The organism is Niallia nealsonii (genome assembly GCF_002835805.1).
Lineage (GTDB): Bacteria > Bacillota > Bacilli > Bacillales > Cytobacillaceae > Niallia > Niallia nealsonii.
This window is the reverse complement of record NZ_PISE01000027.1, coordinates 1-109,174: the sequence shown is the minus strand read 5'-3', so window position 1 is coordinate 109,174 and position 109,174 is coordinate 1. Positions and strand designations below refer to the sequence as shown.

The 109,174-nt window shown below is 34.4% G+C and carries 96 protein-coding genes and 2 riboswitches; of the genes, 33 read left to right on the top strand and 63 right to left on the bottom strand.

Annotated elements, in window-relative coordinates:
* Positions 1–4 precede the first annotated feature (4 nt).
* Both nasC and nirB read right to left on the bottom strand, forming a co-directional pair.
* Positions 5–2,146: an assimilatory nitrate reductase catalytic subunit NasC gene (gene nasC / locus CWS01_RS13295; protein ID WP_101177689.1), complete on the bottom strand. Its 2,142-nt coding sequence runs from the start codon at positions 2,144–2,146 to the stop codon at positions 5–7.
* Between the two features lie 71 nt (positions 2,147–2,217).
* A complete protein-coding gene (gene nirB / locus CWS01_RS13290; protein WP_101177688.1) occupies positions 2,218–4,578 on the bottom strand; it encodes a nitrite reductase large subunit NirB in 2,361 nt (786 codons plus the stop codon).
* Between the two features lie 373 nt (positions 4,579–4,951).
* On the opposite strand from nirB, the gene CWS01_RS13285 reads away from it, so the two are divergent.
* Entirely contained in the window at positions 4,952–6,157 is a 1,206-nt protein-coding gene (locus CWS01_RS13285; RefSeq protein ID WP_101177687.1) for a nitrate/nitrite transporter, read from the top strand.
* Positions 6,158–6,255: 98 nt separating this feature from the next.
* Here CWS01_RS13285 and CWS01_RS13280 read toward each other — a convergent pair whose 3' ends face one another.
* Both CWS01_RS13280 and CWS01_RS13275 read right to left on the bottom strand, forming a co-directional pair.
* The gene (locus CWS01_RS13280) at positions 6,256–7,950 is read right to left on the bottom strand and encodes a M3 family oligoendopeptidase (RefSeq protein WP_101177686.1); all 1,695 of its coding nucleotides are present in this window, start codon (positions 7,948–7,950) and stop codon (positions 6,256–6,258) included.
* Between the two features lie 283 nt (positions 7,951–8,233).
* Positions 8,234–8,674: a MarR family winged helix-turn-helix transcriptional regulator gene (locus CWS01_RS13275; RefSeq protein ID WP_101177685.1), complete on the bottom strand. Its 441-nt coding sequence runs from the start codon at positions 8,672–8,674 to the stop codon at positions 8,234–8,236.
* Between the two features lie 194 nt (positions 8,675–8,868).
* On the opposite strand from CWS01_RS13275, the gene CWS01_RS13270 reads away from it, so the two are divergent.
* On the top strand, positions 8,869–10,365 hold the full coding sequence (locus CWS01_RS13270) for a PAS domain-containing sensor histidine kinase (protein ID WP_101177684.1): 1,497 nt from the start codon (positions 8,869–8,871) through the stop codon (positions 10,363–10,365).
* Positions 10,366–10,723: 358 nt separating this feature from the next.
* On the opposite strand, the gene CWS01_RS13265 is transcribed toward CWS01_RS13270, so the two are convergent.
* Together CWS01_RS13265 and CWS01_RS13260 are read right to left on the bottom strand one after the other, a co-directional pair.
* Positions 10,724–10,987 carry an aspartyl-phosphate phosphatase Spo0E family protein gene (locus CWS01_RS13265; protein WP_235852057.1) on the bottom strand — a complete coding sequence of 88 codons (264 nt, stop codon included), beginning with the start codon at positions 10,985–10,987 and terminating at the stop codon, positions 10,724–10,726.
* A 565-nt stretch (positions 10,988–11,552) separates the two neighbouring features.
* Positions 11,553–12,728 (bottom strand): pyridoxal phosphate-dependent aminotransferase, encoded by a 1,176-nt coding sequence (locus tag CWS01_RS13260; RefSeq protein WP_101177682.1) that lies wholly within the window; start codon positions 12,726–12,728, stop codon positions 11,553–11,555.
* A gap of 615 nt (positions 12,729–13,343) precedes the next feature.
* On the opposite strand from CWS01_RS13260, the gene CWS01_RS13255 reads away from it, so the two are divergent.
* Positions 13,344–14,132 (top strand): carbon-nitrogen family hydrolase, encoded by a 789-nt coding sequence (locus tag CWS01_RS13255; RefSeq protein WP_101177681.1) that lies wholly within the window; start codon positions 13,344–13,346, stop codon positions 14,130–14,132.
* A gap of 38 nt (positions 14,133–14,170) precedes the next feature.
* Here the strand turns inward: CWS01_RS13255 and CWS01_RS13250 are convergent, their stop codons facing one another.
* The 5 genes from CWS01_RS13250 to CWS01_RS13240 form a co-directional block, all read right to left on the bottom strand.
* Positions 14,171–14,746, bottom strand: coding sequence for a DUF2087 domain-containing protein (locus CWS01_RS13250; protein WP_101177680.1), 576 nt, complete (start codon positions 14,744–14,746; stop codon positions 14,171–14,173).
* A 289-nt stretch (positions 14,747–15,035) separates the two neighbouring features.
* Entirely contained in the window at positions 15,036–16,910 is a 1,875-nt protein-coding gene (locus CWS01_RS13245) for a PAS domain-containing sensor histidine kinase (RefSeq protein ID WP_101177696.1), read from the bottom strand.
* A gap of 459 nt (positions 16,911–17,369) precedes the next feature.
* A complete protein-coding gene (locus CWS01_RS22680; protein WP_168714397.1) occupies positions 17,370–17,510 on the bottom strand; it encodes a hypothetical protein in 141 nt (46 codons plus the stop codon).
* Position 17,511: 1 nt separating this feature from the next.
* Positions 17,512–17,670 carry a hypothetical protein gene (locus tag CWS01_RS22675; RefSeq protein WP_168714396.1) on the bottom strand — a complete coding sequence of 53 codons (159 nt, stop codon included), beginning with the start codon at positions 17,668–17,670 and terminating at the stop codon, positions 17,512–17,514.
* Positions 17,671–17,805: 135 nt separating this feature from the next.
* Complete coding sequence (locus tag CWS01_RS13240; protein ID WP_101177679.1) at positions 17,806–19,161, bottom strand: TrkH family potassium uptake protein; 1,356 nt, start codon at positions 19,159–19,161, stop codon at positions 17,806–17,808.
* Between the two features lie 428 nt (positions 19,162–19,589).
* On the opposite strand from CWS01_RS13240, the gene CWS01_RS13235 reads away from it, so the two are divergent.
* Entirely contained in the window at positions 19,590–19,784 is a 195-nt protein-coding gene (locus tag CWS01_RS13235) for an alpha/beta-type small acid-soluble spore protein (protein WP_101177678.1), read from the top strand.
* A 482-nt stretch (positions 19,785–20,266) separates the two neighbouring features.
* Here the strand turns inward: CWS01_RS13235 and CWS01_RS13230 are convergent, their stop codons facing one another.
* The 7 genes from CWS01_RS13230 to CWS01_RS13200 form a co-directional block, all read right to left on the bottom strand.
* Positions 20,267–21,031, bottom strand: coding sequence for a TerC family protein (locus CWS01_RS13230; RefSeq protein ID WP_101177677.1), 765 nt, complete (start codon positions 21,029–21,031; stop codon positions 20,267–20,269).
* Positions 21,032–21,398: 367 nt separating this feature from the next.
* The gene (locus tag CWS01_RS13225) at positions 21,399–21,878 is read right to left on the bottom strand and encodes a hypothetical protein (RefSeq protein WP_101177676.1); all 480 of its coding nucleotides are present in this window, start codon (positions 21,876–21,878) and stop codon (positions 21,399–21,401) included.
* 152 nt (positions 21,879–22,030) lie between these two features.
* A complete protein-coding gene (locus tag CWS01_RS13220) occupies positions 22,031–22,810 on the bottom strand; it encodes an amino acid ABC transporter ATP-binding protein (protein ID WP_101177675.1) in 780 nt (259 codons plus the stop codon).
* A 15-nt stretch (positions 22,811–22,825) separates the two neighbouring features.
* A complete protein-coding gene (locus tag CWS01_RS13215; protein ID WP_101177674.1) occupies positions 22,826–24,028 on the bottom strand; it encodes an amino acid ABC transporter permease in 1,203 nt (400 codons plus the stop codon).
* Positions 24,029–24,037: 9 nt separating this feature from the next.
* Positions 24,038–25,207 (bottom strand): amino acid ABC transporter permease, encoded by a 1,170-nt coding sequence (locus tag CWS01_RS13210; RefSeq protein WP_101177673.1) that lies wholly within the window; start codon positions 25,205–25,207, stop codon positions 24,038–24,040.
* An 86-nt stretch (positions 25,208–25,293) separates the two neighbouring features.
* Positions 25,294–26,364 carry an amino acid ABC transporter substrate-binding protein gene (locus tag CWS01_RS13205; RefSeq protein ID WP_101177672.1) on the bottom strand — a complete coding sequence of 357 codons (1,071 nt, stop codon included), beginning with the start codon at positions 26,362–26,364 and terminating at the stop codon, positions 25,294–25,296.
* A gap of 554 nt (positions 26,365–26,918) precedes the next feature.
* On the bottom strand, positions 26,919–28,496 hold the full coding sequence (locus tag CWS01_RS13200; protein WP_101177671.1) for a peptide chain release factor 3: 1,578 nt from the start codon (positions 28,494–28,496) through the stop codon (positions 26,919–26,921).
* A gap of 312 nt (positions 28,497–28,808) precedes the next feature.
* Between CWS01_RS13200 and CWS01_RS13195 the strand changes: the two genes are divergently transcribed.
* The 6 genes from CWS01_RS13195 to CWS01_RS13170 all read left to right on the top strand — a co-directional run bounded on the left by CWS01_RS13195 (position 28,809) and on the right by CWS01_RS13170 (position 33,104).
* Positions 28,809–29,228 (top strand): YkvA family protein, encoded by a 420-nt coding sequence (locus CWS01_RS13195; protein WP_101177670.1) that lies wholly within the window; start codon positions 28,809–28,811, stop codon positions 29,226–29,228.
* 53 nt (positions 29,229–29,281) lie between these two features.
* Positions 29,282–29,392: riboswitch (TPP riboswitch) on the top strand.
* Between the two features lie 136 nt (positions 29,393–29,528).
* Entirely contained in the window at positions 29,529–30,521 is a 993-nt protein-coding gene (locus CWS01_RS13190) for an ABC transporter substrate-binding protein (RefSeq protein ID WP_101177669.1), read from the top strand.
* Between the two features lie 14 nt (positions 30,522–30,535).
* Positions 30,536–30,826 (top strand): thiamine-binding protein, encoded by a 291-nt coding sequence (locus tag CWS01_RS13185; RefSeq protein ID WP_101177668.1) that lies wholly within the window; start codon positions 30,536–30,538, stop codon positions 30,824–30,826.
* Positions 30,826–31,590: an ABC transporter permease gene (locus tag CWS01_RS13180; protein ID WP_101177667.1), complete on the top strand. Its 765-nt coding sequence runs from the start codon at positions 30,826–30,828 to the stop codon at positions 31,588–31,590. The genes CWS01_RS13185 and CWS01_RS13180 overlap by 1 nt, the downstream gene beginning before the upstream one ends.
* Positions 31,587–32,333: an ABC transporter ATP-binding protein gene (locus tag CWS01_RS13175; protein WP_101177666.1), complete on the top strand. Its 747-nt coding sequence runs from the start codon at positions 31,587–31,589 to the stop codon at positions 32,331–32,333. Before CWS01_RS13180 ends, CWS01_RS13175 begins: the two co-directional genes overlap by 4 nt.
* Positions 32,334–33,104 carry a TatD family hydrolase gene (locus tag CWS01_RS13170; protein ID WP_101177665.1) on the top strand — a complete coding sequence of 257 codons (771 nt, stop codon included), beginning with the start codon at positions 32,334–32,336 and terminating at the stop codon, positions 33,102–33,104. It abuts the gene before it with no gap.
* A gap of 216 nt (positions 33,105–33,320) precedes the next feature.
* Here CWS01_RS13170 and CWS01_RS13165 read toward each other — a convergent pair whose 3' ends face one another.
* The 3 genes from CWS01_RS13165 to CWS01_RS13155 all read right to left on the bottom strand — a co-directional run bounded on the left by CWS01_RS13165 (position 33,321) and on the right by CWS01_RS13155 (position 34,308).
* Complete coding sequence (locus tag CWS01_RS13165) at positions 33,321–33,458, bottom strand: YjcZ family sporulation protein (RefSeq protein ID WP_101177664.1); 138 nt, start codon at positions 33,456–33,458, stop codon at positions 33,321–33,323.
* 44 nt (positions 33,459–33,502) lie between these two features.
* Positions 33,503–33,601 (bottom strand): YjcZ family sporulation protein, encoded by a 99-nt coding sequence (locus tag CWS01_RS13160; RefSeq protein WP_101177663.1) that lies wholly within the window; start codon positions 33,599–33,601, stop codon positions 33,503–33,505.
* Positions 33,602–33,768: 167 nt separating this feature from the next.
* The gene (locus tag CWS01_RS13155) at positions 33,769–34,308 is read right to left on the bottom strand and encodes a GbsR/MarR family transcriptional regulator (protein WP_205161151.1); all 540 of its coding nucleotides are present in this window, start codon (positions 34,306–34,308) and stop codon (positions 33,769–33,771) included.
* Between the two features lie 417 nt (positions 34,309–34,725).
* Here CWS01_RS13155 and CWS01_RS13150 point away from each other — a divergent pair, with 417 nt between their 5' ends.
* From CWS01_RS13150 to CWS01_RS13140, 3 genes are read left to right on the top strand one after another with little or no spacing between them, the layout of a single operon-like run.
* On the top strand, positions 34,726–35,964 hold the full coding sequence (locus CWS01_RS13150; RefSeq protein ID WP_101177662.1) for a quaternary amine ABC transporter ATP-binding protein: 1,239 nt from the start codon (positions 34,726–34,728) through the stop codon (positions 35,962–35,964).
* Positions 35,964–36,818, top strand: a complete 855-nt coding sequence (locus CWS01_RS13145; protein WP_101177661.1) for an ABC transporter permease — start codon at positions 35,964–35,966, stop codon at positions 36,816–36,818. The genes CWS01_RS13150 and CWS01_RS13145 overlap by 1 nt, the downstream gene beginning before the upstream one ends.
* Positions 36,815–37,696: a glycine betaine ABC transporter substrate-binding protein gene (locus CWS01_RS13140; protein WP_101177660.1), complete on the top strand. Its 882-nt coding sequence runs from the start codon at positions 36,815–36,817 to the stop codon at positions 37,694–37,696. The genes CWS01_RS13145 and CWS01_RS13140 overlap by 4 nt, the downstream gene beginning before the upstream one ends.
* 174 nt (positions 37,697–37,870) lie before the next feature.
* Here CWS01_RS13140 and CWS01_RS13135 read toward each other — a convergent pair whose 3' ends face one another.
* Positions 37,871–39,382 carry a flotillin family protein gene (locus CWS01_RS13135; RefSeq protein WP_101177659.1) on the bottom strand — a complete coding sequence of 504 codons (1,512 nt, stop codon included), beginning with the start codon at positions 39,380–39,382 and terminating at the stop codon, positions 37,871–37,873.
* Positions 39,383–39,405: 23 nt separating this feature from the next.
* Complete coding sequence (locus CWS01_RS13130) at positions 39,406–39,921, bottom strand: hypothetical protein (RefSeq protein ID WP_101177658.1); 516 nt, start codon at positions 39,919–39,921, stop codon at positions 39,406–39,408.
* Positions 39,922–40,236: 315 nt separating this feature from the next.
* Here CWS01_RS13130 and CWS01_RS13125 point away from each other — a divergent pair, with 315 nt between their 5' ends.
* Complete coding sequence (locus CWS01_RS13125; RefSeq protein ID WP_101177657.1) at positions 40,237–40,545, top strand: hypothetical protein; 309 nt, start codon at positions 40,237–40,239, stop codon at positions 40,543–40,545.
* A gap of 142 nt (positions 40,546–40,687) precedes the next feature.
* On the opposite strand, the gene CWS01_RS13120 is transcribed toward CWS01_RS13125, so the two are convergent.
* The 5 genes from CWS01_RS13120 to CWS01_RS13100 form a co-directional block, all read right to left on the bottom strand.
* Positions 40,688–41,461, bottom strand: coding sequence for a Cof-type HAD-IIB family hydrolase (locus CWS01_RS13120; protein ID WP_101177656.1), 774 nt, complete (start codon positions 41,459–41,461; stop codon positions 40,688–40,690).
* 31 nt (positions 41,462–41,492) lie between these two features.
* Positions 41,493–42,275: an ABC transporter ATP-binding protein gene (locus CWS01_RS13115; RefSeq protein WP_101177655.1), complete on the bottom strand. Its 783-nt coding sequence runs from the start codon at positions 42,273–42,275 to the stop codon at positions 41,493–41,495.
* 153 nt (positions 42,276–42,428) lie between these two features.
* Positions 42,429–42,695: a phosphocarrier protein HPr gene (locus CWS01_RS13110; RefSeq protein ID WP_101177654.1), complete on the bottom strand. Its 267-nt coding sequence runs from the start codon at positions 42,693–42,695 to the stop codon at positions 42,429–42,431.
* Between the two features lie 183 nt (positions 42,696–42,878).
* Complete coding sequence (locus CWS01_RS13105) at positions 42,879–43,595, bottom strand: gamma-glutamyl-gamma-aminobutyrate hydrolase family protein (protein ID WP_235852056.1); 717 nt, start codon at positions 43,593–43,595, stop codon at positions 42,879–42,881.
* Between the two features lie 110 nt (positions 43,596–43,705).
* A complete protein-coding gene (locus tag CWS01_RS13100) occupies positions 43,706–45,265 on the bottom strand; it encodes a bifunctional metallophosphatase/5'-nucleotidase (protein ID WP_101177652.1) in 1,560 nt (519 codons plus the stop codon).
* A gap of 536 nt (positions 45,266–45,801) precedes the next feature.
* Between CWS01_RS13100 and CWS01_RS13095 the strand changes: the two genes are divergently transcribed.
* The 5 genes from CWS01_RS13095 (at position 45,802) to CWS01_RS13075 (ending at position 50,537) form a co-directional block, all read left to right on the top strand.
* Positions 45,802–46,725, top strand: a complete 924-nt coding sequence (locus CWS01_RS13095; protein WP_101177651.1) for a phosphate/phosphite/phosphonate ABC transporter substrate-binding protein — start codon at positions 45,802–45,804, stop codon at positions 46,723–46,725.
* A 381-nt stretch (positions 46,726–47,106) separates the two neighbouring features.
* Positions 47,107–47,877: a phosphonate ABC transporter ATP-binding protein gene (gene phnC, locus CWS01_RS13090; protein ID WP_101177650.1), complete on the top strand. Its 771-nt coding sequence runs from the start codon at positions 47,107–47,109 to the stop codon at positions 47,875–47,877.
* 2 nt (positions 47,878–47,879) lie between these two features.
* Complete coding sequence (phnE, locus tag CWS01_RS13085; protein ID WP_101177694.1) at positions 47,880–48,677, top strand: phosphonate ABC transporter, permease protein PhnE; 798 nt, start codon at positions 47,880–47,882, stop codon at positions 48,675–48,677.
* Complete coding sequence (phnE, locus tag CWS01_RS13080) at positions 48,674–49,477, top strand: phosphonate ABC transporter, permease protein PhnE (RefSeq protein WP_101177649.1); 804 nt, start codon at positions 48,674–48,676, stop codon at positions 49,475–49,477. Before phnE (CWS01_RS13085) ends, phnE (CWS01_RS13080) begins: the two co-directional genes overlap by 4 nt.
* Before the next feature lie 94 nt (positions 49,478–49,571).
* Positions 49,572–50,537: an NAD(P)-dependent oxidoreductase gene (locus tag CWS01_RS13075; RefSeq protein WP_235852055.1), complete on the top strand. Its 966-nt coding sequence runs from the start codon at positions 49,572–49,574 to the stop codon at positions 50,535–50,537.
* Positions 50,538–50,582: 45 nt separating this feature from the next.
* Here CWS01_RS13075 and CWS01_RS13070 read toward each other — a convergent pair whose 3' ends face one another.
* The 4 genes from CWS01_RS13070 to CWS01_RS13055 all read right to left on the bottom strand — a co-directional run bounded on the left by CWS01_RS13070 (position 50,583) and on the right by CWS01_RS13055 (position 55,085).
* Positions 50,583–51,437 carry a metal ABC transporter permease gene (locus CWS01_RS13070; protein WP_101177648.1) on the bottom strand — a complete coding sequence of 285 codons (855 nt, stop codon included), beginning with the start codon at positions 51,435–51,437 and terminating at the stop codon, positions 50,583–50,585.
* Positions 51,383–52,090, bottom strand: a complete 708-nt coding sequence (locus CWS01_RS13065; RefSeq protein ID WP_101177647.1) for a metal ABC transporter ATP-binding protein — start codon at positions 52,088–52,090, stop codon at positions 51,383–51,385. The genes CWS01_RS13070 and CWS01_RS13065 overlap by 55 nt, the downstream gene beginning before the upstream one ends.
* A gap of 177 nt (positions 52,091–52,267) precedes the next feature.
* Positions 52,268–53,191 carry a metal ABC transporter substrate-binding protein gene (locus CWS01_RS13060; protein ID WP_101177646.1) on the bottom strand — a complete coding sequence of 308 codons (924 nt, stop codon included), beginning with the start codon at positions 53,189–53,191 and terminating at the stop codon, positions 52,268–52,270.
* 451 nt (positions 53,192–53,642) lie between these two features.
* A complete protein-coding gene (locus CWS01_RS13055; protein ID WP_101177645.1) occupies positions 53,643–55,085 on the bottom strand; it encodes a C40 family peptidase in 1,443 nt (480 codons plus the stop codon).
* A gap of 434 nt (positions 55,086–55,519) precedes the next feature.
* Between CWS01_RS13055 and CWS01_RS13050 the strand changes: the two genes are divergently transcribed.
* On the top strand, positions 55,520–56,653 hold the full coding sequence (locus tag CWS01_RS13050; RefSeq protein ID WP_101177644.1) for an NAD(P)/FAD-dependent oxidoreductase: 1,134 nt from the start codon (positions 55,520–55,522) through the stop codon (positions 56,651–56,653).
* A gap of 207 nt (positions 56,654–56,860) precedes the next feature.
* Here the strand turns inward: CWS01_RS13050 and CWS01_RS13045 are convergent, their stop codons facing one another.
* Together CWS01_RS13045 and CWS01_RS13040 are read right to left on the bottom strand one after the other, a co-directional pair.
* A complete protein-coding gene (locus CWS01_RS13045; protein WP_101177643.1) occupies positions 56,861–57,973 on the bottom strand; it encodes a response regulator in 1,113 nt (370 codons plus the stop codon).
* A 52-nt stretch (positions 57,974–58,025) separates the two neighbouring features.
* Entirely contained in the window at positions 58,026–61,043 is a 3,018-nt protein-coding gene (locus tag CWS01_RS13040) for an ATP-binding protein (RefSeq protein ID WP_168714395.1), read from the bottom strand.
* A gap of 479 nt (positions 61,044–61,522) precedes the next feature.
* Here CWS01_RS13040 and CWS01_RS22405 point away from each other — a divergent pair, with 479 nt between their 5' ends.
* Positions 61,523–61,678, top strand: coding sequence for a hypothetical protein (locus CWS01_RS22405; RefSeq protein WP_157827650.1), 156 nt, complete (start codon positions 61,523–61,525; stop codon positions 61,676–61,678).
* A complete protein-coding gene (gene minD / locus CWS01_RS13035; protein ID WP_101177641.1) occupies positions 61,679–62,485 on the top strand; it encodes a septum site-determining protein MinD in 807 nt (268 codons plus the stop codon). It begins immediately after the preceding gene.
* Positions 62,486–62,617: 132 nt separating this feature from the next.
* Here minD and CWS01_RS13030 read toward each other — a convergent pair whose 3' ends face one another.
* Positions 62,618–65,275, bottom strand: a complete 2,658-nt coding sequence (locus CWS01_RS13030) for an SH3 domain-containing protein (protein ID WP_101177640.1) — start codon at positions 65,273–65,275, stop codon at positions 62,618–62,620.
* Between the two features lie 569 nt (positions 65,276–65,844).
* Entirely contained in the window at positions 65,845–66,480 is a 636-nt protein-coding gene (locus CWS01_RS13025; RefSeq protein WP_101177639.1) for an FMN-dependent NADH-azoreductase, read from the bottom strand.
* Between the two features lie 477 nt (positions 66,481–66,957).
* Between CWS01_RS13025 and CWS01_RS13020 the strand changes: the two genes are divergently transcribed.
* The 4 genes from CWS01_RS13020 to CWS01_RS13005 are packed head-to-tail and all read left to right on the top strand — an operon-like array spanning position 66,958 to position 70,381.
* Positions 66,958–68,103, top strand: a complete 1,146-nt coding sequence (locus tag CWS01_RS13020) for a betaine/proline/choline family ABC transporter ATP-binding protein (RefSeq protein WP_101177638.1) — start codon at positions 66,958–66,960, stop codon at positions 68,101–68,103.
* A gap of 11 nt (positions 68,104–68,114) precedes the next feature.
* Positions 68,115–68,768 carry an ABC transporter permease gene (locus CWS01_RS13015; RefSeq protein WP_101177637.1) on the top strand — a complete coding sequence of 218 codons (654 nt, stop codon included), beginning with the start codon at positions 68,115–68,117 and terminating at the stop codon, positions 68,766–68,768.
* Positions 68,769–68,779: 11 nt separating this feature from the next.
* The gene (locus CWS01_RS13010) at positions 68,780–69,700 is read left to right on the top strand and encodes an osmoprotectant ABC transporter substrate-binding protein (RefSeq protein WP_101177636.1); all 921 of its coding nucleotides are present in this window, start codon (positions 68,780–68,782) and stop codon (positions 69,698–69,700) included.
* Between the two features lie 15 nt (positions 69,701–69,715).
* Positions 69,716–70,381, top strand: coding sequence for an ABC transporter permease (locus tag CWS01_RS13005; RefSeq protein ID WP_101177635.1), 666 nt, complete (start codon positions 69,716–69,718; stop codon positions 70,379–70,381).
* Positions 70,382–70,646: 265 nt separating this feature from the next.
* On the opposite strand, the gene CWS01_RS13000 is transcribed toward CWS01_RS13005, so the two are convergent.
* Both CWS01_RS13000 and CWS01_RS12995 read right to left on the bottom strand, forming a co-directional pair.
* Positions 70,647–71,501, bottom strand: a complete 855-nt coding sequence (locus CWS01_RS13000; RefSeq protein WP_101177634.1) for a YitT family protein — start codon at positions 71,499–71,501, stop codon at positions 70,647–70,649.
* Positions 71,502–72,503: an asparaginase gene (locus CWS01_RS12995; RefSeq protein ID WP_101177633.1), complete on the bottom strand. Its 1,002-nt coding sequence runs from the start codon at positions 72,501–72,503 to the stop codon at positions 71,502–71,504.
* Between the two features lie 176 nt (positions 72,504–72,679).
* Between CWS01_RS12995 and CWS01_RS12990 the strand changes: the two genes are divergently transcribed.
* Positions 72,680–72,994: a helix-turn-helix domain-containing protein gene (locus CWS01_RS12990; protein WP_101177632.1), complete on the top strand. Its 315-nt coding sequence runs from the start codon at positions 72,680–72,682 to the stop codon at positions 72,992–72,994.
* Here CWS01_RS12990 and CWS01_RS12985 read toward each other — a convergent pair.
* The 3 genes from CWS01_RS12985 to CWS01_RS12975 form a co-directional block, all read right to left on the bottom strand.
* On the bottom strand, positions 72,989–73,645 hold the full coding sequence (locus CWS01_RS12985) for a M50 family metallopeptidase (protein WP_101177631.1): 657 nt from the start codon (positions 73,643–73,645) through the stop codon (positions 72,989–72,991). The two genes, CWS01_RS12990 and CWS01_RS12985, sit on opposite strands and share 6 nt — an antisense overlap.
* A gap of 200 nt (positions 73,646–73,845) precedes the next feature.
* Entirely contained in the window at positions 73,846–74,331 is a 486-nt protein-coding gene (locus tag CWS01_RS12980; protein WP_101177630.1) for a nitroreductase family protein, read from the bottom strand.
* Between the two features lie 73 nt (positions 74,332–74,404).
* Positions 74,405–75,556 carry a multidrug effflux MFS transporter gene (locus CWS01_RS12975; protein ID WP_101177692.1) on the bottom strand — a complete coding sequence of 384 codons (1,152 nt, stop codon included), beginning with the start codon at positions 75,554–75,556 and terminating at the stop codon, positions 74,405–74,407.
* Positions 75,557–75,884: 328 nt separating this feature from the next.
* Between CWS01_RS12975 and CWS01_RS12970 the strand changes: the two genes are divergently transcribed.
* Positions 75,885–76,661 (top strand): acetoin reductase, encoded by a 777-nt coding sequence (locus tag CWS01_RS12970; RefSeq protein ID WP_101177629.1) that lies wholly within the window; start codon positions 75,885–75,887, stop codon positions 76,659–76,661.
* A 134-nt stretch (positions 76,662–76,795) separates the two neighbouring features.
* Here the strand turns inward: CWS01_RS12970 and CWS01_RS12965 are convergent, their stop codons facing one another.
* The 5 genes from CWS01_RS12965 to CWS01_RS12945 form a co-directional block, all read right to left on the bottom strand.
* Complete coding sequence (locus tag CWS01_RS12965) at positions 76,796–78,622, bottom strand: APC family permease (RefSeq protein WP_101177628.1); 1,827 nt, start codon at positions 78,620–78,622, stop codon at positions 76,796–76,798.
* A gap of 172 nt (positions 78,623–78,794) precedes the next feature.
* Positions 78,795–78,946, bottom strand: a riboswitch (cyclic di-AMP (ydaO/yuaA leader).
* Between the two features lie 308 nt (positions 78,947–79,254).
* On the bottom strand, positions 79,255–80,433 hold the full coding sequence (locus CWS01_RS12960; RefSeq protein WP_101177627.1) for an NAD(P)/FAD-dependent oxidoreductase: 1,179 nt from the start codon (positions 80,431–80,433) through the stop codon (positions 79,255–79,257).
* 39 nt (positions 80,434–80,472) lie between these two features.
* A complete protein-coding gene (locus CWS01_RS12955) occupies positions 80,473–80,904 on the bottom strand; it encodes a DUF1641 domain-containing protein (RefSeq protein ID WP_101177626.1) in 432 nt (143 codons plus the stop codon).
* A 390-nt stretch (positions 80,905–81,294) separates the two neighbouring features.
* Entirely contained in the window at positions 81,295–81,597 is a 303-nt protein-coding gene (locus tag CWS01_RS12950) for a Dabb family protein (protein WP_101177625.1), read from the bottom strand.
* Between the two features lie 162 nt (positions 81,598–81,759).
* Positions 81,760–82,737 carry a ring-cleaving dioxygenase gene (locus CWS01_RS12945; protein ID WP_101177624.1) on the bottom strand — a complete coding sequence of 326 codons (978 nt, stop codon included), beginning with the start codon at positions 82,735–82,737 and terminating at the stop codon, positions 81,760–81,762.
* Positions 82,738–83,000: 263 nt separating this feature from the next.
* Between CWS01_RS12945 and CWS01_RS12940 the strand changes: the two genes are divergently transcribed.
* Complete coding sequence (locus tag CWS01_RS12940) at positions 83,001–84,344, top strand: amino acid permease (protein ID WP_101177623.1); 1,344 nt, start codon at positions 83,001–83,003, stop codon at positions 84,342–84,344.
* A gap of 561 nt (positions 84,345–84,905) precedes the next feature.
* On the opposite strand, the gene CWS01_RS12935 is transcribed toward CWS01_RS12940, so the two are convergent.
* From CWS01_RS12935 to CWS01_RS12910, 6 genes are all read right to left on the bottom strand, one after another.
* Entirely contained in the window at positions 84,906–85,142 is a 237-nt protein-coding gene (locus tag CWS01_RS12935; RefSeq protein WP_268877071.1) for a putative quinol monooxygenase, read from the bottom strand.
* A 65-nt stretch (positions 85,143–85,207) separates the two neighbouring features.
* Entirely contained in the window at positions 85,208–86,236 is a 1,029-nt protein-coding gene (locus CWS01_RS12930; RefSeq protein WP_101177621.1) for an NADH:flavin oxidoreductase/NADH oxidase, read from the bottom strand.
* 170 nt (positions 86,237–86,406) lie between these two features.
* Positions 86,407–86,847 (bottom strand): MarR family winged helix-turn-helix transcriptional regulator, encoded by a 441-nt coding sequence (locus tag CWS01_RS12925; RefSeq protein ID WP_101177620.1) that lies wholly within the window; start codon positions 86,845–86,847, stop codon positions 86,407–86,409.
* 180 nt (positions 86,848–87,027) lie between these two features.
* Positions 87,028–87,813, bottom strand: a complete 786-nt coding sequence (locus CWS01_RS12920) for an SDR family oxidoreductase (RefSeq protein WP_101177619.1) — start codon at positions 87,811–87,813, stop codon at positions 87,028–87,030.
* Positions 87,814–87,838: 25 nt separating this feature from the next.
* Positions 87,839–88,690, bottom strand: a complete 852-nt coding sequence (locus CWS01_RS12915) for a GRP family sugar transporter (RefSeq protein WP_101177618.1) — start codon at positions 88,688–88,690, stop codon at positions 87,839–87,841.
* 148 nt (positions 88,691–88,838) lie between these two features.
* Positions 88,839–89,756 (bottom strand): TetR/AcrR family transcriptional regulator, encoded by a 918-nt coding sequence (locus CWS01_RS12910; protein ID WP_157827649.1) that lies wholly within the window; start codon positions 89,754–89,756, stop codon positions 88,839–88,841.
* Between the two features lie 338 nt (positions 89,757–90,094).
* Between CWS01_RS12910 and CWS01_RS12905 the strand changes: the two genes are divergently transcribed.
* On the top strand, positions 90,095–91,645 hold the full coding sequence (locus tag CWS01_RS12905; protein ID WP_101177616.1) for a DHA2 family efflux MFS transporter permease subunit: 1,551 nt from the start codon (positions 90,095–90,097) through the stop codon (positions 91,643–91,645).
* 552 nt (positions 91,646–92,197) lie between these two features.
* On the opposite strand, the gene CWS01_RS12900 is transcribed toward CWS01_RS12905, so the two are convergent.
* From CWS01_RS12900 to CWS01_RS12880, 5 genes are all read right to left on the bottom strand, one after another.
* On the bottom strand, positions 92,198–93,310 hold the full coding sequence (locus CWS01_RS12900; RefSeq protein WP_168714394.1) for a GntR family transcriptional regulator: 1,113 nt from the start codon (positions 93,308–93,310) through the stop codon (positions 92,198–92,200).
* 74 nt (positions 93,311–93,384) lie between these two features.
* Positions 93,385–96,498, bottom strand: coding sequence for an alpha-mannosidase (locus CWS01_RS12895; RefSeq protein WP_101177614.1), 3,114 nt, complete (start codon positions 96,496–96,498; stop codon positions 93,385–93,387).
* Between the two features lie 26 nt (positions 96,499–96,524).
* Positions 96,525–97,349 (bottom strand): carbohydrate ABC transporter permease, encoded by an 825-nt coding sequence (locus CWS01_RS12890; RefSeq protein WP_101177613.1) that lies wholly within the window; start codon positions 97,347–97,349, stop codon positions 96,525–96,527.
* 21 nt (positions 97,350–97,370) lie between these two features.
* Complete coding sequence (locus CWS01_RS12885; protein WP_407938568.1) at positions 97,371–98,285, bottom strand: carbohydrate ABC transporter permease; 915 nt, start codon at positions 98,283–98,285, stop codon at positions 97,371–97,373.
* A gap of 73 nt (positions 98,286–98,358) precedes the next feature.
* Entirely contained in the window at positions 98,359–99,723 is a 1,365-nt protein-coding gene (locus CWS01_RS12880) for an extracellular solute-binding protein (protein ID WP_101177612.1), read from the bottom strand.
* 526 nt (positions 99,724–100,249) lie between these two features.
* Between CWS01_RS12880 and CWS01_RS12875 the strand changes: the two genes are divergently transcribed.
* Positions 100,250–101,005 carry a DeoR/GlpR family DNA-binding transcription regulator gene (locus CWS01_RS12875; protein WP_101177611.1) on the top strand — a complete coding sequence of 252 codons (756 nt, stop codon included), beginning with the start codon at positions 100,250–100,252 and terminating at the stop codon, positions 101,003–101,005.
* A 187-nt stretch (positions 101,006–101,192) separates the two neighbouring features.
* Complete coding sequence (locus tag CWS01_RS12870) at positions 101,193–102,416, top strand: MFS transporter (protein ID WP_101177610.1); 1,224 nt, start codon at positions 101,193–101,195, stop codon at positions 102,414–102,416.
* A gap of 48 nt (positions 102,417–102,464) precedes the next feature.
* On the opposite strand, the gene CWS01_RS12865 is transcribed toward CWS01_RS12870, so the two are convergent.
* From CWS01_RS12865 to CWS01_RS12840, 6 genes are all read right to left on the bottom strand, one after another.
* Positions 102,465–103,736: an FtsW/RodA/SpoVE family cell cycle protein gene (locus tag CWS01_RS12865; RefSeq protein WP_101177609.1), complete on the bottom strand. Its 1,272-nt coding sequence runs from the start codon at positions 103,734–103,736 to the stop codon at positions 102,465–102,467.
* 5 nt (positions 103,737–103,741) lie between these two features.
* Positions 103,742–104,146 carry a PadR family transcriptional regulator gene (locus CWS01_RS12860; RefSeq protein ID WP_101177690.1) on the bottom strand — a complete coding sequence of 135 codons (405 nt, stop codon included), beginning with the start codon at positions 104,144–104,146 and terminating at the stop codon, positions 103,742–103,744.
* A gap of 2 nt (positions 104,147–104,148) precedes the next feature.
* Entirely contained in the window at positions 104,149–104,679 is a 531-nt protein-coding gene (locus CWS01_RS12855; protein WP_101177608.1) for a sigma-70 family RNA polymerase sigma factor, read from the bottom strand.
* 111 nt (positions 104,680–104,790) lie between these two features.
* Positions 104,791–106,071 carry an MDR family MFS transporter gene (locus tag CWS01_RS12850; RefSeq protein WP_101177607.1) on the bottom strand — a complete coding sequence of 427 codons (1,281 nt, stop codon included), beginning with the start codon at positions 106,069–106,071 and terminating at the stop codon, positions 104,791–104,793.
* Between the two features lie 170 nt (positions 106,072–106,241).
* Positions 106,242–106,679 carry a phosphate-starvation-inducible protein PsiE gene (gene psiE / locus CWS01_RS12845; protein ID WP_101177606.1) on the bottom strand — a complete coding sequence of 146 codons (438 nt, stop codon included), beginning with the start codon at positions 106,677–106,679 and terminating at the stop codon, positions 106,242–106,244.
* Between the two features lie 175 nt (positions 106,680–106,854).
* Entirely contained in the window at positions 106,855–107,883 is a 1,029-nt protein-coding gene (locus CWS01_RS12840; RefSeq protein WP_101177605.1) for a TetR/AcrR family transcriptional regulator, read from the bottom strand.
* A gap of 384 nt (positions 107,884–108,267) precedes the next feature.
* Between CWS01_RS12840 and dpsA the strand changes: the two genes are divergently transcribed.
* The gene (gene dpsA / locus CWS01_RS12835) at positions 108,268–109,140 is read left to right on the top strand and encodes a dipicolinate synthase subunit DpsA (RefSeq protein ID WP_101177604.1); all 873 of its coding nucleotides are present in this window, start codon (positions 108,268–108,270) and stop codon (positions 109,138–109,140) included.
* Positions 109,141–109,174: the final 34 nt, after the last annotated feature.

Sequence of the window (109,174 nt, the reverse complement as noted above, 5' to 3'; positions counted from 1 at the left end):
TTTCTTATTCTGCTTTAAAAGGCTGAACCTTTACTGCACTTACTTTAAAACCTGGCATCCTGCAGGAAGGATCTAATTCCCCTCCAACCAGCTTATTGACATTCTGCGATCCACTCCAATGAATCGGAACAAAAACCGTATCTTGGCGAATTGATTCCGACCATTTGCTTCTTACCACAATCTGTCCTCTTTTAGATTCAACCTTGACTAGCTGATTATCCAAAATATTATAGGCTTGAGCTGTTTTTGGATGTATTTCTATATAAGATTCAAAATTCCGTGCAGATAAAGAAGCACTTTTTCTCGTTTGCACACCAGTTAAATACTGAGACATCACACGGCCTGTTGTTAAATATAGTGGATACTCTATGCTGACCTTTTCTTTAGGCACAACTGGTTTATTTTTGACAATAGTCATTTTGGCTTTGCCATCTTCTGTTGCAAACCCTTCTTCAAACAATCGAACAGTCCCTGGATGGCCTTCTTCTGGACATGGCCACAAAATGCCTCCTTCTCTTCTTAGGCGGTCATATGTTATACCAGAATAATCGGCAATCCCACCTTTAGATGCCTTTCGCAATTCATTAAAAATATCTTCTGCCTTTTCATAAGAAAAATGGGCACCTTTACCGAGCACATCTGCTATCTCACAAATAATTTGCCAATCATGTTTTACATTTCCTGGGCATGATTTGGAAGCTTCCCGCAAAATAACACGACCTTCTAAATTTGTCATCGTTCCTTCATCTTCCAAATAAGAAGAGGTTGGCAAAATAATATCTGCCATTTTCGCCGTTTCCGACATAAACATGTCTACCACAACAAAAAACTTTAATTTTCCTAAAGCTCTTTTAATAAAATTAGCATCAGGATTAGACATGACAGGATTAGAGCACATTAAGAACATCCCCTTAATTTCTCCTTCATCTGTTTTTTCAAACATCTCAAAGGCCGAAACTCCTTTTCGTGGAAGCTCCTTCTCTTCTACTCCCCATATATTTGCAATAAAACTTCGATGTTCTTCATTCTCAATGCTTCGGTATCCTGGCAATTGATCCGCCTTTTGCCCATGCTCTCTTGCACCTTGGCCATTTCCTTGTCCTGTAATTGCTCCATAGCCAGAGTATGGTTTGCCAATTTTTCCTGTTGCAAGAAGAATATTTAAAAAATTGCGCACAGCTGCTGTACCGTCTGTTTGCTGTTCAATTCCTCTTGCCGTTAAAATCATGCCAGATTCTTCTTTCCCAAATTTAACCCCTGCTTTTTGTATATCTTCTAATGGTACTCCTGTTAATTCAGCAATTTCTTTCAAATCAAGTGTGCTAATGTATTCTTTTACTTCAGCAAATCCATTGACCTGCTTTTCTATAAATGCTTCGTCAATTAAATTTTCTTCCAAAATAACTTTTAGCAATCCATTTGCCAATGCTGCATCGGTACCAGGACGACCTTTTAAATGCAAGTCTGCTAGTTTAGTTGTTGCTGTTTCACGAGGATCTATTGCAATAATATATGCCCCATTCTCTTTGGCTTTTTCAAAATAGGGAATAATCGTTGGCTGACACTCTGCTAAGTTTGTGCCTGCTAAAATAATGACACGAGTATAAGGTATCTCTGCTAACGAATTGGTTAATCCCCTATCCATTCCAAATGTTTGATTTGCTGCAGTAGCTGCTGCCGACATGCATAAGCGACCATTATAATCAATATATTTTGTTTCTAAAGCAACACGGGCAAACTTTCCTAATAAATACGCTTCTTCATTCGTAATCGAAGCACTCCCATATACTGATAACGCATTTTTTCCATACTCTTTTTGGATGCTGATAAAATTATCTTTAATACAATCTAAAGCTTCTTGCCATGAAATTTGGACGAATTTTCCATTTACTTTTTTTAATGGATATTTAATCCGACTATGATGCATAGCATGCTGGTGCGCATTTAAACCTTTAATGCATAAACGCCCCTCTGAAGTAGGATTATCTCTGCCTATAACAGTATACTTTTTCCTTGATACAATAGATTCTTCTACCAACTGCATTTTGCACTGCATACTGCAAAAGGGACATTGTGTGTCATATCTCTTTTCTTTCGGTGAGACTTTCTGCTGTGTTCGAAAATATTTTAATAATAATTCGGTCATAAAGACACTTCCTCTCTAGTGGCTGGAATTCCCATGGCTTAAAAATCCCCCTATTTCCTTCTAGCAATAATTCATATAAAATTTCTCTCTAAATTATCTTTTTTCTGCTTGCGATCAGCTTCCAAACGATCAATTAGCTGTGTTCGAATAGCTTTGTCAAACAAAACTTCGCGAATATGAACTAAATTGACTCTTTCCACCCATTGCCATGTTCTTTCCAGATAATTGGCTGTTTCCCGGTAGTATTGAATAAATCCTAAAATAATGTCTATTGCTTCCTTTTTCGTTCTAGCAACATATAAAAGATTTCCTGAACGATTATCTCTTCCACTGCTACCGCCTACATAAATCTCCCAGCCCCTCCCTATCTCTATAAGCCCAATATCTTTTGTAGTGGAGCCTGAATTATTATGCATACATGCAGATATTCCTATTTTCACTCGATAAGGCGTAGATAAAAATACTGTACTTTCTTCTAGCTCTACTGCTAATTGCAAGGAGTTTTCTTTAGGGCAAGAACATATATGTTCACCAATATTTGTTTTAATAGGATGCACAATGTGTCCAAAGGAAGAACTTAATTCCATGTTTAATTCATTCCAAATAGCCAATAAGTTCTCGTCTGTTATGCCCATTAAATGAATTCTTTGTTCACTAGATATGGCAATGCGATCGATTTTATATTTTTGCGCCACCTCTCCAATTATTTTCAATTGACTTCCCGTTGTGGATCCTCCATACATTTGCGGGATGATTGTATAAGTTCCATCGCTATTTCTTATGGCATTCATTTGTTCGTTAACAAAACATATATCCTGCACACTTTCGTATTCTGGATAAATCATTCCTAAATAATATTCAATAGCTGGGCTACAAACACTGCATCCATCTTTCTTCTGCCAATGGAGTGCCGCCATTACTTCTTTTACTGAGGTTAGATTTAATATCTGCATTTCATGCACTACTTCCTCTTCTGTTAAAGTAGTACAGCTGCACATTGGCTTTACTTCGACTTTTTCATCAAAATCGTCGCTTTTAATATATTCCAAAAGGTCAGCAACTAATGGTTTACAGCCGCCGCATGATCCTGATGCCTTTGTACACTGCTTAATTTCCTCTACTGTCTGTAAATCCTTCTGAACAACTGCTTCGATAATCATTCCTTTTGACACACCGTTGCAATTACAAATAATTTCACTTTGCGGCATTTTCATAAAGGCATCTTGTCCCTTGCCGCTTGTTTGGAACCATTCATTTTTTTCCTCGTTGTCGATATCCTTTTTCTTCGCTACCATATCTAGGAAATACGAAGACTTTTTTGTATCGCCAAAAAGAATAGCTCCAACAACCTTTTCCTCCTCTATAACTACTTTCTTATATATTCCATCTAATTCATCAAAAATTTTAATGGCTTTTGCCTTTTCTTCTTCATAAACTTTTCCTACTGAAAATACATCTACACCAGAAATTTTTAATTTCGTAGATAAAATGGAACTAGTATATCCATCAACAGGAATCCCGCAAATTCTTTTTGCTAGCACTTTTCCTTGTTCGTATAAAGGCTGTACTAATCCATACACAATGCCATTATGCTCTGCGCATTCTCCAACAGCATAAATATTCGGCATATTTGTTTCCATAAAATCATTTACAACAATACCTCTATTTGTTGTAATTCCGCTATTTTTGGCCAAGCTGATATTAGGAGAAACACCAACTGCCATCACCACTAAATCTGCTTTCGCAAACGTAGCATCTTTAAAGCGAATACCTTCTACACGAGTTGTTCCAACAATTTCTTCCGAGTCTTTACCTAATAGGAAATTCATGCCTTGTTCTTCAAGTTTTTGCTGCAAAAGCCTTGAAGCGGTTTGATCTAATTGTCTTTGCATTAAATAAGTGCCATTATGCACAACATCCACTTCCATGCCAAGATTAAGCAAACCTCTCGCAGCCTCAAGCCCTAATATCCCACCTCCAATTACAATTGCTTTTTTGAATTTTTTAGAAGATTCGATCATTTTTTCGCAATCTTCTATCGTTCGAAATGTCATAACTCCCGTCTTCTCTATGCCTGGGATAGGAAGAACAAAAGGATTGGACCCTGTTGCCATAATTAATTTATCGTATATGATCTTATGAGATCTATCCGTGACTACCGTTTTTTCATCTATTTCCACTTTTATAGCAGATTCACCAGAATACAAGTTAATATGATGATTTTTATACCAGTCATAATCATTTATTACAATATCGTGAAGAGAAGTATCTCCTTGCAATACAGAAGACAATTGGATTCGATTATAATTTGCATGCGGCTCACTGCCTATAATTGATACTTCAAATTTTTCAGGGTCATTTTTAATAATTTCCTCTACACATCGAACTCCAGCCATCCCATTTCCTATTACTACCAACTTTTCTTTTTTCATGGTTAAAAACCCCCTGCATTCTCAATAAAAAAATGTCTTAAATAGATACATAGCTTTCATTATTTCATACTATAAACTTTCCGAAAATAATCATGTCATATAATCTGACAATAAAAAATAAATGAGAACGCTTAACCATAGAGTATCACTACTTTTACCATTTTATAACAATTATTAATTTCTTTTTTTCTAAATATGCTGAAAAAAAAAGTAGGTTAGAAATTCTGACACAAACCTTTTCCTTCTGCAAAACCTCCCCTATAATCAAAAACATGTAATTTATTTACTTGTTTTTTACTTTAAAGTGGCAATGTTATGAATCTTCTATTTGCAAGATTTATACCTTACTTATCAAACAAAGGAGGAAATGTAAATGAAAATATCAGATTTAAGAAAGAGTGGTCATCCACCCACGCTATTATCATCCTTTTTGTATTTTGACATCAGCTTTATGATTTGGGTAATGCTTGGGGCTTTAGGTGTATTTATTTCAAAAGATTTTGGCTTATCCCCAGCAGAAAAAGGTATGATTGTTGCCATACCGACTTTAGCAGGTTCTTTCTTCCGTATTGTTATGGGAATTTTAACAGACCGCATTGGTCCGAAAAAAACAGCAACAATCGGTATGATTGTTACCATGATTCCACTTATTTGGGGATTTGCAGCAGGTAAAACTATGCCGGAGCTTTATGCTATTGGTATTTTATTAGGAGTAGCTGGTGCAAGCTTTTCTGTAGCATTGCCAATGACAAGCCGTTGGTATCCTCCACATTTGCAAGGTCTTGCAATGGGAATTGCAGGTGCAGGAAATAGTGGAACATTAATTGCTACATTATTTGGTCCGCGTTTAGCTGAACATTTTGGCTGGCATTATGTAATGGGTTTTGCTCTTATTCCTTTAGTCATTGTCTTTATTATTTTCACAATATTGGCAAAAAATGCTCCATCTCAGCCAAAACCTCAGCCAATTGCTAATTATTTTAAAGTATTTAAATATAAAGATACTTGGTTTTTCTGCTTATTATATGGTGTAACATTTGGTGGTTTTGTAGGATTAACTAGTTTCTTAAGCATTTTCTTTGTGGATGAATATAGATTATCCTCTGTACAAGCCGGTGATTTTGTTACATTGTGTGTCGCTGCTGGAAGTTTCTTTCGTCCTGTTGGGGGCTTTATTGCAGACCGTATTGGTGGGGTAAAATTACTTTCTACCCTATTTATTCTTGCAGCATTATGTATGGTTGGTGTTAGCACACTTCCTGCACTTAGCCTTGTAATTGCGATGTTATTTATCGGTATGATGTGTTTAGGAATGGGAAATGGTGCTGTATTCCAATTAGTTCCTCAACGTTTCCAAAGGGAGATAGGAATGGTAACAGGTATTGTTGGTGCAGCTGGTGGCATTGGCGGCTTCTTTTTGCCAAATATTTTAGGGACATTAAAACAAATTACAGGTACATACTCTTCTGGATTCCTAACATTTGCTTGCATCGGCTTTGTTGCCTTTGGAATTTTATGGTTGGCAAATGTTTCATGGAAGAAGACATGGAATGTAAATGAAGAAGCCATTAAATCCTAATAAAAAGAAAAACGGTGTTATGAAAAATACACCGTTTTTCTTTTTGGCTTTGTTAATGAACGAAACATCAATAGAGTTCTTTCGCAGAGCCTTCTTTTTTACAGTTTTGTATCATCTATACTATTTAACCATTGATCAATTTCTTGAATAACAGATTCTACACAGCCATCCTCAAATGGAGAGATTAAATTAGCTTCTTTTACAAGTTTTGTAAATGGAAAGCTTCCACCTAGCTGACAAAGCTTTACATAATCAGCCCATGCCCCTTCTTTATTCTCCCGCGATTTTTTCCAAAATTGGAAGGCGCAAATTTGCGCTAGCGTGTAATCAATATAATAAAAAGGAGATGTGTATATATGGGATTGACGTTGCCAAAATCCGCCACTCTCTAAATATTCATTATCATCATAATCTTTATGGGGCATATATTTTTTTTCGATGTCCCGCCATGCTTGTTTTCTCTCTTTTGGTGTGGCAGTTGGATGTTCATATACCCAATGCTGAAATTCATCAACAGAAACGCCGTAGGGAAGAAACAACAAAGCCGAGCTTAAATGAGTAAATTTATATTTATCTGTATCTTCTTTAAAAAACAAATCCATCCAAGGCCATGTAAAAAACTCCATACTCATAGAATGAATTTCCGCTGCCTCATATGTAGGCCAATAATATTCCGGCATTTCTAAATTGCGGCTGCTGAACACTTGAAACGCATGTCCTGCCTCATGTGTTAGTACATCAATATCACCGGAAGTTCCGTTAAAATTAGAAAAGATAAACGGCGCTTTATAATTTTCAATAAATGTACAATATCCTCCACCTGCTTTTCCCTTTTTCGCCACTAAATCCATTAATTGATTTTTTCTTAAATAGGAAAAGAAAGCACCTGTCTCCTCTGATAATTCATTATACATGTTTTGTCCATTTTCAATAATCCAATCCGCGTCACCCTTTGGAACAGGATTTCCAGATAGAAAATTTAATGATTCATCATAGTATTTTAATTCATCTAAAGCAATTCTTTTTTGTTGCCGTTTCTTTAATTTAGTTGCTAGCGGTACAATATATTTATGTATTTGATTCCGGAAGGTTTTTACCATTTCTGCATTATAGTCTGTTCGATACATTCGATAATAAGCCAATTCCACAAAATTTTTATAGCCTAATTTTTCTGCTATTTCAGTGCGTACTTTTACCATATCATCATAAATGCGATCTAATGTCTCTTCTTTTTCCGAAAAAAATGCAAATCGTTTTGTATTTGCTTCCTTTCTTATTTGTCGATCATTGGACTCTGTAAATGGCTCCATTTGTGCTAATGTCCGCTCCTCGCCTTCAAACATAATTTTGGCAGAAGCTAATAATTTTGTATACTCTGTCGACAGTTTATTTTCTTGCTGCAATAGTGGTACCACTTCATCAGAAAAAACTTTTAATTGGGCTTCTGCTAATGCAAAAAGCTGTTTTCCTAATTTTTGTTCCAGTTCTTTACGAAATGTAGACTGTGTTAGTTCCTTATAATATTTTGTAACTAGACCTTCAAATTCAGGTGAAACTTCGTCTAAGTAGTCTTGTTCTTTTTGATAATATTCATCATTCGTATCCACTGAATGGCGGATATAACATATATTGGACATTGTTGAGATATCATTGCGAAGATGGTTAAGTTTTTCGATGAGTGATAGTTGCATTTCCTCATCTTTCGCCTCTTTGAATTGTTGTAAAAGAACATCAAACGCGGTAGTTACTTCTTTCCTATCTGGCCTTTTATATGCATATTCAGAAAACTTCATGCTTTATCCCCTTCCCATTTCTAATAGGTAAAACTTCGATATTAAACAAAGCGTCAGTAACGCTGCTACGATGAACAACGCAACATTCTTGTTACAGCATTTTTGCTGGAATAAGCTACTAACCTATCTATTAAACATCAAACCCTTGCATTCCTGCTTTCCTTGCTTTATATGTAAAATACATAGATTTAATGATAAAAAGGCTTTGTTAAGAACCGAAAAAATAAAGTTCTGTAACAGAGCCTACAAAAAAATGGCCTATAATCGCCATTTCTTATCTTTTTTATTTATTTGCTGCCGATATTCCAAGTTTTTTTACAAGTTCAATAACTGTCTCCTTTTCCTCACTCGATAATTCTGTCATGAGTTCATGAATGCGTGCTTCATGTGTTGGAAAAATAGATTCAATCATTTCTTTCCCTGTTTCTGTAATTTGTGCAAATGTAACCCTGCGATCTGTTGGACAGGCCACTCTTTTTAAATAGCCTTTTTCCTCCAATTTATCCACAACATATGTAATGCTTCCACTTGCTAATAATATTTTTCCACCAATTTGCTGCAAAGGCTGATCTCCTTTATGATACAAAAGTTCCATTACTGCAAACTCTGTCGGATTCAGACCATATGTTTGAATTAATTTATTTACATTTTCATTAATCGAACGGTATGCTCGTGAAAGTACAATAAATAGTTTTAATGACTGATTAATCTCTTCTTTACTCATTTGTAGTCCATTCCTTTTATCTAGTATAAAATATCTTGAATTCAAATCAATTATACTTATTTTCCACAATTTTGTCAATTATTCATTATATTCAAACACCCAATTATAAAATTATCTCAATTGTACTTCTAATGATACATGATATAATAAATAGTAATTAAAAAGGTAACTTTTCATTAGATGGAGATTATAAAATGAAAAACAAAATAAAGAAAATATTATTTTATCTTCTTATCACCATCATCCCTGTCATAATATCTGGATGTCTATATGCAAATAAAATAGTAAATGGTGAATTACTGCAGCAAAAAAATGCAGCAAAATGGACTGGGACCATTCATCAAAAGCAATGGGACTCTTTTATGAATAAAACAGTAACTTCCTTAAATGTATTAAGTATTTCCATTGAAACAAATAAAGATTCCATGAAAAATATAGAAAAGCTGCTTCGTAAAGTAGTTAATGAAGAACCTGCATATGGAGGACTATATTTGCTGGATAGTTCTGGAGAAACCATTACTGGATCTACTGATACCTATGACCATATTTCCATTAAAATGAATCATGCCAGCTATATTCAGGAAGCAATTAGAACAAAAGATATTGTTATTAGCGACCAACAAGAAATTTTAAACAATGGACAAAAAGTCATTGGACTGGCAAAACCAGTTATAAAGGATAATAATCAATCAGATTTTATTCTTGTTGCATATTTGCGAATTGACTATCTATTAAATATCATGAAAATTATTACGCCAAAGGAAAACATTGCAATTGTAAATGCAAATGATGAAATAGTTTTAAGCATGAATTCTTATATTTCCTCTAAAGATGATTCCATCTCGCTGCCAATTGACCGGCTTCCTTGGCAAATAAAAGTAGGCATACAAGATATAAATACAAAAAAGATTATGGAAAAAACTTTAGTATTTATTATTTTCTGTCTAGTTTGTTCTCATCTTTTATATTTATTGCTGCAATTTTACTTATTTAAGAAGCGATTACAAATAGAGAAAAAACAAAATGAAATCCAAAAGCTAGAGCTAGTTGGAAATTTGGCTGCTAGTTCTGCACATGAGATTCGCAATCCACTTACTGGCATTAAAGGGCTTATCCAATTATTAAGTGAAAAGTATAAATCAGAGGAAGACCAGCTGTATTTTTCCATTATTCAAACAGAAATAACAAGGATTAATGAAATTGTCAGCCAATTTTTATTCCTTGGCAAACCAACTGCACTAAAAAAACAAAACATTAATCTTCAGCAAATCATTCATGAGCTAAAGCCTTTAATTGTTTCAGAAGGAAACTTAAATAACGTAGAATGTCGCTTTACTATTCCGGAAAAAAATATCCCAATAGTTTGTACAGCAGATCAAATGAAACAAGTCATTTTAAATACTACCAAAAACGCCTTTGAAGCCATGACCGGAGGAGGCATCTTAACATTTACCATTTTTGAGCATGCTGGAAAAGTTACGATTTCTATTAAAGATTCTGGAGTTGGCATCCCCCCATCTCAATTAAAAAAGTTATTTCAGCCTTTTTATACTTCCAAAGATACTGGAACAGGACTTGGCCTTATTGTTTGTAAGCGAATTATTCAATCTTTTCATGGGGAAATCTATATAACAAGCAAAGAAAACATTGGCACAAAAGTAGAAATTGTTCTGCCAATCGCCGCAAGCTAAAAATTATTTCTATCCATTCAACTCCCCCATGCATTTGCTTTATGGGGATTTTTTTCATTTTCATCTACTTTTGATTCATGTATATGCTGATTATTCTTATGTTGCGACTATATTAATGGAAGGGTATAGAATAGGATGCAAGGCGTATTTAGCAAATCTTTTCTGCCGCCCATTTATATGGATGAGGTAAAATAATCGATGTTGACTTCACTTTTATTTATTAAAAATAAAAAATTCCTTTTGCTTTTTGATGACAGCTACTAACTATGTATGTTATCTATTTATCTCTTCTAAAGGAATTTTTAAAAAATAGAGACAAGTTTTTCAAACTGTATCCTACTAAACGTTTTTCTTCTTATTATAGCACTTTAGAATAATTATTTTGTTTATATACTAAATATCTAGACCAAACAATCGATGTTTTCTTTTTACATTTTCTCACAAAAGTTCTTTTCTGATTGCTTTGCCGAAAAGCAAGTTGATATTGGATAATTAATTTATCTAGTTCTTGACTATGCTTTATTGTTTCCTCGCTTGTATAACCCGTTTCTTTTGCAGATTGAATCATTGCCTCCCTTTTTTGTTGAATTTTTTTCATCATTTCTTTTTTTACACCATGCACTTCCATTTCCTCCTAGTCTATTGAAAAAATACTAATTTTTATCCTCTATTCAGCAAGCAGCAAAATCTCGATCTAAAAGGCCATTACTAGATATAAAAAGCCCTAAGTGGAGAAAACTTGTCCGTACAGCCTAATAGAAAGAACACAAACTGAAAAAAATCTCATTTATTGAGTTTTACTTTATCGGCATAAAATTAGCTTACTTGATGAATTATTGCAAGAAATTATATAAAAGTAAATAGATTCGCAATATTAGACATTTTTTTTGAAAAAATAGGTATATAGAACTACTATTGATGTTAATTAATCTGACTTTCGACAAAACCCATCATATTTATAACAAAAAGATAATATATCCATTTTTTCTTATAGGTATTAATTCCTAATTTTTTATTTAACTCTGTAATCATACTTCTAGTTTAGGTTCTCTTCATAACTATTGTAGAGTAAACAATTATTGATTATTTAAATAGATTTTCTATATAACTTAAATAAAAAAGAAGAGCAAATTAAACAATAGTAATTTGCTCTTCTTTTTTATATGATAAAATGTACCACTTGATTATTATGTAAATAACGGCATTTTTTTTAGTCTATTTACTGCCTCTATCAAACGTTCTTCTGAGGTTAATAAACCTGCACGCACATATCCTTCCCCATATTCCCCAAATCCTATTCCTGGTGCAACAGCAATATGGGCTTTCTCTAACAAATAATCAGAAAACTGTTCCGATGTAAAACCTTCAGGAACTTTTAGCCAAGCAAAAAATGATCCTGCTGGTGCTTTTACATTCCAGCCTATTTCTTTTAAACCATCAACAAACACATTTCTTCTCTTTTCATATAATGTATTTAGTTCTTGGACACATGCAAGAGAGCTTGTTAATGCAGTTGCAGCGGCCTCTTGCACCGCCCCAAATAAACTAACATATAGATGATCCTGATACAAATTAAGTGCAGAAACTACACTAGGATTGCCGACAGCAAAACCAACACGCCAGCCTGCCATATTAAAAGTTTTCGATAACGTATAAATCTCAACTCCTATTTCTTTAGCACCAGGCGTCTGCAGAAAACTAATTGGTTTTCTGCCATCAAATCCAATTGCTCCATAAGCAAAATCATGAACGATGCAGATATCATTATCTTTGCTAATTTGAACAGTTTTTTGAAAGAAATCTTCCGTAGCAATAGCGCCTGTCGGATTATTAGGATAATTTAAAAACATTAGCTTCGCTTTTTGTAAAATATCATCCGGTATTTTCTCATAATCTGGCAAAAAAGCATTTTCTTCTAGCAAGGGCATTTTAGCCATAACAGCACTTGCCATAGCAACACCGGATAAATAATCAGGATATCCTGGATCTGGCACTAATACTGTATCCCCTGGATTTAACAGACATTGTGGTATCTCCACTAATCCTGCTTTTCCTCCAAATAGAACAGCTACTTCTGTTTTAGGATTAAGATTTACTCCATATTCTTTTTGATAAAATGCTGCGATTGCTTCTTTTATATAATCGTATCCCGTAAAAGGAGAATATTTATGATTTAGCGGATTATCTGCTGCTTTTTGCAAACTTTGCACAATATGAGGGGGGGTAGGCTGATCCGGATTCCCTTGCCCTAAATTGATTATATCAAACCCTTTATCTGCATATTTAGATACTTTTGACACCAGGGAAGCAAAAAACTGTTCTGGCAAACTTTTTAAAATATTCGATTGTTCATAAATTTTCATTTTTCCACCTACTTTTATTTAATATAGCCGATGTTCTAACTATCTTCTTTAAAATTCAACTCTGTTAAACTTGCCTGTTTGATTGCAGCGAGAGGTGTTCGCTTTTCTAAGCAGGAGTCTCTCACCCGCTCCAATCAACAAAATGTCAAAATCAACAGTACGTGTTAACATAACTTGAAATTTAAAAGAAGCCTGTTTAGACACAGTAAATGGACAATTGTTTTCATTTATCCTTTTAGAAAATTAACCGTAAAAATCGGATAGAAAAGAACATAAACTATATCATCCACGTCTTGCAGCAACATCAGTATGACCTTATATTCTATCAATCAGTGGGAATTAAACTCCCCCACTGATTGATACTTTCACTTTATTGCAAGCAGCATTTATAAAATTTTATTAATGAAAATATTCAATAATCTCTCGTTTTATGTTATAACGAATAAATGAGTCTGTAAATAATAATCGAAAAAATAATACACTTCCGAACGATAGAGTTATTCAAAGGGCACTGTATTAATGAGATCGTTGATAAAAATGATTTTAGATTTACCCTCGAAAATAAACGGAGCAGAAAACTATTCATATGGAATATAAATTAGGAGGAAGATAGATATGCCTTTAACAATCAGCATCATTCAAATGGACATTGCTTTTGGGGAGCCGAAAAAAAACTTTCTTATAGCAGAACAAAAAATAAACGAGACTTGCAGCGGCGAAAAAATAGATATCATTGTCCTTCCTGAATTATGGACAACAGGATATGATTTAACACGACTTGATGAAATCGCCGATAAGGATGCAGAAAATACAATTGCCTTTTTAAAAAGAATGGCCATTTCCTACAATGTTCATTTAGTAGGAGGATCTGTCGCAAATAAAAAGAAAAATGGTGTTTTTAACACATTGATTATCGTAAATAATAAAGGCGAATTAATTCATACCTACGATAAATTACACCTATTTCAACTAATGGATGAACATCTATATTTACAAAGCGGTTCTGCAGAAGGATTATTCTCTTTAGAAGATCATCTCTTTGCTGGAATGATTTGCTATGATATTCGCTTTCCTGAATGGATTCGTACTCATAGCACTAAAGGGGCAGAAGCAATCTTTGTAGTAGCCGAATGGCCATTGCCTCGTTTAGCTCATTGGAAATCTTTATTAATTGCCCGTGCCATTGAAAATCAATGCTATGTTATTGCCTGCAACCGGGCAGGATCTGATCCTAATAATATATTTGCAGGCCATAGCATGATTATCGATCCTTGGGGAGAGATCCTAGTGGAGGCCACTCAAAACACAAGTACTATCTGCGGTACCATTGATATGCAAAAAGTAAAAGAAGTTCGCAAAATGATTCCCATTTTCGCTGACCGTAAACCTGAATTTTATTCATAAACTGAAAATGTAACGGTGGAGCAAATAAAAAACCACCGTTACTTTAGCCACATCTCTTCTGGATTGAGTTCATATTGATTTTTTTCTCTATACATAAAATGATTGGTAATAAATTCTCTTCTAATTGTTGCATAATCATCAAAAAACTGAATGATATATTCATTAATCTCTGTTTCCTTATATTTTTTCCCTGCCTTTAATCCCTTGATCATATAGCGAAATACGACTAATTTCTTTTTCCTTTGAGCCGGAATATTTTTCAATTTTCCATCTGGAGTAAAAAAAATTTGAATAATTGCCATTTCTTCATCGCTAGATACATCCATTTCTGTATGCCCTTGATTTTTTTCCATCAAATTGCTTAAAGCTTCTAGTTGCTGCTTCATTATGGATTTATTTAAATAAAAATAAATTGTATTTTTATCTCTTCTTTCATATACCACATTAATTTCCCTCAGCTTTTTTAAATGATGAGTAATCGTCGGGGCAGACAATCCTAATTTCCCTGCAAGTGCTTGTCCATTCCATGATTTATTTGCTAATAAAGCAATGATTTTTATTCTTGTTGGATCACCAATTGTTTTATGAAAATTGACTATTCTGTCTAACTGCATACATAGCCTCCTATATTAGATATATATCTAATTAGATAGTAATAAAAATAGTATTTTTTATCAACTGGCTATTTTTATATAAAAAATAGACCTTAAAAAAGGTCTATTCAATCTAGTGACAAAACCCGCGGCTACTAAGTTTTTATAGAGAGAAAATAAGTCAAGCTATTTATGAGCAGCTATACACAAAGGCAATTTATTTCCTCTTATTAAAAAATACACTAAAAATAGATTGTCTTAAAATTGAATAGAACCATACAATCCAATACCAGTAACATATCCATCCATTTCAACTATTATTACTTCCATTATGTTTTGGAATATAAATATGAAATGCAGTTCCAACTCCCTCTTCTGACTCTATTTCCATTTTCCCTTTATGATCCTCAATTATTCGCTTGCAAACCATCAAGCCGAGCCCTGTTCCTTTTTCCTTTGTTGTAAAAAATGGTTCACCTAATCTTGCAACTAATTCCTTACTAATCCCATTTCCATTATCTTGTATCATAATATGGCAGCTATCTTCCGTTTCAGTTAATTCAACTTGTATTTGTCCACCATTTTCCAGCACTTCTATCCCATTTTTTACAATATTAATAAATACTTTTTTCATTTGATTTGGATCACAATAAATTTCTAACTGAGACTTCTGATATTTTTTTTCAATTTGGACACTAAATAAAACCGCCTGTGCTTGTAACAGTTCCAGCGTTTCATCCATTATTTTCGTTACATCACATTTAATGTATTGAACATCTTTTGGTTTTGCCAAAAGCAAAAATTCATTGATAATCATTTCAATTCTATTTAGTTCTGTTTTGATAACAGAAAAGTACATTTTGTGCTTATCCGACTTGGATTCATTTTCTAACAGTTGAATAAACCCTTTTAAGGCTGTCATCGGATTTCTTATTTCATGAGCGATTCCAGCAGCAAGTTCTCCTATCACATTAAGAGTAGAGGATTTTCTAAGCTGCTCCTCTAGCACTGCATTTTCTGTAATATCTCTTAATGTAGTAATACTTAAACCAGAATAAATATTATATTTATTTTTGAATTCAAACTGGCTCCATTCGTTCTGATTGATTGCTGCTGTATATAAACCGCGATTTTGTTCCCCGTCCTTTAAAGTTAAAAGCATTGGTTTGATATCTTCTGCCACCGACTTTCCATTTGGAAGAACATCAAGTAAACTCATGTCTGTCATTTCCTCTTTTGGCCTCAGCAAGATTCGTTCAGCTGCTCTATTCATATCAACAATACGAAATGCTTCATCCCAAACAATAATTCCATCAAATGCTTCTTCAAAAACATTCTTTAGCATAGTTTTGCTTTCACGAAGATCCATTTCCATTTTATACCGCTCAGAAGTATTCCGAAATATACTCATATGCATCCCTTCAACAGAATGCAGCTTTGTTGTAAACTCCAACAATTTTTTTTGGCCATTTGGCATAAGGAACATAAGCTCTTCTCGGTTAGATTTATGTTTGTACAACTGTTTAATCATCGAAACATATTTTTCATCTTTTTGGTAAACATAATCACTAATTTTAGTTTGCATTAATTCTTCGTATGTACTTTCAAATATGCGCAATGCAGACTCATTAGCTGCTATAATCTCTCCTGTTTCCTTCCATAATACAATGCCATCAAGGGCTTCCGTAAAAAACTCATTATAAAGCAATTTCTCTTTTTGCTTTTTTTGATGTTCCAGAAAATAGCTTGTCACATTCCTTACTATTGCAACAAACGCATCTTCGTCTGGAAGCTTGCCTGCTGAAATTTCGTAAAACACTTCATTTTGCTGATATTTCAGCGGGAACAAATATCTGCTATGTTTTTTCGATTCGTTTATTTCAACTAAATATTCTCTTGCTTTTTCTCGATATTCACGAGGAAGAAAATGAGTAATATTTCTACCGATAATTTTATCTTTGTCTAGGCGAAATGCGGTACAAATCATATCGTTTACGTCTAAAATAACGCCAGACGGATGAAGAATCAATATACCATCCTTAGCAGCAAAAAATGCTGCCTTAATTCGTTTATCTAATTGCTTCTCTTCTGTTAAAGCATTTCTTAAATATAGATTCTCTTGTTCAAGATCACTTAGTTTCCTTTGCAACTGCTGTAATTCTTCTATATAAGATACACCTGTCACTGCTAAGCCTCCTTGAAAAAACATAGTAATACATAATTCTACAAAGTTATGAAAATACCTTTCCTTCTTGATGAAAAACCATGTTAAATTTCTTTGTTCTCTAGCACGATTAAAAACAGGAGCCATTTTACTAACTATTAAGGTAAAAATAAAGAAGTTTCCCACTATTTTTCCTCTGAATCCATATTGCTTCTAAAAAAGTGGTTCTTCCATTATATTAGCATTTGTTTTGTATGAAAATTCAGTTTACTTCCTCTCTATAAATATATCATATACCGCGCTTCGCTTACATTTATATTTCACTTAATAATATTTATAAACCTTTTTGTTTATATTCTAACTAAGGAATCTGTTAATTTTGGCTTAAAAGTGTTTGCTTTCCTTTTTAAAAATAAAACAGGCAAAAAAATACTAATTATTTTTTCACCTGTTTTTATTTTTAAGACTAATGAGCCTGTTTTATTTTTTGGAACCTTTATATGCTTCTATTTTTTTATTGGCTTGCACATCATAAAATTTACTCCCATTTACATCTCCAAACTCCATGCCAAACTCTACATTTGCTGCTTCTTGTTTTTGTTTATTTTTTTTATTTGCCATGTCATTTCCCCTCTCTTCCATGTTTAGCATTTCGATTAGCGCCTTTTATGGGATTTTCTCCATGCATAAATTCAGCAGAAAATTCTGTTTCTGCTACATTTTTTTTAGGAGTTTTACTATACTTTTCAACTGCATCAAACTTTGCTTTACGTTTAACCATATTAATCAACTCCTCTTTGTTTTTTACATGTTTAGTGTCTGTCTGAAATAAAAAGCTATGCCCGCCATTTTTTGCTATTCGCAAAGACCAAGGAATTAGGAAGCTAAAAAAGCAAAGGAATGATCCTTTGCTTCTTTAGCCTATAATAATTCTTTCTTTCGGATAATGATAATTATCTTTTTTCTCTTTGCCGCCAATAATAAAAATAAAAGAGGTTAATCCAATTCTTCCAATAAACATAAGAATAATAATAACAACTTTCCCAACTATCGATAAATCAGGAGTTAACCCTAGAGATAAACCAGTTGTTCCAAAGGCAGAACAGACTTCAAAAACGATATTAATTAACGGAGCCTTTTCTGTTATCGATAAAATAATAATGGATACAATACATAAACCACTTGCTAAAATAGTAACAACAAGGGATTTAATGACATCATCTTCATGGATTTCTCGTTTGAAAATTTTAATGTTCCTGTTGCCTTTAGCAAAATGGTAAATAAACATAATATTTAACGCTAATGTAGTGGTTCGTATTCCACCACCTACAGAACTTGGAGAAGCTCCAACAAACATTAAAAAACAAAAAATTAATAAAGTAGGCACCGAATAATCATTTAAATCCATCGTCGACAATCCGCCACTTCTTGTAGAAGCGGAATGAAAAAAAGCATTAAAAAATATTTTATGCCAAACCATTCCGGAAAAATAATGATTCCACTCTAAAAGGATAACAACCACTGTGCCAAACACAAGCAGTATCCCAAAGGTGAGCGACGTTAATTTCGTAAATAAGGAAAACCTAAATGTCTGAAGATTATTTTTAGGAAACAAGTATTTTTTTACTTCTATTAATACAGGAAAACCAATGGCACCTAATGTAATCAAAATAATATGTACCAGTTGAATAAAATAATCATCAGCATACGGAGCCAGGGAAGCCCCTGTTAAATCTAGCCCTCCATTTGTGGTTGCACTAATGGATGCAAATAATCCATGCCAAAATGCTTCTGTCCAAGTTGGATAGTAATTGCGCATCTGCAGTCCTAAAATAAGAGCACCAATCGCCTCAATAATGATAATTAATTTAATGATTTCCCTAATTAAATTAACTAAGCCAGATAAATTCGATTGATTATGATCGAGCATAATCAATTGTCTTTCCTTTAAACCAATTTTTTTGCGGAGCAACATCCAAAAAAAGGTGCCTAGTGTCATCACTCCGATGCCGCCAAATTGCAAAATAAACATTAAAATAAAGATACCGAATGTACTATATGTTTCAGAAATATTAATGACTGTTAAACCTGTTACACTAACTGCACTTACCGCAGTAAAGACTGTATCCGCAAATGAAACAGATACACCTTTTTGATGAACTCCCGGTAAACATAGTAATAAAACTGAAACGCTGACCGCTAATAAATAATACCCTGTAATAATTTGTGCAGGTGTAAATTTATTTAACAAATCCTTAAGCGTTTTCCACATTTAAACAAATCCTTTCCATTTTTACTATTCTATCATATAAGCATTTGTTGAAATTTCAAAGCATTTTTTCTTTTCGGGATAGCTGTATTTTTTCATGTCCATAAAAGAAAACTTCAATCAGCCGAAGCTTTCCCAATTCTCATTAATTGTTCGTTTACCCAACGGGGCTTGCTTATACAGGTAAGTTTATATCCACCTAAAATCCGTATGCGATTTCCTAATCTTGATGAAGTTCAAGTTAAAAGCCCATTGCTACAGGATAAAGCATTATTGTTATTATCCTAATATCTCCCTAATTCGAAATCTTTACCACTAATGAAAAGCTGATAAACCTCCATACTATAAATACAGATAAATTGAAGATTTCATAAACGATTTTTCACCTGAAATAAATTTACCTGTAATATATTTTAAAGGAGAATACAATAATGGCTACAACAAACAAACTTTTAGTACCTGGAATAGAACAATATTTAGATAGTGTAAAATATGAAATTGCTCAAGAATTTGGTGTGCAGCTAGGATCAGATACGGTGGCACGATCAAATGGATCTGTGGGTGGCGAAATCACAAAAAGACTAGTTCAACAAGCGCAAGCAGAACTTGCTGGAAACAATCAATAACTCTTCTTTTTTACCTTATGTTACCCTTTCTTTCTATTTTTATAAATGCATGCTTATATGTTACAGAGTATTATCGATAGAACAATGTTTGGTTCATTCTTTTTTTACAAATGGCTGTATTAAAACTAATATTTGATTTTTATAAGCTGTTAGTCAAATTGGTAGGTGGAAATTTCCTGTGGAAAAGCCGATACAGAAGAAACTCTAAAGTGCTCGTTTAATGGAAAGCGAACACCTGAAGTAAAAATCAACAGCCAAGTTTAACAAAATCTTGCGAATCAACCAAACATCATTAAAATTCTTTTACAAACATAAAAAAGGAAATTCCTCTGCATTATCTGAGGAATTTCCTTTTTTATTTACCCAATAAAGTGAAACTTTAATCAGCCTCTTACTCAGCAAGTTTCTACCTATCGAGATTTCTCGGTTTCTCTCAGAATCCCTTAGGTAATGGTCAAAAGCTCGTTAATGTGTGAAATAGATTAGCCCTGTTCCACACTTTTTGCCTTTCTGCCAGATAAAATATATCCTCCAACAGCTATAATAATCAAAACAGCCCAGAAAATTAGCTTCCAACCTTTTGATTCTGGAAAATGTTCATCAAGCAAGCCTACTTCAGGATGAGCTAATGTAAATACTGCCAATTTAACTCCAACCCAACCAACAATCATAAAAGCAGCTGTTTCTAATGTTGGCCTTGTATGAAGTATCTTTACAAACCAGTTTGCAGCAAATCGCATAATAATGAGGCCAATGATCCCGCCAAGCAACATAACAGTAAATTGCCCTCCGTCAATTCCTCCAACAGTAAACCAGCCAGTCGGCGTCAACGTAATGGCTAAAGCAACAGCCGCCAGCATAGAGTCAATCGCAAAAGCAATGTCTGCTAATTCTACTTTTAATACGGTCATCCAAAAAGAAGAATGTTTTCTTTTTACTTCTTTGTCTTTCTTTTTTTTGTGGGCAAACTTTCCATAAAGATTGTGAATTGCAATAAACAGCAAATACAATGCTCCTAATGCTTGAACTTGCCAAACATCTGCTAAAATAGAAATCATAAATAATGTCGCAAATCGGAAAATAAAGGCTCCAAATAATCCGTAAAACAATGCCTTTTTTTGTTGTTCGGCTGGCAAATGTTTTACCATAACAGCCATAACAACCGCATTATCTGCAGCTAATATTCCTTCTAATCCGATTAATACTAACAACACCCATCCATATTCTAATAACATACCTGCATCCATAAATTTTATCTCCTCCTATTCAATTATTTGTATACCCTGTTGACAATAATCTATCTCCGCTTTTTCTTTAGTATGTACAAAAATGCGCAAAAAAGACCTTTGCCAACAGGCAAAGGTCTTGCTAAGCACTTAAATGCCAATAAAGCCGATGGTAACAAAACCACGAAATGACGACTTTATTTTAGGTTACCCTAAAAGCTACTCCCCTTTGAGGACATATACAAATTTATATATTTATTATATACAAATTCGAATATTTTGCCAATCTTTTTTTCACTTGATTCCCGCTTGTTTATTTTTACGCAGGTACTTAAATTATTTATATTTAAATTATTGCTCTATCAAAAAAAGATTTCCCCTAAAACAATTACTCATTTTGCACTCTTTTTTTTCTTATATAAAGCAAAATATATTTAATAATATACCCACTGACTATTCCTGGAATTAAAAACAGCATGGGCAAAAAAATAGGGCCTACTAAAACATGAAATATTTCTAACTCCGTGGAATACATCACCCCAATAGTTACAAAATAGGCAGAAAAAACAAAAGGCAAAAACGCATATTCATCTTCTCTATCCATCACCGCTTTATATGCATCCCACATCGCAAACATATAAAGACAGGGATAAAACATAATCCATTGGAAATCAAGAACCTTGATTGCTTCATCTATATTCCATAAAAAACTTTGCATGATGGCCTGGTTAAAATTGCTCTGAACGTTGATAATAAATTCTAATACAATAAACAATGTACCTTTCCAATATTTTTTCATCAACAATTGGCTGAATCCTGGAAGTGCAATACTCCACATAATTGCTTCTAATCTACTTTGCCCCTGCATCGGTATCACCATCATCTAATTTCTCTATCTTCTTTATTCCATTTTTAGCTAAATCTATCTTTTTTATTCAACTAGAAACAAAATGTAAAAAAGAGGAAACGATAACAAACGTTATCTAGAAACAATATATAAAAAAGAGCTGGTTACAGCTCTTAAATAATTTGGGATAAAAACGCCTTTGTTCGTTCATGTTTTGGATTATCGAAAATATCATCTGGTTTCCCCATCTCTACAATTTCTCCTTTATCAAACAAAACGATACGATCGGCCACTTGACGGGCAAATCCCATTTCATGTGTTACAACAAGCATGGTCATTCCTGATTCTGCCAAGGTTTTCATAACATCTAACACTTCTTTTACCATTTCAGGATCCAGAGCGGAGGTAGGTTCATCAAACAGCATAATTTTGGGCTGCATCGCTAATGCTCTTGCAATAGCCACACGCTGTTGCTGTCCGCCAGATAACTGCCCTGGATATTTATTTGCTTGTTCTGGAATTCCTACTCTCTCTAACAGCTCTTTTGCAATTTGTTCCGCTTTAGATTTTTTCCATTTTCTTACCCAAATTGGAGCTAAAGATATATTTTTTAAAATCGTCATATGGGGAAATAAGTTAAACGATTGAAACACCATTCCAGTTTCTTTACGGATCTCTTCTATATTTTTTAAATCATCCGTCAAAGCAATTTTGTCAACACTGATTTCTCCTTTTTGAAATTCCTCCAATGCATTGATTGTCCGAATAAAAGTAGATTTTCCTGATCCTGATGGACCTAATATAACAATAACTTCGCCTTGTTTTACTGTTAAATCTACATCTTTTAAAACATGATGGTCTCCGTACCATTTATTTAAATTCGTGACTTTTATAATATCTTCTCTATTTTCAAGCGGTGTCGCCAACTTTTCAACTGAAAATACACTATTCATATTTATTCCCTCCCCTTATCGTTTACCTACACCTAAAGATGCTTCTAATTGTTTGCTGACATGTGACATTAAAAAACAGAAGATAAAGTAGAAAAACGCTACAAAGATATATATTTCTAAATATTTGCCAAGATACTCTGGATTTGCAGCAATTTTTTTGCCTATACCTAGAAAATCTGTTAAACCAATTACCGCTACTAAAGATGTATCTTTAAAAATAGAGATAAATTGACCAACCATTGCTGGTATCACTGCTTTTAATGCTTGAGGCAAAATAACAAACACCATTAATTTTATATTATTTAAACCTAATGCTTGCGCTGCTTCAAACTGACCCCGAGGGATAGATTGCAGCCCCCCACGGATATTTTCTGCTAAATATGCGGCACTAAATAAAGTGAAAGCAATCATTGCCCGAAGTACATTATCCAATTGAATCTCACTGCCGACAAAAAGAGGCAATAATAGCTGACCAATAAACAGTACCATAATCAAAGGCATTCCTCGTATAATCTCAATATAGACAATGCAGCTGTACTTAATAATCGGCAATTTGCTTCTTCTCCCAACAGCAAGGAGCAAACCTATTGGAAAAGAGCAAACAATGGCAACATTTGCTAATATTAATGTTAATAAAAAACCTCCCCAAACATTTGTGCTTACAGGCTCTAAAATGCCAAAACCATTTAAAACCCCAATAGTGACAGGCAGATACAAAATCCATAATACAAGCGTCAGTATTTTAAAGACATGGGCTGCTTTTCGGCCAATAAAATAGAAGGCAGCCATAAGGGCAATGCTTATAAATAAATTCACTTTTGAGTTGCCTTCTGTATAAGGCATTATGCCAAAAACAAGTAAGAGTACACCTATAGTGATTGCTACATGGCCAATTATTCCTCTCCATAACCCCCATGAAAGTCCAAGAAGGGCAGAAATAAACAGCACACCAACCCAGACTCGCCAAATTTCTTCTTGGGGAAACTGACCAATCATTAATAAACGAAAATTATTTGTCACAACTTCCCAATCGCTCGTAAAAATAAAATGAAAAACTTTCGAAAGAATGTAGATGGAAAAGATTAATGCCACAACGGTCAGTAGCGTATTTTTCCAATCTTTAAATAAATTATTTTTTAGCCAATCAAGAATAGTTTTCTCCTTTTTCGGCTTTGATGACAAAATTTGTTCACTGTTAGTTAATTGAATATTATCCAATTCGCTTCCCTACCTTTCCACCAATTGGAATTTTTTATTAAAGAAATTCATAAACAGTGATGTGGTTAAACTAAAGAATAAATACACTGCAATCATGATAAATATAGTTTCAATTGTATGTCCTGTCTGATTAATAACGGTATTGCCAATTCCGACAATATCCTGATATGCAACCGCCATTGCCAAACTGGAATTTTTTATTAAATTTAAATACTGGCTTGTTAAGGGAGGAATAATAATCCGAATAGCCTGCGGAAAAATAATTAGACGCAATGATGTCGAACCGTTAAACCCAAGAGCTTTAGCTGCTTCTGTTTGCCCCTTTGGCACGCCCATAATTCCTCCTCGAACTATTTCTGCAATAAACGTCGATGTATAAATCGATAAAGCAATCAAAACAGACAAAAATCCAATGGATAAAGTTGTACCTCCAACAAACGCGCCATTTTGTACAGCAGGCGCTGTAAAATGAACAGGTCCACTTCCAATAGCGATAAACATTAATAAACATCCTGCCGTAAAGCTTGCGATACTAATAATAAAAGGATAGGCATTTTTTCCTGTTTCTATTTCTTTTTTCATTAATAATTTATATAAAACAATTGCTGCGATGACTAATACAGCTAGGATAATCAACCAAATTCCTGTAGTGGAGTGGACCTGAAACCAAGGTATGGCCGTTCCTCTATTGGAAAAATAAAAAGGACCAACATGCAGCGCTTCCTGAATTTTCGGCATTGGCAAAAATACAGCAAAGTTCCAAATGAAAATTTGCACTAATAATGGAGTGTTTCGGAATACTTCCACATATACAGTAGCTAATTTTTTAACCATCCAGTTATTGGATAAACGAGAAATACCAACGACAATACCTAGTATAGAAGCAATAATAATTCCAAAAAACGAAACTTTAAACGTATTTAATAACCCTACAAATAGTGCCCTTATATAAGGATCGTCGGGCGAATAGGAGATTAACGACTCTGCAATAGGGAAGGATGCTTTTAATTGCAAATAATCCAGCCCCAATTTTAGCCCAATCTGTTCTAATCCATACAGCATATTGGTAATCATAAAATATAAGGCAAAACCTACAACAATAACGAAGATTGCCTGCAAAATAATGGGCACTGCTTTTCTATTTCTCCAAATTGGAGTGGAAGTAGTTTGTTTATCCAACTTGAGCGTCACCTCTTCATTAAAAGAATAGACCTGCTAAAAAGCGCCTATTAGCAGGTCTTAAATATATTTTTACTATTAAAATCTTAACGGAACGGAATAGAGTACAATAGACCTCCATCTGTATAAAGAGCGTTTTGTCCACGTTCTAATTTAAAAGCTGTATCTGGACCTAAGTTGCGGTCATAGATTTCTCCATAGTTTCCTACTTGTTTAATTACTTGATAAGCAAAGTCATTTGATAATCCAAGCTGTTCCCCTAGATTTGTATCGCCAACTCCTAATAAACGTTGAATCTCTGGATTATCGCTAGTTTTAAATTCATCCACATTTTTAGAAGTAATGCCAAATTCTTCCGCTTGAATTAATGCATAAACCACCCAGCTTACAGCATCTTTCCATTTTTCATCATTATCCAACACAGCAGGCGCCAGTGGTTCTTTTGATAAAGTTGCATCTAAAATAACATGCGCATCAGGATCTTTTAATGTAGATTGGCGGGAAACTAATCCAGATTTATCTGTTGTCCATGCATCGATACTTCCTGATTCATATGCAGCAATAACCGCATCTGCGTTATCATATGGCTGTGCCGTATAATTAACACCTGCTGCTTTCATTTGATCTGCAAGATTTAATTCTGTTGTTGTTCCTGTTTCTACCCCAATTGTTTTCCCTTCTAAATCCTTGAGCGTTTTAATTCCACTGTCTTTTGGAACCATGATACCTTGCCCATCATAGAAGGTAACAGGTGCAAAACTTAAACCAACTTCTGCATCGCGATTCGTTGTCCAAGTTGTATTGCGAACCAGCACATCCACTTCTTTAGATTGAACAGCTGTAAAACGTTCTGTCGCAGATAGGGGTCTGAATTCTACTGCATCAGCATCTCCAAGCACACCTGCTGCAATAGCTCTAGCGATATCTACATCAAAGCCTGAATTTTTCCCATCAGAATCTATGTAGCCAAAACCAGGCAAAGAATTATTTACTCCCGCTTTTAATTTCCCTCTATCTTTTACTGTTTCTAACATGCTTTTAGAAGATGTTGAACTGGCGCTTTTCTTTTCATTTGATGAAGATGTACTGGAGCATCCAGCTAAAGCCAAAACTAGCACGAGCAGAATACTTACAAACAACGATAAGCTTTTTTTCATTTAAACAAGTCCCCCTAATTTTTTATTTAGATAACAATTTTAATTAAAAGAATATTCAGACATTAAAACTCATCATTCTTTTCAACTATTAAAATTGCTTCTTTTTTCTTTTTTTGTAAGATGATATAACATTAGTTGTTAATTTTAATTATAACTTGTTTTAAATTATACCTAAATTTCAGATAATTTCAAATGTTTTTTTTGAATATCGATTTTTTTGTCAACTTTTATTCCATCAAATATACTTTTTTTGCTTTACAACTACAATTTCAGATAGACGAAACCTTTATAAATCAACCTTTAGATTGTCTAAACACTATAAAAAACTACAAAAAAATATAAAAACAGACTATTGCTTTTTCCTATATTAGTCATTTTCTTTTAAAACTTATTATTTTAATAGCTTTTCTTTCTCTTTTTAAATATTTCAGTATAATAATTTTCCGAAAATGATTTAAGGCTAGATTTCTCTTTCTATTTTCCAGCGTTTCTTCTTATACGAAGTAAGAAAATATAACATAAAAAAGAGGCAGCATATCGCCACCTCTTTAAATTTATTCTGCATCCATTGGATTATATAGCTTCACATCTGGGTTTTTGTCTTGGAACCATCTTAAGGCAAAATCATTTTCAAATAAAAATGCTTTTTTGCCAAATCGATCTTCTACTAATAAACTTCTGCCGCTTGAAAGGTTTTCATTCACCTCTTCATCCACAGTCCAACGAGCGATTTTTGAGCCTACATTCTCCATCAAAACATCTACATTGTACTCATTTTTCATACGGTGTTCAAACACTTCAAACTGAAGCTGTCCTACCGCACCAAGCAAGTAGCCTTCCGTTTTTACCGTTTTATAGAACTGAATTGCCCCTTCTTGAACAAGCTGCTGTATTCCTTTATGAAAATGTTTTTGTTTTAAAACGTTTTTCGCTGTTACCCTTACAAATAACTCTGGGGTAAATTGAGGCAATTTTTCATATTGATAAGCATTTTTGCTTGCTGTAAGCGTATCGCCAATTTGGTAAAAACCTGGATCATATAAACCAATAATATCACCGCTAACCGCCTCATTTACTGTACTGCGGTCATCTGCCATAAATTGGGTGGATTGGGCAAGCTTAATTTGTTTTCCTGTTCTAGATAGCTGTACAGACATGCCTCTTTCAAATTTGCCAGAACAAATCCGAAGAAATGCAATTCTATCTCGATGAGCAGGGTTCATATTCGCCTGAATCTTAAAGATAAATCCAGAAAATTCTTCTGACAACGGATCAATTTCGCCATCACTAGAATTTCTAGCTTGAGGACTTGGCGCAAAGTCCAGATATGTTTCTAAAAATGTCTGTACGCCAAAATTAGCTAAAGCACTACCAAAGAAAACAGGAGTCAGTTCCCCGCTGTTAATTTTATCTGCTGAAAACTCATTACCCGCTTCATTTAGAAGCATAACTTCTTCTAACATTTGATCATATAAAGAATCATTTTTAATTGGATGATCTCCGTCTATTTCTCCATCCTCATTTAAAGGAAGATATTTTTCGCCTTCTTCTACACGAAACTGTTCAATCCGATTATAATAGCGGTCATAAATACCTAAAAACTCTTTTCCCATTCCGATTGGCCAGTTCATTGGATAAGACTCAATTCCCATTACTTCTTCCAATTCTGCCAATAATTCCAATGGAGCTTTACCTTGACGATCTAATTTATTGATAAACGTAAAAATTGGAATTCCTCTCATTCGGCAAACTTTAAATAATTTTAGCGTTTGCTCCTCAATTCCTTTTGCCGAATCAATAATCATAACCGCGCTGTCAACCGCTGTTAATGTCCGATACGTATCTTCACTAAAATCTTGGTGACCAGGTGTATCTAATATATTTACTCTTACATTATTATAATCAAATTGCATCACACTTGATGTAACAGAAATTCCTCTTTGCTTTTCTATTTCCATCCAGTCACTTGTTGCATATTTACCTGTTTTTTTTCCTTTTACCGTTCCCGCATCACGAATAGCTCCACCGAACAATAATAATTTTTCTGTCAATGTCGTTTTACCAGCATCTGGATGGGAAATAATCGCAAATGTACGACGAGATAAAACACTCTCTTTAAAATTATTAGACATGTTACTTTCCTCTCTTTTGCACTATCATTTTAAGTCCATTCCCTTATATTAGCCTGATAAAGGAAAGTTTGCAATCCTTTACTGATTCGCTTTGCATAAAATAATTTCTTTTTTCTTATCTGTATTTTCTTTCTGCTCTATACCAAGTTTCTTCTATAATATTATCTTGCATTTATTTTGCTACAAATATAAGGATGATTTTCTTTTTTTGATTTTTCTTCCTTCTCTCCTTTTGTTTTATCCACCTGAAATACGGTTATCATACAAAGAGAAATAAAAGATTCAACCCAACTATTAGAAAGGATGAAAAACATGCTTTTTAAAAAAAGAACCATTAAAAATGGGTATAAAAAACATCAAAAAGAAGCAGAAAAACTTGTGGATAATCCAAAACGGCTAGAGTCCTTACTAAAAAAAATCATTCCAAAAACAGCTTCAAATAAAAAAGGACTTGCTGAAATATGGGATGATTTTCTTTTATTAATTTCCCTCACAAAATCTTGGTATAAAGGTGAGTACCGACAAATCAGCAAAAAATCAATGGTCATGGTTATAGCAGGTTTTCTTTATTTTTTTTCTCCCATTGATCTGATTCCAGATTTTATTTTTGGACTGGGAATCCTTGATGATGCCATCGTGTTAAAATTTTTGATATCCAATCTTACAAAGGAGCTGGAGCATTATAAACAGTGGCAAAAAATTCACGACTCCGCTTCAGATTCTTCCCTTTAAAGAATGGTAAAAAAAAACCTTTCTGTTATAATAAAAGTGGAATTGAAATAGAAAAGAAGTTGTGGGGGAACCAGTGTCTGCTGGTTGAGAGCTATCCGATAGATTAGAAACCCTTTGAACCTGATCTGGTTGATACCAGCGTAGGAAACGTCCATTCTTTACATACATAATTGTATTTAAAGCGTTCAGGTTCTAAACACTTGAACGCTTTTTCTATGTGCTCTTATGCATTGATTTTTCAAAAAAATTCCTGCCAATGCAGCTTTCTTTTCTTTTCTAAACAAATGGAGGTAGATAAACATGAAAAAACTCATCATACTAATTGCCGCACTGCTCCTTTTAGCAGGATGCAGCAATTCTTCTGGTTCAAAAGAAAAAGAATCAGCAAAAAGTCTCAAAAAAGTAACAGTTGTATTAGATTGGACACCTAATACAAACCATACAGGCCTATATGTCGCAAAAGAAAAAGGCTATTTCAAAAAACAAGGTTTAGATGTGGATATCATCACACCAGGCGATGCTAGCGCTGATACCCTCGTTGCATCTGGAAAAGCAGACTTTGGGGTAAGCTATCAAGAAGGAATTACACAAGCTCGAATCCAAGGTGTTCCGATTGTTTCCATCGCAGCAGTCATTCAGCATAATACGTCTGGTTTTGCATCCCCTGCCAATAAGAACATTAAAACGCCAAAAGATTTTGCCGGAAAAACATACGGGGGCTGGGGATCTGAAGTAGAGAAATCAGTACTATCTTCTTTAATGAAACAAGAAAATGCTAATGTAAAAGATGTGGATATTATAAATATCGGTGATACTGATTTCTTTACAGCCGTTAAGAAAAACATTGATTTTGCATGGATTTACTACGGATGGACCGGCGTAGAAGCAGAGCTGCGGGGAGAAAAATTAAATATGATCTATTTAACAGACTACAGTGATAAATTAGATTATTATACCCCAGTCTTATCTACAAATGAAAAAATGATTGATTCTGATCCAGAAACAGTCAAAGCATTCGTTAAGGCTGCATCTGATGGATATCAATTCGCCATAAAAAACCCTGATGATGCTTCTGCCATCCTATTAAAGGCAGCTCCTGATTTAGATGAAGATTTAGTGAAGAAAAGTCAACAGTGGCTGGCATCAAAATACCAAGATGATGCAGCGCAATGGGGAGTTCAAAAACTGTCCGTTTGGGAAAACTATGCAAACTGGATGTATGAAAATAAACTGCTCGACAAAAAACTTGATGCTAAATCAGCATTTACAAATGATTTTTTACCCCAAAATTAAAGGAGGAAAAAAAGTTGGCTAACTCATTAATAAGCATTCAAATCATCCCAAAAACAAAAAATGGGGAAAATGTGATTCCATATGTGGATGAAGCGATTAAAATAATTCAAGATTCTGGAGTTAAATATGAAGTTCATCCATTAGAAACAACAATAGAAGGAGAATTAGAGGAACTATTTTCCATCATTACAAAAATGAATAAACGTATGATCGAAATTGGCAGCAGCAATGTCATCACACAAATTAAAGTTCTTTACCAGCCTTCTGGCATTACAATGGAAGATTTAACGGGGAAATATCGCTAATGAAACAATTAGCAGCAGCAAGCTGGAGACCGATGTCGGTTCTCCTTCTTTTATTTATTGCCTGGGAAACTTCCGTACGGCTCTTTCATATCGAAACATGGCTGCTTCCCTCGCCAATTGCTGTAATAAAAGAGGCGTACTCCAGTTGGGGATCATTTTCTGTTCATTTGCTTGCAACAATTCGATTATCTATTCTAGGGTTTGGCATCGGAACAATCTTTGGACTATTTATTGCCATTATTCTTCATCTTATGCCATTTTTGCGTAAATCATTTTATCCATTACTAATTTTATCGCAAAATATTCCCATTATTGTGTTGGCTCCCCTGCTTGTTATCTGGTTCGGATTCGGCATATTGCCAAAAATAATTGTCATTATATTAGTCTGCTTTTTTCCTATTACAATTGCCTGTCTTGATGGGTTTCGACAAACAAGTGCTGAATTAAAGCATTATATGATTATGTCAGGAAGCAACAAACGGCAGCTATTTTGGAAATTAGAATGGCCTCATGCTCTTCCTTCTATTTTTTCTGGATTGAAAATTTCTGCAACTTATAGTGTAATGGGGGCCGTTATTTCCGAATGGCTTGGATCAAAAGAAGGCGTCGGCGTTTATATGACACTCAGCTCTTCTTCTTTTCGAACAGATCGTGTATTTGTTGCTATATTCGCCATTATGCTTTTAAGCCTACTGTTTTTTCTTATTATTCAACTTTTAGAAAAACTGTGCATTAAAGGCTATAGAAAGAAGGAATCATCATGAGTTTTCTTAAATTAACAAATATTTCAAAGTCCTTTGGAGAAAATATGGTGTTGCAAGATATGAATATGGCAATTAAAGAAGGAGAATTTGTTTCCATTCTTGGTCCGTCTGGAAGTGGGAAAAGCACCCTGTTTCACTTAATTGGCGGCATACTTTTGCCTGATAAGGGAGAAGTTTATGTAAATAAACAACAAATTACCGGTCAAAAAGGCTATATTAGCTACATGCCTCAAGCCCCCTCCCTTTTTCCATGGCGCACAGTTATCGAAAATGTGATATTAGCCCAGGAGTTAAAAGGACAAAAGGATAAACAAAAAGGGATAGAGATGCTAAAAAAAGCAGGTCTTGCTCCGTTTATAAATGCGTTTCCTGATGAATTATCTGGAGGCATGAAACAGCGAGTCTCCTTTATCCGTGCCTTATTAAGTTCTGAATCCTTATTATGTTTAGATGAACCTTTTGGAGCGTTAGATGAATTTACACGATTAGAAATGCAAAAATGGCTTTTATCCATATGGGAAGAACATAAACGTACCATATTATTTATCACACATAATATAGATGAAGCATTATTTTTATCTGATCGGATCCTTATCTTCTCCCAGCGCCCAGCTAATATTATAAAAGAAGTGAAAGTGCCATTTTCAAGGCCACGAGATCCAGAACTTTGGTTTCATCCTGACTTTCTTCGATTAAAAAAAGAAATATACTATTTACTGCAAAATCAAGAGGGAAACTTATAAATGAAAAAAATAATCGATGCCCATATTCATTTAAATCAATATAAAGAAAGTACAATAAAAAAAATTCAGGATGAAAAAAGTATAGAGGGAGTTATCTCTGTTTCTATGGATCAACCTTCCTGTATAAGAAATTTCCAATTAGCTAATTGCTACTCCTTTGTCCATGCTGCATTTGGTTTTCATCCAGAACAGCCGCTGCCAAAGGAAAAAGAATTAGCGGACTTAATAATATGGATAAAAAAGCATCAGCAGCATATGACAGCAATTGGGGAAGTCGGCCTTCCCCACTATGTACGCAAAAAAGACCCAACTGCTTTTCCATTAGAACCATATATAGAAGTGCTAGAACAATTTATTCTGCTCGCAAAAGAATTTTCTAAACCTATTTGTCTCCATAGTATATACGAAGAAGCACCAATCGTTTTAGGTTTATTAGAAAAACACAATTATATGCATGCACATTTTCACTGGTTTAAAGGGGATGAGCAAACAATCGATCATTTAATTGTTAATGGCTGCTTTGTCTCTATCACCCCAGATCTTCTTTATGAAAAAGAAATCCAAAAGCTTGCAGCAAAATTTCCTCTTGAACAATTAATGGTTGAAACAGATGGTCCATGGCCTTTTGAAGGACCCTTTTCTCAAAAAAAAACGGTGCCATATATGATGCACGATACAGTACATCAAATAGCGAACATCAAAAAAATTCAGGTTGAGACAGTATATGACTGCTTGCTTTCCAATACGAAAAAATTCTTTTCTATTTTATAATAGAAGCTAACTCTGCTAATTTTTGTTTTCTTCCTATAAAGTGAAGACAATCAGGCTTTTATTCAGCAAGTTTCTTCCCACCTAGATTTCTCAGTTTTTCTTATTATCCCTTAAAAGCCCGTTAATGTGTGATGGTTTTATGCTCTATTATCTCGGGATAAACTACCATAAAAAACCTGACTCTAAAAGAATCAGGTTTTTTGCATTATAGAGGTATTACCATTTAAAGCAAGCAGCCCCAACAATAATTAGAAGAATAAACAATACAACGATTAACGCAAATCCACCGCCGTAACCGTAGCCGCCACCATAGCCATAACTAGGATAGCTGCATCCACAACCATATCCGTACATCTATTTTTTCCTCCTTTATTTTTTATTTTTCATGTTTTACTTAATTAGAAACCACCATATCCCCAAGAAGCACCGATGATCACCAAAAGAATAAATAACACTACTAAAAGAGCGAAACCTCCACCGTATCCAACTTCACCCATTGTTAATTACCTCCTTTTTTTAATTCTGTATATCTTATTCAAGAATCCCAAAATGTGCGATAGTCAAATGCACATTTTTTAGGTTTTTTCCCTACTGACAAAAACGCTATCTAAATGAAAATATACAAAAAAGCTGATCCATTCACATTAATCAGCTTTTTTGTCGTCTATTTATTATCTTTTTTTGGAATAAAATTAAATATTTCTTGAGATTCTAGACTATCAACAAAACGATTAAGCCAACTGTAATATTCAAGTGCATATTCAAGTTTTTCAATATCCTTTTTTGCTTCTTCCTTAATCTCATCAGAAATAGTTTCATCGTTTATCATTTTGTTTAATTCTGCTAATGATTTTTCCATTGCATATACATTCATACTTACTCCTGCACGCCATTTAATCGTAAAAAAATCGATAAATGTTTGATACCAATCATCTTCTGCTTTATAAAGATCTTTGCGTACCCCTTTTTTCCAAACCTTATCGACCATTTTTAATTCTAATAATGTTCGTACAGATGTACTCATACTTGTTTTGCTCATGCCAAGCTCTTCTTTCATTTCATCAAGCGTCATTGGTTTTTCTTGAAAAAGCAGCATGCCATACAATCTTCCAATGGAATCTGTTACACCATATAAATTAATATTTTGAGCAATAGCATCAATAACTCTTTCACGAGCAACTTCTAACTGCTCCTTACCTTCCATGTTTTTATTCACATCCATCATTATAAGTTAATATTTTTATTTGTTTTAAAATAATGATTTTGTATTAAACTACTATTTATATTTATCCTGTAATTCTTTTTCCGCCATAATTATTTTAAACAACATCTAATAAATAAAACAATAACATCATTGTAGTCTTTCCTACTACTTCTGACCATAATTTTTATTTCTTTTATTAGATTATCATGAAAGAAAAATTTGTAAAGAATGATTTCATTGAGGATCTGTGAGGATATGGGAGGAATTCTAAGAATACTTAACGTTCTGTACGTTCAGTTTTTTCTGTACGTACTTTACGAATGAATATCACGAAATACGAGCTTTGCTTCATGGCACAATTTCCCTCTATACTAAATAGGGGCTATGTTCGACCGGCAAATTGAATGAGGTGAAAGAATGAAAGAAACGGTAAAAGTTAAAGTTGAAGATGTTACGAAAATCTTCGGCAAAAACAGCAAAAAAGCGATCGCATTGCTAAAAAATGGCGATACAAAAGGAGAAATATTAAAGAAAACTGGCTCTACTGTTGGAGTAAACAAAGCCAACTTTGAAGTATATGCAGGGGAAATTTTTGTTATTATGGGACTTTCAGGCAGTGGAAAATCAACCCTTGTCAGAATGCTTAACCGTCTAATTGATCCAACAATCGGTAAAGTTTATATTGACGGAAAAGATATTGTCTCCATGTCCAAAGAAGAACTACGCAAAGTAAGAAGAGAAAAAATCAGCATGGTTTTCCAGAAATTCGCATTACTTCCACACCGAACTATCCTAGAAAACACAGAATATGGCCTAGAGATACAAGGAGTAGAAAAAGAAAAAAGAAAAGCTCGTGCAATGGAATCTCTTAAACTAGTAGGTCTAGAAGGATATGAAAATCAATATCCAGATCAACTAAGCGGTGGTATGCAGCAAAGAGTTGGATTAGCAAGAGCTTTAGCAAATGATCCAGATGTTCTTTTAATGGATGAAGCATTCAGCGCTCTTGATCCACTAATTCGAAAAGACATGCAAGATGAATTGCTTGATCTGCAGTCCAATATGGAGAAAACAATTATTTTTATTACACATGATTTAGATGAAGCCCTTAGAATCGGAGACCGAATAGCGCTAATGAAAGATGGCTCCATTGTTCAAGTAGGCACCCCCGAAGAAATTCTCATGAATCCTTCCAACGATTATGTAGAACGTTTTGTAGAAGATGTTGATTTATCAAAAGTATTAACAGCAAATCACATTATGAAACGTGCAGAAGCAGTAAATATAGATAAAGGGCCACGTGTTGCTCTCAAAATGATGAGAGAATTAGGCATTTCTAGTATCTATGTTGTCAATAAGCGCAAAGTTCTACTTGGAGCAATCACTGCTGATGATGCAAAACGCGGGGTAGAACAAGGCTTATCTATTCACGACATATTAATAGAGTCTATTGACACTGTGCTTGGTGATACTTTATTAACTGATTTATTTGATATCGTTTCTCAAGCAACTATCCCTGTTGCTGTTGTGAATGAAGACAATCGCTTAAAAGGCATTGTCGTTAGAGGTGCTGTACTTGGTGCACTCGCTGGTAACAATGAAAATATTAATAGTATGGAAGTACTGGAGTCACAAAAAATGGAGGTGACTAACTAATGGAGAATCTATTCCCTAAATTGCCGATAGCTGATTGGATTGATTCCTTTGTGGATTGGCTAACTTCCACTTTTGCAGTCGCTTTTGATGGTATTTCCACTGTTTTAGAAACTGTGGTAGAAGGTTTGGTTTCGCTTCTTTCCTTTATTCCACCCTATCTATTTATTATATTATTTACATTACTCGCTTGGAAACTAGCAAATAAAGGAATTGCACTATTTACTTTTATCGGTTTACTTTTAGTTGATAATTTAGGCTATTGGGATCCAATGCTAGATACATTAGCACTTGTTTTATCTGCTGTTGTTATCTCCATTATTATTGGTGTACCAACAGGCATTTGGGCATCACAGAAAAACACAGTAAAACAAATTGTTGTGCCTATATTAGATTTTATGCAGACAATGCCTGCATTCGTTTATTTAATACCTGCTATCTTTTTCTTTAACATAGGAGTCGTTCCTGGTGTAGTAGCATCTGTTATTTTTGCCATGCCACCTACTATTCGATTAACGATTCTTGGTATTCAGCAGGTTCCTAGCGATATTACGGAAGCAACAGAAGCATTCGGTAGTACAACAAGCCAAAAATTATTTAAAGTACAATTGCCTCTTGCTATGCCAACTATCTTAGCTGGGATTAACCAAAGTATTATGCTTGCGCTATCTATGGTTGTAATTGCTGCAATGGTCGGCGCACCAGGACTTGGTGCGGATGTTTATCGCGCTGTTACGCAAATACAAATAGGTCGCGGATTCGAAGCCGGTATTGCTATTGTCGTAGTTGCCATCATTCTTGATAGAATCACACAAAATATTGGAAATAAAAAACAAGGGGGAGTAACAGGAAAATGAAAAAATGGATAATTTCTTTGCTTACATTAACACTAGTTTTTGCACTTAGTGCATGTGGATCAGCAGACAAAAAAGGGGAAAGGGCGACTGTTGGAGATACAGTTGATTACAAAATTATCGGGATTGACCCAGGTGCAGGTTTAATGAAAGCAACAAGTCAAGCAATGGAAGATTATAATTTATCTGATTGGACAGTTGTAGAAGGCTCAAGTGCCGCAATGGTTGCCACATTAAAAAAAGCATACGATAAAAAAGAGCCAATTATTGTAACAGGCTGGACACCACATTGGATGTTTGCAAAATATGACCTGAAATATTTAGAAGATCCAAAAAAATCATTCGGAGAAGATGAAAATATCCATACAATCGTCCGCAATGGCTTAAAAGAAGATTTGCCAGAAGCATATCAAGTATTAGATAACTTCCATTGGGATACAGATGCTATGGGCAAAGTAATGATGGATATTACAGATGGAGCAAATCCAGAAGATGCTGCTGCAAAATGGGTAGAAGAAAACGCCGATACTGTTAAAGAATGGACGAACGGTGTAGATAAAGTAAAAGGCGATAAAATTAAAATCGGCTATGTTGCTTGGGACAGTGAGATTGCAAGTACAAATGTAGTCGGAAAAGTTCTATCTGATTTAGGCTATGATGTAACATTAAGCCAATTAGAAGCAGGACCTATGTGGACAGGTGTTGCAGATGGAAGCTTAGATGCACATATCGCAGGCTGGCTGCCAATTACACATGAAGATTATGCAAAAAAATATGAAGGCAAATTTGAAGACTTAGGCAATAATTTAGAAGGAACTAAACTTGGATTAGTTGTTCCATCTTATATGGATATTAATTCAATTGAAGATTTGAAAAAATAAAAAATGAGGGTATCCTTTTATGAAGGATGCCCTTTTTCATCTATGCTTTCATTTTATCCAGGTTGTTCCTTGCTTATTTGGTGTGCATTCAATTTATTCGCCATCCTTCTCTTCCTTCTATGGAATACTGCTGTAAAAAAGCCAGCGCAACACAACTGCACTAGCTTCTCTCATTTATTCTTTATTCTGTTTTAATTCTTCTCTTATTCCATCTACACTTTGGCGAATATTTCCCTTGCCTGATAAATTTTCTAAAAGTTCTTTCACATCAATGCCTGCAGATGCTTTTAAAGATTCCTGCATCGTTGACATTAAATTGGTTGCATAGCCTGTTACTTTATTTGCTCCTCCATTACTGGCATCACTGCCTGTATCTACTACTGTAATTTTATCAATATTAGATAATGGACTCGCGACTTGTTTTGCATATTCTGGCAGCATATCCAACACCATATCAAGAATCGCAGCTTGCCCGTACTGAGCATATGCTTCCGCAATTTTTCGTTTTGCTTCTGCTTCTGCTAATCCTTTTAATCGGATAATTTCTGCTTCTGTTTCCCCTTTGGCTTTTTCTGCCTCTGCTTTTGCTAAACCGTCAACACGAACTTTTTCAGCTTCTGCTTTCGCTTGCGATTCAATGCGGTACTGATTGGCATCTGCTTCGGCAATTTGTCTGCGTTTATTTGCTTCTGCAGCCTGTTCCATTGCGTAACGATCTGCATCAGCTTTCTTTTTCACTTCTGAATCATATTGTTTCTCTCGTCTCGAAATCTCTTTTTCTTCTAATTCAATTTGTTTTTGTCTTTCAATAATTTTTATTTGCATTTCCTGTTCGGTTACTTCTTGTTTAGAGCGAGCACTTTCCAAATCATACGCTTGGTCAGCGCGAGCTTTTGCAACATCCTGCTCTCGTCTATAGTCGGCGATTTTCATTTGATTTTCTTTTTCTGCTTCCGCTATTTCTGTAGCTCTTTCCAATTCCGCTTTTTTTGCATCTTTATCTGCTTCTGCCTTTTTAATTCTTGTTTCTTTATCTGCTTCTGCAGTTGCAATATCTGCATCCCTTTTTACTTGAGCAATTCTCGGTTTACCAAGAGATTCTAAATAGCCATTTTTATCTCGCACATCTTTAATCGTAAAAGAGACAATCATTAATCCCATTTTTGCTAAATCTTGTGATGCAACTCTTTGTACTTCTTGGGAAAATTTATCACGATTTTTATAAATCTCTTCTACTGTCATGCTTCCCAAAATAGAACGCAAGTGTCCTTCTAATACTTCACGAGCCTCGTTTTCCCGATCCCCTTTTGTTTTTCCCAAAAATTGTTCTGCAGCTGTTGCTATTTCTCCAATTGAACCGCCAATTTTAATAATTGCTGTTCCATCTGCCATTACCGGCACACCTTGTTCTGTGTATACTTCAGGTGTAGACACATCTAATTTGCTAGACAGCAGACTTAATGGCTCTGATTGTTGAAATACAGGAAGGATAAATGTCCCTCCACCTCTAATAATCTTAATTCTATTTCCAGCTTCATCCACATGTACATTTTTTGATCCTAAATAGCTCCCAGTTACAATCAAAGCTTCATCAGGCCCAACCGTTTTATACTTTGCGATAAAGATGCTTATTAAGGCAATTAATAAAACAACCACTACTCCAACAATAATCCAAACATCCAACATATATGCTTCCTCCTCCGAATAAATTATAGATCTTCCTGCAATACTACATAGGCAATATGATTTTTCACTTCTATAATGACAACATTTGCAGCACTTGCGATTTCCTCATTGTAAAAAGCTGCAGCGGTTTTTGAAATATTGCCACTATAGCTTTCGATTAGGATTTCTCCGAATCCATCCTTTGGGATAGCTGTTATAACCTTTCCTACTCTTCCTTTTAACGATTCATCATCATAAACCAACGACTCTTCTGCACTCGATAATGGAATAAGAACAAAAAAGTGCAAACATAATGCCACGATAATTGCGATTACAGAAGAAAGGACCAGTACAGCAATACTATTTAGCAGAGCATACTTCTCCATTAAAAAACCGCTAGCTGAAAGAATCGTTAAAAACGCTAAAATAACAGTAGGATTTAAGATGCCTAACTCTGCACTAAAAACATCTGATATAACTAATGTTACTAAAATACATATTCCAGAAATAATTAACAGCAACAAGTAAATAGATGTTATAGAAAATCCAAAAAGTTCCATCACCATCATTCTCTTTCATTAAGTTTAAAATTTTCCAAATAACAAAACTTCAATTTCTCTATCCTCCTTTTATTAAATCGTTACCATATATACGAATCAAATTTACAAATGTTTCATTTTTTTTATTAAATGGAAACAAAACCTTATTTTGGAGGACTATGCATTATTTTTGACAATTAACTATTTATTCGTTAAACTCCTGTTAAAAAATAACTTTTTTATCATGTTTTTATTAACAGTTTCATATTTTACTATTATGGGAATCTAGTAATAAGTAGTTCATTAAACATTAATGGCGTATTTTTGGAGGAGACTATGAAACAGTCAGCAAAAGGTTCAATAAAAACATTTTTGTTAAGAAAAAAAGTATATATTACATTAAGTGTATTAATGATTACTCTCTTTATTGGATCTTACCTCACAATCGATCATTTTTTCCCAAACGAAGCCAATTCTGCATCCAGTGACTTAGGAGAAAAAGTTATTATTACGATGCCTAATGGGAAAAAAGTATATACATATGAAAATTTGCTTGTAGAGGAGAAAGGAAAACTATTTTATAAAGGAGAAAGAAATACAATTGATTTAACTGGCGGTGTTGTAATTTATAAAGACTGGAAATGATAAAGTCAATTATTACTCAACTGCTTTTTATATAACTGTTTATGCATATGGAAAACCTTGTTGTAAAAAAAGAGGTTGCTTGTTGCAGTTCTTTTTCTTTGTTTAGAGAAAAAGTCCAAGCTAAACCCCTTTTTTCGTTTGTTTAGATTAGCCCGATTTGTTCAAGCCCCCATTTTAAGCCGCCATCATCCACATGCTTTGTTGTAAATTTGGCATAGGGCTTTACCTCATCCTCTGCATTTCCCATTGCAATCCCCATACCAACATAGGACAGCATTTCTTTATCATTTAAACCATCACCAAATGCAACAGCCTCACTTGCATCAATTTGCAAATGCTTTAGCAATGCCGCCATTCCTTTTGCCTTTGAACCTCCATTTGGTATCACATCTGTTGATACTGGATGCCAGCGTACAAAACGAATATCAGAAAAATTTTGAGGATAAATGGATTCTTCTTTTTCTTCACAAAACAGTAAACATTGAAAGATATCTGCTTCTTTCCAATATTCTTTGCGATAGATTGGCTTTTGTATCTTTAATGACTGAAAAGATTCAATGATATGTGCATGGTCTTCGTGATTGGCGCAGCATTCTTTGCTCCCTTGAAATACTATTGGGTGCTTATGATCTAATGCCACCTTTTCTAGTTTTTCTAAAGTTCCTGTTGGAATTGGTTTGGCATATATTTCTGTACCGTCACAGACAACATAAGAACCATTAAAACAAACATATGAATGCAAATTTAATTCTTCTAATATATGTGTAAAAAAATATGGAGCTCTTCCTGTTGCTAAAACAATTGGTATATTTTTTTCCTTTAACTGCTTTATTGCAAGCTTCGCATCTTCAGGAATTTTTTTCTCCTTATTTACTAATGTGCCATCAATGTCGATAAATACAATTTTGTACTCCATTTTCTACTCCTTTATCATCTTTTTAAAAGATTTATTTTAATGATTTTGCAAGCAATGGTCTTTGATTATTCCAAATAACTTCTACAGGCAATTCGAAAAATTCCGATAAATTTTTACTTGTCATCATCTCTTCCGTTTGTCCTTTTGCAAACACTTTTCCCTTTTTTAATAATATGGAATGAGAAAATACAGGAAGAATTTCTTCTAAATGATGGGTTACGTAAATAATTGCTGGTCCATTTTTTTGTTTTGCCAATACATTAATCGTCTCTAATAATTGTTCCCTTGCAAGAAAGTCTAAACCGGTTGCAGGCTCATCTAGTATAATAAGCTCTGGATCTAGCATCAGCGCTCTTGCAATTAGCACCCTTTGCTTTTCTCCTTGTGAAAGACTGCTATACTCTCTATCTGCATAATCAAAGCAGCCAAGCATTTTTAATAAATCAATTGCTTTTTGTCGTATTTCATCTGTTGGTGTTTCATATAATCCAATCGATGCAAATGCTCCACTTAAAATAATCTCATAGGCACTGTCTGTCATATATAAATTTTGCTGAAGACGATTAGATACTAATCCTATTTTTTTGCGAAGCGATCCGCCAAGTTCTGCTTTGCCAAACACTTTTCCTAATACTTCAACACTTCCAACCGTTGGGTGATAATAAGCACAAAGCATATTAAGCAAAGCTGTTTTACCTGCTCCATTCAGCCCGTAAAGGACCCAATGTTCATTCTTGTTTATTTGCCAATTAATATCTTCTAGAATCCATTTTCCATTTCTTTTTAAACCTACTCCTTCTGTTTTTACTATCATTTTTTTGATCCCCCCTATTACTCTTAATCCTAAGATACTCCTATATGTATGTTCATTGACAGCGCTGTTATTTATTCTGTATATAAAGCTTTTTTTCAGGTAAATATAATTTAGGCCCTCTTTTTTTAAAAGAGGGCCTCAGGTTATAGTAGATTAGCCAGCTAATCCTTCTTTTTTCAGAACGCTTTCTAATCCTGCTACTGCTTCTTCAGCATCTTCACCGTCAGCTGAAATTGTAATTTCTCCACCTTTAGGCACTCCTAAAGACATAACACCCATAATGGATTTTAAGTTTACAGATTTTCCTTTATATGCAATTTGCATGTCTGATTTAAATTTGCTAGCAGTGCTTACTAATAAAGTAGCTGGTCTAGCATGGATTCCTGTTTCATCGATAATTGTAAAAGTTTTTTCGCTCATGGTAATACCTCCAAGTTAAAATATGCGTTACCTATCTATTCTAACTGATTTTCTTATTCAATACTAATTTTTTTCCTATCTTTTGTGCTTAATTTCTCTTTTTTCTCTTTTTTCTGCTAAAAAACAGCTTATTCCATCCTCCTATTGCCACTTTTCTAATAGAAAAATAAAGTATACTGCCTTTTATTTTGCGTTTTTAATAAATTCCGCAAAAATTTTATTCATTGTTTCATCTGTTGCTGCCATTGATTCGGGATGCCACTGAATGCCTAATAAAAAATGTTCATAATATGTATGTTCTACTGCTTCTATGATTCCATCACTGCTTGTTGCTGTTACTCTTAATGATTCTGCTAAATGATCAACCGCTTGATGATGAAGACTGTTTACCCTTATCTTTTTTGCCTGCAAAATCGTTTCTAACCTGCTCCCTTTCTCCAATATAACCCAGTGGGAATCCCAACTTCTATTAACCGTTTGACTATGCTTAATGCTTCCTTTCACATCACTTGGAATATCTTGAATCAATGTTCCTCCTAATGCTACATTTAATAATTGAATACCGCGGCAAATGGCAAGGATAGGTTTTTTTTTCTTCATTGCTTTTTCTAATAAAGCAATTTCCCATTTATCACGTAATGGGATGGTTGCTGCTAGTTTTTGATGAGGATCTTGCCCGTAAAATTTGGGATCTATATCTTCTCCCCCACTAAATAAAATAGCATCACATTGTTCTGCCATCTCTTCTGCAAGATTTTCTTCTAAAAAAGGCAAGATAATCGGAATGCCTCCATTTGCAGCAATTGCTTTTTGATAATCATGATGTACATATGTGCCTTCCATAAACTTATTATGAAAAACATATGCTCCCGTGATGCCGATTACAGGTTTATTCGCCAAACAAATCATCCTTTCTTATAAAAATAACCTAACTTTTTAATACTTTGTCAAAAATTATGGGAATAACAAGGGGATTTTTATGTTTATATTTTCTTCCTATTACTTCTTCCTCACCAAACTACCTTCCAATTAAGATTACATGTTGCTTTTACCGTTTTTCTTTTCAAAATATAGCTAGCAATAAGTTCAGACATATCAAACTGGACTTCTCTTATTACTGGCTTATTTTGAAACATAAAATAATTGCCGCCACCGCCTGCACGATAGTTATTCATGACCACTTCATATGTATTTTGTTCTTCTATTTCTTTTCCTTCAAAATCAAGCTTGACCACTCTTTCCCCAACCGGTTTCGAAATATCTAAAATATATTCAACGCCTTCCCACATATCGTAATTGTAGTGTTGTGGTTTCGGATATAAAAAGGCTTCGCTTACAACAGGATTTCCTTGTTCATTTAAAGTAAAATACTTGGCTGTCTGTTCCAACGCCTCTCTTATATCCTGGCCTGTTAATGCTAAAACCTTTAATGTATTAGGATAGATGTAATTAGAAACAATATCTCGCATGGTAACATTTGATTTAAAGCCCGGTGAATCATTGTTAAATAATGCAGTATTGGAAATCTTTACTTTCGCTGCATCCATCTGAATGGTATTAATGAATTCAATCAAGCTGCTGTCTTTTAACCGAATCTCTAATGGATCATGGACTTCCATATCTCCATCAATAAATCCCATCGGCATATCAAGCCATTTTTGGGTGCTTGATTCATATTCTGCAGCAAAAGTCATAACTCGTTTATCAGGGGCTGCATCTGCTGCAGACAATAATTCAGAATGCTTTTCTATTATTTTTCCTTCCTCACTCAAAACTAATGTCACCTTTCCTAACACACTACCATTATTGCTTGCTTGAATTATTTCTGTTTCATGTACAGATCCTGTTAACATTCGATGCTGATGACCGGTTAATAATACATCTAAATTTTCTATTTCCTCACAAATTTGATAGCCTTGATTTTCTCCTGTCAGCGCTTCAGTTGGTTCTCCTGTTAGAATATCCCGTTCAAACCCGCCATGATAGGAAATAATCATTATATCAGGCTGTTCTTCTTCTTTTATTTTTGCTGTCCATTCTTTTGCAGAAAGTAAAGCATCACGAAATTCTAGTCCTTCAATATGATTAGGATTTTCCCAGTTTGGAATATAGTGTGTAGTAATGCCAAGCACAGCAAGCTTAAAGGGTCCAACATTTTTTATAATATAAGGTGTTCCCAAAAAAGGATGCCCCGTTTTTTTATCCAATATATTTGCACAAAGCCATGGGAACTTAGATTCTTTTACCGCATTTTTCAGAACAGGCAAACCATAATTAAATTCGTGGTTACCAATGACAGCAGCATCATATTGCAATGTATTTAAAGCTTGAATCATTGGGTTTTTTTTCTCGCCAAGAAAGTGCACATAATGATAGGTTAATGGTGTTCCTTGTATTAAATCACCATTATCAATTACCACTATATGATCACTTTTCATCCGTTCTTTCTCTATCAGCTCAGCTACTTTTGCCAAACCTAGCGGGGCCGGTTTATTGTCGCCATAATTTAATGGATAAATATTTCCATGAACATCACTTGTCAATAAAATCGTTATCTTTATATATGCCAATCTTATTCCTCCAAGCAATAATCAATTTTAAAATTCTATAAAGTTATTATAGTTAAAAAATATCATCTCCCTGATCTTTCCATCTCCCTGCAAAATAGTTCTATCACAAAATGTTAATGGAATGCTTTATATAGAATTTTTTATTAGGCTGTTTTCGTAAACTTTGTTGCTATTCACTAAGCACTGGGGAAGGTTAATTTCCACTTCAGGATGCTCCCTTTCCGTGGGGCGGGCGGTGAGCCTCCTCGTCGCACCAGCGACTGTGGGGTCTTACCTGTCCCGCTGCTCCCACAGGAGTCTCGCACCTTCCGCTCCAATCAACCTAACTAGTTTTTGTTTACAAAACCTAGTTAAAAACAACAATCTTTTAGAAAAGAGCCTTTTATTAATATTTTACCTAATTTAAACTTAAATGAAATATATTTTTCTAAAAAATTAAAATTTACTAATAATTAATTATTTTCCTACTATTTTTTAACAAAAATATGATATATTTTAAATGTGATAAAACTTAACATTACATAGGGGGATGAAAGATGTTTAAAAAATTAACAACATTAGGACTTGCTTTATCGCTTGCAGCAGGCATACTTAGCGGCTGTAGCTCTTCCGATAAAACAACGTCAGAACAAGAAGCTTATGTACCAAAAGAGTTAAGTGTTCAATTCGTTCCTTCAAGCAATGCTGACACATTAGAAGCAAAAGCAAAACCATTGGAAGATTTATTATCTGATGAAATCGGCATTCCAGTAAAAGTTAGTGTCTCTACTAATTACAACACTATCATTGAAGCAATGGCTTCTAAACAAGTAGACGTCGGTTTCCTTCCTCCTACGGCATATGTACTTGCTAAAGAAAAAGGAGCTGCTGATGTGATTTTGCAAGCAACACGTAAGGGAGTAAATGACGATGGTTCACAGAATGATCAATTAGTAGACTTTTATAAAAGTATTTTTGTAGTAAAAAAAGACTCTGGCATTAATTCAGTAAAAGATTTAAAAGGTAAAAAAATCGCATTTCAAGATGTAACATCATCAGCTGGATATGTCTGGCCTGCAGCAAAATTAATGGAAAATGACATTGACCCACAGGCAGATGTCGAAGGTGTGACAGTAAAAGGGCATGACCAGGCAATAATCTCTCTATTAAACGGGGATGTTGATGCAGCGGTAGTATTCCAGGATGCACGCAATATTGTAAAAGCAGACTATCCATCCGTTTTTGACGATACAAAAGTAATTGAATATACAGAAGATATTCCAAATGATACAATTTCTGTCCGTTCTGATATGGACAAAGAATGGCAAAAGAAACTTCAAGATGCATTTATTAAAATCGGCGAAAGTACAGAAGGCCATAAAATCATCAGTGAGATATACACACATGAAGGATATATTGTTTCAGACGATCGCAAATTTGATACTGTACGCGAGTATTCAGAAAAGGTAAAAACTGAATAACTAATTATAACGGATTTTATTTAATCATATCTAACCTGCATTCTGCATAAATCCTCATACATTTTAAATATTCGTTGATCATTCTTTTTTAAAGGCTCATTTCTAAAAAATTGTTGGATTTAAATAGTTTTTGTTCACTCAACTTGTTCATAAAGAAGTTGATTCGTGCGGAAGTCAACTGCTCCTTTTTTGATTAAATAGCAACAAAATTTACGAAAAAATCCTTTTTAAAAGAATTTTTTGCTTAATCATTTACGATTTTCTTAAATGGTTAAGCTTTTTTTCACCGAAAGAATGAAGCACTAGAAAAAACCTATTTTTTCATTAATAAGAATCGACAGTTTTATACTCATGAAAATATATTAGAAAGTTGGATGAACATTGATACAATTCCAAAACGTTACGAAAATTTATCCAAATGGGACAAAGGGATTAAATAATATCAGCCTTTCTATTAATAAAGGGGAATTTGTTGTTATTGTTGGGTTATCTGGTGCCGGCAAGTCTACATTTCTGCGGTCTATCAACCGCCTGCACGAGATTTCAGAAGGAGAAATATTGATTGAAGGACAATCTATTACTGCTGCAAAAGGGGCTAGTTTAAGAAAAATCCGACGTGATATCGGAATGATTTTCCAAAGTTTTAATCTTGTAAAACGTTCTTCCGTTTTGCGTAATGTTCTATCTGGACGTGTTGGCTACCATAATACATTCCGTACTATTTTAGGATTATTCCCAAAAGAAGATGTAGAACTTGCCTTAAAAGCACTTGATCGAGTAAATATTTTAGAAAAAGCCTATTCTAGAGCAGATGAATTATCTGGAGGCCAGCAACAGCGTGTTTCCATTGCCCGCGCCCTTGCACAAGAAGCACAAGTAATTTTGGCAGATGAACCTGTCGCCTCTCTTGATCCTCTAACGACAAAACAAGTAATGGATGACTTAAAAAAAATCAATGAAGAGGATGGCATTACCACGGTTGTCAACTTACACTTTATTGACTTGGCTCGTGAGTATGCAACAAGAATTATTGGACTGCGGGCAGGAGAAGTAGTATTTGATGGTCCAGTGGAAGCTGCAACCGATGAAGTTTTTGCTGAAATTTATGGCCGTCCCATCAAACAAGATGAATTGCTAGGTGAGACAATATGAAAATGAAGGAAACAAATAAATCGAAAATGGAAGCACCTAAACCTCCAGCAAAAACAAAACATATTTTCACCACTATTTTAGTATTACTTTTATTATGGTGGAGTGGATTTAAGACAGAATCCTCTTTTGCAGATTTAGTGTATGGCTTTCCCAATATGTTTGATTTGCTTGTACAAATGTGGCCTCCTAACTGGAATTATTTTGAACGAATTATAGAGCCGATGTTAGAAACAATTAGAATGGCCGTTGTTGGAACCACTTTTGGTGCTATTATCGCCGTTCCACTTGCACTTCTTTGCGCAAATAATATTATTCGAATTCCCATTATCTTTTATCCTTTTCGATTTATTCTCAATTTAATCCGTACTATACCAGATCTTTTGTTAGCGTCCATTTTTGTTGCTATTTTTGGTTTAGGAGCGCTTCCTGGCATGCTTGCCCTTTCTATATTTTCTATTGGCCTTATTGCAAAGTTATTATATGAGGCAATCGAAGCAATAGACCCAGGACCTCTAGAAGCTATGACAGCGGTTGGAGCAAATAAAGTTCAATGGATATTTTTTGGGGTTATTCCTCAAATTACAGCCCATTTCACTAGCTATTTTTTATATACGTTTGAAGTAAATATTCGAGCTGCAGCTATTCTTGGCCTTGTAGGAGCAGGTGGTATTGGAGAGTATTACGATAAAACACTCGGTTTTCTTGAATATGACAAAACGGCCTCCATTATTTTATTTACACTTATTGTTGTTTTAATCATTGATTCTATAAGTACAAAATTACGGGAGAAATTATTATGAGTAATACAACATCAAAAGTACTAAAACCCAAAAAACAATATATCTTAAAAACTATTATTTTTGCATTGCTGGCTATTATTTATATTTGGGCTTTTTCTGGACTTCCTTTAAACGGCATAAAAGATACTGCAGCTCAAGTTTCTAAAGCAATATTTTCTGGAATCTTTCACCCCGACTGGGATTATGTTTATTTGCCTGAAGGAGAAGACTTGTTGCGAGGCTTGTTGGATACGTTAGCAATTGCAATATTAGGAACATTTATCTCTGCTATCCTTTGTGTCCCCTTCGCTTTTTGGGCAGCTAATAATATGAGCAAAGGAAAAACAATTTCCGGTTCAGGCAAATTCATTTTAAGTTTTATTCGTACATTTCCCGAAATTGTCATGGCGATTTTATTCATTAAAGCAGTTGGTCCTGGTTCATTTGCTGGTGTATTAGCATTAGGTTTACACTCTATCGGAATGCTTGGAAAACTTTTTTCAGAAGAAATTGAAAACCTTGATATGGGGCCAACAGAAGCATTAATCGCAACAGGAGCCAATCGCTTTCAAATATTATGGTTCGCCGTATTGCCTCAAGTAATGCCTGGTTTCTTATCATATACGCTTTATCGATTTGAAATTAATATCCGTTCAGCAGCTATTCTCGGTGTTATCGGAGCAGGCGGCATTGGTACCCCCCTTATTTTTGCATTAGGATCAAGAGATTGGGATAGAGTCGGCATTATTTTATTAGGAATTATTATTATGGTTACAGTAATTGATGCTATATCTGGTTTTTTAAGGCGCAGAATTGTTTAAGAATAAATATTCTAAATTTTCCCTTTTTTCATCCCTTGACTGCCTTATTTTGATATAATAAAATAGTCCAACTATTTTAGAGAGGTGAAATTATTTGACTGTATCAAGAAAACTGCTGATTACATATGAATTAGAGCTATCACTGCTTAAACAAATAAAAGCAGCTATCCCCGATTGGAATATATATATGTCGAACACTCCTGCTGATTGGGATAAGCACCTGCAAGATGCTGAAGTTATCATTGGTTGGCGCAGCAAATGGGATCAAACAAAATTATGGAGCAACGCACAGCTGAAGTGGATCCAAACATGGAGTGCTGGTGTCAATAGTTTGCCTTTAAAGCAATTGGCAGCACAAAAGATCCAACTAACAAGTGCAAATGGTGTACACAGCTATCCTATCTCAGAAACTGTTTTTGCTTTAATGTTATCACTTACAAGAAACATCCATACATATGTAAAAAATCAGCAGCAAAAAGTATGGGATGACAGCAACAATACACTTGAAATGCATGATAAAACAATTGGCATTATCGGAGTTGGAGCAATTGGACAAGAAACAGCAAAACTAGCAAAAGCATTTGGCATGAAAATATTGGGTGTTCGCCATTCAGGAAAACCGGTGCAATATGTAGATGAGATGTATAAACAATCAGATTTAAAAAGCATTCTTCCGGAATGCGACTATATTGTTGTCACATTGCCATTAACCGATGATACTCGCCATCTATTTGACAAAACGTTATTTCAAGAAATGAAAAAATCAGCCTTTTTCATTAATATAGGTCGTGGGGAAATTGTTAGCGAGGAAGATTTAATAGCAGCCCTTCGCAACGGAGATATCGCAGGAGCGGGTCTTGATGTATTTGAAACAGAACCATTAAAAAAGACAAGCCCTCTTTGGGAAATGGATAATGTCATTATTACTCCACATACATCAGGATCAACTGAACATTATGCTAAACGTGTAATAGAAGATATATTTTTGCCAAATTTAAAAACATATCTAACAAACAGCACAGTGGCAGTAAATGCTGTACATTATCAAAAAGGCTATTAGAAGCAAAAACAAAAAAAGATCCAGTATTTTTGGATCTTTTTTGTCTTACTGCTCTTCTATTTTTAAATATCTCTTTTTATTCGCCGCTCTTTTAAAATGCACATATAATTTCTGCATCATAAAACCAATCAACAATAATATTACCATTAGCAAAGTAATCGTTGCACCTGGCGGAGTGCCTAACTGATAGGAAGAATAGAGTCCTGTAAAAATGCTGAATGCAGCGACAGCTATTGCCACAACAAATACCCATTTAAACCCTTTAGCAAGCTTAATAGCAAATGCTGCTGGAAGGACTAATAATGCTGACACTAATAAAACGCCTACTGTTGGAATAATAACAGAAATCGCTATTCCAGTTAAAATACTAAAGGCAATCGATAATAAATTTGTATTAACACCACTTGTCGCTGCCGTATCTTCATCAAATGTCATCAAATACATCGGACGTTTTAATGTAATAAAAAATAAAATAATAATTGCTGTTACAACCCCTAATACCATTACCTGCTGCTTTGTAATGGTAATAATGCTGCCAAATAAAAATTGATCCATACTGGCAGTCATTCCTCCTTGAGAAATACTCATAAGGAATAAGGCTAAAGAAAGACCAGCAGCCATTAAAATTGCAACAGATACTTCTGAATACGTATGATAGGCTCTTCTCATAAATTCTATTCCTAAAGCCCCTAATATAACAATCATAATACTAGAGAAGGTAATATTCATATGGAAAAAGAACCCTATTGCTACACCAGCAAGAGAAATATGGGACAATGTATCTGCCATAAGCGCTTGTCTTCTCAGCACTAAAAATATACCAATAATCGGTGCAATAATGGCAATCATTCCGCCTGCCCAAAACGCTCTTTGCATGAATTCAAGGTTAAACATTTCCATCCACCCTTCTCTCCTTTCTCAATATGAATAATTTTATCTAAATAATCTTCTACCTCATCTTGATCATGCGTCACCATGACAACCGTACGATTATGCTGCACTACTTGATGCTTCATAAATTCATAAAAGCCTTTTCTGCTGACAGCATCCATACCCGTTGTCGGTTCATCCAACACTAATAAATCTGGTTCAGACGCTAATATTCTTGCGATGATAATTTTTTGTTTTTGTCCCCCAGATAAATCCCCCACTTTTTTATGCTGAAATTGCCACATATCTACCATTTCTAGGGCTCTTTTTACTGCTTCATGATCTTTATCGGTTAATCGTTGGTACCATTTTTTCTTTTGATATCTTCCAGATTGCACAAGTTCTAGCACAGTGCTTGGAAAACCTACATTAAAAGATGATATGGATTGAGGAACATATCCAATGGTTAATTTTTTTCCGCTGCTATTTGTTTTGCTAATGATGATTTCACCAGACCAAGGCTTTAATAAACCTAATAAGAGCTTTAATAAAGTTGATTTGGATGCACCATTTGGACCAGTAATACCTACAAACTCTCCTGCATCTAACTCAAAAGACACACCATCAAGTGCTGGTATATGATCATAGCCAAATTTGAGATTATTAATTGTTGCAAGTTTCATTTTTACAGGCTCCCTTCTCATTATTTAATAGATATATATTATCTTATCTGTAGTTTCTTTTCCGTTTGTTTTGTTAACCTCATTTATTCAAATTCAGTTGCTTTAAGATAAAAAACTTAACATAGAAAAAGCGTGTGGATAGGCTTCTCACACACGCTTATCTATTATATCACACCATTATTTAAAAAGAGACTTTTTCAACTGGTTTAAATTTTCTTCCATTATTGAAATATAATCTTTTCCTGCTTCTTGGTCTTTTTTACTTAATCCTTCTAATGTATTTAGCACCTCTGTTTTTGCTCCTAATTCCTCTGCTAGTGTATTCGCCACTTTTGCCGAAGCCAATTCCTCAAAATAAATAACATTTACCTTATGCTCTTTTGCAAAAGCTTTTAGTTCAGCAAGTTTTGCTGCGCTCGGTTCTTGATCAGGAGAAAGACCTGCAATTGGCACCTGAACTAAATTATATTCATTTGCTAAATAAGAAAAAGCCGTATGCTGGGTAATAAATTCAGAGGTGTCTTTATTTTTTAATTCAACTTTAAACTTTTGGTCTAAATTTTGTAATTTTTTAATATATGCGTCACTGTTTTTTTTGTAGTATGCTTTATTATCTGGATCTACCTTCACTAATGCAGCTGTTATATTTTCTACTTCCTTGATAGCAAGAACTGGGCTTAGCCAAACATGTGGATCTACATCATGACTATGCTCATGCTCTTCTTCCTCCTCATGATTCTCTAATAATGTGATCCCCTTGCTTGCTTCTATAAATTCAACATTAGACCCAGATGATGATTCTTTAATAGTTGGAACCCATGTTTCCATATCTGTACTATTGTATACAAATAGATCTGCTTTTTGTATATCCCCTACATTTTTAGGTGTTGGCTCCCAATCATGAGGCTCAATAGTAGACGGAATTAATAATGTAATATTTGCTTTATCGCCAGCAATATTTTTCGTAAAATCATACATTGGATAAAATGTCGTAACAATATCTATTTTATTCTTATCTGTTGAATCTGTCTGTTTATTACTGCAGCCTGTTATAAAAACAATGGCCAATAAACAAATCACAAGTGGTTTTAATCCCTTCATCTTTCTCTCCCCATTCCTTATCCTTCTATCATTTCGTATTGATTACGATTTATATTATGTAAAAAAACTTTTTATCAATAAAATTATCTTACTAGCAAATCATAACGATTACGATTATTGATTTTAACCTATTTTTTTTAATAAATCAATAGATTTTATACATTATTTTTTTACCATATATTCACTAATTATGTTCTGTTTATAAGCGAAGATATCTACATAATTAATATTCTCTTACCAGTATTTCCACAAAAAATAATCGTAAACATAGGCATGTTTCCTATAATCTCGGGTATATATAAAGTGAAACTTCAATCAGTGGGGAGGGCTCTCCATCCCCCACTGATTGTTAGTTGAACCAGTCAGATTCTTACTCGATAAAATAAACATAATAAAAAGCATTACCTAATTGACTAACTTTAGGCAATGCTTCTATTATAATAGGAATTCTTTAGAATCTTACTACTCTGCCGTTAAATACACCTTTCCAATAACCGCTTGTCATAGACGCAATCGCAACACCTGTAGAACTTTGAGATCCGATGAATTTGCCGCCGCCTACGTAAATTCCAACATGTCCATCTTTTTTATACGTATCAAAGAAAACTAAATCTCCTGGCTGAATATCGCTTGCAGAAACTCTTGTACCTTGATTTTTTAAAGCATCTGTACTTGAACCAACACTGTATCCTGCTTGTGCATATGCCCAATGTACAAATCCCGAGCAGTCAAATAATCCATTTGCAATATCCGATGCTGTTCTTCCGCCGCCAAATTTATAAGTAGAGTTGCCGATATATTTGTAGCCAGCAGTAATTACTGTTGACTTGCCGCCGCCAACGCTGTTATTGCTTGTATTGATTTTTGTTGAAGAATCTTTTTTGCTTTCAGAAGCTGTATTGCTGCTTGCATTTGAATTTGAGCTTGATTTTGCACTTGTATTTGAGCTTGATTTTGCACTTGTATTTGCACTTGTATTTGAGCTTGTATTTGCACTTGATCCAGAATTTGTACTTGTGTTTGATTTGCTAGAGTTATCTGTTGAAGTACTTGTATTAGCTGTACTTGAATCGCTTGAAACATTGCTTCCTACTGTTGACTTAACTAAAGCATCTAATTCCTCTTGTTTTTTCTTTGCAAGCATTGCTTTAATTTCACTTTCTTTTGATGCAAGTGTGCTGTCCTCTTGCTCTAATTGAGCTTTTGCTGCCTTATTTGCTTGCTGCTTTTGTTCTAATTCTTTTTTGGATTGTTCATTTTGTTCTTTTTGTGCAAGAATTTGTTTTTGCATTTCTTCTAAGTCAAGCTTCATCTCATTTAAGCCAGAAAGTTTATCTTCTACTTTGCCTTGTTTTGTTTCTAAATCTTTTTTATCTTTTTCATTGTCAGCAATAATATCTTGGTCTGCTTCCATAATAGTAGCAACTGCTCCTACACGGTCAACAAAATCTTTAAAAGTTGCCGCTCCAAGCAATACTTCTACATAATCCACACTGCCGCCATTTTCTTGAAAAGTACGAGCTCTTTCTTTTAAAATATTATTTCTTTTTTCAATTCTATCTTTTAATTCTTTAATTTCTGTTTCCAATTTAGCAATCTCTTTTTTTGTCGTTTCAATTTTTTCTTTTGTTTCCTTAATTTCTGCTGTATTCGCTTCTACTGCAGCATCGACTCTGTTGATTTTTTGAGTAAGTGATGCTAACTCTTCTTCTGCTTCTACGATTTTAATTTCCGCATCTGATATTTGTGATTGTAAATCCGAACGTTGTTGCGAGATATCCGACTGTTGTGATTGCAATGTAGAAGCATTAACATTAATTGCGGGTATTGCAAAACTGCTCCCTAAACCAATCACTAGCGTTGTATTAAGTGCGATCCATTTCTTTTTTAACATTTTATTTTTCCCCCTGCATCTCTCAGTATCTTTTTATCTAGCAATCTATATACGTTTCACATTTTGATAGTAGGTAGTTATATATGTATTATCCAAAATTTAAAAGACTTTATAAATTATAACATTTCTTCTACAAAAGACCAATTATTATGTAGCTGTTCGACTTTATATTTAGGACCAAAACAGCTTTTGTCATAATTAGAAGTATAACATCACATTTTGTCATTTAAGTAATAGAAATATTACAATTATGTTTCAAATGAAATATTTCTGCATAATTTCACTAATAATTCATATATTCTTCCTTTCAAGAATACAACTTTCTATCATTCAACATTGCTGTCCATTTCCGCTATAATAAATAATTGAATTGTATATTCAAATCTTCATATGAAACAAAAGACTATATTTTATTATGTTAGGATGTTTAGCAAATGAAAAAAGTAATTGTTGTCGGCGGCGGAATATTAGGGGCTGCTACTGCATTTGAATTGGCAAAAAGAAAAGCTTCTGTCACCATTATTGATAGTGAGCACTCTGGACGAGCAACCACAGCTGCAGCCGGCATAATCTGTCCATGGATTTCCCAGCGAAGAAATAAGAGGTGGTATTTATTAGCACGAAATGGCGCGAAATATTATCCTGCATTAATAGATGAATTAGCGTCCTATCAAGAATTAGCAACAGGATATGCAAAAGTTGGCGCAATCAGCCTCCATTCTGATCTAGCAAAACTAGAAGCAATGTGTGAAAGGACATTAAAAAGAAAGGTGGAAGCACCTGAAATCGGTGATGTTTCCATCCTTAGTCCAGAACAAGCAAAAGCACTATTTCCCCTTCTTGCTGATGGATATGGGGGAGTTCATGTAAGCGGGGCTGCTAGAGTAGATGGCCAAGCTTTAAGAAATTCGCTTATTTCTGCAAGCAAAAAGCTAGGTGCCCATTATTTGAAAGCAACTTGTACCTTATTAACAGATAAGCACAAAATCATTGGTGTTCAAACAAAAAATGGAAATATCTTGGCAGATGAAGTCATTGTTGCAGGAGGAGCTTGGGCAAATCATATATTGCAGCCATTAAATATATCCTTTCAAATAACAGAGCAAAAGGGACAAATTGTACATCTTGAGTTGCCAAATATTGATTGCCATAAGTGGCCTGTTATTATGCCTCCACACGATCAATATATTCTTACACTAGAAGATAATCGTATTGTAATCGGGGCAACTCATGAAAATAACACAAATTTCGATTACCGAATAACCGTCGGAGGCATAAAGGAAATAATAGACAAAGCACTGCTCTTTGCCCCCGGCTTAATTGATAGTACTTTTTTAGAGACAAAAGTGGGATTTCGCCCTTTTACCCCAGACTTCCTTCCCGTTTTTGGAAGGATCAAAGGAAAAGATGGACTTCTTGTCGCAAATGGACTAGGTGCTTCTGGATTAACAATGGGTCCTTTTATCGGACAGCAGCTTGCTAAATATTTATTGGATACTCCTGATATAAATTTTTCTGATTACAACGTAGATGATTGCATAATAGAAAATAACGAATCTGCTAAATAAAGTGAAACTTTAATCAGTGAGGGTTTTCCACGCATCTCACTGATTGTCAGTTAAACTAATCAGGCTTTTTTACGAACAAGTTCCTCCTTATCTAGATTTCTCATTTCCCCTCCTAATCTCAAAGTGGGGGTCAAAAGCCCGTAAAATATGCTAAAGGCAAAAAAAGAAGCAATGATGATTAATTCTCCAATCATCATTGCTTCTTTTTTATAAACTCCGTAAAACCTTCACTAGTTCCAGCGTTTCTACAGATGGAGGAATATGGAATTCTTCTTGAAGAATAGATTCCAACTGCTTAAAAATATTCAATCCTTCTGTTTTTCTTTTTAATAAAGTATATAGCTGCAGCAAACATTGATAATATTTTTCTCTAAACGGGTTAATTTCAATTGCTTTATTTAATAAGAAAATCGCTAATTCTTTATTATCTTCTGCCTGTTTTTCTGCTAGATTTTCGAGGACGACTAAATATTCTTCCCTTATTTGATTTTGTCTGTCGCGCATCCATAGATAATCATTTTCCTCCATATAATCTCCTGGATATAATGACACAAGTTTATAACACTCTTCTTCCGTACACTCTAGATTTTTTTTCAATTTTACTAACAGAGTATACAGTTCTTCTAAATCGGATGAAAAGGTTAATTTCATAATATATCCGTTTCCATTTTTTTGTAGTATTTCTGGCATCCCGATTTCACGAAACATTTTCCGTAAATAAGAAATGCAAGTATAAAAATTCACTTTCGCTTTCTCATAATTTACGTCAGGCCAAATATCATCAATTATTTTTTCTTTATCTAAAAATATCCCTTGTTGATTAAAAAAATAGGCACATAATTCTTTCACTTTATATGTTTTCCAATTTAGTGAAGTTGTTTCCTTATAAATAATTTCAAACCTTCTCATAAATTTAACGAAAATCTCGGTTCGTTCCATATTACTTCCAATTACTTTTTTTGCAATAACTCGATCCAATGTTTTTTGCAGCCGCTCACCTTTAACAGGCTTCAGCAAATAATCTAGTGCATATAATTCAAATGCTTTAACCGCATATTCGTTGTATGCGGTTAAAAAAATAATGTCAATTTCTGTGTTTACTTGTTTAATTTCTTCTGCTAGTTCTATTCCATTTAATCCTGGCATCTCAATATCCAAAAAAACAGCATCAACAGCAGCCCCTTTTTTTATTTCATTTAACACTTCAACAGGATTTGTAAATTTTTTTATCAGAACAGAAGTGAATTTGACTATTTTTTTTATTTTTATTTCTAGAACATCTAATGCACTTGCCTCATCGTCTACAATATATATATTCATCTTATTCACCAACTTTTCCGCCTAAAAAAATGACGCATTTATTCTGTTTTTCCTATTTCAAATCTGTAATTTCTAACACTACTTTTGTTCCACTATTTTCTTCACTCGTTATTTGCAATTCTGTACCGTAATAGTATTTTAACCTTTTATTAATATTTTTCAAACCAACATGCCCTTCCCTTGCTGCGGAAGAAAAAATAGAAGCTAACGTTTCCGGCGACATCCCTACCCCTGTATCTTCTATGGTTATCATAATTTGTTTCTTTTTCTGCTCTACACTAAAAAAGAGGAATCCGCCTGCTGCCTTTTTAGAAATGCCATGTCTTATCGCATTTTCTATTACCGGCTGAACGATTAATGGCGGCACCATAAAATCTTTTACCTTTATATCATATTGTATATGAATGCGATCTCGAAAGCGCATTTTTTCAATTTCCACATAAGATGTTATAAGCTGCATTTCTTTTTCAAATGGAATCAGCGTATTTGTATTATGAAAATCGAAGCTGTTTCTTAAATACTCTGCAAAATTTTCTGTCACTTCTCGCGATTGTTCAATATCTGTATAGCTAAGTGCATTGATTGTATTTAATACATTAAATAAAAAATGGGGCTTAATTTGTGACTGCAAAAACGCTACTTCCATTGCAATAGATTGATTCACTGCCTCTTTCATCATTAATAAATTTTTAACTCGCGCCTCAAATTCCGCATAATCAAATGGTTTATTGATTACATCATTTGCACCCATTTGCAAAATATTGATTTTATCAGTGTGATAGGATGACTCCAGCATCATCAATATAGGCAAATCTACTAAACTGTAATTTTCTCTGATTTTTTTGCTTAATTCATAGCCCGATATTTTCGGCATAACTAAATCTACTACAACTAAATCAATCTGAGCGTTTCTGTTCATAATCGAAAGAGCCTCACACCCATCCTTTACCGCAATCACATTTGCAGGAATAGATTCAATGATGTCGGCCATTATTTTTAAAAATGCATCACTATCATCAACAAGTAATACTGTATAAGGTGCCTTAACTTTTGAAAAATATGGTGTAGCCATCTGAAAAAAGTTTCTATCATTTTCTGTATTTTTTCTAGCCTTATATGACGGAATTTTAGACTGCATCGACATAGGCAAAGAAAAAGTAACAACTGTCCCTTCTCCTTCTTTTGAAACAACTGTAATTTTTCCATCTTGCAGATTTAATAGTTGTTTCACAATTTTTAGTCCAAGACCATGTAAATGATCTGACTCCATATTATGATGAAGAAGATTCATTACTTGCTCTAATTTTTTTTGACCCATGCCACCTCCATTATCTTTCACTATAATATTTACATAATTCCCCTTTTGCACAGCAGAAACAATAATTTCTCCAGCATGGGTATTTTTCACAGCATTATCAAGAAGGTTGCCGACAATCTGCCGAAAACGATTTTCATCCGCAATAATAAATGGAGTATTTGCGGGAACTTGATTCACTATCTTAACTTTTTTTTGCTGTGCGATAATTTGAAAAATACTAATCTCAATCGTAATAGTCGCATGTACGTCAACTATCACTTTTTCCATTTTTAATAGTCCTTGTTTTAAATTAACAAAATCTGAAATCTCATGGACAAGCATCGTTAAACGAAAACTTAAAGAACGAATTAATTCCATTTTTTGCAGATTATTCTCTTCTAACAATTCTTTGCTTTTGAGCATCGATTCTGTAATTTGGCGGATACCGGTTAATGGCGTAAGAAATTCATGTGTTGTTCTTTCTAAAAATTCATTTTTCACTTGATCAGTTTTTATTAGTTCTGTCGATAAGTGTTCAATTTTTCGGAAAGCAAGCATAAACCTTAATGATAATAAAAGGGAAAACATCATCAGTGCAACCAGCGGCAATAGATTAACCCAATTAGCTATGTATGTATTTGTATATGCATTTATATTCTCAAGCATTGTATACGCAGCTATAGAAATAGCAGCAAACAATAAATAATAGCCTTCTGTTTCTTTTGACAATGTCGATTGAATAAAAATATAACAAGCATAAAATAGAGAAATTGCTCCCAATACTGTATGCATAAACACAAAGACCCCTGATACTTTTTCTACAAATAAAAGATCATAAAGCAACATATATCCACTTAATCCAATAAATAGATATACCCATTTTTTCGAAGCATATTGTTTATGTGCTGTCAGCAAATAAGAATATACGGTAATTGTAATTCCGCATAAGGATAGATATTGTAGCCGCAATACAGACGGGTATGAAATAGTCGGAAAAAGAAAATAAATAACTTTTTCTCCATGCACAAACTGATACAATCCAATAAATAAGCAAACGAACGCAAAATGTACCAGATAAAACTCTTTTCTTCTCTGAAAAAACAGCCCCCCAAAAAAGAATCCCATAATAAAAAAAGAAGTAATTGTCATGCAATCGATTATCAAATCACGATCTCTTAAATCAGATATAGCTCCTTGCTTACCTAAAAAAATTGGTTTGTTAATCCCGCCTGTTGGCAGATGAATAAAATTCGCAACCTGAATAATTAACTCATTGTCTCCTTTTTTCAGCTGTAAATAGTGAACATATGAGATATTTTTTGAAATGAAGTCTTTTTTTTCTCCGGGATTTCCTAGTTGTGCGATTAATTGGCCATTTAAATACATTTTGTGAGCCATCTGAATAGAATTTATTTTCAGTCCATAAATCCCAGATGGATTTTCTACATGAATAATTAATCGATATGTCCCTATTCCATAACCTGTATTTGTGCCGCTAATGTCTTTCCAGTTCTGCGATACAGGTACATACTCAGACTTGATATTATCAATTTCTGCTATATCTTTAGAGGATAACAGCTTATCTCGAAAAAACTCCCACCCTCCCTTTAACTCAATAACATTATTATCTTGCAAATCAAAATCATTGACTACTATTCTTCCATTAACAGCTTTTGTAAGATATGCCGTCTCCTTTTCAAAATCATGAAGCGCAATGGATCCGACAATGGCAAATAAAATAATAGTAAGTACAAACGCAAGCAGTTTTTTCATTAATATCCCCTTCATTTTTCGACTACCTAATGTATTTTCTATTATCTTATAGGTAGAAGAGGAAAATCAATATAGTCAAAATAACCGCTTAAAAAAGAAAGATTGTTTTCTCAAAATTTGTTGTTTTTTAACATATAATATAGAGGAAGAAAAACGTAGTAGTCTGAATAGCAACAATCTATATAAAAACAGCAAATAAAATGATCTTTAAGTTTTTTTTAAGTTTTTTAGAGTATATTGGAGAGAAGAGAATAAGAACAAAGATGCATATATATCCAATTAATCCCAGAAATCACTAGTAAATAACTATATACTTTCTGTTTTATCTTTTTTTCGATTTACTTTAAGGGGATTGTAGTATTATCATATAATGTAAATCATCCTCTTATCATATGCCAAATATACACCACATGAATAAACCAGATGTTTATCCAAGAAGCTGATGGAAAAGCCAATAATTTAAAATAGGGGGCAAGAAAATGATTCTGCTAGTTCTCCTCCTTGTGCTCATATGGTGGTGTACAAGAAACTATTTAGCAAATAGAACCCGACTACATAATAAAAAAAAATTACAGCAAAAATTAATTAAATCATTAGAAATCAATCATCATTATAAAAAAACTGGAGGCAGTTAAATGACAAGAACAATAGCCGTCTTATCAGGAAAAGGCGGAGTTGGCAAAACAACCGTTACTGCAAACTTAGGACTTGCTTTAGCTCTAAAAGGATATAAAGTATGTTTAATCGACGCGGATTTTGGTTTGCGGAATTTAGATGTTCCATTAGGTCTTACAAACAGAATCATTTTAGACATCAATGACTTTTTAGAAGGAAGCTGTTCTCTGCATCATGTGCTTATAAGACACCGCGAAGCAAAAAATCTCCATTTTATTCCGGGGAGTAAATCAAAAAACTCATCTGAAATTGATGAGCATATTTTAGCAGAGCGAATAAAAGAAATGCGGTCTTATTATGATTTTATTCTAATCGATTCGCCAGCTGGCATAGAAAAAGGCTTTATTCATGCGATTAACGCTTGTGATGAAGCAATCGTTGTTACTACGCCAGATAAGACAGCTCTACAAGATGCAGACCGAGTAATCGGTATACTAGAATCTTATCCAGAAAAAAAGGTCCAGCTTTTGGTGAACTTAGTAGAAACAACTAAACATTGCTTAGAAGAAATACTAAATTTATTAAATATTGATCTATTGGGAGTTCTTCCCGCAGATTCTCAAATCATTTATTCTGTTCATAAAGGAATACCCGTCGTTTTAGACCCATCACAAAAAAGCGGACTGTTGTATCGACGCATCGCAAGCAAATTATGTGGACATGAAATTCCATTTCATGATGAAATAGAAAATAAAAAACCAAAACATTCTATTTTAAATAGAAGCTTTTTTCAGCGCAAATTAAATAGAATGAGACTATCTCACTAAAATAGAATGCATTTTTGTTTTTCTCTGTGGAGTTTGTAATAATTCATAGCTATTTAAGCTTTATACCGCATGAGTTATTCACAAAAGAATGGTCCTTTCTTTAAGAAAAGACCACTCTTTTTACAAAAAAGATTATTGTTTATATACTGGTATTTCTTTTTTCATTGTATAGGAATCTAACAAACTATAAAGGTTGTAAATTTGATTAACTTGTTTAGTAGCCCAACCAATATCTGACGCATATTGATGTGTAGCTACTCCTTTATTAACTGCAGCTTCTGGATTCCATCTCATTTTATAAAGAGTATCCTGTCCTGCATTTATATATCCTTGAGCAATAAATTTCGCGCCTCCAATAATGGCAGCTTCTGGTGTAAACCATCCAGCATTATAAGCATATTTAGCACCACTAGCAACAGCGCTTCCATCATATGCACCGATACCGTACATATTATATACCACTCTTCCATTGTAAGTTACACCATTTGCTAAAGAAGACTTACCGTTTCCTGTTTCTAGCAGCGCATGGGAAATAAGATATACTTCATTTACACCATAAGATTTTGCTGCTGTAACAAAAGAAGAAGCTTTTCCTGCAAGGATTCCTTTTCCTATTAATATTTTTTCATTTACTTCTTGATCCTTTATATTAGCTGTTTCTGATAGTTTAATAAACTGCAAAGACGTCACTTTATCGGAAACAAAATTTTGGGGATTGATATAATAAGACGTATCTTCCTTACTTGCATTTCCCCATGTTTGCGTATTTTTAACCTTATACCAGTTATATCCATCTGTTCCTTTTACTTTTTCAAGAATCGTTAATACCGTTCCACCATTTACATTCGTAACAGCCCAATAATTTGTTCCAGCTCCTCCTCTTAATCTCCAGCTGCCGCCAACGACTGTTGCCTTTGTCGCATCTGAAGAGTTCAATTTAAGAGCATCTTCTCTAATATATGTACTATACTGCTTATCGGTCTGTGGATTAACACTCATTTGAATATCTGTCATTTTATTAACAGTAAAGCTGTAATTTTGATAGACAGTAGTTACTTCACTATTATCCGTTCCTGTATCTGTTTCTTTTTCAGTAGTTAAGTAATCCGAACTTACATATCCTGTTTTGCCATTTGCTGAAATTTTGGACCATCCATTTGATTCGGAAGAAACTTCCACCTTTGTACCAGCTGCCAGTTTCGCTATTATTTCCGCGGAAGCAGAAGGAAGTTTGCGCATATTTAATGTAGAACCAGTTTTTACATTAACATACTTAGGCACTTTATCTGCATCATTTTCGACTACCGAGCCTACTGCACTAGCAGATAAATAGCCTGAGCTTGCATAGCCGGTTTGCGTGCCGGATTTTATTTTAGACCAACCATTTGATTCGGATAATACAGTTACTTTTGTATTTCTTCCTAGTTTTTTTACAACTGCTCCACTAGCAGTTGGAGATTGGCGCATATTTAAGGAGGAACCTTCACTGACATTTACATATTTCGTTACAGAGGATTCTGATGAACTTTCACTGCTGGAATCATTACTATTATCAGCGCTAATTTTTGTTTTTGTTATGTATTTGCTATTTACAAAACCTGTTTTGCCATTTGCTTTTATTTTGGACCAGCCATTATTCTGAGAGTACACTTCTACTTTTGTTCCTCGTGCTAATTTTGTTATTACACTGCCAGTTGTAGAAGCTGATTTCCTCAAATTAAGTTCGGAACCTTTAGTGACATTAACATACATGACAGTATTGGAATCTGTGTCTTTTTCAACTGAGGCTATTGGGTTGGCGGCCGTTAAATAGCTGCTGGAAACATAGCCTGTCTTGCTGCTCACATTCACCTTTGACCAGCCATTTGCTTCAGAAAGAACCTCTACCTTCATTCCCCTGCTTAATGTCTTTATAACACTGCCTTTAGTGCTTGCACTATTTCTCATATTCAAGGCTGACTTTTCTGCAACTGCCACATACATTGTTTTGCTTTTTGCCACACTTGCCTCAACGTTATGTGATGAGGATGTAGTCGCAATTTTAGAAGCTGATAAATAACTAGAATTCACATAGCCTTCTTTTCCGTATACTTTAATTTTGGACCAGCCATTTGCTTCGGAATAAACTGTCACCTGAACTCCTCGTGCTAATTTGACAATAACAGATGAATTTGCATTAGGCTTTATGCGCATATTCAAATTAGATCCACTGCTGACATTCACATACTTGGCGACTTTTGTTTCTGCTGGTGTCTTACTTACTTGTGCTGTTGATTTTGTTGTGTTTTCATTTACAGTATTCTTCAGATATTTGGCTGCAACATAACCAGTTTTTCCATTAACTTTCACTTTCGACCAACCATTTGATTCGGAATACACTTCTACTTTTGTATTATTTTTTACCGTCGTAACTACTTTTGCTGTTGTAAAAGCTTGCGATCTTACGTTTAAAGAAGATTCGGCATCAACGGAAACAAATTTAGTTGTAGTTGTAGTAGTTGCAGATTGCTGTTTTGCGGTTAAATAAGCTGAACTTACATATCCTGTTTTGCCATTTGCTGAAATTTTAGTCCATCCGTTTTCCACTGATAAAACAGTAACTTCTGCCCCTTTTTTTAGAGTAACTACAATCGCAGCAGAGGTAGATGGGGTTTTTCTCACATTTAATGTAGAATTTTGTTCAATATTGACATACGCCACTTTTAGCGACTCGGCGTGTACATGATGGTGAATAAGTCCTGGTGCAGTTAAAGAAGCTATTATTACTCCTGGTGCAAGTATTTTTCTCATAGGTATTTCCTCCTGTTACTAAAGAACCAAAAAATCAAAATAGGAACTATCGGCATGTATTTTAATAAAAATTTAATTTAAATATAGCATAAAACAAACCATTTATTATATATTACCTATCTTATTATCTAATAAACTTCACGTATATAATACTATAGTCACATTTTCGAAAAACCAGATGGATAATTATGACCACTTTATGAATTGTGTGTTTTTTGCTAGCAGTCATTAATATTATTCCCGATTATATATCCCATTGTAAAAAACCGTCTTTACAGACTAATTTTATTATTTTTACAATTCATTTAAGAATAGATAACAATTATAATTCTTTCCGAAATATCTCTAGAAAAGCCTCTTAATTTTTTAGAAAATTCGGATATTTTCCAAAATCTTGTCAGGAGAATCATTAGTAAAGTCAGACTTTAATCAGTGGGCAAGTTTCTACCTACCTATATTTCTTGTTTCTACTCCTAATTCTTGAGATGACGGTGCTGAAAAGCCCGTTAAATAGAAATAAAAAAGAGGCTATCCCCATTAGGATAACCTCTTTTGCTAGTAGCGTTATATTAGAATGTGTGTGCTAAATCTTTTGCTCTTGCAATTCCATTTTCTTTGATTTCTTGCGCTTTATCTGGCTGTGCATTATGACCTTCGATAAATAATCCTTCAAATGAAGGTACTCCAAAGAAGTTCATGATAATGCTTAAATATTTATGGCCCATTTCCAATTCAGCTGCAGGACCTTCTGAATAGAAGCCTCCGCGTGCTTGAATGTGAAGCGCCTTTTTGTCTGTTAATAATCCAATAGGACCTTCTGCAGTATATTTAAACGTTTTACCTGCAACTGCTACAGAATCAAGATATGCTTTCATTACTGGAGGGAATGAAAAGTTCCAAAGTGGTGTAACAAATACATATTTATCTGCTCCAACAAATTGATCACTTAATTGGCCAAGGCGTGAAACTTTTGCTTGTTCCTCTGCAGATAATGCATCAAATGCACTGCCTGATTGAAGTTTTCCCCAGCCGCTGAAAACATCTGCATCAATATGCGGAATATTTTCTTTATACAAATCAATTGCAACAATTTCATCGTTTGGATTTACTGTTTTGTATTCTTCAATAAAAGCTTTCCCTGCTGCCATACTGAAAGAAGCAGTTTCATCATGTGGATGTGCTGTAATGTATAATACTTTTGCCAAAATAATCTCCCTTTCTTTTGTTAATCCGAACTCTTTTTATTTTATCTCTTTTATAAGAAATTACTCTACCTTTTAAAAGAGATAGTTTGATAACAAAAATTATCGGATTAAATATCTCTAAATAATATATCTTTAATTCAATATAAATTTACACAAATTTCGACAACTTGTCAACTATTTTTGCCAATCCCCTCCTTTTTAAATTTTTTTATCTATTATGGTTTTATAGCTGCTAGGTATGGGTATATAAATAACTCCCCGGCTTAGGCATACATTATTACAATAAAATAAAGCTATTGAATAGAATCCTCCATATAATCCAAATTTTATTCCAAACTATTTGTTGTGAAAAAATGTTTTATTTGTTAGAGAATTTTATTATAAAATTGTGCAACCTAATGTTATCAATTTCTTTATTTCTTGGTGTAATTTTATGAATGTATGTCCTAAAAAATATTAATTTAGGAGGTGCTTTTATTGTTAAAGATGGAAAATGTATCTAAAACATATAAAGGCGGAAAAAATGCAGTAAACAATATTAATCTAGAAATCCAAAAAGGAGAATTCATTTGTTTTATCGGTCCAAGCGGCTGCGGAAAAACGACTACAATGAAAATGATTAACCGTTTAATTGAACCCTCTGGTGGAGCAATCTATATTAACGGCGAAAATATCCTTCATAAAAATCCAGTTGAATTAAGACGCCACATCGGTTACGTCATCCAATCTATCGGTCTTTTTCCGCATATGACTATATCAGAAAATATTACCCTTGTGCCTAAACTATTAAAATGGAAGGAAAATAAACGCCAAGAAAAAGCAAAAGAACTGCTGAAGCTAGTAGATATGGGACCAGAATATCTAGACCGTTATCCACATGAACTAAGCGGAGGGCAGCAGCAAAGAATCGGTGTATTGCGTGCCCTTGCAGCTAATCCCCCTTTAATATTAATGGATGAACCCTTTGGAGCGCTCGACCCAATAACCAGGGATTCCTTACAAGAAGAGTTTAAAAACCTGCAAAAAACATTAGACAAAACAATTGTGTTTGTTACACATGATATGGACGAAGCAATTAAATTGGCTGATCGTATTGTCATCCTAAGAGCTGGAGAAATTGTTCAAGTTGGCACACCTGACGAAATACTCCGAAATCCTAAAAACGAATTTGTGGAAGAATTTATAGGTAAAGAACGATTGATTCAAACAAGACCAAATGTCGAGCTTGTTAAGCAAATTATGAATAAAAACCCTATTTCTATTACTGAAGATAAATCTTTATCTGATGCGATTGCCTTAATGAAAGAAAAGCGAGTGGATTCTTTATTAGTCATTGATGAGGATAATCAATTAAAAGGATATGTAGACATCGAAACAATTGATGAAAACCGAAAAAAAGCATCTACAATTAAAGATTTGCTAATAACTGATTTATATAAAGTGCAGGCTGACACACTGATACGAGACACCGTCCAAAAAATTCTAAAACGTGGTGTTAAATATGTGCCAGTTGTTGACGAAGCGAATCATCTTGTTGGAATTGTAACAAGAGCTTCTTTAGTTGATATTGTTTATGACAGTATTTGGGGAACTGAAGATGCGCTAATCACAACCAATTCTTAAGAGGTGAAAATATGACTACACTAATTGAATTTCTGCAAACAAACTGGCTGGAAACATTGTATAAGGCATGGGAACATCTATATATTAGTTTAATTGCCGTTTTATTAGGCATAGCGGTAGCAATTCCCCTTGGCATCGTGCTGACCCGCATGAAAAAAGGAGCAGGTTTTGTAATTGGAATTGTCAATATTGTTCAAACCTTTCCTAGTTTAGCAGTGCTTGCCTTTTTTATACCCTTTTTAGGTGTCGGCAAACTGCCTGCCATCATTGCCTTGTTTTTCTATTCAGTCTTGCCGATTTTGCGCAATACCTATACTGGCATTAAAGATGTAAATCCAAACCTTTTGGAATCTGGAAAAGGTCTTGGCATGACCAATTGGGAAAGAATATTTTTAGTTGAACTGCCTTTGTCTCTTCCTGTAATTATGGCAGGAATAAGAACTTCTTCTGTATATTTGATTGGTTGGGCAACGTTAGCTTCCTTTATCGGCGGTGGCGGTTTAGGGGACTATATTTTCATCGGATTAAATCTATATCAGCCAGCCTATATTATTTTCGGGGCGGTACCTGTTACAATCATGGCTGTTTTAATAGACCATCTATTCGCAAAAATTGAACACAAAGTAACACCTAAAGCAATCAAAGGGATAAAGGAAACTGTTTAAGGAGTGGAAACATGAAATCGAAAATAACAGCAAAAGTACGGGTGTTAGGCATTTTTATTTTCTTTGTGCTATTAAGCGGATGTTCCCTTCCTGGATTAAGTTCATCTTCTGAAGACACAATCAAAATTGGTGCACAAAGCATGACGGAATCAGAAATTATCGCTAATATGATTAGTCAGCTCCTAGAACGAAACACCGACTATCATACGACAATCATAAAAAATCTCGGCAGCAATTTTGTTCAACAAAAAGCAATGGAAAGCGGAGATGTTGATATTGCAGCAACACGTTATACTGGTACAGATTTAACTAGTGTACTTAGTCAAAAAGTGGAAAAAAATCCAGAAAAAGCATTAAAAATAGTTCAGGAACAATTCCATAAACAGTATGGCTACAAATTTTTTGATTCTTATGGATTTGAAAATACGTATGCATTCACTGTTACAAAAAAACTTGCTGAAGAAAATCACTATGAAAAGATTTCTGATTTAAAAAATGATGCTAATAATCTAAGTCTTGGCGTCGACAATGCTTGGCTAAAAAGAGAAGGTGACGGATATGAAGGATTTATCGATACATATGGATTTGAATTTGGCAATACCTATCCTATGCAAATAGGACTTGTGTATGATGCTGTTAAAAATAGAAAAATGGATATTGTTTTAGCTTATTCTTCCGACGGGCGCATTAAAGCATATGATTTGCAGCTTTTAGAAGATGACAAAAACTATTTTCCGCCATATGATTGTGCGCCGGTAGTAAATGAAAAAATTTTAGAAAAGTATCCTGAGATAGAAGCACATCTGCAAAAGTTAATTGGAACTATTACTACAGAAAAAATGCAAGAATTAAATTATGAAGTGGATGGCAATTTAAAAGAACCTTCCGTTGTAGCAAAAGATTTTTTACAAGAAAATCATTATTTTGATTAAAAAGGAGGTACTATAATGGAAGTATTACAGCAGTTGGGAACATACTACAGCCAAAATGGATCTTATGTTCTATATGAATTTTACCGTCATTTTTTAATGTCCATTTACGGTGTATTATTTGCCAGCATTATCGCTATTCCCCTTGGAATCTTTATTGCGAAATATCGCAAGTTAAGCTCCTGGATATTCTCTATTACCAATGTAATCCAGACCATTCCCGCCCTTGCCATGCTTGCTATTTTAATGCTTGTAATAGGGCTTGGTACAAATACCGTCATTGTCTCTTTATTCCTTTATTCCCTGCTTCCTATTCTCCGCAATACGTATGTAGGCATAACAAGTATTGAGCACGCTTATTTGGAATCGGGAAAAGCGATGGGAATGACAAAATCCCAAGTATTATGGATGGTTGAGCTGCCGTTATCATTGTCTGTTATAATGGCAGGATTACGAACAGCTTTAGTTATCGCTATTGGAATTACCGCTGTTGGAACATTTGTTGGAGCCGGTGGATTAGGAGATATTATTGTTCGGGGTACGAATGCAACAAATGGAACAGCCATTATTCTAGCAGGAGCGATACCGACCGCTCTAATGGCAGTAATCGCTGACTTGGCACTCGGATTCCTTGAGAAGATATTATCACCTGTCAAAACGAAAAAAATACCACAATTGCACTAATTACACCATTGCATAACGAATAAAAAGGATAAAGAGCGAAATTCCATTCTCTCTTTATCCTTTTTATCTCCTGCAAATGGTAGAAGAGAATACATATACTTTTAATTTTTTCTCTCTTCCGCCCCACAGAGCATATCCTTTTCACCAATTAATGGAAGAGTATAGATAAAAGATCCCATCAAAGACCGGCATCCCTTTTAATAAAGGATACATCCATTGCCCCTTCTATCCTGTTACCAATACAACTATTAATATGTACCATTAATTAGCTAAATCCCGTGCCAATTACTTCATTCATATTATGAACCGTAACAAATGCTTGTCGATCGACTTGGCTAATGTATTTTTTTAGCTTAACATAATCTTTTCTTTCTAAAATAATGGTAATTACTTTTTTGCTATGATTGGTAAAAGCTCCTTTTGCAGTATGGATGGTTGCACTTTTTTGAAGATGGTGAATGATATATTCTTGAATTTGATCACATTTTTCACTAATAACCACCACTTCTTTTGCAATATTAAATTGGCTGGTGAAATAGTCAATCACAATTCCTCTTAAAAAAATGCCGAAACATGCATATAATCCTTTATCAATCCCGAAGGCAAATACAGCCAATAAACTAATGAGGCAATCAGCCATAAGCACCGCTTTGCCGATATCAATCGCAAAATATTTATTTAAAATCATCGCAATCAGATCCATTCCGCCAGTAGATGCATTTTGCTTAAAAACTACCACTAAGCCGAGACCTGCAATTATTGTTCCCATTACCAGCTGCAATAATAAATCCTCGCTAAACCCTTTAGACATAGGATAAAAGTGATCCATTATCCAAACGAAAAATGTCAATAAGAAGCTTGCATAAATCGTTTTTGCACCAAATTGAAAACCTAAGAAAATAAATCCAATAATAAATAAAATAAGATTTAATGAAAGCATAACCGCTCCAAGAGAAAGATCAGGAAAAAAGGCATGAAGCACAATGCTTAATCCTCCTAATCCACCTGAAGCAAAATGATTTGGCTCCATAAAAAAATGAATATTTACAGCAATTAAAAATACGCCTGTATGCAATAAAAATAAATTCCCTATGATTTTAGTACTTATTTTCTTCTTCATTTATTTTTCCCAGTCAACAGATAAATCCGAAGCTATCGGCTTTTCCATCCATTGTTTTACTTGCTTTCTATCCATTGTTTTTCCTAGTGTCCACATTAATTTCGCCACAATTGCTTCTGTATTCATATCCGCAGATAAAATAATATCATACTGCGCCACTTTTCTGCCAACTTCATATAAATACAAATCTTGCCCTTCTTCTAGACATTGAGTAGAGATAGTCACCGCTACTCCTGCCTGAACCAATTCCTGCAATTTTGGCAATAAATTTCTTTCTTCAAAAGGCAAACCGCCATTTCCAAAGCTCTCAATAATTACTCCCTTATAAACTGTTTTTAGATAATCAAAAATTTCCGGTTTTGTACCTGGATGAAGTTTTAATAAAAACACATCTGGACAAAGACTTGTATCTACTTTCAAGCTGCTGCTATTCGTTTGACTTGGCTTCCAATAATAGTTAATTGTTTTTTCCTGAATGCTAGCAACATAAGGATGATTGATGCTTTCAAATGCATCATAACTTTTTGTTCTCATCTTAACAGCTCTCGTGCCAATAATCACTCTTCCATCAAAGACAACAAATACACCGCCAATATCCTCCATCGCAAAGCGAATACTGTCTGATACATTCTTCTTTGCATCCGTTTGTTTAAAGCTGATTGGAACTTGAGATCCTGTGATAACAACTGGTTTCTTGAGATTTTGCAGCATATAACTTAAAGCAGCAGAAGTATATGCCAACGTATCTGTACCGTGTGTTATAACAAAACCATCATATTGGTCATAGTTTTCCGCAATCGCTTCAGCCATCCCCACCCAATGTTCTGGTTGCATATTTGTACTGTCTCGATTCATCAAGATTTTACATGTCACATCAACCGTTCGAGAATCGTCATCAAAATATTGCAGCAAATCCTCAGCTGATAATCCTGGAACAAGTCCCTCTTCTCCTTCTACAGATGCAATCGTTCCTCCTGTAGCAAGCAATAATAACTTCTTCATATGTCTCCCCCTATTCCCCTACTACTAAAGTATGCGAATCGCGTTCTATTTTAGTTGTATTATAGTACTATTCCTATAAACAAAGCAATACCTGTATTCAAAACGCGCACTTTTTTCTTTTAAAAAAATATTTTCCATGCTATACTTCTGTTTATAATAGATTGGAGTGGGGATTATTGCTAAAAACATTACAAGAATTGCGAAAAAAGAAAAATTGGTCACAGCAAGAAACTGCTGATATGCTAGGCATTGCCAAAAGTACATACGCAGGCTATGAATCAGGCTACCGTGAACCTTCATTACGTGCATTAATACAGATTGCCGACTTATTTAATGTATCGATTGACTATATTTTAAATCGAACATCACCTGCTTCTATTATAGAATTAACTTCAGTGGATTCTATTTCTTTGACAGTCGATCAACAGCCTTTATCAACCGATGAAATCAACAATCTCATTGCCTTTACAAGGATAAAAAGAGGACTATAACACAGAAATAAGGTAAACAAAATATAAGGACTGACAAAAAAAGACTGCTCCCCAAATAAAAGCAGGTATTTTTGTTGCTTCTGCCAGTGCGGTAGCATCTCCAGCATTTCTTCTATGTTTGATGCTCAAATTAAAAATAACAAATGCTGTTAAAACCGATTGAACTAATATAATACAGCTTAAAAAAATGCTGACATGCTGTAAAATCACTGGCTTATCATAATAAAAAATCCAGAAATTAAAAACCAAAAAGGATATAGTCCAAAATAAACCATATAAATTTCTTACCCATAGCACAAGAGCTATACAGGCAACACAAGTAAAAATACAAAGGATGGCAATATAGTACTCTTTCTTTAGCAAATAAAATAAACCATAGGCTGTTACTGAAGATCCCGTATACCCCATATATGCAATAAAGATACGACCAATCCATGAATCTGTCTGTGTTAAGGCTGTTCCAGAAGCATCTCTATTCAAGTTAATTTTATGCACGAGCCTAAATTTCCGCCCCGAAATTATTGCTGCAAGTACATGCCAAACTTCATGAATCAACGTATTAACTATGGCAATGTATCGCCCTACAATAGGAAGAAAAGAGCAGACTGCTGCCATAATGATATAAAAATATACTAACTTCCAAATTCCCATTCTATCTCCTCTAATCTTTTTATACTTCTCTCCATCTTAATACACAAATATGAAAAATATGTGAAAGTAAATCAGCGTAACAAAAATGTTTAGTTATTTTCACTATTTCCTTTTCTCTTTCTTTTTAACATGCAAAATGGAGCTGTAAACACTCCTTTCTTTAAAGAGAATGTTTACAGCTCCATTATAGATAGCTTTTATTATTTTAAATGTTTGATTTTTAGATCAATCGATGTTCTTTCCTTCGCTTCTTTAATTTCTTCTGGAATTCCAGCAGCAATTACGCCCACTATGTCATAATCTGTCGGCACTTGCAGAACCTGTTTTCCTTTTGGAGAAGCTCCAACAGAACTCCAAAATGTTCCTACACCATTTTCCCATGCAAGGAGCATAAAGTTTTGCAAAAAACATGCAACAGCGGCGAGATTTTCCTCTCTTTCTAACTCATTTCTGCCTTTATGACTCAATATCGAAAAAAGTACAGGAGCATTTCCAAAATTCAACTTATGATTTAATTCAGCTCTTGTTTCAGAACCAATAAAAACAATTTCCCAAGGTTCTGTCAGTTTATGATTTGGTGCATAAGCAGCAGTCTGGAGCCATTGTTTCACTTTTTCTCCATCAATGCTTTCTTCTTTAAACTTCTTAATTGTACGGCGATTTTTAATAACTTCTGAAAGATTCATCCTTTTTCCTCCTCTAATCTATGTATCTATTGCATACATAAAACTTATACGAAAGATACCAATTATCCTGCTTTTATTTTTTTCTTAACAAAATATAAGAAATTATTGCACAAAGTCCTGCTCCTAATATAACACTAGTCATGGATAAAGTAGATTCATTTCCCAAAAGGCCAACAAGGGGAGACACCAAACCACCCATTAATAAACTTAACACGCCAAGCAAAGCAGAAGCACTTCCTGCATTTTTCCCTTGTGTCTGCATCGCTAGCGTAAATCCTGTTGTCGTTACTACACCAACGCTTGATACAACAAAAAATAATGGAACTAAATGCCATAATAATCCTGCATTCAAAAGACTTGCAATTACTAAGCAAATACCGCTGACTACATTTATCATAAGACCAATAACAAACAATCTTTTTTCTTCTATCCTCCCTGCAATGCGTCCTGTGATTTGTGTTGCCAACACAATGCCAAGACCATTCACTGCAAAAATCAGGCTATATATTTGTGGGGAAGCACCAAATATATCTTGCACCACAAATGGTGAACCAGATATATAAGAAAACATGCTTGCCATAACAAACCCTTGAGCTAGTGCATATCCCAAAAAGCCGCGATCTGCCAAAATTCGTTTAAATGTCACCAATGTATTGCCTAAACCGCCAGGTACTCTTTTTTCTGCCGATAATGTTTCGGGCAAATAAAATCGGACAGAAATAAACATGATCAGTCCAATTAATGATAACAAGATAAAAATGCCTTGCCATGTACCAAATCGCAGAAATTGCCCTCCCAATACCGGAGCCAAAATCGGGGCAGCGCCATTTACTAAAGCAATGAGCGCAAAAAACTTCGTTAATTCTGTTCCACTATATAAATCCCTTACGACTGCTCTTGAAATAACAATTCCAGCAGACCCAGCAATTCCTTGCAGCAATCGCAGAAAAATTAAGGAATAAATAGAAGGACTAAATACACATAGCAAAGATGTGATCATATAAAGAATTAATCCAACAAGCAAGGGCAAACGTCTGCCAATACTGTCACTTAATGGACCTGCCACTAATTGCCCCCCTGCCAAACCAATCAGAAAAAAAGATAAACTAAGCTGAGCTAGACCGCTTGTTGTATGAAACTCTGCTGCTAATGATGGCAATGCTGGCAAATACATATCAATAGATAAAGGGCCAAAGGCAGCAAGAGATCCTAAAATTAAAATCATCGATAACCGATTATGCTTCTGCTCTGCTACAAGTGATGTACTTTTCACGAACCAATTATCCTCTCTTCTTTATATAACTTTTATTTTATTATCATACATTACTAGTTCCGAAATTTCTATGTAAAAAAACCAAGTAGTTCGTTTTAAATAACTTCTTGCTCTTATATTTCGTCTCTTTTATAAATTTCTAACTGCCAGCTTCCTGCCATATTAGGCTGCACGTAAAATTCTTTTCCCCAACTAAAAAAATAGACTTGTTTACTATAGAAAGAAAAGGGTAGATAAAAAATAGAACAAAGTCTATCGATAGAAAGGTTGATTGGTTGGTATGAATGAAAATAAAGTTGCCATCATTACAGGATCTGGGCAAGGAATCGGTAAAGGAATTGCAGAACGCCTTGGTAAAGATGGATTTACCATCGTTATCAGTGATATAAATGAAGAAAGTGCTAATAGAACATCTCTAGAATTAATCGAAAAAGGGATAGAAAGCAGCTCCTTTGTTGCCAATGTAAGCAAAAAAGAAGATTTAGTTTCCTTAGTAGATCAAACAGTAGAAAAATATGGGAATGTTGATGTGTTTGTCAACAATGCAGGCATTGATCAAGTTGACTCCATTTTAAATATAACAGAAGAAGATTTACAGCGAATATTTCAAATTAATGTTTTTGGAACATTATTCGGTATTCAAGCAGCTGCTGTTCAAATGAAAAAACAAGGTACAGGGGGAAAAATCATTAATGCATGCAGTATTGCAGGACACCGGGCATATAGTTTATTAGGTGCCTACTCTGCAACAAAATTCGCTGTAAAAGCATGGACACAAACAGCAGCACAAGAATTAGCTTCCTCTAAAATCACAGTAAATGCTTATTGCCCTGGCATTGTCGGCACAAGCATGTGGGATCGCATTGATGAAGGAATGGGTGAATACATGGGGCTTGAAAAAGGGCAGGCATTTGAAAAGTTTGCAGAAGGAATCACTTTAGGCAGAACCCAAGAACCAGCTGATGTAGCCAATTTTGTTTCATATTTGGCATCACCTGATTCTGACTATATGACAGGACAAGCTGTATTAATTGATGGAGGCATACTTTTTGGCTGAATAGTTTTTTAGAATCCTAGAATTAAAATCAACTGAGTTTATTTCCCATCACCTTTTATAATAGGAGATGAACTTGCTCACTAATAAACAAAACCCCGAATTCCTTTCAAAAAGAATTTCGGGGTTTGTTATGACTATTTTTTTAAATGATATGGCACGGTAGTAACAATAACATTCCTGCGATAAAGCAAATGTGCTTTCAGCAGCAAACTGGATTGATTATGCAAAATGTTATGCCAACTTTTTTTGGTAATAAATTGTGGAACAATAACAGTAACGCTATTTCGATGCTCTTCTCCTTTTTCTTCAATAACATCAATAAATCTTCTTAATGGACGAATCAAACTTCTATATTGTGAATGCAACGTTACTAAGCGAATATCTGGTCTGTATGCATTCCACTTCTCTTCCATTTTCTTCTCGCTTTCCCGATCAAATGCCACATATACTGCTATTACTGTATCTCCTACTGTTTCAGCATACGCTAAAGAATTTTCCACTACTTTTGTAATACCTGCAACAGGAAGAATAACAATATTTCCTTTCAATTTCTCTCGACGATACGCTCCCTCAATCCGCAATTGGTTAGCAACATCATTATAATGTGCATTTATTTTATGAAAAATAATTACAATAATCGGCAAAAATACAAACACTGGCCAAACTTGTGGGAATTTCGTTGTAAACAAAATGATTAATACAGTAAATGTTATGAGCGCCCCAACTAGATTAACGCTTAATTTCAGCTGCCAGCCTGAAGGTTTTTCTTTTGCCCATTTTCTAATCATGCCACTTTGAGATAAAGTGAACGGAATAAACACTCCTACCGCATACAACGGAATCAGCATTTCAGTGTGTCCCTCAAAAAGAATAATTAGTAAGATGGAAGCTGCTCCTAATGTAACAATGCCGTTTGAATAGCCAAGCCTATCTCCGCGAATAGTAAAAATTCTTGGCATGTATTTATCGGTAGCCAAGTTTACAGCAAGCAGCGGAAATGCTGCAAATCCTGTATTGGCTGCCAATACCAAAATAAGAGCTGTTGTTACTTGAATAAAATAATAAAAGAAATTCCTTCCAAATACTGTTGAAGCAATTTGTGATACTACTGTCTCTTCTGCTTTCGGAGATATACCATACCAAAAAGCTAAAAATGTAATGCCAGAGAATAATACCGCAAGAATAATTCCCATCATTGTTAATGTGCGAACCGCATTTTTTGCGCTTGGTTCTTTAAAACTTGGAACTGCATTGGAAATAGCTTCAACACCTGTTAATGCAGAACATCCAGAAGAAAAAGCCTTTAACAATAAAAATAAGCTTATCCCTGGAACCGCTGTACCAATTGGTGTATGTAAGCTTTCTGGCACTTGTCCATTGAGCACATCCCATAACCCTTTTCCAAGCAAAATAATTAAAGCTAACACAAATAAATAAACCGGATAGGCTAGTACTGAAGCTGATTCTGTAATTCCCCTTAAATTTAATATCGTAATAAATAAAACAAGTAAACAAGCAATTGGAACATTATATCCATGTAAACCTGGAAATGCAGAGGTAATGGCATCTGTTCCTGCAGAAATGCTAACTGCAACGGTTAAAATATAATCAACCAGCAAAGACCCGCCAGCAATCAATCCTGCATTTTCCCCTAGGTTTTTTTTAGAAACAATATAGGCTCCCCCACCTTTTGGGTAAGCATATATAATTTGCCGATAAGACAAAATCAAAGCAGTCAATAGCACTAAAATGCCGACAGCAATCGGAATGGAATACCAATAGGCAAGAAAACCGATTCCTGCAAGCACAATCAAAATTTGTTCTGTACCATAAGCAACAGAGGACAATGCATCTGAGGAAAGAATGGCCAATGCTTTTAATTTGTTTATTTTTTGATCTCCTAATTCTCTTGTTTTTAACGGTTTGCCGATTACTACTCTTTTAACAACCGATCTATTCACAATAGTTTCCTCCAGTTAGTAACTAAAAATTTACCTGCTTGACCTATTAGACATTATTAGTATGTGTAATCTGCTAAATTCATTTCTAAAATCTCCTTTTATTTTTATGCACGACAAAAAAACCACAGAGGAAAACCTCCGCGGCCTTTAAATTGCATAATGGCAGAGTCACTTCCTCTCTCTAGAACGCTTACGGAGTTAGCTGTCGGATTCGGGCAGAAAGAGAGTTTGCCCTACCTTTTTAAAAGGATTCACCCCAAGTGCAAAACACTGCACTAACATAATTGGTTCCCCCGCTCCATATGGATTAAGCGATAAAGAAATATATTATTTACTATGGGATGATCATACTCCTTGCCATATTGAAAGTAAAGGGAACAAAAATAGAAAAAAAGATCATAAAACAGGAAAAAAGGCGATAAGAGCTTAATTACATGGCATTAGTTGATCAAATCTCATCATTTCATGGAAAATCTGCTATTTTGCTCTAATCTTCAAGAAAAAGACATTTTTTTAAAACTTTTTATGTATGGGAAAAGGAAAAATAGATGGGGTAAGAAAACAGACTTTTTTATAAAAAAAGATGTCATTTAGGTGCTATAAAAGCACCTAAATGACATCTTAAATATGGATTAATAAGCTAAGCTGAATAATCCTTTAATATGTGTTAAGTAGCGAACATTACTTGCTTCTTTCATTAAAGTAGCAGATAATCCTTTAAGCGGTGTGTTGCTTCCGCCTACGATTGCCACACCGTCTTTGCGTCCAAGGCTAGCAAGTGTTCCTGAATTAACTGGGCTGAATGTTTCTTGTGTTTTGCCTTCAAGATATGCAAACAAGTTGTAGCCAATTAATTCACCCATTTGCCAAGCGATTTGTGCAGTTGGCGGGTATGGACGACCATCTGCTGCAAAGTATACAGCACTATCTCCAGCAACAAATACTTCAGGATGTGATGTAGATTGCAAGAAATCGTTTACTGTTGCACGACCACGGTTTACTTCTAAACCAGATGCGCCAACAAGTGGATTTCCTTGTACTCCGCCAGTCCATACAAATGTATTTGTAACAATTTTTTGTCCATCTTTTAAGTCTACTACGTTTCCAGCAACATTCGTTACAGCTAGACCTGTTAAGAATGTTACGCCGCGTGCTTCTAAGCTTTGAGTAGCACGTTGAATTAAATCATCTGGAAGAACAGGAAGAATTTTTGGACCTGCTTCTACTAGCAATAATTTAATTTCTTTATAGTCGACGCCATATTTTTTTGTCATTGCAGGCAAGATGTCAGCAAGTTCGCCAACAAGCTCAACACCAGTTAAGCCGCCTCCGCCGATTAAGATAGTAGCATCTTCAGCCTTTTTCGTTTTTGAATATTCGCGAATGCGATCTTCCACATGACGGAAGATTTTATTTGCTTCTTCAGCAGATTTTAATGTCATGCTGTTTTCTTCTAATCCCGGGATTCCAAAGTATGCAGTAATACTTCCTAATGCAACAACTAGTGCATCATAAGTAAGTTTAGTACCGTCTGCCAATACTACTTCTTTATTATCTACAGAAAAAGATTCTACTGTTGCAATTTTTAAATCAATATCTTTCCCTTTAAGCAATTTCTCAAGAGGCATTGCAACCGCTTGCTCAGAAATATTTCCAGCCGCAAGACGATGCAGTTCCGTAATAATTTGGTGTGTTGAGAATTTGTTAATTACAGTCACTTTAGCTTGTTCTTTTGAATAATATTTGCGTACATTTTGAGCTGCTAAAAGTCCACCGTATCCAGCACCTAAAATAACAATATGTTTTGACATAGTATATCCTCCGTCCTTATTCCTAATCAAAAATAATGCTTATTTTTGTTGTTGTTCGCGTTCTGACATAATTTGTAAATAACTTTGTGCAAAGCGGAATAATTTTTGTGCTTGTGGATCTTTTAATAATTTTAATAGACCAAATAAACCGATTGTTTCACTGCTTTGTTCTGCACGATCTTTCGCTTCAATAGCAGTTGCTGCAATTCCTTTAGCTGAATGGACAACTGGCTCCATCATTTCTGTTACTGCATGAACCGCATCACTTTTAAATACTTCATCATTAGCTAATCCTTGCGCAAAATCATAAGACTTTGTTAAAACATTTACTACTTCTGTTAATTTAGGAAGTTGTTCCACTAATGTTGTTAAAGATTCTTGCACTTCTGGTTTCAGAAGTTGATCTAACAAATCTTGGCTAGTTGTTGCTGTCAGTTGCTTTTCACTTGCTTGCGTAGTTGTTTCTGACATAACTGATTCTCCTTTACTATAAGCAGATACGCTTATATGAGTTTTGATTAAATTGCCAAACTATTGTGATTTTATGCACAATAGTTTGCAAAGTAAAGATAAAATTTTATATAAATACCAGTGAAATTAAGGATCGTTATAGTTCTGGCAATAGTAACTAATAGTTATACAAAACTATTAAACAGAACCTTTACATTATCCTTTGTTTTAATCCCTTTAATATAATACCACTTTTTTATGAAAAATAAATGTGAGAATGACAAATTTTTAGAGATTTTTTAAGTAATTATGAACTTCGTCACAGAGCATAACACTTTTGACAATTTTTGCGTTCTTTTTTCGCCATTCTCAATCAAAAAAAAATCTTTCTAGTGAATAGATCGTTGATTTTTATATGTTGTCAAATTCAATATCTGCCACAATGCTGTCTACTCTTCCAACTTCTCGGATATATGCAGCCACTGCCTGATGCTCAGGATTTGGTCCATACAGTTCTAGCGCATGCCGATCTTCAAAACGAACTTTTAGCAATACTTGATAGTCTGAGTTACTAGAAGCAAAATTTAATCCAGCTTGCAAATCCACAATACCTATCACTTTGTTGCGTAATGCTCGAAATCTTTTTATCACTTCTTGTAGTTGATCTTCTGTCGTTGATTCGCCAAATTTAACTAGAACAATATGATCTATCATAAGTTGACCTCTTTCTTTTTGCTTTATTTATCTTTATATTCTAACGAATTATAGATATTCCAGCAAATTTTATTTATTTTCTCTGTATTTTTCTTTTCCCATGATTTTATCCTACAAAAAAGAAAACCTTCTCATTATAAGCAGAAGGCTCTCTCTTTTCTGTTATTCCTTTGTAAATGCAATCGTACTTCTTACCGTATCAATTGGACGAACCAACTGTTCAATAGCTTCTCGCTTGCCTTCTAAAAATGGAGGAAGTGATAGTTTTTCACCAAGTGTTTCATACTGCTCATCCCCCATAAATCCTGGTCCATCTGTCGCAAATTCAAACAAAATTTGAGGAGCCACTCGTGCATATAAGGATTGAAAAAAGTGTCTGTCTACATACCCAGATGTTTGAAAACCAAAATTCTCCATACGGCTAATCCACTGATTTAATGTATCTCGGTCCTCTACTCGGAATGCCGCATGATGAACGGTGCCGAACCCTTGACGTGCTTGGGGAAGAACCCCATTATGCTCTACAATAATTTGTGCACCATTTCCCCCTTGGCCTACTTCAAATAAATGAAAAGATCCTTCTTTAGCTATTTCTTTAAATTCGAGCATTTTTTCAAGCATTTCTTTAAAATAATCAAAATTAGCAATACGAATAAACACTGGACCTAACCCAGTAATCGCATATTCCAATGGAATGGGCCCATTTTGCCAAGGAGTACCTGGTGCTACTCCATGATTATGTTCATCTGAAATTAACTGATATGATTGTTCGTCAAAATCAACAAATGATAAAACTTTTTTGCCAAATTGTTCGGAGATGCCATCATGAGCCACCCCTAAGCGGTCAAAGCGTTCCTTCCAATAATTGATTGCTACATCTGTTGGCACACGAAAGGATGTTTTAGCAATTTCATTTGTACCATGCACTCCTTTTGGAATATTAGGAAAATCAAAAAATGTCATATCTGTTCCAGGACTTCCTATGTCATCTGCGAAAAATAAATGATATGTTTGGATATCGTCTTGATTGACTGTTTTTTTCACTAAACGCATTCCTAATACAAATGTAAAAAATTCATAATTTTTTTCTGCACTGCTTGTTATCGCGGTTATATGATGTACTCCTTTTAATCCATTCATTTTACTATTCCTCCAGCCCAATTTCTTTATTTTCTCCTATATGATAATAGGTAGTATATGAAAATTATTCCATCTATTATTACTTCAATTTAAAATATCTTTAATTCGAGATAAATATATCATTCTCCATCTGACTTGTCAACCAACATGCTACTGAATACTTTTCTTTTCTTTTCTTTTCTTTTCTCATCTCAAACATAATATCTATTTTCAAACACATACTAAGCTTTGGTATGTATATATTTTTAAGAAAGGAGCTTCAGATGAATAAACAAACAAAAGCAAATAAATCTCCAGAAACAGGCAGTCTTTCATGGTGGCAACTATCGTTAATAGGCGTTGGCTGCACCATTGGTACTGGCTACTTTCTAGGATCAGGCATCGGCATAAAAGAAACGGGATTTTCCATTGTCTTTTCTTTTATTATTGCGGCTCTTGGCACTTATATTGTCTTTAATCTGCTCGCCAAAATGACAGCAGCAGATCCACAAGAAGGCTCTTTTTGCTATTATGCAAACAAAGCTTTTGGTCCATGGGCAGGCTTTAGCTGTGGCTGGAACTATTGGTGTTCCAATATTTTAATTATGGGCAGCCAACTGACTGCACTTGCACTCCTTTCCCAATTTTGGTTTCCGAAAATTCCTCTTTGGATTTTTGCCTGCATCTATGCCGTTTTATCAATTTTTGTTGTTTTTTTAGGTACAAAAGGGTTTGATCGAGTTGAAAATTATTTGGCAGTAATGAAAACAGCAGCAATTATTATGTTTATTTTATTAGCAGCTGCTGCACTTTTGGGCTGGTTTAAAACGAGCGGACATAAACCAGTGTTTCCAAATTCTAACCAAGACTTTTTTCCACATGGCTGGAAAGGATTTTGGACATCACTGCTATATGCCTTTTACGCATATGGAGGAATTGAAGTAATAGGCCTTATGGCCATGCAATTAAAAAAGAAAGAAGATGCACCAAAAGCAGGTACTAATATGCTGATTATTTTAATGATTATTTATGTTCTTTCATTAGGATTAGCTGTCGTGCTTGTGCCGCTTCATGCATTTACGGAAAAAGAAAGTCCTTTTGTTACTGCTTTATCCGATTATCATTTAAATTTTTTCCCACATGTATTTAACGGAGCGATTATTATTGCTGGTTTTTCTACGATGACTGCGTCGTTATTTGGAGTGACAAATCTTCTTGTAACACTAGCTAAAGGTGGAGATGCACCAAAATTATTTGAGAAAAAATTAAATAAATTCAATAGCCTCCCATTGCCTTCTCTTATATTGGGGGCACTTGGCTTATTTGCTTCCGTTGTGGCAGCACTTATTTTACCTGGAAAAATATTCGAATATATTACAACTGCTGCAGGAATTCTACTCTTGTATAACTGGGCATTTATTCTTTTTTCCTCTTTTAAAGTGTTAAAAACAACTTTTTGGGATAAAACAAAAGCATCTGTCGGTATACTTCTTATTATTGCGGCTATCACAGGAACAACTTTAGAAAAGGGAATTAGAATCGGCTTTTTTGTAAGTCTATTATTTGTAGTTATTCTTTCTGTTTGTACAATTATTGTTGTGTATAAACGAAAGCAAGCCCCTTTATAGTTTAGGCTTGTCTCCTCTTAGCAGAACAAACATCATTCTTGTATATTGTTCTTTCCAAAATTTTCTTACGCTAATTTGGTAGAGCTCGCAATTTTTTTCGTTTTGCAAGCTCTACTTAGTCCTATTACTCATCTTCTGCCCCCTCAGACTAACTTTTTACACTATTTTTTATAATTGGTTTTGTTAATTTTTATTACTAGCAGCTTGGATTTTCTTCCATTCTTCTTCCTTTAATATTCCTAAGCATTTAAAAACATAAGAATATGCTTCTATTTTCTTTTGAATGCGTCCATTTGGTTTCATCCTTTATCCCTCCTGTTATATAATATTAACCACAGTAAAAAAAGTTTCCTTAACACAAAATAAAAAACTCTTTTTTTAGAAGCCTTTATAAAAAGCTCTGTTCAATTTGCCTGTTGATTGCAGCGAGAGGCGTTCGCTTTCCGCGGGCAGTCCAGGAGCCTCTCGCTGCAATCAATAAAGTGTCAAAATCAGCAATGAGCTTTAACATAGCCTATAAAAAAACAGACTATCTGCTTTGGATAGCCCGTTTAAAAAAATTTAAGCAAGTGTTGCCAATTTAAATACTTGTTTACTTTCTATTAATGCTTCGACATTCTGCTTGTATGTCAGATAATGCTCTGTTTCATTATAAAATTTAATCGCTTCTTCATCGACCCAATTTTCATAAAACACAAAAACATCGTCGTTATTTAAAGATTCATGAAACAGATAATTTAAACACCCTTTTCTTTGCGGGAAGGATTCACCATTTTTGCAATTCTTTTCGCAGCTCAGTCTCTTTGCCTGAATGTGCTTTTAAAATAGCTATAACAGTAATAGCCGCTCCTCCTGCTTAATCCTTATTTAGGAAATGCTGCTGCATATTGCTTTGGCACTGGTGTTTCTTTTTTCAGCTGTGCAGCTGCTTCAATTGTCCAATAAGGATTTCTTAGCATTCCTCTTCCTACTGCCACTAAATCTGCATCTTCATTTCCAACAACTGCATTTGCAACCGTTGCATCTTCTAAATTCCCAACTGCGATAACTGGCACATTTAATGTTTCTTTATACAAGCGGGCAAGGGGCACTTGATAGCCTGCATGTATTCCAGGTCTTCTAGTTGCAGATAGAGGCCCTTCTCCACCTGAACTTATATGGAATATATCGACACCAGCTTTTTGATAATGTTTCGCAAATTCTACACTTTCTTCTGCTGTATAGCCGCCCTCCACATATTCTGTTGCAGAAATGCGCAGAATTAAAGGCATGTTTTCTGGCATAACACTTTTCGCAGCTTGAATTACTTCTACACCAAATTTTGTCCGATCTTGACCGTACTCATCATCTCTTTTATTTGTAAGCGGTGCGTGGAATTGATGAATTAAGTAGCCATGTGCACCATGTAATTCAATCACATCCACACCAGCTTTTAATGCACGTTCTACTCCTTGACGGAATTTTATGACCATGTCTTTTACTTCTTTTGTAGATAATTCTTTTGGCGTTTTTGATTTTTCATCAAAAGCTATCGGCGAAGAAGAAACAGGAACTTCTGCATCTTCCGCTTTTCTTCCGGCATGAGCAATTTGAATGCCTACTTTTGCGCCATGTGCATGACAGGCATCAACAATGCGAGCTAATGCTGGAATTTGCTCATCGCTCCATATCCCTAAATCATAATCACTAATGCGTCCATCTGGATCTACATCTGTCATTTCAATAATAATTAAGCTTGCCCCGCCAATTGCACGGCTAACATAATGATTATAATGCCAGTCGTTTGCAATTCCATCCTTATTCTCAACAGAATATTGGCACATTGGGGGCATCACCACACGGTTTTTTAATTCTAATCCTTTAAATGAAAAAGGGGTAAATAAATTTGTCATTTTTTATTCCTTCTTTCTTTTTAAATGTATGCTCATGCATGTAAATTAACATGATTCTATTTCTCAGTCAATATTGTTGCCTACTTAACACCATTTTAATTTATTTGCCTTCATCCCATCGATTAAATGCTGCCAAAAGCAGTCAAGCAAAAACTTGTCGACTGCTTTTGTTATTTATGATTTTCAAGCTCTTTTACTAATTGTGTTAACCCTTGATAAACCTGATCCTTTTTTAGTGCTTCATTTAATGTTTGCTGAAAAGTCATCTTTGCTTTTACTAATTTTTCTTCCCCATATGCTGTCAAAGAAGTATAGATCCCTCTTCGATCATCTTGGCAAATATGTCTTTGCAGTGCCCCGCAGCTTTTCGCTTCCATTCTTGCAACAAGTCTTGATAATGCACTTTGACTTAAATTAACCATTTCTTGCAACTGCTGCAGCCTTAACTTTTTCTCCGGAGCTTGTGCTAAAAACAGCAGCACGTAAAACTCCCTTAACGATAATTGATGGGCTGCTTGTAAAGTATTCTCCAATTCATTTGCTACTTTTTCTTGTATGGAAGTAAGTGTTAGCCAACTTGCAACGAATGGACTTTGTTCATTTAATTCCATTTAATCTCCACCTATAGTTGGTATAAAATGGCCTATTTTCTTTACATATTAAGCCATTATATTCACGGTTAATAACTTATTGTACCAACTATAACTTTTACTAGTCAAACAGTACTATTGTTTTAAACGGTCAAAAAATTCAAGAATTCTTCCTTTTCTCTGAGAAAAACTTTGCATATTTTACCCTCTTCCGGCCTGAAAGGATGGGTACTTTGTCATTCCGCCGTCAGCAAACAAAGTAATGCCGGTTACATAGCTTGATTCTGATGAAGCAAGCCACACAGCAACCGCAGCAATTTCTTCTGGTTTGCCAATATAGCCTAGTGGAATCATGGATTCTACATCTTTCCGCTGAACTGGATCTGCAAATTTTTCAGCATTTATCGGTGTGTTTATAGCCCCTGGACCTATGCTATTTACTCTTATACCTCGAGGTGCATATTCAAGTGCAAGTGTTTCTGTTAACATCTTCACCCCACCTTTACTTGCTGCATAATGAACAAATGTTGGCCAAGGAATTTTTTCATGTACACTTGACATATTGATAATATTTCCTTTGATTTGATGTTCTACAAAATATTTTAATACTTCCCTGCTTCCTAAAAAAGCTCCCGTTAAATTGGTTTGCACAACCTTTTCCCAATCTTCTAAAGAAAGCTCGTGGGAAGGCACAGAATTTTCAATCCCAGCATTATTTATAAAAATATCTACTGTTCCAAAATGAGCGGCAGCTGTTTGTACAAGTCTCATCACATCTTCCTCTTTTGTCACATCTCCTTGTACAATAATTGCTTCTCCTCCAGCTTCCTCTACCTCATTTTTCACTCCTTCTGCTTCTTTTTCATCTGAAAAATAATTGATTACTACTTTTGCTTTTTCTTCTCCAAAACGAATAGACATTGCTCGTCCTAATCCAGTTGATGCACCTGTAATTACTACTACCTTGTTTTCTATATCTTTATACATAAAATTTACCTCCAGATGATTTTATTTACCTTTTTGCTAATCCTAAACAAACTACCCCAATAATAATTAAGATAATTCCAATGCCAATAAAGATAAGCTGACGCTTTGTTTTCTTTTCCTTTAATAAAAAAATGCCTCCAAGTGTAGAAATGACTACTCCTGTTTGAGATAAAGAGTAGCTGATGGCAACCCCGACTTTAGGCTGGGAAATAAACAGAAACATATTTCCAGCAGCCCAAAATAGCCCAGGAAATATATTCAGCAATGTATATCTATTATAGGGTTTATGCTTATATGTAATAATAATCCCACCAATTGTCATTCCAACGGCTTGCGGAAACAGGGCCGACCATCCATTGACTCCAAAAGCCCGAGCAACAACGGCATATCCTAAATAGCCGAGTGTAGAAATAAGTAAGGTAACAACGCCCTTTTTAAATTTTTTTGCTTCTTCATTGCTGCGTTCCTGATCATAGGATGTACAAACAATCCCTCCAATAATACAAGCAATCGCAATAACGCCGAGAATAATGGTCGTTGCTGTTGTCCATTCACGAAAAATTAATACACCAAAAAGCGTTGTAGAAACAATTTGCAAACCAGTAGAAATCGGCATTGTTTTCGAAACACCAATATATTCAATGGACTTGAACTGTCCGCTTTGACCAATCGACCAACAAATCCCAGAGATAACACCAACAATAAAAATAGTGATTGTAAGCTCTGGTCTTGCAATTAGATACACAACGGAAGAAAATAATAATGCCCCAATTGTTGTTCCTAATGTTTGACTATAAGCACCTCCGCCAATCTTTACATTCAGAAGCACAATACTTCCCCAAAATATGGCAGGAAGCAAACTTAAAAATAAATCCAAATCACTCAAACCTTCTTTCTCATTGATTTTTTTTATTTTCCCTTAAAATGAAAACTTTAATCCTGATTTAAAAAAGACGAGATGAAACAAACTGATTTTTTAGCAAAATATAAAAAAACACCTAACTTTTCCAAAAAAGTTAGGTGTTTTATCTAGATATAGTCTTTTTGTATTGATTAATATAGGAATTAAATTGATTTTCTAATTCATACAGCAATATTTGACACCGCTCATCCTTTATTAAGCTCTTTAAAGTGCCAATAGCACTTTCCACTAAATGGATTCTCGCTGAATCATTATCATGAAGTTCTTCTCTGACAAAGTCAATGAGTTCAAAAAATTTATCTTTATCTTTTTCACTCATGCAAGATTCGGTTATTTTTGCTTTTAGGCCATCTATAATTTGAAGCAGTTCTTTCTCTTGATACTTTTGATGTGCTGCATCAGGAAGCCATTGTTTTAAAACAATTGGATCCAGCAATTGTTCTTTTGAAATAGATAGTTCTTTTGCATTGCTGATGATTCTATTGACAGCATATGTTACTACTTTGTGTATATCTGATTTATCTTTATTCTCCAAAGAATAAAAATAAAATAAGTTGTGAAGAATGCCTGTCATCATAATTGCACAATCTAATAAATAGGGTTTGCTTTTTGCATCACAAATATCATGAAGCCGTGCATGCACCCAGTGCAATTCTTGAATTCTTCTTAGCTTTAAAAACTCTTTCAGCTCTTCATCCTTTGTAAATAATATTTCTTCAAATAAAGAAATAATTTTATATTGATCATTTGTTCTGATAAGCAATTCAATTTGTTTAATAAAAATATCTATATTTTTTTTATTTTCACCCATTAATAATTTTTTTCGTTTCTCTTCTATCTCCGAATAGATGCTCTTAAATATAGAAATTAACAGTTCATTTTTGCTTGTAAAATAATTATAAAAAGTTCCTTTAGAAATGCCGCTGGTTTCCAAGATTTCTTGAATAGATGTTGTATGAAATCCTTTTTCAATAAATAATTCATGGGCCCTATTCATTACATGTTTTTTCCGATTATTCATCATCCATCACCTTAAGGATAAATTAGACTGCCTGTTCAAAATGAATACTACCCGATTTCTTAACTAAATACAACTTTCACTAGTTCAAAGCATTGCGAAACACCTTTCATTTATAGCAGTTAAAATAATTTTGAAAATTTAAATTTTATATTAAATTTTATATTTTAGATTACCTAAACTTTTTATTGCAAAAAATGAACCGGCAGTATATTATTATTTAAGCCTAGAACAATTGTATAAAAATTGTACCGAGAGTTCATCCCGGTTCATTCAATCAATCAGAAGGAAATGCTATTTCCTTCTGATTGTAGTTTCACTTTATTAAGGAGGACATATAAATGGATAAAACAGAAACACAACATACAAAAAAACCCCCATATGGCATTATCGCCATTTTAATGGCAGGGGCTTTTGTGGCAATTTTAAATTCAACCTTGCTAAATATTGCTTTACCTTCCATTATGAAAGATTTTGGAATTAGCGAATCAACAGGTCAATGGCTTGTGACTGGCTATATGCTTGTAAATGGAATCATGATTCCAACGACTGCATTTTTAATTCAAAAGTATTCGATTCGCCGCTTGTTTATTACAGCGATGTCCCTATTTACTTTAGGAACCATTGTAGCTGGATTCTCTGGCAATTTCCCTACCATGCTTGCATCCCGCATGGTCCAAGCATCTGGTTCTGCTATCATGATGCCGGTATTAATGAACTTTCTACTAACTAGTTTTCCTGTTGAGAAACGGGGAAGTGCAATGGGTGTTTTTGGTTTAGTAATGGTTTTTGCACCAGCAATCGGTCCAACATTATCTGGTTATGTAGTAGAGCATTATGATTGGCAAACATTATTCCATATTGTTGCACCAATTGCCGCAATCGTATTATTATTTGCTATCTTTAAATTAAAAGATAAAAAAGAGAAAATTGATATTACAATCGATAAACTATCTGTACTTTTATCAAGCTTAGGTTTTGGTGGATTATTATATGGCTTTAGTTCTGCTGGAGATAAAGGATGGGACAGCTTCCATGTATATGGTCCATTAATTGTAGGTGTTATCTCTTTAGTTCTATTTATCATGCGCCAATTAAAATTACCTAGTCCAATGCTTGAATTTAGAATCTTTAAGTATCCTTTATTTACATTATCAGCAGCTATTTCTGTTGTCGTGAATATAGCAATGTTCTCAGGAATGCTGTTAATGCCTTTATATATTCAAACAATTAGAGGGATTTCTCCTTTAGATTCAGGATTACTGTTATTGCCAGGAGCTATCATTATGGGAATCATGTCTCCAATCACTGGTAAACTATTTGATAAATATGGTGCTCGTGTGCTTGCTGTCATTGGATTAATTATAACTGCCGGTACAACTTACGCATTCAGCAAGTTAACAATGACAACAGAGTATTCCACACTAATGATTATCTATGCTGTTCGTATGTTTGGTATGTCTATGATTATGATGCCTGTTATGACAAATGGGTTAAACCAGGTGCCGCAACGCTTAAATCCGCATGGTACTGCAATGAATAATACACTGTCACAAGTTTCTGGGGCTATCGGTTCTGCAATATTGATTACAATCATGTCCAACAGAACAGAAACACATGCAAAAGAAATTGCAGCAGATGCAATGAAAAGCATGAGCAATGCAACAACACAGCCAACTGCTGATGCAATCGCTGCTGCTAAAGAACAAATTGCAATGAAAGCAATGCTTGAAGGAATAAATGATGCATTTTTAATCTCTGTTGGGGTGGTAATCATCGCATTGATACTATCCTTCTTTATGAAACGTGCTGTTCCTGCAGAAGATTTAATTTCTAAAAACACAAATGCTAAACATGCTCCGTCTGCAAATAAATTAGCGGAAAACAACTAAAACTCTAAAAAACCTAACTGATCAAAAAATGTTATTCACTTTTTTCAGTTAGGTTTTTTTAATCAAACTTATTAAAAACGTTACACTTTTAGCTTTTGCTCCGCACTAACTAATATTTTCACTTGATTTTTCTCTTCAATTTTCACTTCCTATTTCTATTTTTTTGAAACAATCAAATAAAAGCGTTATTGTGCTCAAAATCATTGACCGTTATAAAAAGAGATTACAATAAATTTATTACACAGCCTAAAGCTTTCTCATAGGTTATAAATTATTATTGCCATAACGTGCACTTCCTTTAAGAATGGTAGAATATGTAAAAAGTTAATGATCTAAGAGAACGGGCTCATCTATGTGTAAAATCCTGCTCTCGATGCTTAACCCATCCAAGTACCCTTGCATGGATTACTGCACCTGATTCCGAATGAAATAAAGAAAATGAATGGATAGATTTCCTTTAGAATATTTCTGAAGAAAAGCTCTTTCTTCAAGTAAATTGCACAAAAAAATAACCCCGCTAATAGAAAGGGCCACTTCTTCCTATTAGCAGGGTTATTTATCCACTTTCTCAGCAACAGAATCAGTTGAGTCTCCAACAATTAAGGATACGGATAGTTTCTTTTGCTTAATAGTATCATCACCATTAATCATATCCATTAAATATTTAATCGCAAGCTCCCCGATTTCTTCTTCATTTTGTACAAGTCTTGTAAAGTTCCAGCTCCCTATATTCAGGGCGGGTTCATCAAAACATATAATAGAAATATCTTTAGGAACATGCAGCCCTAAATTATTAACCGCCTGATGCGCTAAACGGGCTATATTATATTCAAAAGCAAATAATGCTGTTAATGACGAATTATTTGTTATATAGCTTTCTATTTCTTTAATATCTTCTTCTTGTGTGCTTTTCGGTTCAGGCAACGTACTTTTTATATGTGTGCACCACAAATTCTTATTTACAATTAATTCTTTTTCAGCATAAGCTTCTACAATACCTCTAAATCTATCCTGCAGTGTTGTCGTCCCCATTTCATTTGGAGAAATAATGCCTATATTTTTATGACCTAATTCAAATAGATATTCAACCCCTTTTTTTGCGGCTTCTACATTATCAGTAGATACAGAAGAAGCGGCAACTCCTTTAAAGGATCGGTCAATCAATACAAAAGGAAATTTATCTACGACCATTTTCAGTATTTCTGAACTGTAATGTTCTGCTTGAGCTGGATATATAATAATTCCATCTACTGCAATAGACAATAATTCTTTTAAGATTTGCTCCTCTTTTTCTGGCAAACCAAAAGAACGTTTTAAAATAACAAAAGCAGTACCTGATGTTGCATTTTCTATACTGGAAATTATTTTACTTCCATAAGTATCATCAAAATTAGTTAATATAAGTCCTATCAAAGGTTTCTTTTGTTTAGTTTTAGCAAGCAATGCATTTTCCCAGTTTTCTGATACAAAGGTTCCCTTTCCCTTCTGCCGATAGACAATTCCATCCTTTTCTAAAGATTCTAATGCCTTTTTGCTTGTTATTCTGCTTACTTTAAAATGTTCGGATAACTCTTTTTCTGACGGTACCCTTTCGCCAGCCTTGTATTTTCCAGAAAAAATATCCTTCTTTATCGCTGAGTACACTTGTTCATACAAAGCCTTCACTTGCATCACCTCAAATATTTAATAAGCCCTTTAAGTATATGGACAATACTTAAAGGGCAGCTAAAGTATTCTACTTATTTCTTAAATGCTATAATAAACGTTTTAATTTCATAAGGTTTGATAGAAAATTTCCATTCATTTATATCCTTCTTTTCTCCAATAGCCCGCTCCATTAAATCACACTCTTGTATAGATTCGATGTTTAAATCACTCTTCAGCGTAACATTTGTTCTAGCACCAGTAAATTCATGCAATCGTACAATAAGCTTATCGCTGTCTTCCGCTTTTTTTATTGCATCTATTAATACATTATACTTATCTACAGCAAAGAATGATATATCCTTTCTAGCACAACCTTTTGTATAAGTTAAAGGATTATTCAAATTCCATGCTTCTTCCACTGTATTTCCTTCTATCCAACTATCTTTGTGAGGCAAAAGACTATAAGTAAATTGATGTTCTCCTTGATCTTGGGTAATATCAGGATAAGTTGCTGACTTTAGTAAAGTAAGTCTTATTACGTTATCCTTAATATCATGTCCGTATTTACAATCATTTAATAAGCTTACGCCATACCCCCTTTCTGATAAATCGACCCATTGATGTCCAACCGACTCAAAACGAGCGTAATCCCAGCTTGTATTCCAATGAGTCGGCCTTTTTACATTTCCATATTGAATATCATATGTTGCTTCTGTTGCTCTAATGGCTACTGGAAAAGCAACTTTCAGTAATTGATCTTGTTCATTCCAATTTAAATTTGTTTTAAAGTCTATTCTTCGATTTGTCGAATATACCGTCATGTTCTGAACGATAAGTGAATTTTTATATTTCCATTTAAATTGTATAATAGAACGCAACGAACTGTTTTCGATTAATTCCACATGTATTAATTCATCGACTTCACGCATCTTTTGTTGGTAATAAATATCGATATCCCAAGCATCGTACTGCATTGGTTTATCCTCAAATACTTGTAATACATTTCCCCTCGAACCTTGAGGCAATATATCTCTATTGCTTTCTTTATCCAATAATTCGATTAATTGGCCTTTTTCATTCCATTTTATCCGATAAAATGGTGTTGCAAGCTCATTTTGACCAAACGTGAATTTTGATTCAAGTTCCTGTTTTCCTTGTTGACAATGAATAGTTGTAATTCCCGTTGATGGCAGATTTTTCACATTAATTAACCATGTTTTATCAGCAGTTCGTTCTGCTTCTAAGAGGTTTCCATTATTATCAATCCACTGAATATCAAATCCTACATCTTCCCTAATTTCCAACAGATCATTTCTTATAAATGTGGAAGAATTAAAGACTGTAAAGGCATTTTCTTTGTCTGAAACTAAAGCATTAGCACCATTCTTCCATTCATGATATGCCAATGCTTCCGCTTCCTTATACTCTATTTTACTATCTTCATAAACTTCTTGGATGGACGAACCTGGAATAATATCATGAAATTGATTTCTTAAGACAATTTTCCAACTGTCTTCTAATTTTTGTTTTGGATATAGCAACCAATTTTCCTGGATAGCACAATTTAATGCATTTATCCATTCTGCTTCTCTTAGCAACAGTTCCATTTTTCGATTCATTCGTTTATTGTGCGCTTGCGAGGTATATGTTCCACGGTGATATTCTAAATACAATTCTCCATCCCATGTATGTACATATTGATCTGTCGAATCCACCGTTTCATGCAAGCGCTTAAAATATTCATCCGCTCTACCAGTTTTAACTTTCGGAAGACCAGGCATTTTATCTAATCTTCTTCTCATTTCCAGCATTTCTCGATTTACTCCACCGCCCCCATCTCCATAGCCATATGACAGAAGTAGCTCCTGATTCACTGATTTATCCCGGTACGCCTCCCATATTCCCTTCACTGTTCGAGGAGTGATTTTTCCATTATAAGTGTAAAACCAATACTCATCTTCTGGTGTTGTTATAAAATGTGTAAGTATTTCCGTGCCATCTATCCCCCGCCATTTAAAAGTATCATGGGGCATTTTATTATACTGACTCCAGCTGATTTTTGTGGTCATAAATGTTTTTATTCCTGATTTACTAAGAATTTGCGGCAGTGCCCAGCTATATCCAAAAACGTCTGGCAGCCATAAGTATTCACATTCCCTTCCAAATTCCTTCCGAAAAAATGCTGTTCCCAAAAGCAGTTGTCGAACAAGAGATTCACCAGATGTTAAATTGCAGTCCGCTTCCAGCCACATTGCCCCATCCGCTTCCCAACGTCCTTCCTCGATACGTTTTTTCATTTGACTATAAATCTCTGGATAATCATTTTTTATATATTCATAGAGCTGAGGCTGAGTTTGTAAAAACACATAGTCAGGAAACTTCTCCATCAGCCTCAGTACAGTGGAAAAAGACCTGGCTGCTTTTTCTCTTGTATGTTTTAATCTCCATAGCCATGCTACATCAATATGTGTATGGCCAATCGCTTGAACCGTTACAGGATAGTTTTTCGGCATTTCGTCTATTTCTGCTTGCAAATATTGATTTGCCTCATTTACTGTTTGATAAAACTCTATCGAATCACTAATGGACCAATCGATGGACAGAAATGCTTTATCCAATGCCTTTAAAAGCAGTTGTCTTTCAGGTTGTGTTTCTGGTAAGTACTTAATCGTTTCCAATACAGCCTTTGAAGTATAATATAAATCATCTGCTTCTTCATCTAACAAAGAAATATATGCTTTATTTAGTTTATGTTCCTGAATAGTCGGTTTACCCCCACCTTCTAACCCAGACCATAAGCGGAAACTTAGCTGAACTTTCTTACCGGCCAACTCCTTAGGCAGAAACACCTCTTGATGGTTCATATCTACCCCTTGATAGGGTTCCCCATTTACATACAGCAAAGATTCAAAACTCGAGTTATTTCCCCCGCCTGTAATGCCAAAATCAAACACGCCAACAATTGTTTGATTATTCCATTCTTTTGGAATCTCTACTTCTGCAAATAGCCATAAATATTTATCTCTCCCTGCCCATCTTTCCTGCAATTTAATTTCTTCCCATTCCCCGTTACTTGGAGGTTTAGCCCCTACATCACCCTCTGCATCCAGCTGCATCTGAAAGGAAGAAATCTCTTTCACCTGTTTATATCTATATGTTTCCAATTCTACTATTCTTTTTTCTAATTTTTCAATTGTCCAAAACATATTCATTATTCCTCCTTGCAATATTATTATCCTTTTGAAGCTCCACCAAGACTAAACCCCTGTGACATAAATCGTTGAGAAAAAATATAAAGCACTACTGCTGGAAAAGTATATAATAAGGAAAAGGCTGCTAGTTTTCCATATTCAATCATTCCATAGCTTCCGAAGAACTGAAAAATGGTTACAGAAGCTGGGAATTTTTCCGGAGTTTGTATCAAGATATAAGGAACAAAAAAGTTGCCCCAACTTCCTGTGAATGTAAAGATTCCAACTGTACAAATACCTGGCAGCATTAATGGAGAGACAATTTTTTGCAAACTCTTCCATACAGATGCACCATCAACCCATGCTGACTCCTCTAACTCTAAAGGAACAGCATCCATAAAATTCTTCATCATCCAAATTCCATAAGGCAATCCTGATGCAGTCAAAAAAAGCATTGTCCCAATAAGGCTATCTTGTAAATTCATAAATATGAAAAGTTGATAAACTGGTACCATTACTGCAGTAATTGGAAGAGAAGTCATAAATAAAACGGTATACATAAATGGTTTTTTATATTTTAATGCATATCTAGATAACGGATAAGCGGCTAAACCAGCTACTATCACTACCAATATAGCTTGGCCAAAGGATAAAAAGATGCCAATAAAAAAGGACTTGACCGTAGCAGGGTCTGACAAAATAGATTGAAAATTAGCTAGAGTCAATGATTTTGGCATTTTTAGTGCCTGCTGTGCATTCGGATCAAATGCAGCTGTTAATACCCAAAGTAAGGGAAGTAAAAATGCCATGCCGATTAAGGTTAAAATAATATAAGGAATAATCCTTTCCCTTTTGAAACGATTCATATGAAGAAATGCCCCCTTTCTCTATACATTGGCTTTCATGGAACGCATATAGATTAAACTTGTTATAATTCCTATCACCAGCAAGATGAGTGATATTGCGGTTCCATAACCTAATTGATAATTGACAAAGGCCTGATTATACATAAAAATTGGCAATGTTTGTGTAGATGTTCCTGGTCCTCCGCCAGTCATTGCAAAAATCAGAGTAAATACACCTAATGTTTGTAAAGTAACGAGTATCATATTCGTTACTATTGAACCTTTTACCATTGGCAGCACAATTTTTAAAAGTGTTTGAAACCTTGTTGCCCCATCTATTTTTGCTGCTTCTTCAATTGATTTTGGCACATCGTCTAAAGATGCTTGAAAAACCAGCATGGAAAAAGCTGTACCATGCCAAATGTTAGCAATGATTACACTTACCATAGGGAATGAATATAGCCATGTTATCGATTCTAATCCCAAACCATTTAAAATAGTATTTAATGTTCCATTATCACTTAAAAAAGCTACCCAACAAAAGGCAACAACGATTTCGGGAGTTACCCAGCCTGCAATAATAATAATGCCAATAATTCTTCGAAATGATCTATTTTTTTCCTTCATTAATAACGCTAAAATAAATCCCAAAACTTGTTGGCCAATCACTGCAGAAAAAACCAAAAATACGATCGTATTAATTAAACTAGTTTTAAAATTAGGATCTTCAAACATCGTGACAAAATTTTGAAAACCGACAAATTTTATGCTTTGAGCTTCAGATCCTGTTAAAGCTAAATTGGTAAATGCAAAATAGAACGTCAACGCTATTGGTCCCACAAAAAATATGAAAAGAAGTATCCAGGCAGGCAGTAAAAATAAAAAAGAGCCCCTGATTTTATTGTCTTTTTTCATTTTTTTATTATTTGGAGCTGATAGGATAGGTTCGGTTTTCATTTAAACACCTCACTTTATTGGATTCCCCCCAGAAATAGGTTAAATACAAATCTATTTCTGGGGAATTTCCTTTTTATCTTTCTATCACTAAGTCTTCCCCTACTAATTTTGTTACATTTTCTTTATACTGTTCTACTGCCTGTTTTGGAGTTAATTTATTTGTTGCAACATCTTCTACCAGCGTCTGTATAATTGTTGATACATTTGGATATTTATCTACTGCTGGTCTGAATTGAGCATTTTGTAAAAACCCTGTGGCTTCTTTAAACATAGGAATTTCTTGATAAGTTGGATCTTTGGCAACATCATCTCTTGGTGTTAAGCTTCGATCTTTAAGCAGAAGTGATAAATTCTTTTCTTTACTAGAGGCAAATTGAATAAATTTCCAAGCTAAATCTTTATTACTTCCATTTTTCGGAATAGAAAATGCCCATCCACCGGACATAGTTACATTACCAGCACCTTGACCATTTTCTGTTGGCATTGGCGCAAAACCGAGAACATCAAAAGCATCTTTCCATGGAGCTGATCCATCTTCTCTCCAGTTTCCAGTTTGCCAAATTCCATCAATCCCCATTGCAAGCTTACCTTTTGGAAGAAGCTGCTGATAAGCAATTGTCGAACCGTTACCATTTAGTACTTGTGATAAATTGGCTCCTAAATCTTTTTCGTAAACATCATCGATAAATTGAAAAGTATTTAACAGTCCAGCACTTTTCACAATCCATTTTTTGTTTTCATGATCGTATAAAGGATCTTCCGTACCATATAAAAGCATCTCAAATGTTTGCATAGAGGTAGCTTCTCCTGTTGCTTTTCCAGAGTTCATCCATAAAGGAGTTACTTCTTTGCCAAATTTTGTTTTAATTGCTGTTGCAGCATTTAATATATCTTCCCATGTTTTCGGCTGCCATGGGACTTCTATACCTGCTTCTTTAAATAATTCCTTGTTATACCAAATCCCACGGGAATCGGTATTGTATGGCACTCCATATATTTTTCCATCTTGAGCCATAACACCCTGTTTTACATTTTCAGTAAAATTGCTCCAATCATCCCAATTTTTAATTTTTTCATCTAAAGGTTCTAAGTATCCAGCACTCGCATCTGAATTAACCATAAATGTATCCTCTGTCACAAGATCTGGAGCAGTATTTTTTGACTTCAACATAAGAGCAATCTTGGCAAAATAATCTCCTTCCGAAACATTAAGTGGGGAGAGGTCAATTTTTGCACCTTTGTTTTGTTTCTCAAATTCTGGAATTACCTCTTGGTTCAACCATTCAGTTAATCCGGCATTAGCTCCTCCACCAGATCTATACGTTATTGTTATGGTATTATCGTTCTCTTCCTTTTTTGTTGCGCTTTGATTAGAACATGCACCTAACAAGAAACAAGTTGCTATAAGACTAACAATCCCTACTTTCGTCCTACCCATTAATAAAACCTCTCTTCCTGTTTAATAATAAAAGTGCTGATCATCAAAAGGAAACGCTTACATAATAACGTAAAATTTTTTAAATGTTTCTCCCCCTTTATTCATATAAAATATTTTATACACATAACATACTTGATATATATGATATATGTCAATATAGATAACATGTTTTTCTTACTACTATTTTCGACATTTTTTTAAAACAATCAAACAATAGTACAGTTCCTCCTCTATATATAGTTGTTTTCCCATAAAGTTTTCACCAAATTCTAGATAAAAAACAACCCTTTATGTATCCACTTACATTTTCTGATATTTATGATGAACTTTTGGTTATTTTTTGGTATACTATCAATATGAACAGGAAATGAAATAAAAAATAATAACGCTTACATTTCATTCCATTCCTAAAAATACAAGAAATAGAAATATCTGCATAAGTCTTGAGTATTTTCTTATTTTTTGTCTTTTTTTATGAATAATAGCTAATCTGTTTGATAATTGATGAAATAAGGGTGGGGAACCTATGTTAAAAACAAAAAGGATAAAACAAATACAAGATTTTGTATTAGAACATCAAACAGTCTCGTTAGATGAGCTGGTTACCGTATTTGATGTTTCCAAAAATACGATTAGACGGGATGTCCAAGAACTAGTGGAAAATGGGCTTCTAAAAAAAGTATATGGAGGAGTTGCAATCAATCACAGCAACCTCATCTCCTTCCATGATCGGCAGATTCAAAACAAAACAGAAAAAGAATTAATCGGAAAAGCAGCTGCTGAGTTTGTGGAAGATGATGATATTATTTTTATTGATTCAGGAACCACTACTCTAGAAATGTTAGAATATTTAAAGACCAAACAATTAACAATTATTACTAATAATCTGGATTTTATTATTCAAGCATTGCCGTATGAAAATTTAAATGTTATTACACTGGGCGGCGTTTTAGAAAGAAAAACAAAAGCATTTACAAGTGTCAAAAGCATGGATGTCATTAAAGCATATAATATTAACAAAGCATTTATGGCCTCTACAGGCATTTCCCTTTCAAACGGTGTGACAAACTCGTCTCCTTTAGAAAGTGAAATTAAAAAAAATGTGGTAGAAAGAAGTTCTCAAGTTTTTTTGCTAGTGGATCATTTAAAGTTTGATAAATACGCATTAATGACCTATTGCAGCTTAAACGAAATTGACTATTTAGTGACAGATCAAGATCCAACAGAAGCCTATAAAGAATTTGCAAATGAAAATAATCTTGATTTGATTGTAGCAACCTAAAAGATAAACCACCTCCTGTTTTTTAGAGGTGGTTTTTAAAAGCGCAAGAATTATTAGATTATTTAATGATTTCCCCCAAAAAAATACACGAACAAAAAATTTTTAATAGCCAGCTATATTCATTACGAGCTTTTACTACCATACAAAAGATTGCTTCTAATCTATTCAGAAAGGATCTGCTGCGAGAATGAGCGTATTACATAAACAATTGCCTATATATACTAAAAATAGTTATGCGAAAAAAAATCATTTTTTATTTTTATCTTCTGTATTTTTCTTTTGGTTTGCGATTTATATTTATACACCTGTTTTCGGTTTATATTTAGAAAATATCGGTTTTTCCTATAATTCTATCGGCTTTATTTTAGGAAGTTACGGGATTACCCAAATACTATTTCGCTTCCCTCTTGGGATTTTGTCTGATTTGCTTCATGGGATGAGGCGCTATTTGCTTGTACTCGGATTTGTAATGGCCTTAATAAGCTGTGCCCTCTTTTTAATCTCTGAGACTTTTTATATCATTTTACTTGCTAGATTGCTAGCAGGCATCACCGCTTCTATGTGGGTAATGGCTACCATCCTTTATTCTAATTATTTTTCAAAAGAAAAATCTTCTAAAGCTATGAGCATCCTGCAATTTTTGACGGTATTTTCTCAATTTGTCAGCATGGCTATCTGCGGCTATTTAGTAGAATATTTTGGCTGGGAGATTCCCTTTTGGATTGGTGCTGTTTCTGCATTGCTCGGAGGAATTTTAGCATGGAATATTAAAGAAGCAGAAATTGAAAGAATTACAGAAAGCAAAAAGGTTTTTGCCATCATAAAAATGACTTGGCATATTCCACAATTAAAAATGATGACCTTTCTTTCTTTTATTGCACATTCTTTATTATTCATTACGATATTTGGCTTTAGCCCTATGTATGCAGCAACGCTTGGGGTAAAAGAAGGCTCCCTTTTATGGTTAACAAGCGCTTTTTTTATTCCCCATGCTCTCGCTACCTTTAGTCTTGTATTTATTAAAGTAAAACAAAACTATGTATCATCTGTTCTCATATGCTGTTTTACGGTTGCCAGCCTTTTTGTATTTTTTATTCCATATACAAACAATTTATTTGCATTAAGCATGCTGCACGCTGTTATTGGCTTAAGCCTAGGATTCGTTTTTCCGTTATTATTAGGGCAAGTCGTCCACCACAGCCCAGGAGAATTAAAAATGTCAGCTATGGGATTTCATCAGTCTTTTTATGCAATTGGCATTTTAACTGGCCCCATGTTTGCAGGTTATATCGCAGAGTACCTAGGTTTAGCCGACGTTTTCTATTTCACTGCGTTATTATCGATCATTGCAGCCATTCTATTAATCACTGTAAAAATGAAAAGATTAACAAACACAAACGGAACTTTATAAAAGACGCAAAAACAGGGCAGAATAGCTGTCCTGTTTTTTTAGAGTGTATTAAATAGTTTTGCTTTGCAAGTCTTTTCGACGGTAGATGCTTAACATTACTCCTATGCTAATAGAATGAAGCAACAGTGGAAGATTCCCATAACTGACAAAAGGGAGATAGATTGAAATAATCGGCAACAATCCCAATATCATGCCAAGATTATATGCAACTGGAATTAAATATAAAACAATGCCGCCAATTACTAATAATTTCGCATATGAATCTTGTACTTGCACTAAATTTAAAATTTTTCCCATTCTCCATAAAAATGATACAAGTATTATAATAATAACTATCCCTATCATATAACCGTATCCATTCACAATAGAAATAAAAGCAAAATCAGCATGTTCACTAGTAATAGAAACGGTCTTTGAAGCGCCAAACCACTTCGCATTTGCGAGCACTTCTTTTATTTTGAAATAGATGAAACCAGTATCTGATCCTTCCGGGTGCCAAAAGTCCATTAACCTTCCTAATTGATACTCTTTTTCTGTCAATAAAAATTGAATGATGAATAGAGAAAGTAAACTTACACTAATGCTCGTTATCCATCTAACTTGTTTTCTTCCAAGCACACTCCACCATAACATCACAAAAACCATCATTATATACATCATCATTTGTACAATACTTTGATTACTTCTACAGAATAATAGTAAAGAAAACAGCAATAAACTAATAAACTGCCAACCTTTTAGCCCTTTATGATTAAAAATCCCTGCCCAGCCAAGGAAAAAGAAAGGCAATGCGCAAAAACCATTAACAGGAATAGTAGCGATAATCAAATAAGAATATCCATTCACTGCAATACTAGGAAAAAAGGTTAAACAAGCCAGAATACTGCAGCCGATTGAATAAAAATACATCCCCCATTTCTCCAGATTTTTATAATCAAATAACATAACACTCACTGCTACTCCTATTCCGAATAATACTTGTATTACTTTATTTGCAATAAAACTATTGCTATCATATCCTTCCCCCATCACAAACAATGGCAAAAAACCAAATCCAAACGCTAACAGCAGTAAACCAAACATCACCCAATCGATTTTTGGACGGTGAAGTTTATTGAGATCCCTTCCTAACTGAAAAGGATTGCCCATTTGTTTGACGGCTTTATCTTCAGCTTCCGTTTCTTTTAGCCCTTTTTTCAATAGCCTTACTTTTATTTGTTTTATATGCATACGCAGTTCTTTATCTACAAAGGCCTTTGCTTCCTTTGATTTTATTTGACTTGTCACCTCTGAAAGAAAGGAATTCTCTTTATCGCCCATTTATTTCACCCTTCCAGCAACGCTTCTAACGCGTAATGTTTCTTTTCTTGTCTTTCAGCTTTTTGCAGCAATTTTCGTCCCTTGTCATTTAATTGATAATATTTTTCTTCTGCTTCCATCCATTGCCCTGTTATATATTGCTTCTGCTCCAAACGATGCAATAATGTATATAAAAAGCCTTCTTTCTCTTCAAACTTCTGAATGCTGCGAGCACGCAATAATTCTGCTAATTCAAACCCTGTTCTTCGGCTTGTTAATAATTGCAGCAAGGCAATCAACACCATCTCATCTGTTCTCTGCTCTTGCTGAATTTTTTTCATAATATGAAACTTATGTTCATCTTGAAATTGCAGCTCTTTAAATAACGTATTTTTCATCGCTTTTTTTAAACCTTTTAAGCGGTTCTCCACCATTAATCCCTCCATTCTTTTTTTAATAAAGCTTTTGCTTTTTTCATTCTTGTCTTAATGGTATTTTCATTCACATGAATAATTAAAGATATTTCCTTGATTGTCAGCTCTTCAAAATAATAAAGATAAATGACTTCTCGGTATTTAACCGGAAGCTTCATCACAAAAGAAACAAGTCGTTCCTCTTCTTCTCGTTGAATAATAACATCTTCCACCATTTCTCCATTGCTTGTCAGGCTGCCTTCATTTTGCATTTCCACAACATTTTTGTTGTACCAGCTTTTTAAATAGTCTTTACAATGGTTGATGGCAATTCTCCAAAGCCATGTTTTCAGACTAGAATTTTGTTTATATGTATGAAGAGATTTATAGCACTTTACAAAGATATCTTGGGTCAAGTCTTCTGCAAGTGCTTTATTGTTTACATAAGAAAAAGTCAGCTGCAGCATATCTTGTCCATATTTTTCGATAATTTCCGCAAAAACTGCGTCTATATCCTCTAAATTCCATGCATCTATTATTATTTCATCCACCACTTATCCTCCTTTCCTCTAATTAGACGACATGCCTATTTCATTAGTTTTTATAAAAAGAAAAAAGTTGTCTAGAATGGATAAACTGCTCCTTTCTAAACAACTTTTTCTTTATTCTTCTGCCCATACAGCTTGATGCTTGTTCTTATCCATCTTACTGAACATTATATAATAGATAACGGCGCTAAGAAGTGCAAACATGAATATAATCATAAATGTCCATGTATACCCAAACCATGCACTCATTGGAATCGACAGCGGCGCAAGCATTTTTGAAAAAGTAAACCGCAAGCTTGCTGCGGCAAAATACTGCCCTCTTTTATCTTCTGGGGCAATTTCGGAAATAAACCCTTGCTGAATGCCTGCTGTCATCAGTTCTGCTAGTGTAAATATTGCCATTGCAAACAACATGCCCCATATCCATGATGTTTGGCTGAAAAGAAAAATCGATATTGCATAAATGATCGACGATAGAATAAACACATTCTTTTCTTTAAACTTCGTCATCCATCTTGTTACCACAATCGTAAATAGCGCAACTAACAGCCCATTTTCCGCTAATATTAATCCAAATGCTTGCGTATTTTCTATCACAAGGGACCATTCTCCAAATGACAATAATGGCTGATTAGAAATATTTTCACTTACATAAACAGGGAATAAAAGATCGAGCTGCATAAAAGTTTGTCCAACTAACACGCCTGCGATAATAAATAATAAAAATGTCCGATCTTGGACGATAACACGATAGTCTTTCATTTGTGCACCTATCGCACGAAGCCAATTTTGTTTTTCTGTTCCCCCTACATGTTGATACGCAGGAGCCGTTTCCTCAATCCAAATTTTTAAAATAATGCTTAAAACAATATTAAGAATTCCTGCACTAATCAATAGGGGAAAACGATAATCTTTATAAAAAATCCCGCCAATAATTGGTCCTATTACTACTGCAATATTAATGCTTGTATAAAAAATAGCAAATACGCTGCTTCGATGTTTTTCAGGAACAACATCTGCCACCATCGCTTGACTTGCCGGCCAGTAAATAGCCCCAAACATGCCGATAATGGTAAAACAGATAAACCCTAGAATGGGTGAATCAAGCCAAGGTGAACTTGATAAACCGAAAATAACAAAAGCAATTCCTTGGATACAAGCAGACAGCACCATCATTTTTTTCCTGCCAAAGCGGTCTGCATAATAACCTCCAAGAAGATTTGCCATAACCGAAAATGCTTGAGAAACAATCAATAATATTCCTGCAGATGTTTTTCCAAAGGAATCAGTAAAATAAATAGCAAGGAAAGGAAAAAACATCCAAAATGTAATATTTACAATTGTCTCTCCTGCTAAACGTATCTTTAAATTTCTATCCCAATCTCTAAGACGCATACTCTAGTTTGCTCCTCCAATTTCTATTCAAAAGACTGATCATCATAAAAAATGAACAAAAAATCAATATAGGTATTCTAATATAGCAATTTCCTAAAAATGATTCCCACAAAAAAACCTTATTCTAATCGAATAAGTGTTTTTTGTGGAATCTTTCTTTTTTGTTTAAGTTAGAATTTATCTTTTTTAGATGCTGCAGACGAAATGATATAGTAGCTAATGACAAGCACTAAAATAGAACAAGTATATAATAGTGTTTGCATAGCATTATCATGATATACAATAATTAATCGTACCATTGCCGTAATACCAATGTAAAGAAAATAACGGAGAGGGAAATGATAGTCTTCTTGGAAATATTTAACAATAAGAGCGATAAACTCGAAATATAAGAAAAAGATTAGAATTCTTTCCAATAGTTCATAATTTGTCTGGCTGTTCTCTAAAGAAATCGCATACTGAACAAAATAGATAATCTCTTCAATCATTAATACGCTTAATGTAACAGCAAGCAGCACCAATGAAATATTTAATATAAGCTGCAAAATAGACGACAGCCTGACATGTTGTTTTATATGCTGTTTTTTTTCACTTTTTCTGGATTCCACCTTAATCCTCCAATAAATATAATAGTTTCCTAATTATATTTTACATGCAGTTAGCTTTTCCTTCTAGAAAAATATGCAGAAAATTTATTAATATATGGTAAATTGCTTTTTTCTGCAATTAATGTTGTCTGCTTAATTTTCTTGATTGGAGCCAGCATCAAAAAAAAAACTGCTGTCATAGTCTCTGCCTATATAGCTTTTCTAAAAAGAATGCTAATATTTTATTGGAAAAAAAATACGCATTTAAAATATTCTCTCTATCGAATTTTCTTTTTTGCTCCATATAAAGAGAGATAATTTGATGGACCATGTCAGTTAGTAAATTAGGCAATGGACAGCCATTTTTGCAAATATGAAATAGAGGAAAATAAGCATATGCCTGATTAGTACTAACTGCAGATGGGGTTTCTACATCATAGTCTGAATGGTGTTCCATACTGTATAGTTTAATTAATTTGCAGCATTCCTCTTGAAGAAGAGAAGAAAATAAGTCCTCTTTGCTTCTGTAGCATTCATAAAAGGTTGCACGCCGCAGGTCACTTTTCCTCATAATATCTGAAATAGTAATAGCTTCATACTTTTCCTTTTCCAGCAAAAGTTCCTTAAATGCATGCTGCAATATTTCTTCTACTTTGCTTTTTTCTCTATATTTCCCTGTAATCTTTATGCATATCCTATTAATTCTATGCTGAGATTCATCGTTAAATTTGTGAAACTTTTCACAAATTTCATTAAATGAAAAAACCCTATTCTCTTTTACTGCATAAAGGCTAGTCATATAAAAAGACACTGCTCTACTACGTACCAATAATTCATCATTAGAGACAGACTGCTGACACTCGAGGAAAAAATCATAAAAATCAATATATGGCTCCATTTTTCGATCAATAAACGTTTGAAAAAAGGGTTTGTTTTTTTGTACAAAATCAAGTATTGTACAAAAAATAACATCTTCCTTTTTTATTTTGTCGCAAATCTCATTCGTTTCCGTCAAATGTTTAGACAATTCTTCTTTTTTTTCTGCAACTATTTCGTTAAAAATGGCATATTTGTCTGGATAAAATTGTAGCATAATCTTACGGCTAACATGTGCTTGTGTGGTAATGTCTTTTACTTGAATATGCTGAATTCCTTTTTTGCGCAACAACATCAACATCGTATGTTTTAAATGGTTGGTAACCTGTTGTACCTCTACATGGGACATAACGACATCTCCTCCTAAGATAAACGCTTGCTTTCAACTGATTTGATAAGGAAAGTATCCATACCCTTATTATAACAGAAAAGGATATTTCAAAAAAACTACATTTTGTTATAAAACAGTTTTTTTGCATTTACGCTTTTTATACCTATCACACCTAAAAAATCTCATTTAATTTTTCCCTATACAGGATGTTAAGAAAAAACGAGAGATCTAGGCAGGCAGGAACTTGCTGAGTAATATCCTATATAACAGTACACAGACGTTAGGAATATAGAAAATACTAATCATTCAAATTTTTGATTTATTTATGAGTTATAAAAAAAATGAAAGCTGAAGGGTTCATCTGTTAGAATACAAGCAGAATAAACAATTAGGAGGATTTATGTGAAAAAAAATCTTTTAATTATGGGCGGGGACAAACGCCAAGCTGATGTAATCAAGCAGTTAGCAGCTCTTAATATCACCCTTTATTTAGCAAGCTTAGAAGAATTAAACTTTAATCATAAAAATATTAAACATGTTAAACCTAACCAAATAGAATTTCCATTAATGGACGGCATTCTTCTTCCTATACCTGGTATACATGATGGGGGGAAAATTGAAACGGCATTTTCCTCTGAGACCATTATTTTAACAAAAGAAATGATTGCTAAAACAAAAAAAGAATGTGTCATTTATTCTGGTGTTATTACTCCATATTTACAGGAGATTCAACGTGCAGCGAACCGAAAAATGATTGCTATCTTTGAACGGGATGATGTAGCTATTCTAAACTCCATTCCAACGGCTGAAGGTGCGCTTATGCTTGCTATTGAAAACACGCCATTTACTATTCACCAAGCTAATGTACTGGTACTCGGATTTGGGAGAGTCGGCAAAACAGTTGCACGACTATTTCATTCTGTCGGAGCTAGGGTAAGTGTATGTATTAGAAAACAAGAAGATGTTGCAAGAGTTATCGAAATGGGAATGGCGCCTGTATGGATCCAGAATCTTCCTGAAGCAGCAGAGAATCAAGCTATCTTTATTAATACAATGCCCTATTTCGTAATAAACGCAAGTATTCTCGACCATATAAACAAAGATGCTCTAATTATTGACCTGGCTTCCAAACCAGGAGGAACTGATTTTGCTTATGCAAAAAAGTTAGGCATCAAAACATTATGGTCTTTAGGACTTCCTGCTAAAGTAGCGCCGAAAACAGCAGGTGAAATTATTGGGAATGTATTGACGGAGTTATTTATAGAAAATCTTTAAAATTAATAAGGAAAAGGATATTCAGCAATGAGAT

What these genes read in the sequence shown, in the direction of transcription:
- CWS01_RS13120 (WP_101177656.1), bottom strand. Translation starts at nt 41,461, where the DNA reads ATGGAGTACAAAATTGTATTTATCGACATTGATGGCACATTAGTAAAT.
- CWS01_RS22405 (WP_157827650.1), top strand. Translation starts at nt 61,523, where the DNA reads ATGATTCTGCTAGTTCTCCTCCTTGTGCTCATATGGTGGTGTACAAGA.
- CWS01_RS13030 (WP_101177640.1), bottom strand. Translation starts at nt 65,275, where the DNA reads ATGAGAAAAATACTTGCACCAGGAGTAATAATAGCTTCTTTAACTGCA.
- CWS01_RS13280 (WP_101177686.1), bottom strand. Translation starts at nt 7,950, where the DNA reads ATGAAGTTTTCTGAATATGCATATAAAAGGCCAGATAGGAAAGAAGTA.
- CWS01_RS12880 (WP_101177612.1), bottom strand. Translation starts at nt 99,723, where the DNA reads ATGGGTAGGACGAAAGTAGGGATTGTTAGTCTTATAGCAACTTGTTTC.
- CWS01_RS13000 (WP_101177634.1), bottom strand. Translation starts at nt 71,501, where the DNA reads ATGAAGAAGAAAATAAGTACTAAAATCATAGGGAATTTATTTTTATTG.
- CWS01_RS13175 (WP_101177666.1), top strand. Translation starts at nt 31,587, where the DNA reads ATGAGTTTTCTTAAATTAACAAATATTTCAAAGTCCTTTGGAGAAAAT.
- CWS01_RS12925 (WP_101177620.1), bottom strand. Translation starts at nt 86,847, where the DNA reads ATGGAATTAAATGAACAAAGTCCATTCGTTGCAAGTTGGCTAACACTT.
- CWS01_RS13285 (WP_101177687.1), top strand. Translation starts at nt 4,952, where the DNA reads ATGAAAATATCAGATTTAAGAAAGAGTGGTCATCCACCCACGCTATTA.
- CWS01_RS12945 (WP_101177624.1), bottom strand. Translation starts at nt 82,737, where the DNA reads ATGAATGGATTAAAAGGAGTACATCATATAACCGCGATAACAAGCAGT.
- CWS01_RS13060 (WP_101177646.1), bottom strand. Translation starts at nt 53,191, where the DNA reads ATGAAGGGATTAAAACCACTTGTGATTTGTTTATTGGCCATTGTTTTT.
- CWS01_RS13255 (WP_101177681.1), top strand. Translation starts at nt 13,344, where the DNA reads ATGCCTTTAACAATCAGCATCATTCAAATGGACATTGCTTTTGGGGAG.
- CWS01_RS12940 (WP_101177623.1), top strand. Translation starts at nt 83,001, where the DNA reads ATGAATAAACAAACAAAAGCAAATAAATCTCCAGAAACAGGCAGTCTT.
- CWS01_RS13130 (WP_101177658.1), bottom strand. Translation starts at nt 39,921, where the DNA reads ATGGAACTTTTTGGATTTTCTATAACATCTATTTACTTGTTGCTGTTA.
- CWS01_RS22675 (WP_168714396.1), bottom strand. Translation starts at nt 17,670, where the DNA reads ATGGTTAAACGTAAAGCAAAGTTTGATGCAGTTGAAAAGTATAGTAAA.
- nasC (WP_101177689.1), bottom strand. Translation starts at nt 2,146, where the DNA reads ATGACCGAATTATTATTAAAATATTTTCGAACACAGCAGAAAGTCTCA.
- CWS01_RS13205 (WP_101177672.1), bottom strand. Translation starts at nt 26,364, where the DNA reads ATGAAAAAAAGCTTATCGTTGTTTGTAAGTATTCTGCTCGTGCTAGTT.
- CWS01_RS12980 (WP_101177630.1), bottom strand. Translation starts at nt 74,331, where the DNA reads ATGAATCTTTCAGAAGTTATTAAAAATCGCCGTACAATTAAGAAGTTT.
- CWS01_RS13230 (WP_101177677.1), bottom strand. Translation starts at nt 21,031, where the DNA reads ATGGATGCAGGTATGTTATTAGAATATGGATGGGTGTTGTTAGTATTA.
- CWS01_RS13065 (WP_101177647.1), bottom strand. Translation starts at nt 52,090, where the DNA reads ATGAAACTTGCAACAATTAATAATCTCAAATTTGGCTATGATCATATA.
- CWS01_RS13115 (WP_101177655.1), bottom strand. Translation starts at nt 42,275, where the DNA reads ATGATAGTAAAAACAGAAGGAGTAGGTTTAAAAAGAAATGGAAAATGG.
- CWS01_RS13220 (WP_101177675.1), bottom strand. Translation starts at nt 22,810, where the DNA reads ATGAATAGTGTATTTTCAGTTGAAAAGTTGGCGACACCGCTTGAAAAT.
- CWS01_RS13155 (WP_205161151.1), bottom strand. Translation starts at nt 34,308, where the DNA reads ATGGAAGGTAAGGAGCAGTTAGAAGTTGCTCGTGAAAGAGTTATTGAT.
- CWS01_RS13135 (WP_101177659.1), bottom strand. Translation starts at nt 39,382, where the DNA reads ATGTTGGATGTTTGGATTATTGTTGGAGTAGTGGTTGTTTTATTAATT.
- CWS01_RS12905 (WP_101177616.1), top strand. Translation starts at nt 90,095, where the DNA reads ATGGATAAAACAGAAACACAACATACAAAAAAACCCCCATATGGCATT.
- CWS01_RS13010 (WP_101177636.1), top strand. Translation starts at nt 68,780, where the DNA reads ATGAAATCGAAAATAACAGCAAAAGTACGGGTGTTAGGCATTTTTATT.
- CWS01_RS13165 (WP_101177664.1), bottom strand. Translation starts at nt 33,458, where the DNA reads ATGTACGGATATGGTTGTGGATGCAGCTATCCTAGTTATGGCTATGGT.
- CWS01_RS13260 (WP_101177682.1), bottom strand. Translation starts at nt 12,728, where the DNA reads ATGAAAATTTATGAACAATCGAATATTTTAAAAAGTTTGCCAGAACAG.
- CWS01_RS13145 (WP_101177661.1), top strand. Translation starts at nt 35,964, where the DNA reads ATGGAGAATCTATTCCCTAAATTGCCGATAGCTGATTGGATTGATTCC.
- CWS01_RS13240 (WP_101177679.1), bottom strand. Translation starts at nt 19,161, where the DNA reads ATGTGGAAAACGCTTAAGGATTTGTTAAATAAATTTACACCTGCACAA.
- phnE (WP_101177694.1), top strand. Translation starts at nt 47,880, where the DNA reads ATGAAGGAAACAAATAAATCGAAAATGGAAGCACCTAAACCTCCAGCA.
- CWS01_RS13200 (WP_101177671.1), bottom strand. Translation starts at nt 28,496, where the DNA reads ATGTCTAATAATTTTAAAGAGAGTGTTTTATCTCGTCGTACATTTGCG.
- CWS01_RS13015 (WP_101177637.1), top strand. Translation starts at nt 68,115, where the DNA reads ATGACTACACTAATTGAATTTCTGCAAACAAACTGGCTGGAAACATTG.
- CWS01_RS13140 (WP_101177660.1), top strand. Translation starts at nt 36,815, where the DNA reads ATGAAAAAATGGATAATTTCTTTGCTTACATTAACACTAGTTTTTGCA.
- CWS01_RS12840 (WP_101177605.1), bottom strand. Translation starts at nt 107,883, where the DNA reads ATGTCCCATGTAGAGGTACAACAGGTTACCAACCATTTAAAACATACG.
- CWS01_RS13005 (WP_101177635.1), top strand. Translation starts at nt 69,716, where the DNA reads ATGGAAGTATTACAGCAGTTGGGAACATACTACAGCCAAAATGGATCT.
- CWS01_RS13250 (WP_101177680.1), bottom strand. Translation starts at nt 14,746, where the DNA reads ATGCAGTTAGACAGAATAGTCAATTTTCATAAAACAATTGGTGATCCA.
- CWS01_RS12875 (WP_101177611.1), top strand. Translation starts at nt 100,250, where the DNA reads ATGTTAAAAACAAAAAGGATAAAACAAATACAAGATTTTGTATTAGAA.
- CWS01_RS13070 (WP_101177648.1), bottom strand. Translation starts at nt 51,437, where the DNA reads ATGGAAATGTTTAACCTTGAATTCATGCAAAGAGCGTTTTGGGCAGGC.
- CWS01_RS12895 (WP_101177614.1), bottom strand. Translation starts at nt 96,498, where the DNA reads ATGTTTTGGACAATTGAAAAATTAGAAAAAAGAATAGTAGAATTGGAA.
- CWS01_RS13095 (WP_101177651.1), top strand. Translation starts at nt 45,802, where the DNA reads ATGTTTAAAAAATTAACAACATTAGGACTTGCTTTATCGCTTGCAGCA.
- CWS01_RS13150 (WP_101177662.1), top strand. Translation starts at nt 34,726, where the DNA reads ATGAAAGAAACGGTAAAAGTTAAAGTTGAAGATGTTACGAAAATCTTC.
- CWS01_RS12950 (WP_101177625.1), bottom strand. Translation starts at nt 81,597, where the DNA reads ATGATAGATCATATTGTTCTAGTTAAATTTGGCGAATCAACGACAGAA.
- CWS01_RS12890 (WP_101177613.1), bottom strand. Translation starts at nt 97,349, where the DNA reads ATGAATCGTTTCAAAAGGGAAAGGATTATTCCTTATATTATTTTAACC.
- CWS01_RS22680 (WP_168714397.1), bottom strand. Translation starts at nt 17,510, where the DNA reads ATGGCAAATAAAAAAAATAAACAAAAACAAGAAGCAGCAAATGTAGAG.
- phnE (WP_101177649.1), top strand. Translation starts at nt 48,674, where the DNA reads ATGAGTAATACAACATCAAAAGTACTAAAACCCAAAAAACAATATATC.
- CWS01_RS12865 (WP_101177609.1), bottom strand. Translation starts at nt 103,736, where the DNA reads ATGGGCGATAAAGAGAATTCCTTTCTTTCAGAGGTGACAAGTCAAATA.
- CWS01_RS12995 (WP_101177633.1), bottom strand. Translation starts at nt 72,503, where the DNA reads ATGAAGAAGTTATTATTGCTTGCTACAGGAGGAACGATTGCATCTGTA.
- CWS01_RS12975 (WP_101177692.1), bottom strand. Translation starts at nt 75,556, where the DNA reads ATGATTTTAATTTTAGGATCTCTTGCTGCCTTTGGCCCTTTATCTATT.
- CWS01_RS13045 (WP_101177643.1), bottom strand. Translation starts at nt 57,973, where the DNA reads ATGAATATATATATTGTAGACGATGAGGCAAGTGCATTAGATGTTCTA.
- CWS01_RS13180 (WP_101177667.1), top strand. Translation starts at nt 30,826, where the DNA reads ATGAAACAATTAGCAGCAGCAAGCTGGAGACCGATGTCGGTTCTCCTT.
- CWS01_RS13225 (WP_101177676.1), bottom strand. Translation starts at nt 21,878, where the DNA reads ATGCAGGGGCAAAGTAGATTAGAAGCAATTATGTGGAGTATTGCACTT.
- CWS01_RS13110 (WP_101177654.1), bottom strand. Translation starts at nt 42,695, where the DNA reads ATGAGCGAAAAAACTTTTACAATTATCGATGAAACAGGAATCCATGCT.
- CWS01_RS13235 (WP_101177678.1), top strand. Translation starts at nt 19,590, where the DNA reads ATGGCTACAACAAACAAACTTTTAGTACCTGGAATAGAACAATATTTA.
- CWS01_RS12885 (WP_407938568.1), bottom strand. Translation starts at nt 98,285, where the DNA reads ATGAAAACCGAACCTATCCTATCAGCTCCAAATAATAAAAAAATGAAA.
- CWS01_RS12985 (WP_101177631.1), bottom strand. Translation starts at nt 73,645, where the DNA reads ATGGGAATTTGGAAGTTAGTATATTTTTATATCATTATGGCAGCAGTC.
- CWS01_RS13195 (WP_101177670.1), top strand. Translation starts at nt 28,809, where the DNA reads ATGCTTTTTAAAAAAAGAACCATTAAAAATGGGTATAAAAAACATCAA.
- CWS01_RS13040 (WP_168714395.1), bottom strand. Translation starts at nt 61,043, where the DNA reads ATGAAAAAACTGCTTGCGTTTGTACTTACTATTATTTTATTTGCCATT.
- CWS01_RS12850 (WP_101177607.1), bottom strand. Translation starts at nt 106,071, where the DNA reads ATGCGTCTTAGAGATTGGGATAGAAATTTAAAGATACGTTTAGCAGGA.
- CWS01_RS13190 (WP_101177669.1), top strand. Translation starts at nt 29,529, where the DNA reads ATGAAAAAACTCATCATACTAATTGCCGCACTGCTCCTTTTAGCAGGA.
- CWS01_RS12970 (WP_101177629.1), top strand. Translation starts at nt 75,885, where the DNA reads ATGAATGAAAATAAAGTTGCCATCATTACAGGATCTGGGCAAGGAATC.
- CWS01_RS12920 (WP_101177619.1), bottom strand. Translation starts at nt 87,813, where the DNA reads ATGTATAAAGATATAGAAAACAAGGTAGTAGTAATTACAGGTGCATCA.
- minD (WP_101177641.1), top strand. Translation starts at nt 61,679, where the DNA reads ATGACAAGAACAATAGCCGTCTTATCAGGAAAAGGCGGAGTTGGCAAA.
- CWS01_RS13270 (WP_101177684.1), top strand. Translation starts at nt 8,869, where the DNA reads ATGAAAAACAAAATAAAGAAAATATTATTTTATCTTCTTATCACCATC.
- CWS01_RS13055 (WP_101177645.1), bottom strand. Translation starts at nt 55,085, where the DNA reads ATGTTAAAAAAGAAATGGATCGCACTTAATACAACGCTAGTGATTGGT.
- CWS01_RS13125 (WP_101177657.1), top strand. Translation starts at nt 40,237, where the DNA reads ATGAAACAGTCAGCAAAAGGTTCAATAAAAACATTTTTGTTAAGAAAA.
- CWS01_RS13160 (WP_101177663.1), bottom strand. Translation starts at nt 33,601, where the DNA reads ATGGGTGAAGTTGGATACGGTGGAGGTTTCGCTCTTTTAGTAGTGTTA.
- CWS01_RS12870 (WP_101177610.1), top strand. Translation starts at nt 101,193, where the DNA reads ATGAGCGTATTACATAAACAATTGCCTATATATACTAAAAATAGTTAT.
- CWS01_RS12910 (WP_157827649.1), bottom strand. Translation starts at nt 89,756, where the DNA reads ATGAATAATCGGAAAAAACATGTAATGAATAGGGCCCATGAATTATTT.
- CWS01_RS12930 (WP_101177621.1), bottom strand. Translation starts at nt 86,236, where the DNA reads ATGACAAATTTATTTACCCCTTTTTCATTTAAAGGATTAGAATTAAAA.
- CWS01_RS13050 (WP_101177644.1), top strand. Translation starts at nt 55,520, where the DNA reads ATGAAAAAAGTAATTGTTGTCGGCGGCGGAATATTAGGGGCTGCTACT.
- nirB (WP_101177688.1), bottom strand. Translation starts at nt 4,578, where the DNA reads ATGAAAAAAGAAAAGTTGGTAGTAATAGGAAATGGGATGGCTGGAGTT.
- CWS01_RS13170 (WP_101177665.1), top strand. Translation starts at nt 32,334, where the DNA reads ATGAAAAAAATAATCGATGCCCATATTCATTTAAATCAATATAAAGAA.
- CWS01_RS12955 (WP_101177626.1), bottom strand. Translation starts at nt 80,904, where the DNA reads ATGTCAGAAACAACTACGCAAGCAAGTGAAAAGCAACTGACAGCAACA.
- CWS01_RS12960 (WP_101177627.1), bottom strand. Translation starts at nt 80,433, where the DNA reads ATGTCAAAACATATTGTTATTTTAGGTGCTGGATACGGTGGACTTTTA.
- CWS01_RS13275 (WP_101177685.1), bottom strand. Translation starts at nt 8,674, where the DNA reads ATGAGTAAAGAAGAGATTAATCAGTCATTAAAACTATTTATTGTACTT.